Genomic DNA, 115,027 nt, shown 5'->3' with positions numbered 1-115,027 from the left:
CAAGGCGGTGCGTGCGGCGGGCGATCGGACCGGCCAGCTCGCGCAGATCACAGCTCCGACAGTCGTCATCCACGGGACGACGGACCTCATGTGCCACTATTCCGGCGGTGAGGCGACCGCGGCCGCCATCAGCGGCGTGCAGTTCGTGCTCATTGAGGGTATGGGGCATGATTTCCCGCCCGACGCATGGCCGGTGATCATCGACGCGATCGCCGAGAACACCAGCCACCTAGCACGAGCGTCAGGCGGTTTTGCGGATGAGTCCGGTGTAGCCGGCGATGGCTAGGGTGGCCAGGCCCCACACCGCGGCCTGCACGATCCACAGCAGCACAGTGAACACCTGGCCGGCGGGGGACTCGGTGTCCAGGTCGCAGCGGGTGCGCAGCCCGGTCGGACCAAGGGGGAGACCGCGGTCGAGGCCGAGACCGACTAGTTCGACGGTCGAGCACGGGGTGCGGGGCGCGCTGGCGGTGGTGGTGTGCTCGGCGGCGTACCTGCCGGGGCCGGTTGGTATGTGGCCGGCCCAGAAGCTGATCAGACCGGCGGTGGCGAGCGCGACGAGCAGGGCCAGCGCGGTGCGGCGGGCGCGGTAGCCGTAACCGGCGAGTGCTCCCCAGAGCCAGTGGAACCGGCGGGTGAGCCAGCCGCCGACTGCAGCCGGGGCGCGATGGCGTAGATCGTGCTGCTGGGTGATGAGGATGTGTCTTGCGTTGCCGTCGTGGCCTGCCGCGCGTTCCACTGCGGCGAGGCGCTGGTATGGGGACGGACGATATTCCTTGGTATGGCAGCGGATCACGTGCAGCCACTGCCGCCACTGGACGTGTGGCAGCGAGCCGTAGGCGAAGTCGTTGAGGTTCACCGTGGACTGTTCACAGTGAACTTCGCGGCAGATGGTCCCGGTCGGCAGATGTGCGCTGCCGGCCACGTTGGTCGTGTGCAGGTCCAGCAGTGCCCCGGCCGGGTTCTCGATCGTCGAGTCGATGAGCGTGAGCCTGCCGATGGTGGCTGCGGCCATACGGACCGTCGCGTGGTCACCCGCGCCGGACATCCGTACCCGTTCCAGGTGCACGAGACCACCGGCCTGGAGCTGGTCAGCGAACAGCGCTGGCCCAGAGTCGTTGCATACCAGGGTGTTCACGACGCGGAGCCCGCCGACGTGCGCGCCGAGCAGCCGGGCCGCGCCGCCGTCGCCTGTCCCGGAGATTCGCGCGTCGAGCAAGAGGATCGTGTCCGCTACGTGCAGACCGTCGGCATGTAGCGCGGGACCGGCACCGCTGATCAACTCCGCGTCCGTCAGGTCGAGCACGCCGCCGATGTGTGCGCGCTGCAGACGGACGGCGCCTTTCGCACCGGACCCGGACAGCCGGGCCCGCACGAGGAAGGCGTTGCCGCCGATCTTCAGGTCGGCGGCGTCCATGCCAGGGCCGGTGTCGTTGCTGAGCTCCGCGTCGTCCGCGATCAGCACGCCTCGGACGTCGGCGCCGGTCAGGCGGATGGTGCCACGGTCGCCGGTTCCGGTCATCCGTGCCCGGCGGAACACGAGGCTCTCGTCCATCCGGAGGCTGCTGACGTGCAGTGCGGGCCCGGAGTCGTTGCGCACCACCGAATCGGACAGGTCAAGCGATCCGTTGATCCGCGCGCCGCGCAGGCAGATCGCGCCATCCTCACCCGCGCCGGAAACCCTGGCCCCGCTGAGGTCGACATGCCCGTTGACCTGGAGGCCATGGGCCTGGATACCGGCGATGCGGCTGCCGGACAGCGTCAGCCGGGGCAGTACCGCCCTGGTGAGGTCGGCGCGTTCGTCGAGGACACAATCGACCAGGTCAAGACCCGCCGCCGCGGTGACGTAGTCGAGTTCCAGCGCACCGGTGATCCTGGCACCGCTGATCCGGACCCCGCGCGGGTCGAGCTCGCCGCGGCGGCCAAGGAGCAGCTCTCGAATCAACCCGGCACGTACTGCGGAGTCCGGCTCCTCGCCGAACGCCAGGACGGTCCCGTCGCGGGCTGCGGTCACCAGCGACTGCTCCTGATCGGTCAGGTCGTCGAGCATCTAGGTGTCTCCTCAACAAGACAGCGCCGTGGCCGCCATTCGGTGCGGGCATGTCGAACCGGGGTCCCTGAGGTCATAAATGCCACAAGTTGTCCGGAAGTTTCCACTGACGGGCCTGGCTGGTTCACCGGCACCATCCCTGACGTCGATCTCTAACGTTAATGGAGGTGCATGGATGCGTGCTCGTGACCGTGGCCGTGCCCTGGGCCGGATCTTGGCCCTTGGTGCGGCACTGGCGGTGATCTGTCCGGCGGCGACTGGGGTGGCCTCCGCGCAACCGTTGGCACGACAGCAACAACAGCAGCAATCTCAGCAGAAGCAGGTCTACAAGATCTACGTCGTGGGGGACTCGTATTCGTCCGGCGAGGGCATCCACACCACGACGCAGACCGGCCGGGGTAGCTTCACCGGGCCCAGCTACTTCGACGCCAGGGACCCCCGGCACCAGTCGAAGATGAGCGCCGCGATCCAGGCAGCCGCACGGGTGCAGGCGGCCAACCCGGACATCCGGGTCGAGGTCCATGTGGTGGCGGCCTCGGGTGCGACCACATCGGACTTCTTCGAGGCCCAGCGCAAGGATTCGCTCGAGGGTCCCGGCAGCCGGGAGCAGAACGGGGCCGATCCGAGGACCTGGCACGACAAGGACGACCTCACGATCAACTCGCCGCAGCTCGACCAGATCCCCGCGGACGCCGACGTGGTCATTATGGGCTTCGGCGGCAACGACTCGTACTTCGGGCCGCTGGCCAGGACGTACTACAACGAGCAGGCCAAGCGGCCCGCTCTGCTGCAGGAGCTCGAGCAACTGCTGGACACCGGCAAATCCGCGGCGGACTACCAGCGGGAGGCCGGCGATCAGAGCATCGAGAAGGGCTACGCCCCCACTCTGGTCGCCCGGCTGCTGCAGGTGATGCAGGCGATCCAGAACCGCGCGCCGAACGCCAAGATCCTGGCGCAGAACTACCCGCTGGCGACCCACCCGGACCACACGTCGCTCTACGACATGCTGGAGGACGAAGGGATGGGGGCGATGCGGGACTTCGCCATGAGGATCAACAAAGCGATCGCGCGGGCGGTGGAGGTCTGCGGCTGCGCGGAGCTCGCCGACGTGTCCCAGGCGATGGCAGGCCGTGAGCTCAACACCGCGGACCCGGCGATCACCAGTCCCAGCACCGGTGTGGGCGGCAACGCGCAGATCTGGGCGACGCAGGAGGCCCTGCACCCGAACCTCAAGGGCGCCGGCCTGATGGCGGACCCGATCGCCGCGGCCTTGGCCAAGCAGCTCGGTCTGAAGACCCCACCGGCACAGAAGGACCGGCCCACCGACACCAGCAAGATCAAGATCTCCCGTACCCCCGCCCCGGACACGGACGGCGATGGCACAGCGGACTATCTGGACAACGACTGGGACGGCGACGGAGTCCGCAACACCAAGGACGACAACCCGAACGTCCCGGACGCGAAACCCGGCCCGCCCCAGGGCGGCAGGCAGGGCACGACTGCCCCGGACAATCGCCAAGGTGGTGCACCGGCCACACCGGGCCCCGGCAACCAGGCCGCACCGCCTCAGAACCAGACCCCGCAACCACCTGGCTCGAACGCAAGCCCGGCCGCACCGCCCCGGAACCAGGCCGCACCACCCAATACGGACAAGCCCCAGGACCAAGCTCCGCCACCGGCCACTGGGCGGTCGACTACGCCACCGCAGGACCAGCCCTCTCCGCCGGCCGCTGACCGGCCGACCCCGCCGAGCCCGGGCCGGCCAGGCCAGCCCCCGGCCGCGCCGCCCGGCGGCGGCCCGGGTCAAACCCCGCCCCCTGCCCAGCAACCGGCTCCTCAGCAGCCTCCGACCCAACAGCCACCCGCCCCGCCGCAGAACTCCAGCGGTGGCGGCAAGAACAAGCAGTCGAAGGCAGCGGGGCCGAGGCGCGGCCCGGTGATCCCGGCGTCGACCCCGATGAGGTCCGCGGCGGCCCCTTCGTCCCCCGCGCAACCTTCGGCGCCTCGCTTCGACCCGAACTTCGGACCGCCGGGCAGCCCGAAGCCGAGCCAGCTCGGCGGCGGTCTGGCCGGCGTGAAGCCGCCGGCGCCGCCCACACCGTCCACGGGCACCGGTCCGTCGACCCCGAAGCCCAAGCCGCCACTGAGCGGCGGCGGCAAGAAGTGGCCTCAACCGAAGCCTGACGGTGACCTCAGCACCGCACCCGGCACCGAAGGCGGCGGCGGTGGCTCGGAACCCTCCACCGGAGGCGGCGGGACCGAGGGCGGCGGCTCCTCGGCTCCCTCGTCGTGACCACAGCGCTCGAATAATCGGGGGAAACCGGAAACCACGACGGCCTCGGACACGCACGGTTCGAGGCCGTCGTCCCGGCTCCTACAGCAGTTTGTCCTGGGTGAAGGGGAGGTCGCGGAGCCGGCGGCCGGTGGCGTGGAAGATCGCGTTGCCGATCGCCGCGGGCACGCCGGTGAGCGGTGTTTCGCCGAAGCCCCTGGCTCCGAGTGCGGTACTGACCGGGTCCGGCTTGTCCACGAAGATCGCCTGGATGTCGGGGACATCCGCGTTCACGGCGAGCAGATACGCCGACAGGTTCGGGTTGACCACCCGTGCGGTCCGGCGATCGAGCACGGTGTGTTCCATCAACGCATTGCCGATGCCCCAGGTGAATCCGCCGATGACTTGGCTGCGTGCGGTTTGGCGGTTCAGCACGCGGCCAGCGTCGTACGCGCCGACTCCGCGGGTCACGCGGACCCGGCCGTAGCGCGGATCGACCCGGACTTCGACGAAGACCGCCCCGGTGGAGTAGCCCCTGGCGTTGGTCATGGAGCTGGTGTTCTCCACCGGCGCGCCATGCCGTGCCATGACCGTTCGGTAGCTTTCGCGGCGGGAACGGTCCGGCGAGAACAGGTACCCGTGCTGTGTGATGATCTGCTCTGCGGGCAGGCCGTGCAGCGGTGACGCGGGATTCGACACAGCAAGCTGGACGACGGCGGTCCGCACGGCCAACGCGGCCGCGTTGACCGCGCCGGTGACGCTGGCGATCGTCGCCGACCCGGCCGAAAACGACGCAGGCGGGAAGTTCGTGTCGGCGAGTTCGACCTTGACCTGGTTCAGCGGCATCTTGGCGGGCCGTCCGAGCTGTCGCGCGATCGCGGCATTGAGCAGCGAGTGCGGCCACACCGGTGACTTGCAGCCGAATCCACCGCCCAGATACGGCGCCAGCACCCGGACATTGGTCTGTGGGATGCCAAGAGTGGTGGCGAAGGCACGTTGCGCGTTGACGACGGCCTGACTCGTCTCGTGCACGGTCAGACGATCGCCGTCCCACTGCGCGACTGTCGCATGTGGCTCGATCGGGTTGTGGTGGTGTGGCGGGCTGGAGTAGTTCTGCTTGACCGTGACGTCGGCCGCGGCCAGGCCTGCCGTGGGGTCGCCGACGATCACTTCCTGGTTCGCGGGCAGGTAGACCTCGGCCAATGCGTCGGCGATGACTGCTTTCGGGGTTTCCGGAGCGTACGTGACGCGGACGAGCTCGGCGGCTTCCTGCGCCTGCTCAAGTGTTGTGGCGACCGTGATGGCCACGATCTGCCCGTTGTGGTGGATCTGGGTTCCCTGCAACGGCAGACGACAGCCTTCTGGTTCGCCACAGCGCGGCAACGCACAACGGCGCTGCGACAAGACTGCGACTCGACCTGGACACCGGTCGTACATCGCCGCAGGATGGTGTTGTTCATGGATCTCATTCCGAACAAACGATTCCGCGACCGTTCGGGCTTCGAACCACGATATCCGAGACGGGGCGGACAGCGTAGGTCGCTGATGGTCGCGGTCGTGCTGGCCGCGGTGCTGGTCGGCGCCGAAACGAGCTTCGGTGCCGACAGCTCGCCTTACCAAGGCGCAGCGGCGGCTGCGAGTGAGGCCGCCGGCAAGAGGTTCGATGTCACCAACTACGACATCGCAATCAGCTACCAGCCGGACACCCGCACACTTCGAGGTAACGCGGTGGTCACCGCCACGGCCACCGAAGCGCTGGACAGTTTCACGCTGCATATCAGCGACTTGACGATCCGTTCGGTCAGCGTGGGCTCGACAGCAGTGAAGTCCTTCTCCCGGACTGGTGAAAAGGACCTCGTCATCGTGCCGGCGACACCGATCGACCGTGGCGCCGAGTTCCAGGTCCGGGTCGAGTACGACGGAACGCCGGGTGCCGGGTGGTTGCCTACCACGTCGGGCGGAGCCACAGCATTCATGGGAAGTTCCAATGCGTGGTTCCCCGCCCACGAGGACGCCCGCGACAAGGCGGACTTCCACTTGGCCGGGACCGTGCCGACCGGCTGGAGCGTCGTGTCCATCGGCCGCGAGGGCCCTGTGCGGCAAGAATCCGCCACCACCACGTTCAGCTGGACGGAGCCGGACGTCGACCCCGCTCACATCGCTGTGTCCATCGATCACTTCACGATCGAACGGTCGGCCCTGGCCGACGGAACCCCGGTGGTCAACGCCTACGCGCCAGGACTGCGGGAATCGACCAAACCGCTGGCGGACCGGCTGCCGGAGATCCTCGGCTTCCTCTCCGGCACGTTCGGCCGGTACCCGTACCGGGCGGCCGGCAACGTTTTCGTCCACGTCAACGACGACGGGCCGGCGACCGCGCCGCAGACCCGACCGGTGTACCTCGGCTCCGGCAACAAGCAGTACATGACCCTCGGCGCCGTCGTCCACGAGCAGGCCCACCAGTGGTACGGGATCTCGGCCGCGCCCGGCCAGCCGGAGGACAACTGTCTGTCCGAGTGCTTCGCTGTCTATGCCACCTGGCTGTGGGACGAGGCCAAGAACGGCGTCGATCTCGATGCCCGCTATCGCGACCAGGTCAATGCCGGCACAGGCAATCCCGGCCTCTGGAAGGAACTCTATCGCCCTGGTCAGGTACCAGGGATCAACGTCTACGACAAGGGTCCGCTCGCCCTGCACGCCCTGCGCAGGCAGGTCGGCGACGAGCCGTTCCGCCGGCTGATCAAGCAGTGGCCGCAGCAACACCGCAGTGATTACGCCGGCTGGCCGCAGTTCGAGACGTTCGCGCAGCAGGTCACCGGACAGGACCTCACCGGCTTCTTCCACGCATGGTTCCGCAGCGCGACGGTACCCGCGGACAAATACCTCTGGCCAGGCACGCTGAAGCCGTAGCCGCTACGAGGTGCGCAGCCAGGACTCGTAGTGGTCGAGTACGGTGTCCTCAGCCGGTCGGTAGGTGATTGCGAGTTCTTCCACGCTCCGGTGGTTGTCGACACGGAAGCGGATGCCGAGGTGTTTGCGGATGTAGTCCTGCGTCAGCCCGAAGCGCGGTCCGAGGACGCGCACGGCGAGATCGGGCACCGGGTGACGCGGAATGAGCAGGCGGCGCGGGTACCTGGCACGGATGATGCGGCCCATATCCAGGAACGAGACCATCTCCGGGCGCGCGAGGATATAGCGCCCGGAGGCGGTCTCGTTCTCGGCGGCGTTGATGTGCGCGGTGGCGACTTCTCGCACATCCACGAGGGTGAAGCTGAATCCGGGCGCGCCGTAGAAGAAGTAGCCCTTCAGCAGTTCGTTCATCAGGAACAGGCTGCCCGAGCGGGAATTCGGCGTGAACGAGGGCCCGAGTACGAGGCCCGGGTTGATGGTGACAAGTGACCAGCGTTCCTGCTGCGCGGCCGTGTCCCAGGCCGCACGCTCGGCGACTGTTTTGGCGTAGTGGTACGGGTTGTTCTCCAGTGTGCTCGTGGTGTTGAAGTGATCTTCGCTGAGCGTCTGGTCCTTCATGCCGAGGACGTCGACGTAGTCCCCGAAAATCGCGCCGACGGTCGAGGTGAGCACCACCCGCCGCACCGTGGGCGTGCGCTCCACGCTCGCGAGCACGTTGCGCGTCCCCCGCAGCGCGGGTTCGAGCACGTCAGTGCGCCCGTCCTTGATCTTTTCGGGCATCAGGAACGGCGAGGCGACATGGAAGACGAAGCGGCACCCGCGCATCGCCGCGTCGAAGGAGCCGTCGGTGAGCAGGTCGGCCTCGAACATCTCCAGCCGGCCGGGGAATTCCGTGCGCATCCGTTCGAGCGGCGCGACCTTCGCGGAGTCGCCCAGCTTCCGCACGGTGCTGTGCACGGTGTAACCACGTTCGAGCAGTTGCCGAACCAGGTGGCTGGCCACGAACCCGCTGCCGCCGGTCACCAGAACCGTCGTTTCGCCTATCCCTGCGTCCACGCTGCCAAAATCTAGTCCACTCAGGATCGGACGCCGGAAGCCGACGCCGTCGGTGCGGCGAGCAGATCTCCCAGTGATCGTGATCGGGGGATCATGGGGCGATTCGCGTATCGGCACGGCGCGCGAAGGACTCGCCGCCGATAGCGGGGTTCCGGAACCCGACGGGGGTAGTGTGCGTCAGTCCGGCAGGCGCGTGTGACCACGTGAGGTGCCATGAGTTCTCGGCGGTACCAGGTGGCTGTCGCGCTGGTCGTGGTCATGGCGGCGCTGGTGGCGGTCAACGGGCTGGCCTTGTGGGGTGATCGGCTCGCCCTGTGGGTTGACGACGCGATGCAGTTGGGCACGGGTCTGTCCGCGGTTGTCTGTGGCTGGTTGGTCGCGCGGCGGGTGAACGGGCCGCAGCGGTGGTGGCGGGTGCTGATTGCGGTGGGCATGTTCGGCTGGTCATGCGGTCAGTGCATTTGGTCGTGGTACCAGCTTGTCGAGAACAAGGGTTTGCCGTCACCGTCCCTTGCGGACGTGGGATACCTGTCGTTTCCGGTGTTCGCGCTGCCCGCGTTGTTCGTCCTGGCCAAGGCGCGGCGTCAGCGGGGCACGCGGCCTACCCAGTGGACCACGCATTTCGGTATGGCTGTCGTGCTCGATGGCCTGGTGGTGACCGGGTCGCTGTTCATTCTGGTCTGGACCGCGGCACTGGGGACAGTGGTCCAGGCTTCCGCGCCGGACGCGCTGGCGTGGGCCGTGGCCATCGCGTACCCGTTGTCGGACTTGGTCGTGGTCGTGGTGGCAGTGCTGCTGGTCGTTTTCGACCGGGTCGAGCGGCCGTATCGCGCGAACCTGCTGCTGCTCGCCGCCGGCATCGTGGCGTTGGCCTGTTCGGACAGCATCTTCGCGTATCTGGTCAGCATCGGCGCGGAAAGCATGAAACCGTGGTCCGACGCCGGTTTTGTGCTCGGGCCGCTGCTGATCGCGTACGCGTTGCTGGCGGTGCCCCGGGAGAATGAACGGGAGGACACGGAACCCGGCGGCGTGGACTGGCTGCAGCTGATACTGCCCTATCTGCCGGTCATGGCTGTCACGCTGGTGATCGCCAGCCAGCTGTTGTTCGGCGAAGGACCGGACTGGGTCGAAGTCAGCCTGAGTGCGCTGGTGATTTTCCTGGTGCTGGCGCGTCAGCTGCTTTCGTTGCTGGACAACAGACTACTGCTGCGACGGGTGTATGAGGGACAACGGCAGCTGAGGTATCAGGCGTTCCATGATCCGTTGACCGGGCTGGCGAACCGGGCGCTGTTCGCCGACCGGCTCGATCACGCGGTCGCGGACGGCTCTCGCCGGCCACTAGTGTTGATCTTCGTTGACCTGGACGACTTCAAGGAGGTCAACGACCGGTTCGGGCACGCGGGCGGCGATGCGCTGCTGCACGCGGTCGGGCAGCGGCTGCAGGACTGCGTGCGTTCGACCGGCACTGTGGCGAGACTCGGCGGTGACGAGTTCGCGATTCTGCTTGAGGGCGAACCGGAAGCCCCACAGGCCGTCGCGGACCGGATCCGCAACGCGCTGCGAAGACCGTTCGCTGTGCACGGCACTCTGGTCAACGTCCGGGCGAGCATGGGTGTGGTGGTGCCGGACCCCAGTGAACCGCTGATCAGCTCCGATGTGCTGCTCGGCCGTGCGGACACTTCGATGTACGCGGGCAAGCGGCTCGGCAAGGACGCTGTCGTGGTGTACCGGCCCACACACGACGGTCCGCTGGACTTTCCCACCGTGCTGCGCCAGGCCCAAGGCGGCATCCCGATCGGCTTCCGCCTGGCGTATCAGCCGATCGTGCGGCTGGCGGACGAGGTGCCTGTCGCCGTCGAGGCGTTGGCCCGGTGGACTTCGCCGGACGGCACGCGCGTGCCGCCGGAGTCGTTCGTGCTCGCGGCCGAAGGGGCCGGGTTGGGTGCGGAGCTCGACAAGCTGGTGCTGGACCTGGCTTGCCTGCAGATCACCGAAGCCGGGCTGGATCTGGCCGTGCACGTCAATATCGGGGCGAGCCGGCTGGGCACCGCGGCGTTGCAGGAGAGCATCTCCTCGGTGGTGAGCCGGTACCGGCTGGCTCCCGGACAGCTGGTCGTGGAGATCACCGAGACAGTACCGGTCCTGGACCTCGACGAGGGGGCCAAGGCGATCCGGCGGCTGCAGGCACTCGGCGTGCGGGTGGCGCTGGACGACTTCGGCGCGGGGTACAGCTCGCTGACGTACTTGCACGCGTTGCCGGTGGACCTGGTCAAACTCGACCGCGCGCTGACCACCGGCGACCGGCCGGAACGAGACGCGGCGCTGTGCCGTTCGCTGGTCGGACTGGGCAACGGTCTCGGCTTGGCGGTGGTGGCCGAAGGAATCGAGACCGCTGAGCAGACCGAACGGATCACCCTGGCCGGATGCGCCCTGGCCCAGGGCTACCGATTCGGCCGCCCAGGGCCGTTGCCGGCGTTACGGCCGCGCGTCAGTCCGCTCGTACCCCGGGAGGTATGACGCCGAAGATCGTCGCCGTCGAGCCCGAGCCGTTGCGGTGGATCGGCCCACCGGCCAGGACCCACGCGCCGGTGGCAGGCAGTGCCTTGAGGTTCGCCAGGATCTCCAGACTGATCCGGTGACGCTGGTAGACCAGTTTGGACACCGTGAACGTCTCCTCAGTGCCCACGTCCGGGCTGAACGTGTCCGTCCCGGTGCCACCACGCCGCCCGATCCGCCCGGTGTCGATCAGCCAGCGTACGGCTGGGATCGCGAAACCGGGCTGGTGCAGGACGCCGTTCGCGTCCAGGTTGGGAAACGCCGGCGTGCCCCAGCGGGACTCCCAGCCGGTCCACAGGACCACCATGGACTGGTTGGGGATCCGGCCGTACCGTTGCTCCCAGGCCTTGATGTCGGCGATTGTCACGGCGTAGTCGGGATTGTTCGCCACCTTCGCCCGGACATCGATCTTCACCGCGGGCAGGAACAGGTCGCCGGGATCCATCTGGTCGGCCAGCAGCCCACCGGCCTCGAAGTGGCCAGGTGCGCCCCAGTGCGTGCCGGTGGCTTCGGCCTCCCGGACGAACTGCATGTAGAAGCCGTCCTCCGGGATGGTCGCGACGGTCTCCAGCGTGAACGCCGGGTCACCGGGAAAGATATTGGTGGTCGCGGGGTCGTTGACATGCGACAGGTTGACCAAGGTCAGTTGGTCCAGGCGCATCGGCGGGGCCGTGGCCGCCGCGGCACGCCCGGTCGACAACGCACCGAACAGCCCGGCCATCCCGGCGGCCAATGACCTTCTCCTCAGTGGCATCTGATCACCTTTCCCTTTGCGGGACGACGAACCCGCGGCCGTGCTGCGACGGCTCGGTATTACCACCTGCGTCCCCGTCCGCCCAAGTGCCACTTGTCCTGCGATTACCTGGCGTCACCGAACGAAACCGACCGGCTTCTCGCCGTGTCCGGTCATGCCCTTGGCGATCTTGTGACTACCGCCGTCGTCAGATCGGCCCGGTCACGCAGTGCTGGACGACGGGGCCGAAGTGGGCCACCAGATCGTCGATGGACGCGGAGGCGATCGGCTCGAGCCGCACGATGTATCTCGCGACGGCGAGGCCGAGGATCTGGACGTTGACCATACCGGCGCGTAATCCGGCGTCCGGGGTGTCGAGCAGTGCGGCGAGGCGGCCGGTTATCTCGCGGTCGATGAACTCGCGCAGCAGTGCCTGGGACTGGTCGTGGGTGGGGGCTGACCTGGTGAGCAGCACCAGCGGTGCGCGGTCGGACTGATCCAGGTTCTCCAGCAGTGCCCGGATGACGCGTGCGCCGATGCCGTCGAGGCCGCCGGTGAAGATCGATTCGATGGCGGGCGGGACGCGGGCGGGCATCTGGAGTGCCGCGGCGAAGAGGCCCTGTTTCGTGCCGAAGAAGTAGAACACCATCGCCGGGTCGACGCCCGCCTGCGTGGCGACCGCGCGCACCGTGGTGCCGCTGTAGCCGTGCTCGCCGAACAGTGCGCGGGCGGTGTCCAGGATCCGCTGCTTGCTTTCCGCGCCGGATCGCCAGCGCCCCGGGCGGCTGGAGGAACGGTGTTCTGTCATGGCGAGGGGGAGTCTATCCGAGCTTTCTTCATCGCGCGGTGGAGATTTACGCGAAAGCGCCCTAGAGTGTTCTTCATCGGATGGTGAAGAAAGGTGGCGCGGATGCGGGTGCTCGTGGTCGGGGCAGGGCTCGGCGGGTTGACACTGGCCCACGGGTTACGCCAGGCGGGGATCGACGTCGCGGTGTACGAACAGGACGGCGTGTCGGGGCGCCCGCAGGGTGTGAGCCTGCACTTCGACGACCGGGGGACTGCGGCGTTGCGCGCGTGCCTGCCGCCGGGACACGTCGCGATGGCCGAGGCCACCATGGGAGGACCGCGCGATCGGACGCAGTCGGTGTCCGAAGTGGACGGAGAGCTTGCGGTGGTGCACAGCCAACCGCTCGACGGCGCGGCGGGTCCGGCGCGTCCTGGCCGACAGGTGCACCGGCCCCTCCTGCGGGCGGTGTTGCTGACCGGGCTGGCGGACACGGTGCGGGTCGGGGCGCAGTTCACGGGGTTTGAACGGCGCCTCGACGGCACCGTTCGGGCGTTGTTCGCCGATGGCAGCACGGACACCGCGGATGTGCTGGTCGGCGCGGACGGGGTCGGCTCGGCGGTCCGTCGCCAGTACTTGCCGCAGGTGCAGGTGGTCGACACGGGAAAGCGCATGCTGATGGGCGCGACCGCGTTGCGTGCCGTGGCCGATACCGGGCTGCCCGGCCTGATCGGCGACAGCCCCGCCAATGTGCAGCAGCGCGGCTCGATGATGGTGCTGGGCATGCTGCGCTTCACCCGCCCGCCGCTTGCCGCGCGGGAGGAGTGGCTGCCGGCGCTGCGCCGCGATGCCGTCGCCGATCTCGAGGACTATGTGATGTGGGCGGTGCCCGTCTCGCAGGAGCGGCTCGGTTCGGCGGGCACACCGGCGGAGTTGTGGTGCCGGGCCAGGGATCTGGTCGCGGATCTGCACCCCACGTTGCGGCTGGTGGTCGACCAGGCGTGGCGGGCTGTCCCGGTCGCGTTGCGGATCGGCATGATCCCGCCCATGTCGGCGTGGACTCCCGGCAACGTCACGCTGCTCGGCGACGCGATCCACCTGGCACCGGGATTCGGCGGCAACCTGGCGATGCGTGACGCGCACTGGCTTCGTGATGCCCTGGTGCAGGCCGACCGTGGCGAGCAGGAGCTGCACGCCGCGATCGGCGGCTACGAGAACGCGATGCGCCGGGACAGTTTCCCCGGACCGCTCTCGCCTCTGACGAGACGACGGCGCGCGTATGAATTTCACGATGCTGACCCAGAAATCGCTGTCCCTGTTCGCGGCGGTGGGCGGCTGGCGCACAGTCGCCGAAGCCGTCGCGTCCCGGGCGCTGTACCTGGTGGCGTATCTGGTGACCGGTGAGGTGGCGACGTCCGCGCTGATCGCGGTCGGTGGTGTGCTCGTGTTCGCGGTGATCCGGGTGTGGAGCGACCGGAAGTACTGGCAGGCGGCCGGCGGGCTGGCCATGGTGGCCGTGTCGGCGACGCTGGCCAGCAGTACCGGACACGGCGTGAATTTCTACCTGCCGGGCGTGCTGGTCAGCATCTGCGCGGGGACGGTGTTCCTGCTGTCCATGCTGGTGCGGTTGCCGCTGGTCGGCGTGGCGGTAGGGGCAGCGCGCGGTGAACGCTTCGGCTGGCGGCGGGATCGTGCGCTGCGACGGCGTTATCAGCTGTGCACGGCGGTCTTCGTGGCGAAGTTCGCGATCGCCACCGCGGTGATGGTGCCGCTGTACCTCGCCGGGCAGGTGGTCGCGCTGGGGATCGCCAGCACACTGCTGACCCTTCCCGCGATGGCCGCCTGCGCCTACGTGAGCTGGCGAATCCTGCGCACCGAAGCCGATCCGGCAGAACCGGCCGCGACCGAACTTCCCGCGGACTGTCAAACAGGCCGACTATGACGACCGGTCAGACCGCTGTGGCGGAGCGGCCGAGACGCACTGCCGAGACGAGGAAGAACAAGCCGCCGAGGACGGCGTATCCGGCCAGGCTGACCAAGGACGCGTTCGGTTGTGCGGCCTGCAGGACGAAGGATGTTCCGGCGACTATGGAGATGGCTCCGCTGATGATCATCGCCCATTGACCGCCCAGTGTGCGGCGGCTGACGCCGACGACGAGTTGGGTGAGTCCCGATACGACTGCCCAGACTCCCCACACGCGCAATACCGCCGGGATACCGGACGCGGCAGCGAAAGCGAGGCCGATGCCGGCGACCCCGCTGATCGTGATGTTCACGTAGAGGCCCAACGCGGATTTGGTGGCCTGTGACGAGCGAACGTCGATGAAAGCGGCGGCGACGTCGAACAGGGGGTACAGCACCAGCAGTGTGACGCTGATCGGCCCGAGCTTTGACGCGGTCGTGAACAACAGGGCGGCCCAGGCAACGGCGAACCCGAAACGGACGAAGTACAAGCGTCGTAGGGCAGGCGCGATGGGGGTGGAAGCGGTGACGGTATTGGTACTCACGAGAGTTCCTTCGACGTAGGTCGGCTCCCCTCCAGTGAGGAGAACGTTCGGTCTCTTCCGAGAGTGTCAGCTTGCTGCGGTGACGTCAAGACCGAACGTTCTATCTGCTAGTGTGTTGATGATGACGAACGTCCATGGGCAGGTGTCCGAAGCGCGGTCCCGGCTGCTCGCCACAGCGACCCGGATCTTCTACACGGAGGGGATCCACTCCGTCGGCATCGATCGGATCGTTGCCGAGGCGAAGGTGACCCGGGCGACGCTGTACCGGCACTTCCCTGGCAAGGACGACCTGATCGTCTGCTACCTGCAGGAAGCCGACCGGGCTATGCGAGGCCAGGTGGACACCATTGTGGCTCAAGGGTTGCCAGCGTCCGACACCCTACGGGCCATTGCCAGGTCCATCGCGGAGGGCATCCGGTCTCCCGGCTTCCGTGGCTGCGCCTTCCTCAACGCCGCGGCGGAGTATCCCGACCCAGCCCACCCCGTGCACAAAGCTGTTCTCGTACATCGCCAGTGGTTCTCGCACACGATCACCGAGGTGCTGGCCCGTATGGGGAACGCACCGGCCGAACCCGCCACCCGGCACTTCGTCATGTTGCGGGACGGAGCGATGGCTACCGGCTGCCTGTCCGACCCTGAACCGATCTGTGACACGTTCCTCCAAGGCGTCGAGGGCCTGCTACAGCTTCACGCCGCGGCCACGTAACCGGTGTCGCCTGGAGAGGTGTTCTCCGGGCCCCGATCTACGTCATTTGTCACGGTCATGGCGTGGTGGACAGCCGAGGCGGCTCGGTCATAGCACCATGTCCGCGCAGGCGGTGAGTACCTAGGCTGACTGCATGGACGTCTCGTTCGGCACCATTTGGGAGGCCGTCGCCCGTCGTTTGCCTGACGCCATCGCGATTTCCGAACCGGGGCGGGACTACACCTACGCCGACTTCGAGAACCGGTCCGCCCGGCTGGCCACCGCGCTTGATGAGGCAGGTGTCCGCGCCGGCGACAAGGTCGCGTGTTACCTGTACAACGGCGCCGCCTATCTGGAAACGGTGTTCGCAGCGTTGAAGATCGGCGCGGTGCCGGTCAATGCCAACTATCGCTACACCCGGGAAGAACTGTCCACTTTGCTCACCGACGCCGACGCCACGGCCGTCGTTTTCAGCGGTGAGTTTGCCGGGAACGTGAACCACGCTGCGGACAACGTGGCGACGCTGCGGCTGTTGGTCCGGGTCGGTCCCACCCCCGGGGACCAGTCGGGCCCTCAAGCGCTTGGGCTGGAGGAGGTTCTGTCCTCGACCCCGCCGCGTCCTGCGGAACATCGCCCTGGCACGGACCAGATCTTCATGTACACGGGCGGCACCACGGGCAAGCCCAAGGGCGTGATCTGGCGCCAGTCGGATCTGCTGCATTCCCTGGCTGTGCCGATCTTCCGCCCGCTCGGCGTCGACAAGCTGCCCTCGACCTTGAGCGAAGCCATGGATATCGCCGTCGCCGCACACGCTGACGGCCGATCTCCCGCGATCATGCCCGTCGTGCCGTTGATGCACGCCACAGGATTGTTCAATTCCATGGGCGCCCTGCTCGTCGGTGGCCGCGTCATCACGGCACAGCCGGGCGGACTGGACCCGAAGCACGTCTGGGAGACGGTCGCCTCACAGCGCGCAGGGACGATTGTCGTTGCGGGGAACGCGGTGTGCCAGCCACTTGTCGACGAACTGGTCGCAGCGGGCCAGGCGGGGACGCCCTACGACCTGAGTTCGGTGAAGTCGGTCCTCAGTTCGGGCACGGCGTTGTCCGATCGGCTCAAACGCGCTCTGCATGAGCACGCGAAGGTCACGATCGTCGACGCGATCGCATCGAGTGAGGGCGGCCCATTCGCCTTCGCCATCACCTCGTCGGTTGCAGACCTGCCGGCGCGTTTCTTCCCGGTACCTGCCACGAAGGTCATCCGTTCCAACGACCAGGAAGTCCTGCCGGGTACGGGGGAGCAGGGCGTGCTGGCCTACGGCGGCCCCATGCCGCTCGGTTATTACAAGGACACGGCGAAGACAGCCACGACCTTCCGGGCGATCAACGGTGTCCGGTACGCGATTCCGGGTGATCTCGCCGAGGTCGAGGCCGATGGAGCCATCCGATTCCTCGGCAGAGGCTCGGGTGTCATCAACACCGGGGGCGAGAAGGTGCATCCCCAAGAAGTCGAGGATGTGCTGCTGGCGCACCCGGATATCACCGACGCGGTGGTCGTCGGGGTGCCAGACGAGACATGGGGCCAGCGGGTCGCCGCACTGGTCGCGACGCCCAACAGCGCTCTGGCGGAGGACCAGGTCCAGGACTGGGTGCGCCAGACCCTTGCCGGATACAAGGTTCCGCGCACCGTCGTTCTGCTGCCCAAACTTCCCCGTACCTCTACCGGGAAGCTCGAGGTGGCCTGGGCCAGGAACACGATCCAGACCAAGACGAGGCCACCGATTCGGTAAGCCAAGCCCAGTAACGGTATTCACGATCCATCAGAAACCTGTGTGTCGGTGAGCCCGTCCAGAAGAGCGATGAGGCCGTGTTCGAATTGGACCGTGAGAGGGTCCGCTGTCGTCGCATTGCTGTCTTGAGTCTCGGACTGCTTCTCGTAAAGGGTTGCGAGGCGCGGGAACTGTCCGGTGGCGAGCTGTTGCTGTCCGAAGGTGAGGGCGTCGGCGAGGAGCTGGGGGTTGTGCTCGGCTTGGGCGGTGCGGGTGCGCGTCTCGATGGTGTGCAGGGCGCTGCCGAACACGTAGTGGTCCACGATTCCCCAGAGTGACAGTTTCGCCGCGGGGTCCAGATCGAGCTGGTCGAGAGCGGCCAGCGACTGCTCCATGTGGCGCATGGCGTTCGGGCCGAACTGGGCGTCGTCGAGCGACGTGATGGACCACGGGTGGGCGAGCAGGACGTCACGCGTCCGCCGGGCGATGACGGTGACGGCCTTGCGCCAGGCCGAGGGCAGCTCGTCGTCGGGGATCAGGAGGTCGGCGAGGATCGCGTCCTGCATCAACGCCACCAGGTCGGCCTTGGTGCGGACGTAGTAGTAGAGGCTCATCGTGCCCGCCCCGAGTTCGGCGGCGATGCGCTTCATCGTGACGGCCCCGAAGCCTTCGGCGTCCGCGATCCGTACCGCTGCAGCGGTGATCTGCTCGCGACTGAACCGCGGCCGGCGCGCGCTGGGCTCCGGTCGCAGCCAGATCAAGTCACTGCTCTCTGCCTCTGTCATGTTCGTACGAGATACGAGTATATTGTTCGTACGTGATACGAACAAGCGATCACGATCACGAGGAGGACTTCATGTCGGCATCGATCAACGAGCGGCTCCACGAGTACCTGCACAAGCTGCCGGGTATGCCCTCGCACTCCGAAGCAGACCGCCTGAACCAGAACCGGCACGCTCACAACCACCGCGGCGGGCGCCGCCCGTCGCTGTCCAGCCCGAACGGGCATCACGCCAGGCCGCCGCGGGTCCTGGTGGCATGGCAGAAGTGGATCGAGGGCTTGTTCACCGGGCGGGGTGGTCACTGATGAAAGCAGCAGTCATCCACGAGTTCGGGGCAGTGCCGCGGTATGAGGACTTCCCCGATCCGGTCGCGGGCGGCGGCGAGGTCCTGGTCGAGGTGAAGGCCGTCGCGGTGGAGAACGTCGACAAGGCCGTCGCGGCGGGCACCCACTTCGCGGCTCGCCACTTCCTCCGTGAGTTTCCGGCGATCGTCGTGTTCGACGGGATCGGCACCCTGCCCGACGGGACCCTCGTCGGGTTCAGCCAGCCGCGCCCACCTTACGGCGCGCTGGCCGAGCGCACCGTCGTCCCGGTACAGAACACGACCCCGGCGCCCGAGGGGATCGACCCGGCCATCGCGGTCGTGATCTCCTCTGCCGTGACCGGCTTCGCGATCAAGACCGCCGCCGGCTTCACCCCTGGCGAGACTGTTCTGGTCCAGGGCGCGACCGGCGTCGCCGGACGGCTTGCCGTGCAGGTCGCCCGGTTGCTCGGCGCGGCACGCATCGTGGCCACCGGCCGCGACAATGACGCGCTGGACGAGGTCATCGGCCTCGGTGCCGACGCGGTGATCAATACCGCCGTGGAGGACGACGAGCTCGTCGAAGCCTTTGCTGCCGAAGCCGGTAGCGGCTATGACGTGGTGCTCGACTTCCTGTGGGGCCGCCCCACCGAACTGTTGCTCAAGGCGCTCGTGCCAAGCCGGATCGGCCATCCGAACCCCACCCGCCTCATCCAGGCCGGCGAGTCGGCCGGAGCCCGGATCGCGCTCACCGCGGACAGTGTCCGTACCTCCGGCCTGGAGGTCTACGGCGTCGGCAAAGGCCTGGACGGACAGGCCGTGGCCGACGCCTACGGCCAGATCGTGCAGTGGACACGCGACGGGAAACTCGTCGTCGGGATCGAGCGCGCCCCGCTCGCCGACATCGAAACAGCCTGGCAACGAACCGATCTGCGCGGCAGGCGGCTCGTTGTCACCCCATGAGCGTTCAGGCCTGATCCGCGATCAGCTTGCCACCGACGCCGGTGCGGTCATCGGGCTGGGGGATGAGCTCCACCAGAACGGAATCACGGAGCTCTTCGCCCAGCACGGCCGCAACGGCGTCGGTCACACCGGCAACGAGTCGCCTTGCGACATCCTGGCCGTCAGGTCGAGCGAAAGCACCGGCGCGGATACCGAACGACACTTCGGGGGCTGCCGGGTTGTCGAAGCTGCCGCCAACGGCCCAGCGGTGACGCGGGAATCCGACGAGCCGGACGACCACCAACGGGCGCGCCCATTCGCCCGCACACCGCTACGACCGACTCGGTGAGGGCGGAGACGAGCGCAGGCTCCCGCCCCGACAATTGGGACTCGGTGGCATAGACGGTCAGGTGAGGCATGAGGGATCCAATCGTGAGCAAATGTTGTTTGTAAGTCCGGGCTTCACACGATCTCGATGTTCGCCATCATCCCCATGTCCTCGTGTTCGGCGTTGTGACAATGGAACAGATACCGCCCGCGATAACCGTCGAAGCATGTGATGATCTCTGCCGATTCGCCTGGTTGCAGCGAAATCGTGTCCTTGAGGCCCGCATCGTGGGGCAGCGGCGGCTTCCCGCCCCGTGACAACACCCGGAACCCGGCCAGATGCAGGTGCACCGGATGCTGGACGTCGGCGATCAGCCGCCACACCTCGACATCGCCGAGACCGACCGTGACATCAGTACGCGTGGGGTTGAACGGCTGCCCGCCGATCAGCCAGCCGTGGCCGCCGTTCATCCGCCCGGCACGGAAGGAAAAGTCCCGCACCCGCGCGGCATCCGACCGATTCCAGGAGGGCAGATCGTTCGACAGGACCGTGGGAACGCGGCTGTCGTCGGCAGCGCGACGCGCGACCCGGAAGGCCATCACGTCATGGGTCCGGCCCGAACCGAGCCGGTTGACGATCGTGACGAGGCTGCCGACCGGGACGCCGGAGAAGTCGGCGACGACGTCATAGCGTTCGGCCGGTGCCATCGGCAGCGACTGGTGGGTGACCGGCGCCGCGAGCAGCCCCTGGTCGGCGCCGATCTGCACGAGATCGAGCCGCCGCCCGTCGTAGGTGACCGCTTCGAGTTCGTAGTGCCGGGCGTTCGAGGTGTTCAGGAAACGCAGCCGATATCGCGCCGCGTCGACCTCGTGGACTGGCCACGGCGCGCCGTTCACCAGGATCACGTCGCCGAGCACGCCCGCGAGATACGGCTCGTGGACGCCCGGCTGCTCCCGCAGGGTGGGGTCGAGGGCGGGATAGGCGAGGTTGCCGTGGTCGTCGAACGCGCGGTCCATGATCGCGAGCGGCAACTCACGGGGCCCGGCGGGCAGGCCGAGTGACTCCTCGGCGTCGTCGCGGATGATGTGCAGCCCGGCGAGTCCCCGCCAGATCGCGGGCGCGGTGAAGTCCATCCGGTGGTCGTGGTACCAGAGCATCGCCGGCCGCTGGGCCATCGGGAACGTGTAGTCCCGCGTCTGCCTCGTCACCACCGCCCGCGGATCGGACATCGCCGGCATCTGCATCCCGTGCATGCCATGCATCCCCGGCATCGGGTCCTGCCAGCCGTCGGGCAGGACGAGGTCGGTCGGGTATCCGTCGGACTCCGGCGGGGTCCGGCCGCCGTGGAGATGCACGACGGTCGGCACCGGCAGCTCGTTGTGGTGCGTCACGATTACCGGCCGGTCGCGGCGCGCCTCGATCGTCGGGCCCGGGAACGTGCCGTTGTATGTCCACAATGGAGTCTTGACGCCGGGTAGGATCTCCAGAACCGTTTCGCGTTGGGTGATCTCGTATCGATCGGCGCCGTCCACGGTGCTGACCGGCCGCAGAACGGACGGCAGCGGCAACGGCACGGTGAACGTGGGAGGCAGCGGCACCGCGCTGCGCAACTTGGCGCCGGTGGTCGTAGGCCGGCGGGACAGTGCGGCCGCGCTCGACAGCCCCGTGACCGCCATCAACCCGAGCGCCCCGCCGATGCCCAGCACCTGGCGCCGGCTCATGGTCCGCTCACGCACGGGCGGCCTCCTCGCGAGAGATCGGCTGCCGCCACACGGCGATGAACAACACGACGAGCCCGGCGATCGTCAGCACGCCCAGCGGAAAATGCAGCCACAGCGCCCCGTCCAGCCCGGCGAAGTACTGCACCGTCTCGGCCGCCACCACGGCCAGCGTCGCGAGGAACGGCCACGCCTGGCGCGTCCGGACCAAGACCACGATCGCCGCGATCAGTTGCAGAAAGCCGATCGAGGTGACCACGTTCGCGCCGATTACATGCCAGCTCAGGCCGTCGAAGTCACCGCTCAGATACACGCCGGCGAACACAGGCTGGGCGAAGATCGCGACCACGTGCGCGCTGACGAGGGCCCGCATCACCATGAGGCGTCCTCCTTGCTTGTCCTTGCTTCGCGAGCCAAGTTATGTCCTGAGAGTTATCTTGTCTAAGATCAGTATTGCTATGAAGCTATGATCGGAAAGGTATGGAGTGCGGTGGACCTGAACTCGCTCAGGCAGTTCCTCGTGGTGGCGCGGCTGGAGCACCTCAGCCGCGCGGCCGACGAGCTGCGTGTCGCCCAGCCGTCACTGAGCCGCACCATCGCGCGTCTGGAGAGCGAGCTGGGCGCGTCGCTGTTCGACCGGGGCGGCCGCCTTCGGCTCAACGAAGCCGGGAAACTGTTCCGCGGACACGTCGAACGGTCCCTCGGCGAGCTGGAGGCGGGCAGGCGGGCCGTCGCCGAGGCCACCAGCGAGGGCGTGCGCACGGTGCGGCTGGCGTCGGAAACGTTCCTGACCCTCACCGGGCCGCTGGCCGCCTACAAGCGCGCCCATCCGTCCGTCGAGGTCGAACTCCAGTGGTCGGCGGCCGACGACATGGCCCGCCTCCTGCGTGCGCAGGACGTCGACCTTTGTGTTGCCTCCCAACCGATCCACGCCGAGGGCCTGGAGCAGGCGCAGCTGCTGGACGAACAGGTGGGGGTGGCCGTGCCTCTCGACCATCCGCTGGCAGGCCGCGCGTCGGTGAGTGTGGACGAGCTGGCCGGGCAGTCGTTCGTCACCGCCCGTGCGGGGCACTGGCAACGGCGGCTGCTCGACCGGCTCTTCGCCGCGCGCGGCCGCACACCGAAGATCGTCTGCGAGGTCGACGAGCTCAGCGCCATCGCGGAGCTGATCGGCGCGGGGCTCGGCATCGGTCTCGTGCCCGGCTTCGCGCGGCGGATGGCGATTCAGATGCCGCTGGTCTGGATCGGCGTCGACAGCCCCGACTGTCGTCGCACGCTCACCTTGTTCTGGGGCGTGGGAAGCGACCTGTCGGCCGCCGCCCGGACCTTGCGCGCCACCATCACCGAGTGGGACTGGGGTTAGTCAGTCCACGGGCGGAGCTTTTCGGGGTTGCGGACGGCCCAGATGCGGGTGATGCGGTCGTCCGCGATGTCGAACGCGTAGACCGATGCGGTGACGCCATCGTTCTGGATCAACAGACCGGGCTGGCCGTTGACGGTGCGCTCCAGGATCGTGAAGCCGCCGGAGATCCCGGTGGCGACGGCGATGACGAACCGGGCGATCTGCTCGCCGCCCTCGATCGGGTGCAGCGTGGTGGTGACCAGGCCGCCGCCGTCCGCGGTGAAGGTCGCGGTGGGATCGAGCAGGCCGACGAGGGCGGTGATGTCCTGGGCTTCCCAGGCCTGTTTGAAGTCGCGGACCAGCTCGGCCTGGCGGACGGCCAGGCCCGCGGGCGGCGGGGACGCGCGGACGCGGCGGCGGGCCGAGGAGGCCAGCTCGCGGCAAGCAGCCGGGGTGCGGCCGGTGATCTGGGCGATTTCGGCAAAGGAGTAATGGAAAACGTCGTGCAGGATGAGCGCGACGCGCTGGGCCGGGGTCATTGCTTCGAGGGCGACGAGGAAGGCCATGCCGACCGACTCGTCCAGGGTGACGCGGTCGGCCGGGTCGGCGGTGTTGCCTTCGGCGGGGTCGGGCAGCGGCTCGGGAAGCCATTCGCCGACGTACCGTTCGCGGCGGGCCCGTGCCGAACCGAGCACGTCGAGGCAGATGCGACTGGTGACGGTGGTGAGCCAGGCACCGGGGGAGACGATCGCGTCCTGCTGCGGCCGGGACAGCGCGTACCAGCGGGCGTAGGCCTCCTGGACGGCATCCTCGGCCTCGGCCAGGGAGCCCAGCAGCCGGTAGGCGAGATTGATCAGGTGGCGGCGCTCGCTGAGGATCGCGTCGGTCATCGATGCTCCCGTCGGTTCGGTGTCTTCACTCTGTCTGACGGGACACCGCGTCGAATTGTCAGGGGCGAGCCTGACGTTTTCCAGGGTCGTGTCGTCGTAGTGCCGGCAGCGGACGTTACGAACGAAGGAGACCGACGATGCGCGAACAGGACGAAGCCGAGATCAGGCAGCACATCGGCAGGATCGTTGATGCAATCAAGGCCAAGGATCTGGACGGTCTTCGGCAGCTGTATTCGGACGACGTCGTCTCTTTCGACGTCGAGCCGCCGCTGCAGCACGTCGGCATCGACGCGAAGCTGAAGAACTGGGTGAACGCGTTCGCGTTCTTCCAGGACGTGACCTACGAGGTTCGCGATCTGACGCTGACCGTGGACGAAAGTGTCGCGTTCGGACACTGCTTCGGACGGCTCAGCGGCACGACGAACGACGCAGCGGCGATCGGCGGGATGTGGGTCCGGGCGACGTTCTGCTTGCGGAAGATCGACGGGAACTGGCTGATCACGCACGATCAGGTTTCGGTGCCGTTCGATATCGTCAGCGGCAGAGGGGTGACCGACCTCGAGCCCTGACCCGCGGTCGCCTCATGGGCAGCACGCGTCGCCGTCAGGTCCTTTCTCGGCGATCGGAGAGAACGGGATCGGACAGGAGGTGTTGTGCGCGCAGGCGATCAGGTCGGCACAGCCGGCATCGAGCGCGGTGCGCAAGGTTTCCCGGATGACACCGAGATCGGCGATCTTGGCCTCCACGTCGGCCAGCTTGGAGGCGGCGCGTGCCCGCAACCCAGCGCCGGATGGTGGACCGTGCCGATGGCGGCCTGCATCGAGCAGGTCGGCGACTTCATCGAGGGTGAAGCCGAGGCGCTGGGCCGCTTTGATCACGCGCAGCACGGTCACCGCTTCGGTCGGGTAAAGCCGGTGCCCGCCCAGGGTGCGGTCCGGTTCGGCCAGCAGGCCGCGGCGCTCGTAGTAGCGCAAGGTCTGCAGATTGACGCCCGCCGCGTCAGCGAGCTGCCCGCTACGCAGGCCAGTCACCGCGCGGCCGCCGTGGCTTGTGCCTGAAGGGCATTCAGGACTTCTGCCTCTGCCTCGGGCACCGTGATGTCAAGTCGTAGCCGGCCGCCGGTGGCCACGAGGCTGAAGGTGAAGAACGAACAGCATCCCGCCTCGCGCATGACAAGACTGGCTGTTCTGGCAGCAACTTCGTCGGTCGCGTCGAGTTCCATCCGCAACGCTGTCGACTCCCGTCGCTCAACTCCACGTACCGAGGTCGCGAATAGCTCGTCGAACTCCGCAACGCGCAACGGTCGCTCTTCGGCCGGCAGGGTGCATGCCTGCGGTGCCCATGCTGTCTGTGGTTCCGTGCTCATACTCAGACGGTAAACCTGTACCCCCGTACCGAATGCAAGCCGGACTCGTCAAACGAGCTCCTGCGCTGGACACTTGTGGACACCCGTGCGCGCCACGTGATGCCACCGATCACCGCGTCGACCAGGGACACGGCTGCGGTCGGTCGTGGTCGCGGCGCCCTGTGCCTGCTGGTCAGGCGGTCAGTTGCCGGAGCAGTTCGGCTGAGTCGTGCAGGTTCGTCATCTTCACGAAACGACCGTCGCCGACGGTGTAGATGGCGTATTCGACGATCTCGAACGATGCTCCGGAGGGCGGGACGCCGAGCCACTCCTTGGCCGGGGTCCCGGTGTTGATCGCACGCACGGCGATGCGGTCGCGGTCGATCAGCAGTTCCTGGAAGTCCCAGTGGATGTCGGGAACGGCGTCGACGATCCCCTTCAGGACCGCGACGACGTCATCCCGTTTGCCTGCGACGCCGTCGAGCATCACCTCGTCGTTGATGAACTCGTCCATGCCGTCGAGTTCGTGGTTGTTGAGCGCCTCGGCGTACCGCCGGTACCAGCTGCGCAGATCGCTGTCGGTCATGGGAAATGCTCCTTGCCTCGATACTTATGCACCGATCGGTGCAGAATGCGCACGCTACTTCAGCACCGATCGGTGCACAAGGGTTAGAGTGATGTGATGAGCGACGCACGACTGGGGCGGCCACGGGCCTTCGACGCCGACGCGGCGCTCGAGAAGGCGATGCTGGTCTTCTGGGAGCAGGGCTACGAGGGCGCCAGCCTGGCGGAGCTGACCGAGGCCATGGGCATCTCCCGCAAGAGCATGTACGCGGCCTACGGCAACAAGGAGGATCTCTTCCGGAAAGCGTTGCAGGCCTACGCGGAAGGCCCCGGCGGGTACATCGGCCAAGCGCTCCAGGCGCCCACCGCCCGCGAGGTCGCCGCGGCCTTTCTCGCCGGCTCCGTCCGTTCCAGCACCCTCCCCGGATGCCCGGCTGGTTGCCTGGGCGTGCAGGGCGCCCTGGCCGTCGGCGAGAACGGACGGGTCGCGCACGACATCCTGGCCGATTGGCGGGCGGGGGGTCAGGAGCGTCTGCGTGAACGGTTCCAGCGGGCCGTCGACGAGGGTGACCTGCCGGCCGACGCCAATCCCGATCTGATCGCCCGTTACGTCATGACCCTCGCGAACGGCATCGCTGTGCAGGCATCAGGCGGCGCTTGCAGCGAAGACCTCCGGCGAGTCGCCGACGCCGCCCTCCGGCACTGGCCGCCGGTCTGAGAGCTGTTCAGAGCTAGGCGGTCCCCGAGATGCATCGCACCTGACATCGGAGGTTCGCCCGACTACGCTCGGACTGAAACTTCATCGAAACTCTCCGATAGTTTCGGTCAGCGTGGACCCGAGGGAGCCAACGACGTGGTTGAGACGCACGACATCGTTCGCCCGCCCGCCGAGCTCAGCGCGGCCCTCGCGGCCATCGGCAGCGCGACGGCCAGCGCCGAGCTCAGCCGCATGGGCATCCGCAGCGCGTTCATCCAAGGCCCGGTTTCGGCGACCCCCGGCGTGCGCGTGGCCGGCCCGGCGCTGACGCTGCAGTTCCTGCCGAAGCGGGAGGATCTCTACCCTGTCGACGAGTACGCCGAGCCGGAGAAGCAGCTGCACCGGCACGTGATGTACCACGCCCAGCCCGGCGACATGATCGTCGTCGACGCCCGTGGCGACATGCGCAGCGGCGTGTTCGGCGAGATGATGCTGACCTACTTCAAGGGGCGCGGCGGCGCCGGTGTGGTGATCGACGGGTGCCTGCGCGACATCGCCGCGGCCAAGCAGCTCGGCCTCGGGCTGTGGATCCGGGGCGCCACACCGAACTTCCACACCCAGACCGACATTGTCCCGACCGCCGTCAACGTGCCGGTGGCGTGCGGGGGCACGCTCGTCGAGCCGGGCGACATCGTCGTCGCCGACGACGACGGGGCGGTCGTGGTGCCGATCAAGCTCGCACCCGCCCTGCTTGCTGTCGCTCAGGAGCATGCGGAATGGGAAGAGTTCTCCCAGATCCGGCTGGCAGAGGGCGGCGACATGCGGCTGTACTACCCGCTGTCGGACGAGGCCCGGCCCGAGTACGAGCGGTGGCGGGCCGAGCAGGGCCCAGCCTGACGGGACTCTGCTAGCTCCACAGCCGGTCGTGGCTCGATTCGGAGTCCCAGTGCGTGGTCTCGGCGAAGAACACTGGATCGCGCGGGTCGAGGTGGCGGCGCAGCAGCTCCTCGTTGATGTCGCCGAACCCGAGGCCTGGCGTGTCCGGCACCGTGATGAGGCCGTTCTGGATCAGCGGGCGGGGCAGGCCGGTGACGAGGTCGCTCCAGAACTCCACCTCGGCCGCATGGTGTTCGAGTGCCAGGAAATTCTCCGTGGCGGCGGCCAGGTGCACGCACGCCATCGTCGCGATCGGCGACGCCGCCAGGTGTAGCGCCATCGCGATCCCACGCTCCTGCGCGTAGTCGCCGAGCCGCTTGGTCTCCGCGATCCCGCCCGCCGTCGCCGGGTCGGGGTGCACGACGCGGATGGCGCCTGCGTCCAGCAGCGGCCGGAAGCCATCGAGCAGGTAGATGTCCTCCCCGGTGCACGTCGGGACGGCGACGGCTTCGGTGAGCTGGCGCCACTGGTCGGTCAGCTGCCACGGGATCAGGTCCTCGATCCACGCCAGTGTGAACTCCTCCAGCGCGCGGCCGATCCGGATGCAGGAGTCCAGGGCGATGTGGCCGAAGTGGTCGGCGGCGAGCGCGATGTCGTAGCCGACGACGGAGCGGACAACGTCTACATAGGACGCAAGGTGTTCGACGCCCTTCGCGGTGACCTGGATGCCGGTGAACGGATGCATCGTCGTCCTCTCCGCGCGGGCACCCGGCGGCGCGATCAGCGCCCCCGGCACGTCCCACAGCAGGTCGATGCCCACATCCATCTTCAGCATCGTGAACCCGCGCTGCTTGCGCTCCAGCAGCCGGGCGCCCATCACGTGCGGGTCCGGCAACGACGGAGTGTCCGCGTAGCAACGGATCTCGTCCCGGAACCGGCCGCCGATCAGCGCGTACGCGGGCACTCCGTATGCCTTGCCGGCGAGGTCCATCAGCGCCATCTCGACGCCGGAGACCCCGCCGCCCTGGCGGCCGTGGAACCCGAACTGCTTGATCTTGCGGAAGATCTTGTCGAGGTTGCACGGATTCTCACCGACGAGCCTGCTCTTGAGCATGAGCGCGTAGGTGGCGCTGGCCTGGTCACGCACCTCCCCGTAGCCGGCCAGCCCCTGGTTGGTGTCGATCCTGACGATCGACGAGCGGAACGGCACGCCGGTCACGTTGGCCACCCGCAGGTCGGTGATGCGCAGGTCGCTCGGCCGGGAGGCCGTCGCGACGTGCTCCTCAGTGATCATCGAGGTCTCGCTGTGCACACTTAACCCTTCACGGCCCCCGCGGTGAGGCCCTCGGTCAGGAACCGCTGTCCCAACGCATACATGAGCACGACCGGGATGCTGATCAGCAGCGAGGCCGCGGCCAGCTGTCCCTGCGGCACGACGTCACCGAAGATCATCGACTGCATGCCGACGGGCAGCGTCTTGTAGTCGTCCTTGGTGATGAACACGAAGGCGAACAGGAACTCGTTCCACGCGTTGGTGAGCGTGAACAGCGCGACCGCGAGCAGGCCCGGCTTGGCCAGCGGCAGCACGATCCGGATGAACGCCCCGAACCGCGTGCAGCCGTCGACCAGCGCGGCCTCCTCGAGGTCGGCCGGGATCGACTTGAAGTAGCCGACGAGCAGCCACGTCGCGAACGGCAGGGTGAACGTGGGGTACGCGAGCACAAGCGACCACAACGAGTCGTTGAGCCCGATCCCGCTCATCATCTGATACAGCGGGATGAACAGCAGCGCGCCCGGCATCACGTAGGTGAGCAGGATCGTCACCGTGAAGCTCTCCGAACCCCGGAACCTCAGCCGCGCCAGCGCGTAGCCGGCCAGTGCCGCGCAGACCAGGGCGATCACGGTGGACGCCACCGACACCAGGATCGTGTTGACGTACCAGGTGCCGAACGCCTTGCCGGTGAACAGGCTGGTGAACTGCTCGGTGGTCCACGGGGTCGGCCAGAGGTCGTTGGTGCGCGCCACGATCTGGTCGTCGGACTTGAAGGCCGTGACTGTCATCCAGTAGAGCGGGGCAAGCACGAAGCCCAGCAGACCTATGAGCGCGATCCCCGTACCGGTGCCGCTGACCACGCGTGCGGCCAGCTGGTTGCCCCGCGCGGCAAGCACGGAGACGACCCTTCCGACGGCGGCCGCGAGCACCACGAACACGCCTAACACGAACGCGGCCTTCCACACTATGTGCGGCGAGGCCCAGACCAGGATGAGCGTCGAGACCACGACAATCACCCACGGCAGCGCCTTGCGCTGGGCAGGAGTCAGCCGCCTGCGCCCCATGTCGCCTGTGCTTGGCAGGTCACTGCGTCGCATCATCCGCACGAGGATCATCACGAGGATGCCGATGATCGGCAGCATCACCAGTGTGACCGCGGCGCCTGCGCCCAGCTGCAACTGCTGGATGGCCTTCGAGTAGGCCACCATCACGTACGGGGCGGTGGCGTCCCCTGGCCCGCCCTGGGTCATCAGCCAGATCAGGTCGAAGTTGTTGAACGTCCAGATCGACGACAGCAGCACCGTCACGATCATGATGTTGCGCAGGCCCGGCAGCGTGATGTGCACGAAGCGCTGCCACTGCGAGGCGCCGTCCACGATCGCCGCCTCGTAGAGACCGCTGTCGATGGCCTTGAGCCCGGCCAGGAACGTCACCGTGAAGAACGGGATGCCCTTCCAGACGTTGACCAGGATGACCGCGGGCATCGCGAGCGCGGGATCCGACAGCCACTCCGCCGGCCATCTGTCGACGAGCCCGATCTCGGCGAGGGCAGGCCCGATGCCTGAGTCGGTGAGCAGGACGTTGATGCTGCCGAAGATCGGGTCGAACAAAGACCGCCAGGTGAAGGCTGTGACGACCGTCGGCACCACCCACGGCAGCAGGATCACCCCGGCGATGATCGCCCGGCCGCGGCGCATGTGGTGCAGCATCAACGCCGCGATGAGACCGAGGGCCACCTTGAAGATCTCGGCGTACGCGGTGAAGACGAACGAGTTGAGCACGCCCTTGTGGAATATGGCGTCGTTGATGAGGGCGGTGTAGTTGTCCAGCCCGACGAAGACCGTCTCGGCACCGTGGCGCTCCGTGGCGCTGGTGAAGATCGAGCTGACGATCGGGTACAGGATCAGGCCTGTGACCAGCAACAGCGTCGGCCCGATGAACACCATGGCGAGGCGCCAGTCGCGCCCGAGCAGCCGCTGCGACGCGGTGAGCGAGGACGACGCGCCCGGCGCCGGATCGGCCAGCGCCGGACGCGAACGCAGGACGGTCACTGCTTGTAGCCCTGCTGCTCGAAGATCTGGACGATCCGGGCGTGGGTCGAGGCGACGGCGTCGGCCGGCCGGGTGCCCTGGATGACCGACTGCATCATGTCGGTCAGCAGATAGGCGGCGGTGGCGGCCTGCTCGCCAGGGCTCGGGGCCTGGGGGAACGCGTACCCGGACTTGGTGGTCAGCGGGAGCCGCGCGCGGGTCTGCTCCCGCAGCGCGGGGAAGGCCGGGTCACCGCTGGTGTAGTACGGGTCGGAGTCCCACACCTTGTCCCACGAGGGGTTGACCAGGCACGGTGCTCCCTTCGCGACACCGAGCAGGGCGGTTCCGCTGACCATGTACTTGGCCACCAGCTCGGCCAGCTCGGGGTTCTTGGCCCCCTTGAACACGACGAACGAGTTGGACTCGCCGAACGCGAGTGGCTGGTCGATCGCCGGTCCGGTGGCGCCGTTGAACACGTGCGTGTTGGCGTAGACAGGGTTCTTCTTGGTCTTCGAGTCGGCGTAGACGCTGAACTGGTTGAGCGTGAGCCCCAGGATCTGGGCCAGCCAGTTCTCGTTGTTGCTCGAGTCGGTCCAGCTTCCGACCCCGGGTGGCAGCATCGGCGCGTACTTCGGGTTCGTGTAGATGTCGCCGATGAACTGCACGGCAGCCACAGTCTCCGGCGAGTTGAACACCACCTTCTTGCCGGTGTTGTCCGCGATCGCCCCGCCGTAGCAGTTGATGACGTTGGCGATGAAGCCGTTGGCGTCGCCGGAGCGGTTGACCGTGAGACCCCAGCCGAAGCGCCGCTTGCCCGGATCGGAGACCGCCAACGCGTTGTCGCGCAGCTCCTCCCACGTGTAATGCGGCTTGAGCGGGAGACCCTTTTCCTGATACCAGTCCTTGCGCAGGTACATCCCGGCCGCGATGAAGTGGTAGGGGATCGCGTACCAGCGCCCGTCGAACACGCAGTAGTTGTTCGCCTCCGTCGCGGGCTCCCCGTAGAGCTTGTGCATCTCCTCGACCACGTCGGTGACGTCGGTGAGGGCGCCGAGGTTGTGCAGCTGGCCGACGAACCGCCGGTCGCTCACGAAGGCCAGATCGCGGCTGGTCCCCGCCTTCACCTCGGCGTCCATCTTCGCGACCATGTCGCCGGCGTCGCCGGAGACCAGGTCGTTGCGGACCGTGGTTCCGGTGGCCTGCGCGAACACCTGCAGCGACTTGTCCAGCGCCTGGTTGGCGGCCTCCGAGTACAGCTTCTGCGAAAGCATCCCCGCCGACCCACCGCGCAGCCCGGCCGCCTGGTCTAACAGCGCCTGGGGCACCTGGACGTCGACCTGCGGTGTGGCGGGGCCGCTGTCCCCGCATCCGGCGAGACCAAGCACACCCAGCGCGCTCAGCCCGAGGAAACTGCGCCTTGACCAGTCCGTTTTTTCTTCCATGACCACTCCTCTCGCGTCCGGTCGGGCGGACGCGTACCGACGGGGCGACGTTGCAACCGGCGGGACAGCGGGGCGAGTGCCGCGCTGCGGGTCGTTCATGCGGCGAAGGACGCCGAACTACTGATGCGTTGTCCTGGCAGCCCGTCGAACAGCCCGGTCGAGCCACGGGGCCGCCACAGCGGTACCGGGCCCGCGCCGGGCACAGGGTCGAGAGCCAGTACTGCCGCCCGTTCCGCGGAGTCGAGAGCCCGCTGGACGACCATCGCGTTGGCCACGCTCTGCGCGACGCTGCCGACCGGCCGCACTCCGAACTGCACGGCATCGGCGAAGTCGACGAGTTCCGCGCGGTAGCCGTTGTCGATACCGCGGAAGACTGTCGTATGTGTCGTGGCTGTGTTGGTGGTGGCGTCGGAGCTGCTGCGCGTCACGTGGCGCTCCGACTCGGATCCGGCGAGCACGAGCACGCCCTCGGTGCCGTACAACCGCATGTCGTTGGGTTCGGGCGGCACCGGGATCTCAGGGTAGGAAGCGGTGTAATTGCCGATGGCGCCTCCGGTGAAGACGAGGTTGAGCGTGAGGTCCGACGGTGCGTCGATCGTGCTGTTGGCCGCCTGCACGGCACCGTGCACCTGCGCGATGTCGCCGCAGAGCAGTCGGATCTGAGCGATGTGGTGTACACCGAAGTCGAGGTGTATACCGCCGCGGTACTGCGGCCGCTGCCGCCACGGCGTGCCGGTGAACCTGCCCTCGCGGGGCACCAGCTGGCCGGTGTGCCGCCACGCCATCAGGTGCAGGCGACCGATCGCGCCGTCGTCGAGCAATGCGCGGGCGTAGCGCAGGTCGTCACGGTAGAAGAAGTTCTCGCCCACCACGAAGGTGCGGTCCGGATGCGCGGCTGCCAGTGCGAGGAAGGCCGCCGCCTGCTCAGCGTCGACGCCGGTCGGCTTCTCACAGAGCACGTCCTTGCCGGCCGTGAGCGCGTCGCGCGCAACCTCGTACAAGTGCGGGATCGGCACCGAGATCAGCACGGCGTCCACGTCGTCGCGGGCCAGCAAGGCAGCCCGGTCGGCGGCGGCCCGGGCGGGATCGGCCCCGCTGTAGTCGGCGAACCGCCTGCTCTGCTCGGCGGACCGGTCGGTGAACGCGGTGACCATGTACCGGTCGCCGAGCTCGCGTAACGCAGGCCAGTGCAGCTTCTCGACCGCGAGTCCGGTGCCGATCAGCCCCAGCCGGATCGGGGGGATCGTAGGTGCTGCCATGCCTCGTCCGTCCTCGTCATCGGTTCCGGATCTCGGTCGTGCAGTGGGCTAGAGCTGCGGGTCGGCCCGCTTGGTCTGCTTCCCCTTCTCCGCGAGGAGCGTGGAGTAGTTGTTGCTCAGGTGCCTGCGCATCGCCGCGCGGGCACCTGCCGGATCGCGCGCCACGAGCGCCTCGTAGATCTCCGTGTGCTGGGCGGTGGCGCGGCGCAGCCCGGACGGCGCCTCGTTGGTGATGCGCCGGCTGGTCGTGCCGAGCCAGCGGGCGGAGTACATGATCCGGTCGAGGATGCGGTTGTCGGCCGCCCGGCAGATCTCCATGTGGAACTCGTGGTCGACCTCGAGGTAGGCGTCGGGGTCGGACTCCAGCGCCGACATGCGGTCGATCTCGCCCCTGAGCCGGTCCAGCGTCTCGTCGGTGACGCTGGCCGCGGCCATCGCGGCGAGTTCGGGCTCGAGCAGCGCACGCATCTGGTGCAGCTCCTGCAGCAACTCGCCGACGGTCTCCGTGGGCAGCCACTCGATCAGCAACGGGCTCAGGTAGTCCCACTCCGCGCGGGGCCGTACGACGACGCGGCGGCCCTGCGCGACGTCGACGATGTCGAGCGAGGCGAGGATCTTGAGCGTCTCCCGCGCCACCACCCGGGACACCCCGAACTCCTGGGAGATGTCGAGCTCCGACGGAGCCCGGCCGTCCTCGATCTCGCCGCTGACGATGCGCCGGGTCAGGTGGGCCGCCACCTGCACCGGGAGAGTCCGGATCTTGACAGCGTCCGGAGACTCTTGTCCCCTTTGCATGTCAGCAGCTTATATGACAAGTTGGACATCGCAACAGTCCGTTCATCTGCACGACCCGGCGGCGGGAGAGCAATGCGGATCGTGAACGTCACAACAGCGGTGGTGGCCTACCACGGTCAGGCCACCCTGGTGCGGATCGACACCGACGAAGGCCTCAGCGGGTTCGGCGAGGCCAATCCCGACGCCGGCGCGGGCGCCGTCGTCGGAATGATCAACTTCCTGGCGCCCCTGCTGATCGGCGAGGATCCGCGCAACGTCGAGCGGTGCTGGGAGAAGCTGCGCCGCAACAAGGTCTTCGCGGGTCCCCAGGGCGGGGTGTTCGTGATCGCCCTGTCCGGGATCGAGCTCGCGCTGTGGGACCTCGCGGGCAAGGCCGCGGGCCAGCCGGTCCACCGGCTGCTCGGCGGGAAGTTCCGCGACCGGATCCGCCTCTACGCCGACTGCGGCGACGGCGACGACCCGGCGGGCTCGATCGCCGGGTGCGTCGACCGGGCCCAACGGATGGTCGCCGAAGGCTTCACCGCCATCAAGTTCGACATCGACAACCTGCACCACCCGGCCAAGTTCGACGCCTTCAACCACACGATCAACGCCGCCGAGCTGCGATCGATGGTCGAGCGCGTGGCAGCCGTCCGGGAAGCGATCGGACCGGACATCGATCTGGCCATCGACCTGCACGCCCGCTACGACGTGCCGAGCGCGTGCCGAATCTCTTGGGAGCTCGAGCCTTTCCATCTGATGTGGCTCGAGGAGCCGCTGCCGGCGGAGAACATCGACGCGCTGGTGCGGGTGCGCGAACAGACCCGCACGCCGATCTGCGCAGGCGAGAACCTCTATCTGCGGTGGGGATTCCGCGAGCTGCTCGAACGCGGCGCCGTGGACGTCATCGAGCCGGACGTGCCCAAGTGCGGTGGCCTCGCCGAGGCCAAGAAGATCGCCAACCTCGCGGAGCTGCACTACATTCCCTTCGCACCACACCTGGTGTCGACGCCGCTGGGCACGATGGCCACGTCGCACCAGTGCGGAGCGATCCCCAACTTCCTCGTCCAGGAATGGCACGCCCTGGAGGAGCGCGCGGTGTGGGACAGCTACGTCCACGCCCCCGACGGGAGCGGCTCGATCGTCAAGGACGGCTACATCACGCTTCCCGACACTCCCGGTATCGGCGTGGAGCTCGACATGGACGGCGTCCGGGCACACGCCGTCGAGGGCTACGGAGTGTTCGAGTAGCGGAATCGATCACCCGGTCTGTCCAGCCTTCCCGGGAGGCGAGGGGGTGAGCCCCGCGGAAGCATCGCGGTCGTGGATGGTTTCCGCGGGGCTTCAGGATCAGGGTTTGGTGAGGGTGCAGCCGCGGCGGTTGAGGTCCAGCCGCGTCCCGGGGAAGCTGAGGCAGTCCGCGATCTGGTCGACCTGCTGTCCGTAGGAACGGCCCTGGACCGCGGTCGTGGTCCCGTCCGGCTGGACCTCGCACGGGTTGTTGTCGGTGCACATCTCGCCGGAGATGTTGTGGGTGTTGTGCACGCCCGCCACCGTGACTCCGTCGGCTGCGAGCAGCGGTGAGCCGGACTGGCCTTGCCACGGAGTGCAGTTCTCGCTCGTCGCGTAGCGGACCGAGTTGTTCAGCTCGTAGCCGCCCTCTCGCAGGCGATTGACCACAGCTTCTGCTGTGCAGGACCAACGGCCGCTGCTGTGCATCATCGTGAGCTGGTCGCCGGTGCGCATCGGTGCAGAGGTGAGCTGGAAGACCTTGGCGCCCTCGAACAGCAGCTGTGCGTAGGTCTTGTCCAGCCGGTAAAGCGCGATGTCGGTACCGGTCATGGTGGCGTACACCAAGCGGTTCGCGCGGGCAGTGGCCTGCGGGTACCCCTGCCGGTCGGCGATGGGGACAGCGAAGTCGGCTGGCTGGTCCACCAACGCGGTGCCCGGTGCGGGCCGGTCGCCCTTGACGCAGTGGCCGTTGGTCAGCAGCAAAGCCTTGTCCGGCCAGCCGGCACGGGGCGGCCGGACGATCGAACCGACGCAGCCGCCCAGGCCGACCGAGCCCTCCACGTTGGGAATCACGTCGTCCGGCGGCACGTCCTTGCCGGAGATGATGCCGTTGATCCAGCCTGCGTGCCGGGTGACGTCGGTGTACAGCACGGGTTCGCCTGCGCCGCTGGGACCGCTGACCACTCCCGCCACTGTCCACTCCGGACCCTCGCGGACCAGTGCGGGCCCGCCGGAGTCCATGTTGGCCGCGACCACTTTGCCGTCAGGGCTGCCAATGCACAGTTCGCCGGCGGGAGCGGCCGCAGAGCACAGGGAGACCGGTTGCACGGCCGTGTCCGCTTCGTGCAGACGGGTGGGGTAGCACTCGGGACCGTTGCTGTCGGCGCAGGTCATGCCCCAGCCGAGGATGCGCACGGGCGTACCGTCGGCCGGGGTGGTGGAGGCGATCCGCACGGGCTTGGCCTTCACCGGGTTCTTCAGATGCAGCAGCGCGATGTCCTTGCCCCAGAAGCCGCCTTCGTCCTGGACGGTCGCCAGCCGGTAGTAGTGGTCGACCTCGGCGAGTTCGCCGCCTGCGGTGGTGTCGAGCGACCCGATGCGGACCTTCCAGCCGCGCGGGACACCGTTCCTGGCTCCGGTCGGGTTCTTGCCCGCGCAGTGGCTGGCGGTCAGAACCCATTGCGGTGCGAGGACCTGCACGCCGCAGCCGTGCCCGTCTGGCCGCGACGGCCTGGGGTAGTCCGGTTGGAAGGACCCGGCGAACGGGTACGCCTGGGTCGACTCCGTTCCTCCGACGATGGCGAGCGTGGGCGGGGCGCTCACGAGGAACGCTGCCAGCATCGCAGCCGGCAGCAGTGTTCTGCTTCGCATAGGTGCACCGTTGTTGATCAACGTCAGCGCCACGCGATGGGAATGTGATGGTTCTGCTACAAGATCGGCTCCGCCACGATGATCTGGAACCGCTCGAAGGTCAGCTTCACGGTGTTGTGCTGGGCGTCGACGGTGCCGAGCGAGACACCGTTGAACGGGTCCGTGAGGCGGTACCGGCCGCGGCCCAGACCGCGCAGTTCGACCTTGCCGTCCCATCGGTCGGAGTAGAAGGCGTAGTGCAGGGTCTTGTCCTTGGCGACGACGTGCGCCTCGGGCTTGTCGAAACCGATGTCGTACAGCTCGCCCCGGTACTCGCCGGTGGACAGCATGTTCTTCTTGTACAGGCCCACCCATTTGCGCCAGAGGACTTCCTTCTCCGGGGTGAGCACGTACGGATCGGTGGGGGAGGCCTGTGGGTAGGTGAACTTGGTCGACAGCACCGCTCCCACGCCGTAGCTGGATGCGAAGTCGTCGCCGCCATCGCTCAGTTCCACGTGGTCGCCCGCGTAGCTGCTGCCCGGACCCATCAACGCCTTCATTGTCTTGCCCTTTGTGCGGACCTGGTAGGACGACTCAGGGTCGGAGGCCGGGTACTGGTCGACGTAGGGCAGGTTGTGGAACGCGAAAGCCGTGCCGCAGGGGCAGAGCTCGACGACGGCGTCGCGGTTCGCCTTGTGCACCGCGTCGTGTATCCGCTGCCAGAACCGGGCCACGCCTTCGGTCGACTCCTCGGGCCGGGCGTGGCCGTGCGCCGGGTTGTGGCACGGGAGGACGGCGTTGAGGTGCTGGCCGTCGATCTTGAGCCCTTCATAGCCCCAGTCGCGGATGAACTTCCTCGCCTGTGCGACGAAGTAGTCCACAGTGGGCTCGTACGCCGGGCACAAGGTGAAAGCGTCCCACCAGGTGACCTCCTGCTTGTTGCCGTTCTGGTCCAACAGCAGCATGTCGGGGCGTTGCCTGAAAAGGTTGCTGTCGGGATCGGCCGCGAGCGGGGCCCACCACAGCCGCGGCCGCAGCCCGGCGTCCCGGATCTGCTTGGTGAAGGCTCGCATGTCCGCTTCACCACGCGGGAACTTCTGTGTGTTTACGTCCCAGTCGCCCTCGTTGGTCTGCCAGCCGTCGTCGAGCACAGCCCACTTGAGACCGACATCGGCCACCTTCGGGAGCGTCCCGACGATCTGCTCGACGGTGAAACCACGCTCGTAACCCCAGGCGCACCAGATGGGCTCGACCGCGGCACCCGGCGTCTCGGGTGCGCGCTGGCCGACGTCACCCATGTACTGCCGATAGCGCTGCAGCGGCACGAAATGGTCGCGCGGGTGCGCTGTCAGGAAAGTGGTGTCGGTGGTCAGCTGTTCGCCCGGCTGCAGGGCACGGGGCGTGTCGCCTTCGATGGCGATGCTCGCGCCGCCGCCCGTCCTGCGCACGGGCAAGCGCAGGATCCTGGCCACGGGTTCGACGTGTCCGACGGACAGGCCCGCGTCCCGGCGCCAGACAGTCGCCAGCGGAGTACCGCCGCCGTAGTCGGAGGCCACCATTCCGAGCGAGTTCTCCTGGGTGAACCCGTCTGTCATCGGCTGCACCCAGTCGCGGCGGTCCTCGTGGGTGGTACCGGAGAATGTGTAGAACCCGCCTGGTGCGTCCAGGAGTTCGTGGGCACCGTTGCGCCATCCGGTCACGTTCAGCACGGCACCGGACAGGTTGGTGTAGGTCACCTTCATCACGACCATCCCGGCGAGGCGCTCGAAGGAGGTCAGCTCGACCGTCTTGCGCACGCCTTCGGCGGAGTCGCCCTGGATCGTCACCCGGACTCCCGCGCCGTGCCGGGGGTGCCAGGTCTCGCGGGTCTGGTGGCCGCGGTAGGCGAACCTGTCGATCGCCCTGGTGCCCAGCAACAGAGCTTCGCCGGCGTCGAAGCGCGTGACGTTGGTGCCCTTCAAGGCCACCCGGCTGCGCAGCTTGTCGTCGAACTCCACGGTGATGGAGGTGTCGCCGGCCCCGACGAGGTCAGGTCCACGGTTCGGTGTGGCGGCCGCTGATCCGGCACCGCCGGTCAGAACAGGAAAGGCGGCCAGGCCAGCGCCTCCCAGCGCCACCTTCAGCACGGTTCGCCGCTTCATGGTGGCCATTTCGAACTCCCCTTCGTTGTCAGGTGCACGTCCGATGCCGAGTCAGCGGTCTGCTCGGCGAACGTAAGTGGTATGAAATCGGCTTGTCAATGGACTAAACCGGTATGCTCCAGTTTCTCCGATTTGGGTCCAACAAGGACCGGTATCGTTCTGGTATGACCGTTGCGAGGACGCCGCTGCCCCGTGGCCTGTTCGCGGACGACGCGCTACCGCTGTACGAGCGCACCGCCGCGCAGCTGCTGGACGATCTGCGTGCCACAGCGGCCCGCGCGGGCGACCGGCTGCCCTCCGAGCGTGCGCTGGCGACCCGGTACGGCGTGTCACGCGTGACGCTGCGAGCCGCCCTCGCCGAGCTGGAGGCGCGAGGCATCGTGCGGCCCACGTCGTCGCGCGGGTGGTTCGTCGCCGAGCTCGACCAGCCTGCCGAACCTGTGGCGGCGCCTGTTGCGACAGCCCCGCAGGTCCAGGGCTTCGCCGACTACGCCAAGCTCAACGGCCTGACCGCGAGCAGCAGGGTGCTGTCGGCCACGGTTCGCCCGGCGACGGTGCCCGAGTCCGAACACCTCCGTATCGCCCCCGGCGCGGACCTCTTCGACCTCCACCGGTTGCGCTTCCTCGACGACCTGGTGGTCGTGCTCGAGCACAACCGCCTCCCGCTGACCGTCTGCCCTGCCCTGGCGGTCACCGACTTCAACACTGCCTCGCTGTACGCCACCCTGCGCGCGGCGGACCCACCACAGCTGCCGCGCGTCGCCGACTACTCGGTCGAGGCCCGCCACCCGACGCCGCAGGAGATCGAGCTGCTCCAGACCGGCGACACCATGCCGATGCTCGTCGCGACCCAGCTGACCTTCAACCAGCAGGACCGCCCGATCGAACTGACCGTCCAGGTCTACCGCGGGGATCGCTACCGCTTCCGGGCATCCATCACCAACCGGATCTGATCGCGAACCGGCGAGGGAAGATCGGGCATTCAGCGCCCTGCCGATCGTGGTCGTGCCGGACTCCCTTGTCCCATAAGGCGTGGACCTCCCACTGCTGCCGGTCGCCGGCGAAATCCCGTGCCGGCCCAACAAATCGCCGTTCCGCGGTGCGGTTTTCCTGTGGTCGAACCGTAGAGACTCGCGCGCCTGGTTCCCCGAGGATCACGAGTGCTCGATCCGACCGAACCCGGTCGAGAGCCGGGAACATATGGAAAGCCATGAGGTGATGGAGCAATGACGAAGATCGGTAAGGCACTCGGGGTGCTGGCCGCAGCTGTGGTTCTGCCCCTGACACTGAGCGGAACCGCGTATGCGGACATCCCGTTCAACCAACCGATCAACGGGAACGCCACGTACTACGACAACTCGGGCTTCGGCGCGTGCGGCACGTGGGTCAACGCTGCCACCGAAATGCTCGTCGCGGTGCCGGCCTCGTACTGGACGACTCCCAACCCGAACAACGACCCGCTCTGCCGGGGCGTCTCGGTCCAGGTGAGCTACAACGGGCGGACCATCACGGTCCCGGTCAAGGACAAGTGCCCGAGTTGCGGCAGCGGGCACATCGACCTCAGCCTTCCCGCGTTCTCACAGCTCGCCGATCCCCGGCTGGGCAACATTCCGCTGACCTGGAAGTTCGTCCGGTCCTGACGACGAGTTTCCGGAGGAGCAATGCGCAAGATCCTGTGTGCGGTGATCGCCTTGATCGCCGCGTTGGTGACTGTGGCACCCGCTGCCGCCGCAGCGGACCACACTGTCACCTTCGTCAACCGATCCGGGCGGACGATCTGGGTCGGCAGCGGCGTGAACGCGGACGGGTCGGTGAACTTCACCAACCTGCCTGTGCTGGCTGACGGGCAGTCCGCGACGGTCACCATTCCCGAGTCGAGCGCGCCGAACCACTGGCGTGGCAAGTTCTTCGCCCGGCAGGACTGCACCGGCACGCCGGGCAGTACCTTCCGCTGCAAGGTCGCCGACTGCGGACCGTTCCCCAACCGTTGCACGACCGGTGAACAGCCGTCCAGCCTCGCGGAGTTCAATTTCGACCGCAAGGACGCATTGGCGCCCTGGTACAACGTGAGTTACGTCAACGCGTTCTCGCTGCCTATCACCATTGAGCCACGCGACGCCTCGGCGCCGCCCGGCTCCACGGAATGCCAAGGGGTCGGGTGTTCGCAGAACCTGCTGCCGTTCTGCCCGCCGGCGAACCTGACGCGGTGGGACGACGGCACGCCGATGCTGTGCACCAACCCCAACCGGGACGCCAAGACCCCGTACAGCGACGCGATCTCGTCCCGGTGCCCCAGGGCGTATGCCTGGTCGAAGCAGGACACCGAGCCGGGTAACCAGGTCGTGCGCCAGTGCCGCAACTGCAGCGGCTTCACCGTCACGTTCCACAGTGGCAGATAGGAGCAGCCGATGGTCAAGCACATGCTGAGCCGGGCCGCCACTGTGGGATCAGTGTTGGTGGCAGTGTTAGCGGCGGCGCCTGCCGCGCAGGGCGCAACGGTCCAGACCATTCAGGATGACGTGGTGCGGCTGACCAACGCCGAGCGGCAGAAGGCAGGCTGCGCACCGCTGACAGCCGTGTCCCAGCTCAATCTGGCCGCCCAGCGCCATTCGGAAGACATGGCGACCCGCAACTTCGTGGGTCACACAGGTTCCGACGGCAGCACCATGGTCACCAGGGTCGAGCGAGTCGGCTACACCGGCTGGCGAAGCCTGGCCGAGAACGTCGCGGCCGGGCAGCAGACGGCGGCGGCGGTCGTCGCCGGGTGGATGAACAGTTCCGGGCACCGCGCGAACATCCTCAACTGCGGACTGCGGGACATCGGCGTCGGGTACGCGACAAATCCCAACAGCACTTACGGCGTGTACTGGACGCAGAACTTCGGTAGCAGGTAGCACCCTTGTGTTGTCCTGTCCGGTTATTCGCCGGACAGGACAACACAAGCGGAGATCGGGCAACGCCCGGTGACAAACCGGGCAGAGATGCCGCCAGTGTCTTACAACGTTGTATCCATTGGCCGTAATCACGGAACGTGACCTATCGGTATCACTGTCCGGCAGACCAAGCAATCCAGTTGGCCCGCAACGGTATCGATCGATTGGAGGCCGTTCAGCTCGCTGGGCGGGCATTGTCGGTGACGAATGATCCAAGGTGCTTCGGGCGCGCGGTGCTGACGCTCGCGTACGCAGGAGACCTGCAGTCGGCTGAGGCACATTGCGTCGCAGCGCTGGAGCGGCCGGAGTGGCGCGCTCCAGCGCGCTTGCTGCAGGCGAGAATCCGATACCTGACCGGCGACTGCGCCGGGGCGCGTGAAACCCTCTCCGGCCTGGTGCATGCCAGGCCCCGCAACCTGGCGGTGGCGTGGCTGGTCGAGGCACTGGTGCAGGGTGACGAGCTGGGCCGCGCGGAGGCTCTCCTGGCCGACCACGACCTGCCTGAGCCCGCTGTGTTCGCGGCGCGTGCCGCCATTCACTTGGCCGCCAACCGGTTTGAGCTGGCCGTGGACGAATACCTGAAGTGCGGCAAGCAGTTGACCGCGTCGCAGATCGTCAACCCCGCCGTGTTCGCGTGGCGCTCACGCGCGGCACTGGCGGCGCTCGCGACCAACCGGGTCGACCTCGCCCTGGGACTGGCTCAGGACGAACTCCTGGCCGCCCGTAGGTGGGGATCACCCGCCGCTGTCGGCGCCGCCATGCACCCAGTGGCCCTGCTGCAGAGCGACGACCGCGGAATCGACCTGCTGGCAGACGCAGTGCGGCTGCTGGACCTGGCCCATGTCCGCAACGAACAGATCTGGGCGCTCTACGACCTGGGACTCATGCTGAGCAAGCGGAGCGACAGCGCAGCGGCCCGGGCAAAACTGGAACTGGCGGAGACCCTGGCCGTCCGGGGCGGCAACACCCGCTGGTCAGGACGCGTCAGATCAGCCCTGGACAGCTTGCCGGCCGCAGGCAGAAGCGCCGCCCTTACCAAGCAGGAAGCCAGAATCGCGCGCCTGGCCGCATTCGGCCACAGCAACAAGCAGATCGCGGCCAAACTGTGTGTCACAGTCCGGACAGTCGAGTTCCACCTGTCAGGCGTCTACCGCAAACTCAGCATCTCCGGCCGCCGTGAACTCGGCGCCGTACTCGCCGCCCTCGTCTGATCTCAGCCCCCGAAAACCGTTATGCAGGTTCGGCCTCTCTGATCGACCGGGTGTAGTCGGTGGGAGTCTGGCCGTAGTGCTTCTTGAAGGCTCGGATGAAGTGGCTGCTGTCGGCGAACTGCCAGTGGGCGGCGAGTTCGGACAGAGCCGGTGGCCGGGAGGAGGCAGTGAGGGCGAGGCAGGCTTCTTCCAGCCGGCGGCGGCGAATGTAGGCGGCCGCCGGCTCGCCGGTCGCGGCGAACGCTCGTTGCAGGGTGCGCACGGAGACGTTCAACTCCCGCGCCAGTACCGCACCGGACAGGTCGGCGTCGGTCAGGCGGCTGTCCGCGAGATCCCTCGCGGCCTGGGTCAGCGCGGGCATCAACAGGGGCTCGGTGTCGTCGAATTGGCGCAGCGCCACCGCTTTGACCAGTTCGACCAGGACGTTGCGGGCGGCGTGCACACCGGCCGGGCCGAGGTCGGCCACTGTCGTGTGGAGCATGTCCGTGTGAGCGAGCAGCAGGCGCATCTCCGCCGTGTCCGCCGGTCCGTTGATGAAGCCCTTTTTGAGCAGTGGCATGAGCGTCGCCGAGGGCAGGAAGAAGAAGTCCACCGTGGTGTGGCGTGCCGTGTCGTAGCGCGGCGCCAGCTTGAAGGGGCGCAGGAGGAACTGGCCCGCCGGCACAGTGTCTTCATCGCGATCGCGGATCTCGCCCAGCGTCAACGTCCCTTGCCGCACCACGTGCATCCGCACGAGATCCTCGACGCAGTGCGAGTAGCCTGCGGCATGAACGGCCGACACACCGTGGACGTTGATGACCGCCACGTCGCGCGCCTTGGCGCCACGGCTTTTGACCCGGAAGTCACCAGTCGACGCCGGGCTGAACGCGGGCATGCGAAAACGGTCGCCGAGCTGCGCTTCCCATTCGCGGCGGAAGGCGGCGAAACCGCGCTGGGTGGCCCCGGGCAGCCTGGAGTCCAGCGAGAACGTCCCGAACGCCCTGCCCACGTCTGCGGTGCTGTTGTTCATTGCTTACTGGTCTACCTTGCAATCATTGTGCGACGGCACTGTCCTGGTCTGAAGTGCTCCCGAAGTGCGAATCGCGACCCCTGTGATCGCAGCCGTGCCAGCAGCATACCTGCGTTCGAACTCCTCGCCCGGGCGAATGGTCACGCCAGCTGGGCTCACCTGCGGCGATATGTCGAGACCTGCTGATCACCGCGCCTGACCTCACCGCCCCGCGGGAATGAGGCCGTGTCACGGATCGTGTCGTCGTGCGCGACGCAGCCGGCTCCGTTCTGGAATACGTGCCGTACCAGGAAGCGGACTGACCCGTCCCGACGAGGTCAGCGCTGGGACCGCGCGGCCGTGAGCAGCACGTTGCGGTTTCCCGGGTGCGGCGTCCGGCCGAGTCCGTCACCGACGCCGCCGATCCGCCGGGCGACGTGGCCGAGAGCCATGAGCGCGAAGATGTCCGCCAGCAGTGGCACGTGGAAGATGAAGGGCCGCGGGCCGATGGAGTCGCTGACAGAGGCGATGCTCCCGTCCTCCTGCTGGTGTCCCAGCAGGTACCGGACGCCTGCCGCTGCGGGCCGTGGATCCTCCTGTGCGCACAGGGCCATCAAGGCGTAAGAGGTGCTGATCGGGTCGCTGGGGCTGTCCGCGCGCTGGCCCCATCCGCCGTCATCGTTCTGGCTCTGCAACACGAAACGCAGTGCCCGTTCGCCGATCCTGCGAGCGGGGGTGAGCGGTTCGGCCGGTATCCGCGAGGTCATCAGCACGGTCCGGAAAACGGTATGCAGCAGGCTACTGCTCCAGTCCGGCGGAAAAGTGCCGTCCGGGAGCTGCTCGTCGGCGAGGAAGGACAGGCCGTCGGCGATAACTCGGTGGTGTCGCGGGTAGTCGGAGGTGAAGGCGTCGAGCGCGGCGACCGTCATGCAGGCCTCCGGTACGGAGTCGCGAATGTAGGTGGGGAAGCCGCCTTGCGGGTGCTGCAACGTCAACAATGAGGACAGTCCACGTTCGACTGCGTGTCCGTTGAGGTAGCCGATGCGGGACTGGAGGAACTGCAGGGCGACAGAAGTGTCGTCCACGTCCGTCTGCAGTGCGGCGTCGGTGTACGACCAGCCGCCGTTGGGTTGCTGACAGTTCACCAGGCGTCTCGCGATCCGGCGGAGCGCCGGTTCGGGAGCGCCGACGGAGTCGAGGGCGATTCCGGCGGTGACCGTGCACCAGGTGTCGGTGTCGGTGACGAAGGGAACGCTGCCGTCGAGCCGCATGTGCGGCAGGACTTTGCGGATACCCTCCGCGACCACTGCCTCGGTCCCTGGGAGCCGTCGCAGGGCGTGCAGGGTGCAGAGGTGGATGAGGACGTTGCCCTCCCAGATCTCCGGCTGCAGCTGGGTACTGACGAGCAGGTCCACGTCCTCCTCGGCCAGCGACTCGGTCAGGATGCCTTTCAACGCCGTGACCTGCACCTGTGCCCAGGAGTGCAATCCGTCTCGCCGTAGACTGTCCTGACAGGACTCGCCGGTGCCGGTGGAGGCGCTGAGGACCGCGAACACCCCGTCCAGCAGGGCGCGTTTGCGTGGACCCGTGAAGCCGGGTGATCTGGCGGCAATGCTCGCGTGGAGCTCATCGGTGGCCTGTCCGTTCCACCCCAGAGCGGCTTGGGCGATGGCCACGTCGAACGGGTCGGATCCGGGAGGCATCGATCGGAAATAGTTGTCCTGCAGGGTGAACGGCCGCCCGGTGTCCTGCAGGAGGCGCAGCAGGAGCGCGGTTTCCAGCGGGCGTCCGAGGCAGGGGTCCCGTACCGCGCCTTCGGAATCCATGTGCAGGGTCACGTATCGGGACAGCCGGGTCGTCGCGGCCGGGAGCGAGCTGGAGAACGAGGATGACGGCCATGGTTCACCGCGGTGGTGTGCAAGGGGACGCATTGCGAGCCTACTGGGGTTCGAGGGGGAGTGGTCAGAGCCGGCGTCGGACGACGACCGGCATCCGGTCGGGCCGGAGCGTGACGACCGCCTTCGGGCGAACAGCCCTGGTCGAAGCGGGAACGAACTGCCAGCGCGGGAGCAGGACGGCGAGGACTGTCATGACCTCCGTGATCCCGAAGGCCTCGCCGATGCACCGGTGGACTCCGGCGCCGAAGGGGCAGTAGGCACCCCGCGGCAGGGCACCGCTGCGTTCCGGCAGCCACCTGTCGGCGTCGAAGCGCTCGGGGTCCGGATACCAGCGGGGATCTCTGTGCAGCGCGTAGGGGCTGTAGTAGACGGACGCGCCGACGGGGATGTCGTGGCCACCGAGACGCAGCGGTTGCCTGGCCTGTCGTCGAACCAGCCACACGGGAGGGAACAGCCGCAGCGCCTCACTGACGACGCGGTGGAGGTGTTCCAGCTTCGGCAGGTCGCCGGCATCGACCGGCCGGTCGCGCAGGACCCGGTCGATCGACGGTCATGTCCACGGCACGCGCACGGGCGTCCTGTTCGGACAGGCGGCCGTGGTGGACGAGCACGTCGACGAGGTTGAACAGGTTCCCGGCGCGCCGCTCCTTCTTGTAGGAGTAGATGTCGTTCGTCCACGTGAGCACGTCTGCGCAGGCGTCGAGGAGACGCCGCCACGCGGTGGAGTTCCGGAACTGCTCGGGCAGATCGGTCCGCGCGGCCAGTTCGACGAGGTCGAGGGTCGGCTTGGCCGCGCCCTCCGCCCGGCGCACCACCAGGAACTCGTCCAACGCCGGGAGATCGTTCTCGGCCGACGTCTCGGCGAACAGGATCGCGTGCAGGAGATAGTCGTCCAGGTCCCGGCGGAACTGCTCACCCCAGCCAGGGCTCATGCGCGCGGTGACGTCATCGCGGAACTCGGTCATCCCGGTGGCCACGACCGGCGGGAAGGCGGTCGCCAGCAGATGTCCGGTGAGGTCGGTGGTGCCGGCGGGAACGAGCACGCGGGCCCGGTCCGCCGTGAAGATCTCCTCGCAGAGGTCGTCCAAGGGGAACAACCACAGCAGCCAGTCGGCGAGCGGCGCGATCGTGTCGGCCTGGGCCTGAGGTGACGTCCGGCAGATCAGGTCGGCCATAACGTCGTCGCTCTGTGCGAAACGGCCCAGTCCCGCGGCTTCCAGACGCTCGCGCACCGAGCGAGCCCGCTGCCGCACGAACGCCTCCGGCTCACAACGACCGCCCTCGAACGGCAGCAGGAGCCCCGGAACGCCACCGGTCCGGGTCATGCCGCCCGCTCCCACTCGTCAGCCGGTAGGCGGCGCGGGATCATCGGCATCCGGTTCGGGTGGACGGTGCCGGTCGCCACCTCGCGGATCCGTTGTCCGGCAACCGGTTCGAGCTGCCAGTGCGAACAGATCACGGCGAGGGCGGTGGCAAGACCGGCGAGCGCCATCCGCTTGCCGATGCACACGTGCGCGCCCGCGCCGAACGGGAGGTAAGCGCCTTTGGGGACGGACCCATGGCGCTCGGACGACCAGCGGTCGGGGTCGAACCGCAGCGGGTCCGGGAACCATCGCGGGTCGTGGTGCAACAGATAAGGGCTGTAGACGATCTCGGCGCCCGCAGGCAACTCGATCTCGCCCAGGCGCACCGGCTTGAGCGATCGGCGCATGATGAACGGAACGGGGTAGCGTCGCAGTGTCTCGCTGATCACGTTGTTCACGCAGGTCAGTGCCAAGACGTCGGCAGCGGTGAACGCTTGATCCGCCGGTAGTGCGCCCACCTCCTCGCGCACCCGGCGCGCGAGGTCCGGATCCCGGAAGATCTCGTACAACGCCCAGCTCAGCACAGCGGCGGTGGACTCGCTCCCGGCCACCAGCATCGTCATGACGTGGTCGCGGATCTGCTTGTCCGGCAACATGTTCCCCTGGTCGTCCTGTGCCGCGAGGAGCGAGTCGAGGAGGTCGCCGTGCTTGTCACCGCTCTCCGCACGCCGGGCGGCGATGATGGCGGCGACGGCGTCGTCGAGGCTACGCATGGCCTTCCTGAAGCGGAAGTTGCCGAACGTCGGCATCCGCTCCAGCCCGCTCGGCAGGATCGTCCGGAAGATCACGCTCTTGAAGAGCGCGGGCATGTGGAGCCTGATGCTCTCGAGGCTGCCGGTGGTGAGGCTGGTGGAGAAGAGGCTTTGCGCGGTGTTGGTCAGTGCCAGGTCCTTCATGAGCTCGTCCATGGCGAGCATCTCGCCGGGTGTCCAGGACTTGACGAGCGTCCTCGCCGAGTCCTGGACGTGCCGGACGTGGGAGTCGACCTGCTCGCTGGTGAACGCCGACCGCAGCGACCTGCGCTGTTGCTCGTGCGACGGGCCGTGCGAAGTGAGCAGGGAGTCCCCGAACCACACGCTCGCCTTGGCCATGAGCCGGCCCCGGTCGTAGTCCCGGTCGCCGGGCACCAGCAGCTTCTGGACGGCAGCCGGGCTGGTGACGACGTAGGCGGGGATCGGCCCGAGCCTGATCCGGACGACCTCGCCGACCGACGACAGCGACGACAGCGACGACAGGAACTGCAGGCGCCTGGTGATGAGTGCCGGTGCGTGGCCGAGCACGGGCCATCGGCCCGGAGCGGTGGGACTTTTCATCGTCTGCGGATCTCCTGGGTAGACAAAGCACACCGCGCCGAGATCTCGCGGCTGTCCGAAGCCTAGGAACGCCGGCTCGCCAGACGGTTGAACGACAGCGCCATCAAGATGGGATATCCGCGCCACGTGGCGGCTGAGGCGAATCTTCAGGAGGTCGCTATCGGGAGGACAGGGAAGAAGATTCACCGTCGATCAGCGACTGAGACCTGTCGCGCATGGCCGCTCGAACGCTCATCAAGCATGAGCGGACACTGGAGGATCGGTCTGAAGCACTGGCGATCGTGAATCATGTGCCTGCCTATTGGCGTTCTTCTTATCCGGGACCGTTCAACTGGTCGAGGTGTCGCTGGATGCGGTCCGCGTCTGTCGTACGGTTTTGCTGTTGGCACAGCAGCCTTGCGTGGTGCCACACGCCGCGTGCTTCTTGGTGATTGCCCAACGTGACGTGGATCCGCCCCAGTTGCTCCAGAACATTGGCTTCCTGGTACATGTGGCCGATCTCGCGAAACAGGGCGAGAGCCTGCCGGTAGCGGCCCAGTGCCTCGAGGTGGTCGCCGGTGCTGTGCGCCAGGCACGCCAAGCTGCTCAGCGTATATGCCTCACCTTGGCGAGAATGGTGTTGCCGGTGCAGGACCAGGGCCTTCTCGCAGTACCTGCGGGCTTCCAGATACTGTCCTAGGTGGATCGAATGCCATCCCGCCGAATTGAGCATGTCGGCTCGGCCCACTGGATCGTCGAGGTCCTCGAACAACTGTAAAGCGCTGATCGCATGTTTCAGGGCACGTAAGTCGTTGCTCTGTCGTCCCCACGTCACCGTAAGGGCACGGTGGGTCTGAGCCTGACTGATCCGATCACCAGCCTGCTCGGCCATGGTCAAAGCGTGCTCGAGGTGCTCGACGGCTTTACGGTGCTTGCCTACGCGGGAGTAGGCGTAGCCGAGTCGTCGATGTGCCCGAAGTTGCCCGTCACGGTCATTTTCGCGGTCGGACGCCATCAATCCCGCCCGCCACACAGCGAGTTGATCGTGCACGAGTCCACGCCGCCAGTGAAACGTGTCCATGGCCCACGCCAGTTGCCACACCGTGCCATGCCATCCGCGGTGCTCTGCGAGACGTTGGGCGGCTAGCAAGTACCGGTACTCGGCAACGAACCAGGCCATCGCCTCTGTCTGATCACGTAGCGGTTGCGGCCGGCAGCCGGGAACCGGTGGGACGAGGTGTATGGGTACCCGTGCCGGGTCCAGAAGTCGTTCGCCGGAGAAGGCGGTGTGCAGGTAGAAGTCCACCAGTCGCCGAAGCGCGTCGTCCGGAGGATCGGCGGCATGGTGCTTGACCTGTTCGGTGGCGTAGATCCGGATCAAGTCGTGCAGGCGATAGCGGCCGGCGACTGGTTGGGTGATCAAGTGAGCCGACTCCAATTCCCGCAGCGAAGTCCGCGCCTGTGGTGTGCCGGCCAGGGAGAGCGCAGCTTGAAGGCCGATCTCCGGTCCCGGCGTCAAGCCAAGCAACCTGAACAAGGTGATCGCGTCGGACGTCAGGCTCTGCAGGGACCAGGAGAACACAGCCCGAAGGTTCATAGGGATCTCGTCGGCCTGTAGTCCATCCAGTCGGGTGGCATGGTCACGCAACTCCTCAGCGAGCACAGCTAGGGGAAACCCGGGATGTCTGAGAGCACGGGCTGCCACGATGCCCAGCGCCAGTGGCAATCCAGCGCAGCACTCGACCAACTCCGTGACGACGCCAGGTTCGGCGGCCAGGCGGGCGGTACCGAGGTGGGAGCCCAGGAGTTGACGTGCCTGAGCATCAGGGAGCACGTCCACATCGACGGACTGAGCGCCATGCCTCGTAGCCAGCTCAGACAAATAGTGGCGGCTGGTCACGAGCACCACGCAGTCCGGGCTCGTGGGCAGCAACATGGCCACCTGAGAGGTATCACGTGCGTTGTCCAACACGATCAACATGCGCCGGTCGGCGACCAGACTGCGGTACTGGCCCGCCAAGGCGTCCAGATCGACCGGGATCTCGGCAGGAGGGATTCCCAATGCGTCCAGGAAACCTCGAAGCACTGCCGCCGGTCGCGTGGGGTCCCCGTTGGGGCTGAACCCACGCAGGTCCACGAACAGATGCCCGTCGGGAAACCGCTGGGCGTTGAAGTGCGCCCAGTGGAGGGCCAGGCATGTCTTACCGATGCCGCCAAGTCCCCCGATCGCCACAATTGTGGCGCCCGTGTTGTCCGCATTGTCCACGGCGGCGGTTATCTTGGTCAGCTCGTCGGTCCGGCCGGTAAACCGGTAGGGCGCGGGTGGGAGTTGTCGCGGAATGGCGCGTTCACGTTCAGACCGCACATGCACGGAACCGTGGAGAGTCCCGATCTGAACCACAGCACCACTCACCGACGCGGTCACTTCGTTCAAGACCGTCGCCGGCGACGACACCTGCTCGCCGTGCCCGTTGTCGATCGTCATCACCGCTTTCTCCCCCGGGAATCAGGCAGCATAGCGATCCGTCGCGAGACGGTGGGTCGACAACGAACGCTCAGCGGCGGGCAAGATCGGCGTCGCGACGCACCTGAGCGTCGCCGTTGGCAGTCGACCGCCGCAACGCATCGAGGCCACACCGCGGGACACCATCCGACAGCACACCGCTTTTCGCGCTCAGCCGGAATGCGGGGGCACAGGCGACATGATCAATTGATGCGCCCGCTCAGCTCAAGCATGAGAGTGCCTTCCGACATCAGCACGGGCAGAACGGCTGAGGAGTGACTCGGCAGGTAGACGAGGAGCGGGTGAGGTTGTCCGGTCAGCCCAGCGATGCGCTCGCGGCGCGCAGCTCGTCGAGAGCCTTCAGGAGGTAGACGGCGAACCCGGCCTCGGGGGCACGGTCGCCTTCGGACCATTCGGCGTACCCCCGCTTGAAGGCGAGGACGCCGAGCTCGCTGGCGAGGGCGGCGGTCGGATCGGGCACGCCGCGGGCGACCAGGGCGGCGGTCATGGCGGCCGCAAGGCTGACGCTCTTGAGGGCGTCGCGCTCCTGAAGTTCGGCGCTGGCGGCGACGGCCGCTTTCAGACGCGGGGCGATCTCCCGGCTCATCGGGCCCATCGCGGTCGAGGCGCGCTCCAGACCGGCGGCGACCGCCTCGAGCGGGCTGGCGTCGGCGGGCGCCTCGGCGATGCCTTCGGTCAGCAGCCGGCTCAGCGTCTCCTGCCCGGCGACCAGCAGCTCGCGTTTGTCGGGGAAGTGTCGGAAGAAGGTGCTCTTGGTGACCCCGGCACGCTCGGCGATCTGCGCAACCGTCGTGGCGTCGTACCCCTGCTCGGTGAACAGGTCGACGGCCGCCATGACGAGGCGTTCGCGCGCGCCCGGCTCCCATCGACCCATGGGGCCATCATATGTGATGGGACTCTTGTCCCATCACTCTGATACGGTGATGGGACAAGAGTCCCATCACTCGCGGGAGAGTTCCATGCGCGTCTTCATCACCGGCGGCACCGGTCTGATCGGGCCCGCCGTCGTCGCCGAGCTGCTCGGCAACGGCCACACCGTCCTCGCGCTCGCCCGCTCCGACGCCTCCGCGCAGGCCGCCTCGGCGGCCGGCGCCGAGCCGATCCGGGGAGGTCTGGCCGATCTGGACGTCCTGCGCGCCGGCGCCGCTCAGGCCGACGGCGTGATCCACCTGGCCTTCGCCAACGACTTCAGCAGCCCCGAAGCCCTGGCCACCGCGGTCGCCGAGGAAAGCGCCGCCCTCGCCACCCTCGGCGAGGCACTCGTCGGCAGCGACCGTCCCTTCGTCGCCTGCTCCGGCACGCCCGCCGTGCCGGGCCGCGCCTCCACCGAAGCCGACTCGACTCCGGTCGAGGGGCCGGTCGGTGGTCGCGGCCGTGCGGTCACGGGAGTCCTGGGCCTCGCCTCGCGCGGGGTCCGGAGCTCGGCCGTCCGCCTGCCGCGGACCGTCCACAACGAGGGCACGGGCGGGTTCGCCGGTGTGCTGACCGGGATCGCGCGGCAGAGCGGAGTGTCCGGCTACCCGGGCGACGGCACGCAGCGCTGGCCGGCCGTGCATGCCCTCGACGCCGCAGTCCTCTTCCGGCTCGCCCTGGAGCAGGCGCAAGCCGGCACCGTCTGGCATGCCGTGGGCGACGAGGGTGACCAGGTGCGTGACATCGCGGCCGTCATCGGCAGGCGGCTGGGCCTGCCGGTCGAGTCCGTGCCGGTGGAGACCTACGGCCCCCTCGGCGTCATCTTCGCGGCTGACCAGCCCTCGTCCAGCACCCACACTCGGCAGGCACTCGGCTGGGAGCCGAAGCACCCCAGCCTGCTGGAGGACCTGGAGAACATCCAGCCCTGACCGGCAGCCCGGAACATGGGGTGGGCCCGCTGCCGCCGGACCGCCAGCCGCGTGACGACGGTCCGGCGCCGTCGATATCCCCGTGCAGAAGCGGGTTTCCACTGGCAGCGCCGACTACGCGGCAATTCACGTGCACAACAACAGGGGGTCTCGTCATGGTGGTAGTTGTCTTCGGCGCTCGAGGTAACGTGGGCCGGCACGTGGCCGATGGCCTGCTGGCCGCCGGCGAGCAGGCCAGAGCAGTCAGTAGAACCCCAGCCGCGGGCTTGACACCAGGGCTGGACGCTGTCCGTGCCGACCTGGATCGCCCCGAGACGCTGCCTGCGGTCCTCGACGGTGCCGACAAGATGTTCCTCTACGGGATGCTCAGCCCCCAGCGGCCCTACGACATCGAGAAGGTCGTTGCGACGGCTGCGGCCGCGGGGATCCGGCAGGTGGTTCTGCTCTCGTCGGTGTCGGTGCTGGACCCCGATGCCGTCCACCCGGTCCCCCTCCTGAACCGCACGATCGAGCAGGCCATCCAACGGTCCGGTATGGACTGGACGTTCCTCAGGCCGGAAAGCTTCGCCGCCAACACCCGCACCTGGTGGGCCGACTCGATCCGCACCGACAACGTCGTCCGCCTGCCCTATCCACTGGCACAGTCGGCACCGGTGCACGAGAAGGACATCGCAGCGCTTGCGGTGGCCGCCCTGACCGAACCGGGCCACTCGCACCAGACCTACACCATCTACGGGGCCGAGTCCCTGACCCTGCAACGCCAGGTCGACCACATCTCCGACGAGCAGGCTCGCGCAGAAGTCGGCAGGACAATGCATCCGGTCGTGGCCGAGGCGATCGTGAGCCAGTGGGCCGCCGCCTCCGGGGTCCCTGCCCTGACCTCCACCATCGTCGAAAAGATCACCGGCGCGCCAGCGCACACCCACGCCCAATGGACCGTCGGTCATGCCGACGACTTCCGCTGAACTCGAGTTTCACCCGTTACCGGGTTGGTGTCGACTCCGGGTGATGACGAGACAACCCTTGGCTGATCACTCTTCTTGCCGTCTCGTCGGCATGTCAGGACGTTCGGCTTGCGGCGGCCCGGTTTTGCTCGGGTGGATTGGGGTGGCTGGTCAATCGTTCCCAGTTGCCGGATCCGATGGCGGCTTTCTCTTGCTCGGTGAAGGGCGCGTTCTCGAGGAAGGACCTGGCGGTGCCGCCGCTGGTATCCAGGTAGGGGAAGCCGCCGGGGCGTGTACCGAAGGTGTACGGGTAGTCAGTCGAGTAGAGCATGCGGTCGGTCCCGACGACCTCGGCTGTCCAGCGTAGGTAGCGCTCGCTGACTGTGCCGCTGCCGGCCACCCAGAAGTTCTGGCGGAAGTAGTCGGCCAGCGGTCGCTGCAGCTCGGCCATGTCCTGCAGGATGCCGACGTGATCGAGGTAGAACAGGATGACCTCGCCCCAGTGTCCGGCGATCACCTGTAGTTCGGGATGGCGGTCGAACACCCCGGAGAAGATCATCCGCAGGTACTGCACGCCGAGGTCGTAGTACCAGCCCAGCCCGGCGGTCGCCAGCACCGCGCCCACGCCGTTGGGCAGTCCCGAGTAGTACGCCTCGTGGACCGCCCGCACCGGGGCCTGGGGGTGGAAGTGCAGTGGGACGCGAAGCCGTTCGGCGGTGGCGTAGAGGTCGTCGAATTCTGGTGCGTCGGCCAGTTTGTCGCCGGTGCGGCCGTAGAGCATCGCGCCGGGGAAGCCGAGTCGGGTGACCGCGCGCTCCAACTCCGCCGCGGCGGAGTTGGGTGAGGACGTCGGGATGGCCGCGAATGCCTGGAACCGCAGCGGGTTGGCGTCGACGATCTCGGCGAGCGCGTCGTTGGCCTCGCGGGCGACGCTCACGGCGTCGGCGGCCGCGAGGTTCTGTACGCCCGGTGAGGCCAGCGACAGCACCGCGACGTCGATGCCCTGGTCGTCCATGTCGGTGAGACGTCGTTCGCCGACGTCACGCAGCCGTTGTGTGACCGGGTGGTCGTCACCGTAACGGTGCGGCTGCACGCCTGCTCTCGTCCACGCGTCGAGCAGAACCGGCAGGACCACGTGTTCCTCAAGGCCGACGATACGCATGTCAGCAACTCCTCCACCTGGCGTTTCCGATGTTACTCAGTGAAGCGTATCATCGGATACATCGATGGAAGCAACTTTCTGTTATCTTTGATATGTGGCTGATGGTGCAGAGGTCGCGGTGCGTGAGGTCTCCCGGCAGCGGATCGTCGAGGCAGCGGCGGACTTGCTCGCCCACGAGGGACGTGAGGCGGTCACCACCCGGGCGGTCGCGGCCGCCGCCGGGGTGCAAGCGCCCACGATCTATCGCTTGTTCGGTGACAAGGACGGGCTGCTCGACGCGGTGGCCGAGCACGGCTACGCCACATTCCTCGCGGCCAAACACGCTGACGCCCGTCCCCAGGATCCCGTCGAGGACCTGCGCGCGGGCTGGGACCTCGCCGTGGAGTTCGGACTCGCCAATCCCGGGCTGTACGCGCTGATGTACGGCGAGCCGAGGCGCGGTACGAACTCAGCCGCCTTCCAAGCCGGCATGAAGATCCTGCTCGGTCGCATCCACCGCCTCGCCGCCAGCGGCCGGCTGCGCGTCGACGAGGACCTCGCAGCTTCCCTCATCCATGCGACCGCCCGCGGAGCCGTGCTCACCTGGCTGTCGCTGCCTGACGATCGACGCGACCCCGCCCTGCTCACCGCCATGCGCGAAGCGATGATCTCTGCCGTCACCCTCGACAAACCCGCCGTACGCGACGCAGGCCCCGCCGGCGCCGCCCGGGCACTGCGTGCCCTGCTGCCCGAACAGACAACGCTCAGCAACGCCGAACAACACCTGCTCGGCGAATGGCTCGATCGCCTGACCGCAGACCGCTAAGAGGACTTGACCTCCACGGCAGACGCATCTCCAGCCGGGGAAGTCGGGCACACGGCCACAGGCTTTCGCACACGGTCGAGCTCGGCCTCTCCGGACATCCGGGTCGCATTGTCGGCCTCATTCATGTGGTCCGGCGAGGTGTTCGGTGTCGACGTTGCCGCCAGAGATCACAACGCCGACGCGTGGGGGCAGGTGCGTCACGCGTCCGGTGAGCAGAGCTGCCAGGCCGGTGGCGCCACTCGGTTCGATGACGGTTTTCAGGCGGTCGAAGGCGAAGCGCATGGCGTGGCGGATCTCGTCGTCGGTGACCGTGGCGATGGTCTCGACCAGGTGCTGGTTGATGCTGAAGGTTAGTTCGCCTGGTGTGGTCACGGTCTGGCCGTCGGCGATGGTGTGTGGCACGTCGATGGTGACGCGGTGTTCTGCTGCCAGGGAGCGTTGGGTGTCGTTGCCGGCGGCCGGTTCGACGCCGACTACCCGGATGCCGGGGTTCAGCGCGGTGGCGGTGATGGCGCAGCCCGCGATCAGTCCGCCGCCGCCGACGGGGACGACGAGCAGGTCCAGCGGTCCGGTGTCGGTCAGGAGCTCGAGTGCGGCGGTGCCCTGGCCGGCGATCACATGTGGGTGGTCGTAGGGCGGGATGAAGGTGAGGTCCCGGGGATCAGCGGCGTGCGCAGCCATCTCGCGACCCGGGCGACCCTGGAAGCCAGCCGGTGGCGGGAAGGCGCACTGGATCTGGAACAGCGCCGCCGTCTGCACACCCGTGCCAAGAACCGCCAGGAGCAAGAAGCGGGCCTGACGGCCGTGGACCATCGCATCATCCGCGCGCTGAACACCGACGGACGGATGTCGTTCGAGCGGCTCGCCGAACACGCGGGCCTGGGTCCCGTCGCCGTCCGGCGCAGGCTGACCCGCCTGGAGGGCGCCGGGCTCGTCACCTTCCGATGCGACACCTCCCGTCGCCTGTCAGGTCAAGCTGTCGCCGCCGTCTACTTCGGATCGATCGACGTCCGCGACATCGAGGACGTCGAGGGGCGGATCCGTACACTGCCAGGGATCCGAGCGGCCAGCCTGGTGGCCGGGCCGTACAACGTCGTCATCGACGCCTGGCTCAGGTCGGCCGCCGAGGCTCACGATCTCGAACGCAAGATGAGCCATGTGCTGCCCGCTCTGCGCGTGCAGGACCGTTCGGTGGTTCTGCGCACGATCAAACTGCTGGGCCGTATCCTCGACACAGAGGGAAGGTCGGTACGTTCCGTGCCGCTACTGGCCGATGACCAGTCCACATCCGCGGGCAATGAGTGATCTCATCTACTTCAGGTGAGGATGGCTTGTCGGTGCTCGGGCCTAATATGCGGAGCATGACGCGGTATGTCGATGAGGACCTGCACGGTGCGGAGTTCCGCGAGTGTGATCTGACCGGGGCACGTCTGATCGGCGTTGTCATGCAGGATGCGGTGATCGACGGGCTCGTCACCAACCTTGTGGTGAACGGTGTCGAGGTCACCGAGTACGTCGAGGCAGAGCTCGACCGGCGTCATCCGGTGCGGGTGCTGATCCGTTCCGAGGACCCTGCCGATCTGCGTGAGGCAGCGCGTCAGCTCCATGCCGGCTGGGCCGCCACGATCGAGAGAATCCGCCGTACGCCCGGCATCGAGCGCCGCAGCGTGAACGACGAGTGGTCGGCGGTGCAGACGATGCGCCACCTGGTCTTCGTCCACGACTCGTGGTTCCGCCGCTGCTGCCTGGGCTCGACAGAGCTGTTCACGCCGATGGGCATCGGGCCGGCCGTCGAGCCCTACCGTGCAGCGCACGGGCTTGAACTCTCGCTCGATCCGGCCCTCGACGAGATCGTGAGCGTGCGTGAAGCACAGGCCGCCGAGCTCGAGGCCTGGCTCGACGAGGTCACCGCTGCGCAGCTCGCAGCGCAAGCGCCGGTGCCCGACGATGATGTCTGGCCGCCGTACGCCCGGGGCCGCTCGGTGCGGCAGTGCCTCCGCACGGTGCTCAACGAGACCTTCGAGCACCACGGCTTCTGCGTCCGCGACCTCCACCTGATCGAGGCACAGGACGCTGAGTAGGGGCATTCGGCGCCCCGGCCGATGGGCCGAATCAAACCGCAGGCGTGGGTGGGGCCCGGTTGTGGCGATTGCCGCATGAAACGCGGGCCCCGTCGGTGAAGCACAGTGTCCGGCTCGGCGTTATCCGCCGGGCGCCGCGGCTTCGGCCCAGGCGACTACCACTTATACGACCAGGTCGGACTCGATCTGCTTGAGGTAGTGGCGGGCCAGTGCGAGGTTGGCGCGCTCTCTTTCCAGTACCAGGTACAGAAACAGGGAAGTCCTGGATTTCACGGAGTCCATGAGCCGGATCAGGTGGTACTGACGGTGCAGGGTGATGAGGATGTCCTCGATGTTGTCGTTGAGCGCGAGTGCGGACATCACCCGGAGTTTCGACCGGACCACTTCGGTGTTGCCCGCCGCCGCGATGTCCAGGTTCAGCCAGTCACCTCCGCCGCTGGTACCGAGCGACATTCCACTGTCGTAGTCGACCAGTGCGACGCCGACAGCACCGGCGATGGACATTGCTTCCTTCAGTGCAGTATCGATGTTCATCGAACGCGAATTCCTTGTGTCTGGGGATGAGTGAGACGGTGTGGCCGATTGTTCGGTGTCTGGACTTTGTCCGGGTATATCTCCGCTTGGGTGGCGCCGGCGACGCGAAAGGAACCAGAGGCGAGGACGTGCTGCGGCCATGTTCGAAGTCGGTGTCCGTGGCACCTAGAAGGTGCCATGCTCTTTGACCACGCGCCTGACGGAGGCGAAGAGCATTCCGATGTTCACCGACTTGGGGCACACCACGACCACCACCACGTCGTCGTTCACATTGTTGCGGACGAACAGGTGCGTCAGGTTCGTGCTGTTCACCAGGACTTCTTGGAAATAGTGCTCCGAGCTGGTGATGCCGCGGCGCTCTTTGAAGATATCCTCGATCATCGTGACGGTGCGGCCCTGAAAGAGATCGAGCGTCGCGCCCGCCAGCATGTCGAGGACCTCCGGCGGATGGCTGTCGGTGGTCTCGTAGGTCAGCAGCATTCCGGTTGCCATGTCGACCACACCGGTGGCCAGGCACGCGGGTACTTCGTGGCGCAATCTCTTCGCCATCGAGACCAGCTGGTCGGCCATTGCGTGTTGATTGTTGCCGATGGTGTTCACTACCCTTCTCTCGTCTGTCGATTGATGTGCTATGAGGCCAGGATCGTGCCGATCCGCTCGATCACGGGCTGGGATTCGTAGAGCAGGCGTCCGACGTTCAGTCCTTTGTCGCCCAGCACGACCATCAGCGCCATGCGACCGATGGCGTACACGGCCATGTAGCCCTCACTGCTGTACACGACAGTCTGGCGGAGCGTGCCCTGGCCGGTCAGCTCGGCGGCCTGGCGGGCGATTCCGAGATCGGCGGCGGCGAGCGCGGAGATGTTCGCGGGGTCGATGTACTCGGCCGCATCGGCGAGAATCGGAATTCCGTCCGCCGCGGCCAGTACCGTATCGGTTACTCCGGCGACTTCCTGTCGAAGCTTCTGCAGTTCTGCCGCGAGTGCGTCATGGTCCAATATGCTTCCTTTCGGTTCCGAAGATGCGGGACAGCCGGGACAGGGCGCGGTGTCCTGGCGCCCTCTGGTTGTCCGGGGAATCAGTCGTGGCGCTCGGGCCCGGCAGGCGAGCGGGTAACTGGTCAACCTGGTCGTCGTCACTCTCGATGGGTGGCGCTGGTTCTCGCCGGGGGCGCAATGAGGTGGCGCTCCAGCGGAAAGCAGTGACCAGCGGTCTGGGTGGTGCCAGTTCAAGCGAGCCGTCGCTGAGCATGCGGGAGATCTCGGCAGTGATCGGGTAGACGCTCCGGCCTATCACGAAGGCGATATCCCTCGCCGTTCGCCTGCCGGTGGCGTGAGCAATGATCTCTTGCCGTCTGCCGGGCAGGATGGGAAGTTCAGTTCCGCGTGCCGGCACCACGCGTTCCTGAAATGGCGACACGGGGAACGGTAGTGAGGCGAGTGCGTCCAGGCGGCGAGCTGTTTCTGTCATCAGGACATCCGGCGTGACGCGGTTCGGTGCCGGCAACAGAACATCGGTGGGTTTGTCTTCGTCGTCGACGACGTAACCCTCGATCTCGCCGGATGCGACAGCGAATGCTCCGTCTTGTATCGCTGTCAGGGCAACGACCTGAAGCTCGGTCGATCCGATAATCCCGAGCGTGACGAGCTCCGTTTGCGGGGGCCGCGTCCCAGCGCCCTCGCGCAGTGCCGCGGTCCAATCCTGTTCACTGATCCGGCCTGAGCACAGCAACAATGCCTCGGCTCCGGGCGAGCCGGGAGTGTCCACCGCAGTCACCGCGCCGTCGCACATGTGGAACAGGCCACCCGGATTGCCCACAATGCGCAGTACTCCGGTGACTCGATCCGTGTGGCACTGCTCCAACGCGTGCGCGAGGAGGTCGAACGCGGCTCGGTAATCTCGTAACAGAGGTTACTCCGTGTGAAATGGGGGTTGACGGAAACGAGCTTCCGGGGTGAACTGGTCACCCAATCAGGGTTTTCTCTCGGGCTGCGAGAGGCACGGTCATTATTACTTCTCGCCCGTTGATGATGGGCGGTCAGGGTGAACTCCACACGATCGAGTGAAGCAGTCTCCTTTATGTAACAATCATGCGAAAGTGCAGTTCAGGGTGATCATTTCTATGGCGGACGAATGTGAGTTTTTCTGATTTATGTGTGCTGGAGACGATCGCGAATGGCGGCCGGTTGCTGATGCGACAGACCGGGCGCGGACGCTGTGCGTGGGGCAGTCCGGCCGCTCGGGGCCGAAGGCGGCGAGCAGGGCCGCGGCGGTCCACCCAGGCGACCCGGCCAGTCGCACGACCTCGTCATCCGGCCGAGCCTCGGCCCGGCGTGCGACGGCCGCGGCGAACGAAGTCGCCTCCTCGGTGGACATGTCCCGATCATCGTCGATACAGCCGGCGAGGTGAGAGCGATCCATCTCGGTCAGCGGACCGCTTGGCGGGGGCGGTCACCAGGTGATGGGCAGATCCGCGACGCCGTATACCACGGTCTCAGCACGAAACCGGATATTCTCGGCAGGAGTTGCCAAGGCAAGGTTCGGAAACCGTTGCAGCAATGCGGGTATCGCGATTCGTATCTGCAGGCGGGCCAACGCCGCGCCCAGGCAACGGTGTGCACCGTGGCCGAACGCCAGGTGCGGCTGGGCGGCACGGCTCAGGTCGAGCTGTTCGGGTCGCGCCACGAATTCAGGGTCTCGGTTGGCCTCGCCACCCAACTGTCCACAATGGAGGACTTTGAGGTGCTGGGTGAGGTGCAGACCGCGGTGTGCTGCACGCGGTTTCTGCCCGCTGAGCTGCGTGACGCTCCCGGCCCGGTGCAGGACGAGGTGCAGCAACGACTGCAGCAGCGGATCGAGCGAGGCGGCCGGGCCTGGCCGGCCACCACCGTGCTGCGCGGGAGGCGCGTCCTGCGGATCAACATCAACAGCGTGCTGACCCGTGCCGAGCACGTCGACGAGCTCCTGGCCCTGCTCCAGCGGGAAGCCGGCGCTGTGCTCGCCGAGCTGTCGCTCAGTCGGCACGTTCAGTGAACGCGCTTACCTCGGCACACCCGGTCACGCCGATCAGTTCGGACATTGACAGTTAGGATCCATACAGTTAGGTTCCTAAGTGTGGATGCGTCGAAGAGCACGCGGAACCGCAGCTTCGAGCTGATGCGTTGGGTCGTATGGGCTCAGCGCAAGGCCGGCGAGGACTGGATCCGGGCCCGTGAGCTCAGCTTCGAGCAGGCCTTCGTGCTCGGCTGCCTGATCCGGAGCCCCGGTGCGATCCAGCGCGACATCGCGCAGATGACCCACACGACCGCGGCGAGCGTCTCGGGCCTGCTGCAGGGGCTCGAACGCCGCGGCCTCGTCGAGCGCCGTACGGAGGGCGGCAACGAGCGCAGCAAACGCGTTTACGCGACACCGGCCGGCATCGAACTCGTCGCCGGGCTCGACACCGCGATGGCCGCCGCCGACGAGGCGATCCTGGCTCCGTTGGACCAGTCCGAGCGGGCCACCCTGCACGCCCTGCTCACGAAGATCACCGCGGAACTGCCGCAACCGACCCGGTCGTAGCCGCGCACCCAGAACATCCCTGCGCTGGCGCGCGCTCGAACCTGCCCGGAACAGGAGCGACCATGCCCACTCCCGTCACGATCATCGGCGCCGGACTCGGCGGCCTCACCCTTGCCCGCGTCCTGCACGTCCACGGCATCCCGTCCACGATCTACGAGGCGGAGGCCTCCCCAGCGGCGCGTGCGCAGGGCGGGATGCTCGACATCCATGACTACAACGGCCAACTGGCCGTGCAGGCCGCCGATCTGATGGAGGAATTCCGCGCCCTCATCCTTCAGGGCCGCCAGGCGATGCGGCTCCTCGACTGGAACGGGACTGTCCTGTTCGACAAAGCCGACGACGGTACGGGAGGACGCCCCGAGGTGCAACGCGGTGAGCTACGGCAGATGCTGCTCGACTCCCTCCCGCCCGGCACCGTCCATTGGGGACACAAGGTCAGCAGCATCCGTTCCCTCGGCGAGGGCCGCCACGAGGTGACCTTCGCCGACGGCGCCACTGTTGTCACGACCCTGCTGGTCGGCGCGGACGGCGCGTGGTCACGGGTCCGGCCGCTGCTCACCGACGCCATACCCGGATACACCGGCATATCGTTCGTCGAGACCTATCTCTTCGACGCCGACACCCGCCACCCCGCCGCCGCGGAAGCGGTCGGTGGCGGTTCGATGGGCGCGGACGGGCCCCTGCCGGGCAAGGGGATCCAGGCTCACCGCGAGAGCGGCGACACCCTGCACACCTACGTCACGCTCACCGAGCCGCTGGAGTGGTTCGCCACCATCGATTTCACCGATTCCGCCGCGGCCACCGCGCGGATCGCGCAGGAGTTCGACGGCTGGGCACCGGAACTCACCGCGCTGATCGCCGACGCAGACACCGCGCCGGTCCTGCGCCCCCACTACGCTCTGCCGATCGAGCACCGATGGGACCGGGTACCGGGGGTGACCCTGCTCGGCGACGCCGCGCACCTCGCAGCCCCGAATGGTGAAGGCGCCAACCTGGCCATGTACGACGGCGCCGAACTCGGCAAAGCGCTCGCCGCGCACCCCGACGACACCGAAGCCGCCCTCACCGACTACGAGCAGGCCATGTTTCCCCGCAGCACCAAGGTCGCCATCGAGGCCGCGGAGCTCTACGAAAACCTGTCCGCCGGCAACGCGGTCCAGAGCCTGATCGACATGCTCACCTGACACAAGCCGAGTCCATGAGCCGGGCCTTCTCAGACACAGCGTTCAGCGGTGAACTGCCAGCTTCCTGAACCGACGGAATACTGTTGCGCTGTCGAGCTGCCAGGCAGTTTGGTGGCACCTGCCGCCGCACGGACCTTTGTGGCACCGAACGAGGGGACGGATACCGTGGCTGTCGCGTTGACCGGCACGCTGACCGTCAGGTCGAACGTGCACGTGTCGTTGGTCCAGGAGGAGACCACGGTGCCGCGTACCGTGTCGATCGATGCCGAGAGACGGGTGAGTCCGGCAGGGACCTGCGGTTCTATGTTGATCGACGCGTAGCCTGGTGATGCTGGGGTGATGCCGCCGAGCTGGGTGTACAGGGTGGCGTTGACACCGGCGAACATCGCGTGGTCGTGAGTCTCCATATTGGACTCGTACGTCCACTGTTCCCATGGTGTGGTGGCTCCGCGGCTGATCTGGTAACCGAATCCGGGATAGGTCGTCTGGCCGAGGACGGTCCTGGCCACGTCGATGCGTCCGGCCCGGGCGAGTGCGTCGACCAGGTACCGGGTGCCGAATATGCCGGTGTCGAGGTGCCCTTTGTCCTTGCCCAGAACCGTTTCCGCGAGGCGGGCGCCTACTGCGAGGATCCGGTCTTCCGGGACCATGCCGAAAGCGAGCGGAAGCACGGCGGTGACTTGCCGCCCGCTGCCATAGGTAGTTCCAGTGCGGTCAAGGAAGCGGGCGTTGAACGCTTGCGCGATCGAGGACGACAGCTGCCGGAAGCGGGTCGCGTCGTCCTGCATGCCCAGTGCCGCGGCCGCTTTGGCGGTGTCGGAGGCCTGGCGGTAGGACAGTGCTGTGTTGACCAGTGATCGCTCGCTGAAGCACTCGCCTGCGCTCGGGCTTCCCTGGCCGTTGTTGGCATCCGGGCCGTGGACCGGCGGGCACCAGTCCCCGAAGCCTTTGTCGTCCGGCCAGATGAGGCCCGGGTAAGCGGCGGCGTTGGCGTTCACGAACGCCTTCATCGCCGGGTAGCTCCTGGCGAGCAGCGACAGGTCGCCGTACTGCTCGTACAGCGACCATGCCAGCGACACTGAACCACCGCCCATGTCGGGCTGCTGGGCGTTGTGGGCGTCATTGGGCAGTGCGGTTCCCGGTGGCAGGTCCTGCATGTACTTGGCGTAGAACCGTTCCATGCCGAAGTCGCGGATGGCGGCGGCGTGATAGGCCTGAACGTCCATACCTGGCGGAGTCCGTTCGTCACGGACCGGGGTGTCGGTGGGCAGGCTCATGGAGTTGTTCAGCATGGCCCAGCGGTTGTTCTGCCAGATCCGGTTCAGCAGCGGGTCGGAGGTCTCGATTCTCCCGGTGGCGGCGACATCCGCGCGGGCCACCAGGCCGGTCACGCTGTCGAGGTCCGGGGTCCCCGGGTAGCCGGTGACTTCGAGGTAACGGAAACCGTGGTAGGTGAAGCGCGGTTCATAGGTCTGGACGCCCGCAGTACCGTCTAAAGTGTACGAATCGGTGGACGCGGCGTTCCGGTTCGTGGCCGTGTCCAGCATTCCGTTCGCGTCGAGCTCTTCGGCTGTCCGCATGCGTGCGGTCGCCCCGGCCGGCCCGGCGACTCGCAGTCGTGGCCAGCCTGCGATGTTCTGCCCGAAGTCGTAGACGTACACACCGGGGCGTGGTTGCGTCAGGGCTGTGGCCTTGAGGGTCTGCACTACGCGGATTGGTGGTGCGGAGTTGGCGGCGAGTACCGGGCTCGGGGCCGTCGTGGTCCGGACGGAGTGCCAGGACGAATCGTCGAATCCCGGACTGTCCCAGCCTGGCTGACGCAGCCGGGCGTCGTAGTTTTCGCCGTTGTAGATGTCGTTGCTGGTGATGGGACTGTCCGACCATCGCCAGGAGTCGCCGGTGGTGATCGTCTGGCGAGTGCCGTCGGTGTATGTCACGGCCAGCAGGACGATTGCCTGTTTCGGGCCATGCCAACGGAATCCGTATGGGCTGAAACGTGGGCCGTAGCCGTTGCCGAGCCACATGCCGGCCGCGTTGGGTCCTTGCTTCAGCAGCGTTGTGATGTCGTAGGTGTCGTAGAGATTCCTTTTTTCGTAAGGAGTGCTGGCAGGGGAGAGAGCGTGGTCGCCTACTTTGCCGCCGTTGAGACGTAGTTCGTAGAACCCAAGGCCGTAGACATCGGCGCGGGCGGTGGCGACTGGTTTGTCAAGGACGAACTCCTTACGCAGCAAGGGGGCATCGGGCTCGGTCGCAAGGAGCGTCGGGTCTCCGCGTGGTTCCAGGCGGCCGTCGGTGATCGGCACGCCGGGGAACCGGGGATCGGGCGAGATCGAGAAGTCGTCGGAGAACAGGATCCTGCCTGCCAGGTCGCGAATGACGATGTTGTCGTACTGCGCGATCTCGCTGACACCCTGGCTGGTCGAAGACCGGAACCCGATCGTGCCGGGGCCGGGTATGCCCAGGCTGCGTGTGTCGACCTGGGTTCCGTCGATCCAGGTGGTGACCGTGCCGGCCTGGGCCCGTAGCCGGATGTGGTGGGTCGCGGTCACGTTCGACGGCGTGATCACCGGGCTCAGGTCGACCTCGCCGAGCAGCGAGAACGAGCCTTGGATCTTGGTGTGCGGCCGTAGCGTCACCTTGCCGGGCGTGGTCACCGCGTTGACCTGCCACATGGCAAAGGTGTCGGAATCCTTGGCCCGTAACAGGATGCCCGCGGCGCCGGACTTTATCATGAAGTCGGCATCCAGTGTGAAGTCCTGCCAGGAGTAGGCGTTGCCGGTGTCCGGAGTGATCCACTGCGCGCCCGCCCAGTCCGCTGCCCCGGACAGGCCCGTCTCCCACCATGCCGTCGGCGCCAGGCCGGAGGGACGGCCGTTCATGTCCCAGGCTTGAACACTCCAGTAGTACCGGCGCGCGGGCGTCAGATCCGGTCCGCCATAAGCAATCGCGACCGAGTCAGGGCTGGTGACCTTGCCGCTGTCCCAGACGTCCCCACGTTTCCTGGCCAGAATCTCCGGCCTGCTGGCGACGAGGATCCGATAGGCGGTCTGCCGATCGCCCCGGGTTCCCGACCGCAGTCGCCAGCTCAGCGCCGGGCGGGGATCGTCAACGGCCAACGGATTAGCGGTGTTGCCCACTCGCAGGTCATGGACCGTGAGGCCGTCGGCGGCGAAGGCGGACGAGAACAGGCCCGCGGGCAGCATCAACAACTGCGAGAGCAAGAGAACGACCACGATTTGGGCAGGGCGGTGACCGGACATGCGTGCTCCGCTCTCGCGTACACAGGAACATTCGTTGTTCCTGCCCTGGCAGTACCCGGACGTTGAAACGATTCAACTCATTCAAGTTTAGCGTTCCGGCCGGGGGTGGTGCAATGGTCTGGACCGGTGCGCGGCGTTCCGGAACTTCAGGGGACACGTCCGGAGCGACGGCCGAGATCCCCGTTCCGTACGTCGGACGGCTCAAGCGAGTGCTTCGGTTGGGGACAGACGGGCGGCGCGAATCGCGGGGTAGACACCTACCAGGATGCCAATGAGCAGTGCGCCGCCCAACCCGCCTGTGACAGCCTGGACGGGAATGATGACGGGGCAATCCTGGCGGGCGGCATATCCCACGGTGGCCGTGATACCGATCAGCACTCCCGCGTTGCCGCCGAGTCCGGCCAACGCGACCGACTCGGTGAGGAACTGGCCACGGATCTGGTTACGGCTGGCGCCCAGCGCACGCCGCAGCCCGATCTCCTTGCGTCGTTCCAGGACGGACACGACCATGGTGTTCGCCACCCCGATACCGCCGACCAGCAGCGCGACCCCGGGCAAGGCCAGGAACAGCGCGGACAGGCCCGCTTCGGTAAGGCGCTTGGCCGCCAGTGCGTCAGACGGCCTGGATACCTGTACCGCGTCCGGTCGTTGGGGATTCACAGTCGCTGGGAGTACGGATCGGACGGCTTCGATTGCCGATTCCGTTGCCTTGAGGTAGATCGTGGTCGGATGGCCGTCGAAGCCCATCCCGCCGGTGGCTCGCAGGATGCCATCCTGCCGTGGAAATGCGGCCTGATCCCAGTGGAGTCGCCGACGCCGACCGAGGAGCAGGCCATCGCACGGCTCGCCACGAAGGTGAACGAATGCCTGAGCCGGCAAGGCATGCCGCCGGTGAAGATCAGTCTCGACTTCACCACCACCAGTGTCGGCGGCAACGCACAAGTCGCCAGTGCGTGCGTGGACACCAGCCGACGCGAGCTGCTGCGGCCGTACGTTGCGCCTGCGGCATTGTTGTTCGTGAGCAACCCGTCCGGTGTGCAGGTGACTCCCGGATTCGAATTGTCCGGCGGCAACATCACGCGGATCGTCATGCTCGCAGTCGTCGTACTGGCATTGACAATCCTGCTCACGCGATACAGGCACCGGCATCGAAGAGACCGACCTGCCCATGTGTTCGACCGCTTCTGGCGCGCGGACAAGTCACGCAGCAGGCAAACCGGTGGTAGCGGCCTCGGTCTGGGCAATCGTGCGGCAGCTCACGCACGCGCACAACGGCACAGTGACCGCAGCGAGCCGACCTGGGGAAGCGACGACGTTCACGCTTCGACTGCCGTTCAGGCAATCCCCGGGTGAATGAACCGGATTGCCGCGCGTGGTCATCAATCTGGCAGTCCCTGGCTTTCGACTTGCCGCCTGGCCTCCTCGAGGGTTTCCAGGATGCTTATGGTTTCGGTGAGTGTGTGTAGCGGTGACTCGGTGCGGCCGTCGGTGATGTAGCTGGCGGCGGCCGTCGCCTGCCAGCTCAGACCTTCCAGGCCGCGCATGACGGTGGGGTCGGACCAGGTGACCCTCTCGCCGAACATGGTGTTGTCGGCGAGGGTGATCGAGGTCGGGGTGAAGAACGGGGTGGCGATCTCGATGCGGGCCTCGCTGCCGCCGATGGCGGCCGTGATGGGTGTGCGGGTGAGGAGTCCGGTGCTGATCGTGGCGTGCCGGTTTCCTGGGTGCTCCAGTGCGATCGTCGCGTAGGCGTCGACACCGGTGGTGGTCATGGCACCGGCAGCCGTGACGCGGGAAGGGCACCCCAGCAGCTCCGAACTGAGTGCGACGGGATAGATCCCCAGATCGAAAAGGGCGCCGCCGCCCAGTTCCGGGCGGTACAGCCGATGGGCCGGATCCCGCGCGATGGCCTGTCCGTGGTCGGCGAGCAACGACTCGACCCGGCCGAGCACCCCGTCGGCGATCAGTTGCCGGACGACGTCGAACTGTGGCAGGTAGCGGGTCCACATCGCCTCCATCGCGAAGACACCTCGCTCGCGGGCCGCTGCGGCGAGAATACGAGCGTCCTGTGCGGAGGTGGTGAACGGTTTCTCGACGAGGACCGGTTTTCCCGCGTTGATCGCGAGCAACGCCAGTGCGAGGTGCTCGCTGGCCGGTGCCGCGATGTAGACGACGTCGACCTGGGGGTCCGCGACGAGTTGCTCGTAGGACCCGTAGGCGGACTCGATGGCGAAGGTCGCACTGAACGAGGAGGCGCGTTCGATCGAGCGGGAGCCGACGGCCACCACTCGCTGGTCGGTGTGGGTCAGCACGGACCTGGTGAACGCGGCCGCTATGTTCCCTGGTGCGAGGATTCCCCAACGCAGTGAGGGTGCGCTGTCGCGGGTGAACATCCGGGGTGCTGGCAGTTCGGCTGGTAGCGGCACAGGAATTTCCTTAGTCGAGAAGCGTCAGGTCGGCTGCGAGGTCGCGCAGGGTGTAGCGCGGGTGAACGCCTTCGACAGCCGCGGCGTGCACAGCGCGCCAGGCAGCGCGTTGCGCGGTCTCGTAATGGGTGGGCAGAAGGGTCTCGCCGGAGTCGTCGATCCTGGTCACTGACGCGGGCAGGGCGAGCGCGGGGTCGCCGAAGCGCAGCTGCCACTCCTCCGCGAGGCCGCGCAGGATCATCCGCACGTCGGTGCCCGCGGTGGTCCGCACACCCGTGAGTTGCGCCGGCACACCCGCGATCCGGGCAGTGGCCGTATATCCCCGCTCGTCCAACCGGGCCACGTGGAGCATCGAGATCTCACCGGCCGCGACCCGTACCAGGCCGAGCTGCGCGAGCAGGCTGGTGGCGGGTGGCACATCCCGCGCCGCGAACAGTTCCACGAGCGCCGCGCCGGACACGGCTGCCCGGACGCGATCCGCAGCGCTCAGGGCGGCGGGGTTGAGGGCCCATGGGGTGGCGATCACGACCGGAACCTGTGCCATGTCGGCCAGTTCGGACACAACCTGCGCGTCGGCGGGCGCAGGCTCGGTCAGCAGGACGGCACGCGGTGCGGACGTGATGGCGGCGCGCAGGCGTTCCGGCCAGTCCGGGTTGTTGCCCGCGACGGTGCGGATGTCCGGGTTGTCCGACGTCGCACGCAGCCACTGCGGCAGACTCGCGAGTACCGCGTGCATGGCGGGCGTGTCGTGGTCCGCGTCGAGGGTGACAGTGAGAGTCATGCGGCAGCTCCCATCTTGGCCGCGCGAGAAGCGAGATCGTTGGCATACACGAGATCGGCGACCAGCTCGTCGAACGGGTAGCGAGGCGCTGCCGCGCCCGTCGCGAGATCCGCCAGGTGCAGCCACTCTCCGTCGTATCCATTGTGGACATACGGTCCGAACGTGCGGGTGCCGATCGACGCCAGCGCGGAACCGGCGCGGACGTAGGACGGCGGGAACTCGACTCGCAGCGAGGTATCGGTGCCCCAGACCTCGAATGTCCACTCCGGACGCCAGGACGTGCCGATATGCCCGATCAGCTCAGCGGTCCGGCCGTCAGGCCCGTGCGCGATGACGCGGTATCCGAACGGGGACAGCGCGCCCGCCGAATCGACTCCCTCGATCTGTGGCAGGAAACGGCGCAGCAGGGGAATGTCGTGGATGGCGAGCCCGAGCAGGGTGCCATGAATCGCGGCGCTGCGTTGCGTGGGGTCGCTGAGATCCCGGGGTGGCGGCCCGCCTGGTGCGGAGAGCAGTTGTGTCGCCAGGCCGGCGAACCTGGCGTTGGCGGGGAGCTGGATCACCGACCGGATATGCCGTGCGGTGTCGGGAAGATCGCCCCAGTGCCGGGATGCCTCGAGATAGGCGGGGTCGTAGGTGTGCATCGCGCCGACGATCACCGGCACGCCGTGTTCCCGGGCCACGGCTGCCAGCCGCTCGGCATCCTCGGTGGTGGTGGCGAGTGGTTTCTCCACGAGAACGGCCCGCACGCCCGCGCGGATCGCCGATTCCGCCTGCTCGACGTGGAAGGCGTGAGGACTGCAGATGGCGACCACATCCACCGCGTCGTCGGCAAGGAGTGCCTCCATGGACGTGCCGTGCCGGGTTTCAGGGCCAAGCCACGACGCGACGGTCTCGGCTGTCTCGGCGTCGACGTCCATGACGTGCGCGACGTGTAGCCGGTCACTCAACGCGGCCAGGTGTGGAACGTGAATCGCCTGAGCGACCGGTCCCGCGCCGATCAAGCCGATGCCCAGGGCTCCGTTACCCGTCATAGACACCTCAACAGTGAACACGTATTTACAGTTGGCGAACTGTACACACGTGTTAGCTTTTAGGGCAAGAGGAGGTGGCGATGAGCGGAGTGCAACCCACCACGCGCGGGCCTTACCGGACCGGGATCAAGCGGCGTCAGCAGATCGTCGCCGCCGCGGCCGAGGCCTTCGCCGCGCGTGGCTACGACGGCGCGTCGTTGCGGCAGATCGCCGCCGATGCCGGGATCTCCGCGGCCGCCCTGTTGCGGCACTTCGAGCGCAAGGAGGACCTGCTCGCCGCGGTCCTCGAATGGTGGGCAGGGCAGACCACCGCCCTCACCGAGGAGGGGGAGACCGGCCTGGCGGTGTTCGAGCGGCTGGGCGAGGTGATGCGCTACCACACCAGGAACCGGGGCCTGCTCGAACTGTTCGTCCGGCTCACGGGGGAGGCCACGCATGACGATCATCCGGCGCGGGCCTTCATCCAGAATCGCTACGCGGACCTCGTGGCGACGCTGGTGGCACGACTCGTGACGGCGGCCGACGCCGGTGAGGTGGCACCGGTCACCCGGTCGCAGGCGGAGGCCGAGGTCCGATACCTGTGCGCGGTCATGGACGGGCTGGAGATCCAGTGGCTGCTCGATCCCGGTGTGGACCTCGTCGGCCTGTTCGACCAGCATCTCGCCGCCACACTCGACCGCTGGAAAGCGGGGCCCTAGCCATCGAGGGCGCGTTTCAGCAGGTTGTGCTGCGGAAGTCGGAGACTGCGCGCCCGGCGTAGCCGCAGACGAACGGGCTGAACCGGTTGTCACCACTGACGAAGCGCTTGAAGAAGGCCACAATCGCTCGGGAGACTGTGGGATTGACCGTGGTGGGGAACGAATGGACCGCACCGGCAAGCTCCAGATAGGACTTCGGCCCGCCCAGCGAGGTGTAGTACGGAAGGAACTCGCGGCCGCCTGCCTGCTGGTCGCCGGCATCGGCGAAATCACCGGTCACCTTCGCCAGGGGGCGCACTTCACCGAGCTCACGGTGTGAGCGCCCACGTGTGTCCTATGAGGACGGTACTAGCCCTGTCCTGCGTTCTGCGCTCTCTTGAGCAGGGCGCTGGCCCGCAAGGCGGCCTCGGCCTCGAATCGGAAGTCCGGATTGCTCAATCGTTCGCCGAACAGTTTGGACAGCTGGTGCATGCGGTAGCGCACGGTCTGTGGGTGGATGCTCAGCAGTGTCGCGACTTCGGGGGCGCTGCGCCCGGTCGAGGTCAGCCAGGCCAGCAGGGTGGACGCGAGCCGGTCGCGCTGGCCGGGGGTCATGTCCTGGAAGACCCCGATGGTCCGGTCGCTGACCTGCCGCGCGAGGTGTTCGTCGTTGAGCAGCAGCAGGTCGCAGAGATGGTTGGTGCTGTGGATCAGCGATTTGCGGGGAATCGCGCCGCGCTGGGCCAACTGGAGTGTCTGGCGTGCCCACAGCAGCGAGTGCCGGACGTCCGACAGCGGGACTGTGAGGCCGATGACGGCGATCTTGTCACCCAGAACACGGTGTAGCACCGGTTCCAGCTCGTGGATCTCCGAATCGGGTATCAGCAGGTACTGCCCGGTATCGTCGGTCGACGCGAGGATGGCCTGCGGAAGTGTCGTCAGCTCGATCGAGGCCCCGTTGCCGGCCTCGATCGCGACGCAGGCAGCTGTACTGGGCAACGGCCATCTCGCCTGCCGGGCAAGGTCTTCCAGTGTTGTCCTGGACACCGGAGTGGTGGACATCAGCTGGGTGAAGAGGCGTTCGCGGCTGCGCTGCAGAGTGGTCGCGGCGGCTGCTTGTGCTTGCGCATAGCCCTTCACCGACTCGGCTGCCATGCCGCTGATATGGGCGAAGACGGCCTCGGCGAGGATGCTGGTGATCTCGGCGGAGAAACCCGCGCGCCTGGCCACGCTCCCGTACTGGCGCCAGGCGACCCGGGCGCCGACGCGGTAGGCGGCCTGCAGCGCGTCGAGGCCGCGGCCCTCGTGCCACTCGCCTTGTCCCAGGCGCCGGTAGATCTTGGCGTTGTGTTCCTGTGGGGCGCCTGGGTTGGTGATGAGCTCCATGAACTGCCGGAGCCCCTGTTCGACGCCCAGGCGGAGAGCGACGCCGAAGGCGCCGTTGAGCGGGCGGTTGTAGGCCGGCACCTCGTGCCGGATCGCGTCGATCATCTCCTGGGCGACCCTGGGTATCTCCGGGAGCAACCAGGACGCGACCGCCGCCGGCACTGTCCTCGGTGGATAGCGATTGTCCTGGGCGGAGTCCGGCATCTGCGCGCGCCCTTCCCGGTCGTCGTGCTCAGCGTTGTTGACCTTCATGACTAGTAGCACACAAACCGCCGTATACCAGCCGCCATGCGGCAGCACTCGGTGGCTGCCAAGCAGTGGATCACGGGCACAGTGGGCGGGGCGGCACGTGCGGAAAGTGCTTGTCCCAGTCGACGTCCGAGGGGTGGACGCATACCTGCCGGATCGCGCGCTCGACGTCCACGGTGAGGTTCCAGACGTGGTCTGTGCCGCCGTCGATGACTGCGAGTTCGCGGGTTTCCGGGTTGTAGCGTGCCAGCCCGAAGCGGGTTCCGGAGGCCCGCAACGACAACAGTTCGCGCCCGCTGGGCAGCTCCCACAGGGCAGCCTGGTCTCCGCCCGTGGCGACTATGGTCCGGCCGTCCGGGGAGAACCAGATCAGGCGCTGTTCTGGTCCCAGCGGTACGTCGAGCACTGGGCGCGCCTGGTCCAGGACGACCAGCCGTGAGCTGTCCCGCGCGACCATCGCGAGCAGATCGCCTGGCCCTGGAGTGAGTTCCAACGGTTCGTCCCGTTCGGCGAGCACAGCTGTCCGGTGCGGTGATCCGGTCAGCGACCACGACTCGACGTGGCGCCGCTTGCCTTCGCGCCGCACCAGTAGGACGCCGGTGCCGTCTGCCAGTGGGACTGCCCGCTCGACATCCGGGACGGGCAGACGAGTGCGACTGCTGTCGCCAAGGTGCCAGACGGCGGGGCTGCCGTCCTCGATGGTGGTGAGCAGGGAGCCGGTGGCGTCGATGCCTTCCACCAGTGGCCATCCGGTGAGCGTCGCGAGTTGCCGTGGGGTGCCGGGGTCGGTGACGTCCCAGAGCGAGTAGTCGTGGAATTGGGTCGACTTGAGCAGCACTCGCCGTTGGTCGGCGCTGATCGCGTAGTGGAAGGTGCCGGTCGGCAGCAGTCCGCCCGGTCGGCGTTCGCTGGTCCAGACGCGGTAGGCGGTGTCCTCCCAGGTCATTGTCAGCCTGCCGGGCGGCAGCACGAACCGGGCGGATGTGTCGGCAGCCAGGACGCCCGCGGCGAGCCGCACCACGTCGCGGGCCTCGGCGGTGGGTGCGACGCGATAGGCGGCCAGCGCGAGGGCGGCCGCGTCCCCCGCGCGTACACGCAGCAGGCGGTCCGCGGTCGCGGCGGCGCGCAGCGACAAGGCTTCGTTACGCTCGCGGGTCGCTTCGCGTTGCGCGGTCATGGCGTAGGTGGCGGTGCCTGCCAGGACGAGAACGAGCACGATGAGCCCCGCGGCGAGTCGTCGTAGCCGGCGCACCGAGCGGCGGCGGTCGGTGTGGCGGGTGCGTTCGGCCGCCACACCGGTATCGACGAACTCCCGTTCCGCGGCATTGAGGCGGTCGAGCAGTTGCCGTGCCTGCTCCAGGCGGGCGCCCCGATAGAGGGCGTCCGGGTCGCGGTCGTGTGCACGCCAGGTGTCCGCGGCTTCGGTGAGCCTGCGGTGAGCGCGCAGCGCGTCGCGGTCCTCGTCCAGCCAGGCCGCGAGTTTCGGCCAGGCGTGCAGCAGCGCCTCGTGGGTCAGTTCGACGTCGTCGCGGTCGATCGTGAGCAGGCGGGCGGCGGCCAACTGGTCCAGCAGGCCAGCCGGCGCGTCGATCTCGGCGCGCCGGACACGCCGCCGGGTGTCCCCGGTGGCGTCGCCCGGTGTGGTCAGTCGCAGGAACAGGGGCCTGACAGCCGACCGGAGGTCTGGCGGCAGTGCGTCGTGGACCTCGTCGGCGGATCGGGCCAGCGCGTGCTCCACGCCGCCCGCGTCCTGGTAGCCCGCCAGAGTCAGGACCATGCCACGCCGTCGCCGCCAGGTTTCGACCAGCACATGCGACACCAGCGGCAACGCCCCCGGCTGACCCGACACGTCCGCGACGAGCCGTGCGAGCAACGCTGACTCCACCGACACGCCTCGCTGGGCGGCGGGCCCGGTGACGGCGCGGCGCAACTCGTCGGCAGTCATGGGGCCGACCAGCAGTTGCGCCCGATGCAGCGCCTCGGACAGCTCCGGGTACTGTCCACAGTGGCCGTAGAAGTCCGCGCGAACGCACACCACCACCCGTGTGGCCGTCGAGGCTGTGCGGGTCAGTGCTTCGATCAGCCACGCGCGGTCGGCGGCGGTGCAGTGGGTGAATGCCTCCTCGAACTGGTCGACGACAAGCAGTACGTCGTCTCCGACGCGACGTAGCAGCGTCCGCAGAGCATCAGTACCGGCCGCCAGTTCGGATCGCACATCGGCCACCGGCCGGTCGAGCAGTGCCGCGATACGCAGCGCCAGCGCGGTGATCGGGTCGGATCCGGGCGTGACCACGGTCGCGGGACTGTCCCACGACGCGACGAGACCGGCGCGCAGCAATGACGACTTGCCCGATCCGGACGCGCCGAACACGCCGACGAAAGGACGTTCTCGCACCAGTTCCAGCAACGACGCCACAACGGCCTCACGGCCGAAGAACCGTTCAGCGTCCTCGGCCTGGTACGCGGCAAGCCCCACATACGGTGGGGCGTCGTCCACCCGCTCCGGCACAGCGGACAGGTCGCGCCAACGCTCGGTCCATTCAGCCACATCGCCGCCGCATTCGCGCACAAAGGCCCGCGTCACGGCGAGGCTGGGCAGTCTTCGCCCGGCCGTGGCCTCGGCCAGCGCGGCTGCCGAATAGTGCGCCCGGCGGCCCAGTTCACGGTAGGACGGCGTGCCTGCGCGCCGGCGTAACCGCCGCAGGTCACCGGCGAACTTGAGCAACGGCGTGTCCTCGGCGCCCAGCGGCCGTTCGGTGCTCGGCACTCTCGCTCCCCTCGATACCTCCCGGTTCTTCAGCGAACGTACGGCGTGCTCACCCCAGTCGGACGGCGGTGTTCGGAACCTGGTGTTCAGTGCGCCGGCACGACGCTGAACACCCCGGCCGGCCGATATGTCTCGTCCTGCAATCGATTCTCCAGGCCGCGTCCCAGCCGGGCGCGGGCCCTGCTCATGGAGAGGAAGAGCCTATGGCTCGCTACAGGCTGCGCGGGGTTGCCGGGTGGTTCGCACTCGTCTTCTCGGTCGGCGCGGTGGTCGCACCACCCGCCACGGCGAATCCCCATACCGCCGCCGGGCACGGAGTCACGCTGGTCACCGGTGACCGCGTGCTCGTCGACGGTGACCGGCTCCAGTCCATCACTCCTGGTGCCGGACGGGAGCAGATGTCGCTCCAGGTGTTCCGGCGCGGCGGACGGCTGCACGTGATGCCACATGACGTTGTGCGGCCATTGGCCGACGGACGGCTTGACCCGAGGTTGTTCGACGTGACCGGGTTGATCGACGCCGGGTACGACGACGCGCGGCGCGACACCGTGCCAGTGATCGTGTCCGGCAGTGGCGCGCCCCCAGGGGCGCGGGAGGCGCGACCGCTGCCTGCGGCGCGCGCAGTCGCCGCCGAGGTCCCCAAGAACGGTGGCTGGGCAGGCATACAACGGCTCGGTACGGGCAAAGTGTGGCTGGACGCCGTGCTGCGTCCGACGCTGGACCGCAGCACGGCCCAGGTGGGCGCACCCACGGGGTGGGCGGCCGGCCTGACAGGAACCGGCGTGACCGTGGCGGTGGTGGACACGGGTGTGGACGGGGCCCACCCCGACCTCGCCGGCCGCGAGGTGGCCGAGCGGAACTTCAGCACCGAGCCCGACACAGTCGATCGCTTCGGGCATGGCACGCACGTGGCCGCGACGATCGCGAGCCACGACGCGAAATACCGCGGCGTAGCGCCGGACGCGCGACTGCTGGACGTGAAGGTCTGCGACGTGACCGGCCGCTGCCCTGCCTCCCGTGTCATCGAAGGGATGCGATGGGCCGCCGAACAAGGCGCGCAGGTGGTCAACATGAGCCTCAGCTTCCCGGACTCCGAAGGCCTCGACCCGATGGAGGCCGCGATCGAGGAACTCTCGGCACACAACGGGATGCTGTTCGTCGTCGCGGCCGGCAACGCCGGAGCACGCGGCACCCTGAGGTCGCCAGGCACCACCGACGCCGCGCTCACCGTCGGCGCGGTGGAGCGGGACGACACTCTCGCCTCGTTCTCCAGCCGGGGGCCACGCAGCGGTGACGGCGGCATCAAACCGGACATCACCGCGCCCGGCGTGGACATCGTCGCCGCACGGTCCGCCCAAGGACACGCCGGTACCCCAATCGACGACAAGCACGTCGCTCTATCCGGCACGTCGATGGCCACACCACATGTGGCAGGCGCGGCGGCGTTGCTCAAACAACAGCACCCAGACTGGTCGGGCACACAACTCAAGGCCACGCTGACCGCGGCGGCCCACCCGAACAGCGCACTTACGGCGTACGAGCAAGGAGCCGGCCGCCTGGACGTGGCCGCGGCCCTCACTACAACGATCACCACGGACCCGGTGTCGATCGGAATCGGAGTCGAGTGGCCGCACGACGACGATGTGTCCGCGCCGAAACGCCTGGCGTACCGCAACTCCGGGACAGAGCCGGTGACGCTGGACCTGACCGTGTCGACGAACGGCCCAGACGGCAAGCAACACAACGTGTTCTCGGTAGTCCCTGCGCGGGTAACCGTTCCGGCCGGTGGCCAAGCAGACGTGACGGCGACAGGAGACCCGCGCGCAGCGGCAGCAAATGGCATCTACTCCGGTGCTGTCGTCGCGACCGGGGGAGGGCGTGTGGTCCGTACACCTGTTGCCATGAACCTGGAGGCAGAGACCTACCGAGTGACGTTCGACCACCTCGATTCGGCCGGCGCGCCCGCGAACGACTACTCCACGACTGTGGTGTCGTTGTCGGGCGACCTGATTCGTGTCGTCGCCGATTCCGACGGCACAGGCAGTCTGCGGCTGCCGGCGGGTGACTACATGGTGATGACCGACTTCGGTCTCGACAGCGACCAGCCGGTACTGCTGATGCGGCCCGACCTCCACGTCGGCGCCGACACACGAGTCGTGCTCGACTCACGAACCGCCAAGCCTGTGCGCATCACCCCGCCCGATCCGGCCGCCACGCCCGGCCCGCAGAGCCTGGACGTACAACGGAAGCGCAATGGGGTCAAGGCAGTGCAGACGGTGTACTACCCGAATGGTTTCCCTGCGGGACTGCGCATGGCGCACGCGGGCCCCGTGTTGTCCGGCGCCGAGGACGACGTTCTCATCGCCGCACAGTTCAGCGGCACGGCTGGCCATTACCTGCTTGCCTGGCAGTCGCCCGGCCGGGTGCCGACCGGTTTCGTCCGCAAGCCGCGCGTCGCCGACCTGGCACGCGTCCGCACCACCGTCGGCCCCATCCCGCCCGGCGTCCAGTCGGACTTCGTCGTTGGGCCGACCCTGCCATCGGGACTCGCCTCGCCACTCGGACCGATTCCCGCGACCTCACCGCTGACCACATACGTGACACCGGGCCTGGGCTGGAGCTGGGCGTTGTTCCTGGGCTTCGACGTGTCCCAGTACTCCGCCACCGAGACCTACCAGGCGGGCCGCACTTACGACCAGTCGTTCAACGAGCCGGTCTTCGGGCCCACACTGCCCGCCGGAGGCACATACCTGTTCCGCAACGGCGACGTGATCCAGTCCCTGCTGTGGCCGTTCGGTGATCGTGCCGGACACTTCGGCACGTCCACCACGGCGTCCGCGCGAACCACGCTGACTCGCGACGGCGTCCTCATCGGGGACAGCCCCACCCCCGGCTGGGCCGAGTTCCCGGTGCGGCCGGGCATGGCCACCTACACGCTGGACGTGGCCGCCGACCGTGCGCCAGGGATATCGGACTTCAGCACCCGCGTGGCGTTGAGCTGGACGTTCCGGTCGGACACCACGGCAGGCGAGACACTGCTGCCGCTGTCGGTGGTGCGATTCACCCCGAGGCTCTCGCAGACCGGCACAGCACCAGCTGGGCGAATCCTGGCTGTGCCACTGGTAGTCGATCAGCAGGTGGGCGCGGCCAACCGGCCGTTGCGCCACTTCGCGGTCGAGGCGTCCTTCGACGACGGCGCGTCGTGGAAGACGGTCCCAGTGGCAGGCCGGACCGCGCTAGTGCCCAATCCGCAGCGTCCAGGCGCGTTCGCCTCGCTGCGTGTGCGGGCGACCGACGACCACGGCGGCGAACTACGGCAAACCGTGGTCCGCGCCTACCGCCTCGATTGACGAGTGGAGGACCCATGCGAATGTTCGGAGCCGTCCTGACAAGCCTGCTCCTGCTGACCGGCACAACCCCCGCGATGGCGGAGCCTGTGTGGTCTCCATCATCGATCGTCTGGGGGGCCTGTCCCGATGTGCCGGACGGCGAATGCGGCACTCTGCGTGTTCCGCTGGACTGGAACAGGCCCTGGGGATCATCGATCGACCTCGCGGTGGCCCGGCACAGGGCCACCGACCCGGCGAACCGCCTTGGCGTGCTGCTGGTCAACCCCGGCGGTCCCGGTTCGTCGAACGCCGAGTTCGCGCTCGTGCCGAACTACTTCAGCCCCGAGATCCGGGCCAGATTCGACATCGTCGGGTTCGACCTGCGGGGTACCGGCGGCAGCCGGATCGTCAAGTGCGAGTACTCCGCCAAGCCGCCGAGCAACGAACCGGCCGACGCGGCGCAGTTCGATGCGTTGCGACGCTACAACCAGCAGCTGATCGCGGACTGCCGTGCGCGCAACAGCCCCATCTTCGACCACGCCGACACCGGCATCACGGCCCAGGACATGGAGGCGGTCCGCCGAGCCCTGAGCGAACAGAAGATCAACTACCACGGGATCTCCTACGGGACATTGCTCGGCCAGCAGTACGCCGAGAAGTTCGGCAGCCGGATCCGCGCGATGGTGCTGGACAGCAACATCGACCACAGCGTGGACATTCAGCACTTCACGGCCGACCGGGCCGCCGCGGCCGACGACGTCTTCAGGCAGTTCGTCCAGTGGTGCGACCGCACCACCACGTGCGCACTGCACGGCCAGGACGTCATGGCGACATGGCAGAAGGCGCTTCAGATCGCCGACCAGATGCCGAAGGACCACAACTGGCTGCGGGACTGGGTGTTCAGTGACATGTACGGCCCGGACTGGCAGGACATGGCGCAGATGATCGCCGACACCGCGGCCGGCAAGCCTCCTGCGTCGGCACTGGCCGAGTACAACTACGACTCGATCCGCCTGGCCACCGTCTGCCAGGACTTCGACTTACGAATCAAGGACTTCCGGCAGTACTCGGCCATCCGTGCCGAGGAACTGCGCCAGGGCCCGATCATGCGCGGCGGCAAGCTCGGACACGAGGAAATCACCGCGTGCGCCGGAATCCCCGGCCCGCCGACGAATCCACCCCACCGGTTGAACATCCCCCAAGCCCCCATGGTCCTGCTGCTGAACTCCCTGTACGACCCCGCCACTCCATACGCCTGGGCACGCAACATCCAAAAGCAGGCACCGGCCAACACGGCACTGCTGACCTACGAGGGTGCCGGCCACGCCGTCTACCATCGCAGCGCCTGTACTCGGTCCACAGTGGACGAATATCTGCTGTCGCTGAGGACTCCCCGGCGCGGCGCCACGTGTCCGGCCGTCGAGTAGGCCACACCAGCCGCTTTGTGAAGGACGTGCCAATATTTCAGCCGGGTGTTGGCACGTCCGCGCTGCTGCCGTCCGGACTGGACAGTTAGATCAAATGCCGGGTTGTTTCACTGGGGAGCGGAGCCCGAAAATTCTTTCGGCCCAACCCACTTCCCTGACGACCCGGCATGAATGGGCTGCCGCGGCGGTGCTGCCGCGACGACAACGTCGCCGGCCCGGAGGAAGAAGTGCGTCCGGCCGCGAAGGGCAGCTTCGAGTACCCGTTCACCGACTTCACCAAGACGGTCGGCGGTCGCTGCTCGGCTGCCGTGCAGTGCTCGTGGGATCCCAAACGCCGAACTCCTGGAAGAACAACCGGGCCCAGAACGCGACGCAGTTGTTCTACTTCCTGGGCACCTTCCACGACCACCTGCTGGCCGGCCCGATCGGCTTCACCCGCACCGCCGGCAACTTCGAGGCGGTCGACGGGGACGCGGTGCAGGGACAGTCGGACGACGGCGCGAACACGGCCAACGGCCTGCCCGGCGACCGGTACACCGACAACGCGAACATGCGCACACCGCCGGACGGCACCTCGCCGCGTATGCAGATGTACCTCATCAGTCCGGGCACGCGATCCGTGGCGGGTAACTCCGGCGACGCGTCGGACGTGGTCTACCACGAGTACACCCACGGCCTGTCGAACCGGCTCGTGGTGGACGCGAACGGTTTCTCCACCCTCAACGGCGCGCAGGCCGACGCGATGGGCGAGGGGTGGAGCGACTGGTACGCCGAGGACTTCCTGGTCGACCATGGCCTGGAGAAGGACACGGCAGCCAACGGGGAAATACGGGTCGGCAAGTACTGGACCGCCGGCGGCACGATCCGCTCGCAGCCGCTCGACTGCACCGTCGGCACTCCGGCCACGGCCTGCCCCGGCACCCCAGCGGCCGGCTCCGGCGGCTACACCTACGGCGACTTCGGTCGTCTCTATCCCGAGGTGCACGACGACGGCGAGATCTGGGCGCAGACCCTGTGGGACCTGCGCAAGGCCGTCGGCAGTGCGAAGGCCGAGTCGCTGATCACCAGGGCCATGGAGCTGTCCCCGGAGACACCGTCCTTTTTGGACGAGCGTAACTCGATCCTGCAGGCCGACCTGGTGGTCAACGGAGGGAAGCTGCAGAAGACGATCTTGCAGGTCTTCGCCGGCCGTGGCATGGGCTACTTCGCCGCGGCGACCGACGGCGACGACGGCACGCCGGTCGAGGACTTCTCCATGCCGCCGGCGGCGAACTCGCCGCGTGGCACGCTCACCGGCACGGTCAGGGACCAGGACACCGGCGCACCGGCCGCCGGCATCACGGTTGCCTTCGGCGGTCACGCTTCCGGCCTCGGCGGCGGCCTGGTGGCCACCACGGCCGCGGACGGGACCTACACGATCTCCGGGATCCTGCCGGGCACCTACCCGAAGGTGGTCGCCCGCGGTGGCGGCTACGACCAGACAGAGAAGACGCTGTCGGTGCCGTCGCACACGCTGACCCAGGACTGGACGATCCGCCGGGACTGGGCGGCGGCCAGCGGCGGCGGCTCGGTGGCGAGCTTCACCGGGCCCGACTTCAGCCCGGTCTGCGGCCCCGGCAACATGATCGATCACGCCCACCCCGGTGACACTGGCCGCGGGCACCGGCAAAGGCGTCGAGTACATCCGGTACACGATGCTGACCACACAAGGCCAGGATGCCGGGCCGCCCTGTGACCCCAGCGCACCCACGCTCGGCTGCTTCTTCATCAGCAGCACCGAGCTGTCTGTCTACGGAACGCCTGCGTAGGCCCAGGTGAATACCGGCCGCCGCGATCGGCGGCGGCCGGTTCGGTACTACCGGGCTTTCTTGAGGCTCGTCAGGGCTCGACACCCCAGGAGAGGGTGCCGCCGGAATAGGCGGTGACGCGGTCGAAATCGGTGAGCGAGTTGCTCGTCCGATAGCTGTGGTCGTCGGCCTGGTTGAAGGTGGACCAGTTGGTCTTCGCCACGCGCAGCTGGATCTCGCCGGTACTCGCGCCGGGCGCGAGGCTGCCTGAGGTGAAGGAGACCTCCAGATAGGCGTCGGCACCGGTTCGGGCCGTGCCCAGTTTGACGACCTGTGCCCTGATGTTGGCGCACCCCATCTGCGCCCAGTCGCACCACACTTGGTAGCTGGGTGAGGAAGCGTCGCCGGTGAACCAGTACCGCAGCGTCACGGTGGTCAAACCGACGCTTGTCGTGCCGCGGTTTGTTGCCTGAAGGGTGGCCCCGATCTGGTTCGACGACGCCGAGCCGGTTCCCTTGTGTTGCACGGTAAGGGTGCTCGCGGTCGCCGGTGTGGTGCGCACGGTGATGGGGACGGCGGCCGAGACGTTGCCGGAGGAGTCCTTGGCGCGCACCGAGAATGTGTAGGAGGTGTCCGGCGTCAGGCCGGTGACCTGCAGGCTCGTCGTAGTGGGGGAGCCCACCACGGTCGTGCTGTTGAGCACCTCGTAGCCGCTCACGCCCACGTTGTCCGTGGACGCTGTCCAGCTCAGGCTCACGCTGGTGCTGCCGATGGAGGATGCCCTCAAACCGGTTGGCGCGGTTGGTGGCTCGGTGTCGATGGGGGTGTCGGCGGTGCGGACGTTGATCGCACTGCTTGCTGCGGAGACGTTGCCCGCCCCGTCCTTGGCCCGCACGGCGAACGAGTAGGATGTGTTCGGCGTCAGACCTGTTGCCTGGTAGGTGGTTCCGGTGGTCGAAGCGATGACTGTGCCACCACGCAACACATCGTAACCGGTGACCCCGACGTTGTCGGTGGACGCGGCCCAGCTCAAGGTGACACTGCTGCCGGACACCGCCGAAGCCGTCAACGCCGTGGGGACACTGGGTGCCTCACGATCGATCGTGCCGGTCGGCTCGTTGCCCCAGACCACCTTTCCGTCCTGGCGTAGCACGATCCCGTCGGTCTGGACGACCGTGTTGCCGGTGCCCAGGCCCGCGTAGGACCAGTCGTTGGCCGGGTTCCACGTACCGGAGCTGGTGATACGGAACTGGACTTCCTTGCGGTAGGCCGATTGCCCGGCCGGCGAGACGCCGGTACAGGGGATCTCCACGTAGTACACCGAGCCGCTGTATTGAGTCGGTGCGCTTGGCGTGCCGCATTGGTTGTAGTTGGTGTTGATGGCGAGCTGGCTGGGTGTGGTGGCGTCGTCGAGCGTGAAGTAGTAGCGCAGTGTTCCGTTGAAAATCCGTGCGGGCCAAGCACTCTTGTTGAGCACGAACGCCTTGATCTCGGTGAACTGGGTATTGCTCTGGTTCACCGACGCCTGCACGGTCAGCTCAGTGCTGTCCGGGGTCTCCGCCACCGGGAAGTTCGCGAGCGGGGTGCCGCCGTATTCCTTGTACAGCCGGGCAAGCGCACTGGTGAAGCCGGCGTTGTAGTCCAGTGCGACCTCGTTCATCACGTAGTCGCTGCGGCTGTCGGTGTAGGCGTCGTCGTTGGACTTGGGACCGCCGACGAGGGCTCCGTAAAGGATATGCCTGCTGACGGCCGGCTCCTGGATGTTGTCGGCCCAGGACCCGTGTGCCGTGCGGTGGTGCGGGTTGCGCGGCGGGTTGGCGCCGAAACCGATGAGGTAGCTGGAGTTGCGCGGGTTGTCACCGAGCGCGTAGTTGACCTGCCGCGCGCCGAAGTCGTGATAGGTCTTGGCTCTGGCACTGTCCCGGGTGGACAGCCAGTCGGAGTACACCAGGGCGGCGAACGCGGTGTTGGCCGCGTAACGCAGTGAGCCCCAGGTGTCGAGCACCGCCTGGCCGCCGGGGGAGTAGCGGATCCGGTTGCCGTTGTACCCCGTGGTCCAGAAGTCCAACCAGCGGTTCGCGTCGCTGATGTAGGTCTGCTCGCCGGTCAGCTTGGCCATCAACACGTAGGCACCGTATGACTTGTCGTCCCACACGATGGTCCACTTGTAGGACCGTTCAGGGCTTTGCGGCTCGGTCGAGAGCTTCAGGTACTCCGCTTTGGCCTTGGTCAGGTACGCCGCGTCGCCTGTGGCGCGGTACAGCCAGATTGCGCCCCACACCAGCTCGTCCTGGTAGCCGCTCCAGGAGTTGTAGAACTTGGCGGCGTCGGTGATGCAGTCGGAGTACTCGCCGCGGTAGGTGTCGGCGAAGGTGAAGAGCTGCTTGGCGTGCGTGAGCAGCGTCCCGGCGTAGGCCGGATCGCTCTCCTTGAACACCATCGACGCCGAGGCCATCGCGGCGGCGTACTCGCCCGCGAGATCCGAGCCCGGACACGATGTGTCCACTTTGTACGATGGGCGGGCCATCGCCATCACCTCGGCCGAACCCCACCAGGCGTGGTCCGGATCGCCCGCGCCGACCTGGCCGTAGACCACGTTCGCCGACGGGTGCGCCTTGATGATCCAGTCGGTGCCCCACCTTAGGTTCGCCATCAGATGCGAGAGCTGGCCGGAACCCGCGTAGGCGTCCCGGTTCTCCACCGCGCCCCAGGCGAGCATCGACATGCTGAACGCGAAGGGCAGCCCGAACTTCACATGGTCGCCCGCGTCGTAGAAGCCGCCGGAGAGATCGCGCCCGACGTCACTGCCGTCGCGCAGCGCCGAGTCACCGCGCCAGCTGACGCGGTTGTCCGCGGGTAATTTGCCGGAGCGTTGGGCGTCGTAGAACCAGATGGACTTCTGCAGCGCCTCCCCGTAGTTGAATGCCGGCGCCGCCGACGCGACCGATGGCAGTGGGCCGATCAGACCCGCGAGCAGGGCGACGAGGACGGTCGTCACCACTCTCGACATGCGACTTTGCACGTGAGCCTCCGATTTGCAGGGTTCGGGACGCGCGGAGGTGTGTCAGATGCTCGAGTTCTGGGAGCGCTCCCAGGATCGCAGCGTAATAGCAAGAGGTCACCGTGAGAAGAGGGACGAGCGAGAACCTGGGAGCGCTCCCAGACCCCGGGATGCGGCGCCGTATACGTTGTCATCGGGGCCGGTCACCGATGTGGACCGCAGCTTATGCGGGTGCGAGGGGTGTCAGCCGCCGGAATGCTTCCCGCTCAGCACGGGCTCTGCCGGTTCGGCCGCCGGTGTCTTGGCTCGCCGCTTCGCCCGTCGTTCCGAGGCTCCTTCGACGATCGTGTACAGGGTCGGTACGAGCACGAGGGTCAGCAGCGTCGAACTGATGAGACCGCCGATGACCACGATCGCCAGTGGCTGCGAGATGAAGTCGCCGCTCTGGGTGAAGCCCAGGGCCATCGGGCTCAGAGCGCAGATCGTGGCCACGGCGGTCATGAGGATCGGGCGTAGCCGTCGCAGTCCGCCCTCGACCACCGCCTCGTGGACGCCCATGCCCTGGGCGCGGTACTGGTTGATCAGGTCCATGAGCACGATCGCGTTGGTCACCACGATGCCGATCAGCATCAGCAGCCCGATCAGCCCCGGCAGGCCCAGGGCGGTCCCGGTGAGCACCAGCAGCAGCACCGCCCCGGTCGCCGCGAACGGGACCGAGACCAGCAGGATGAGCGGCTGGACAATGCTGCGGAACGTGGCCGCCATGATCAGGAACACCAGCAGGACCGCGGCGGCCAGTGCCAGGCCGAGGTCGTTGAACGCCACCGTCAGATCGGCACTGACCCCGCCGATGGTGTAGGTGGCACCGGCCGGGAGCTTCAGCGCGGCCAGCCGGGCCGCCAGATCGTCGGTGACGGCGCCGGTGTCGGAGGTGTCCGGCGTGCCGGTGATCGAGGCGAACCGCGCACCGTCGATGTGGGTGATCTGCACCGGCCCTTCGACCCGCTGCACGGTGGCGAGCGCGTCGAGGCGGACCGGGCCGGACGACGTCGGCACCTGCATGGCGCCCAGCGCGGCCAGGTCGACCGGTGCCGTACCGGTGCGCAGCACGATGTCGCGCTGCCTGCCGTCGATGGTGGCAGAGGTGAGGTTCACCCCGCGGTACACCGTCGAGACGTGTTCGGCGATTGTGGTGTCGCTGAGGCCGTAGCGGGCGGCCGCCTCCCGGTTGACGGTGATGTCGATCCGTGGCGCGCTGGCCGCGAGGTTGCTGGTCACGTTGATGACCTTCGGCGTGGCGGCCACGGCCGCGCGGACCTGTTCGGTGGCGTCGGCGAGCGTGGCCGGGTCGGAGGAGCGGACGACGACCTCCAGCCCGTTGGAGCTGCTGCCCATGTCGTCGCCGACCCCGACCATGGTCTTGCCGATGTCGGCCACCGTCGCGAGCCGGTCCCGCACCTTCGCCATGAACGCCGTGAGCTCCGTGCCGTCCTTCACGGTGACCGTGAAGGTGGCCTCGCCGCCGTTGCTCGCCTCACCGAAGGTGCCGGAGCTGCCGGAAGCGCCGATCGTCACCTGTGAGTTGGCGATCTCCGGGTACTCGGTCAGGATCTTCTCCACCTTCCGCGCCGCGGTGTCGGTGGCCGCGAGGCTCGTGCCGACCGGCATCTTCTGCGACACGCTGACCGTGGTCGTGTCGCTCTGGTCGAGGTAGTTGATCTGTAGCTGGGTGGCCAGGCCTGCCGTGCCGAGGAAGATCAGAGCGCCGATCACCAGGGTCGTCAGCCGCCGCCGGGTGGCGAACTTGATCACCGGCACGTAGATCCGCTGCAACCGGCTGCGCCGTTCCTTTTCGGACGCCTCCTGGTGGATCCGGTCGCGCTCCTGCGGTGACGTACCGGCGGCTGGCGGGCGCAGGAACCAGTACGCGAACGCGGGCACGATGGTGAGTGCGACCAGCAGGGATGTCAGCAGCGCCACGGTGATGGTGATCGCGAACGGCCCGAACACCTGCCCGATGAAGCCGCCGATGAACGCGATCGGCAGGAACACCGCGACCGTGGTGAGCGTCGAGGACACGACCGCGCCGGTGACCTCGCGGACGCCGGTGAGCACCGCCTCACGTTTCGGTGTCCCGTAGCTGAGGTGGCGTTTGATGTTCTCCAGCACCACGATCGAGTCGTCGACGACGCGGCCGACGGCGATGGTCAGCGCCCCCAGGGTGAACAGGTTGAGCGTGTAGCCCCGCGCCCAGAGCACGATCAGGGCGATCACCAGCGACACCGGGATGGACAGCGCGGTCACCAGCGTCGAGCGCAGCGACATCAGGAAGACCAGGATCACGATCACGGCGAACCCGAGGCCCAGCGTGCCCTCGGTGGTCAGCCCTTCGACGGCCTTCTCGATGGACGGCGCGCTGTCGGAGGTGATGGTGAGCTTGGCGTCCCCGCCGAGCTCGCGCTGAAGATCGGGCAACAGGGCGTGGATGTCGTGCGAGATCGACACCGCGTTCCCGTCGGGGAGCATTGTCACCGACAGGCCGATGCTCGGCTGGCCATCGACTCGGGCGAGCGAGGTGACCTCGTCGGGCACCAACTCGACGGTCGCGACGGAGCTGAGCCGCACCGGGGCGCGTGCAGGTGCAGTGGATTGCCCCGTCTTCTGCCCCTCCTTCTGCCCGCCCGCCTGGCTTTCCGATTGGCTTTCCGGGGCCACGAACAGGTTGCGGACGTCGTCCACGGTGCGCAGGGCGGCGCCGACCTGGATCGAGAGCGACTCTTTCTGTTGTGTCAGCGTGCCGGCCGGAGCCGCCGAGCCGTTGGAGCGCAGCACTTCGGTGACTGCCGCGGTGGTCACTCCGGCGGCGGCGGCCTTCGCCGGGTCGAGAGTGACCCTGACGTGGTCGGTGGTGTCGCCGACGAGTTCAACCCCGCGAACCCCCTTGACGCCCTGGAACTTCGGCACGACCGCCTGGCGGAGCCGTTCGGTGAACGCCCGCGGGTCGGCGGTGCCTGCCGCCGATATCTGCATGATCGGGACGTTCTCGAAGGAACCGGCGCTCACCTGCGGGTTGCTTCCCGCGGGCAGCTGTCCGGTGATGCGGGCGACCGCGGACTGCAATCGGCTGACCATGTCGTCGGCCGGTGTGCTGTAGTCGAACGCCACCTCGACGGTCGTGTACCCCTCACGGGAGACCGAGGTAACCGTGCCTGCACCGCTGACCGACTTCACTGCGGTCTCGATCGGTGTCGTGAGCTGCTGCGCGACGATCTCCGGTGGCGCGCTGGGGAGCTCCGCCGTGACCACTGCCACGGGCAGCGCCAGTGACGGCAGGAGCTGCTGCTTGAGCTGCGGGATGGTGTACACGCCGAAGCCGAGCACTATCAGCGTGATGAGCGCGACCAGCCCCCGGTTCGCGAGGCTCAACCGAGCCAGTTTGGACATAATCGTGGGTCCCTCGAGTCAGTCGAATCTTGGGCGTTTCTTCGGCGTTCACCATCGCGGGACCGACCGCCTGCGCGCGTCGTCCTGGCGCGGTCAGCTCACCGCTGCGGACGCAGTGCCCCGGATGCCGGGCTACCGCATCCGGAGCGATCCGGGTACCGCGCATGGATGACGCCCGGACCAACCACGCTCCTTACGATGGAAACCATGGGATTTGCCGGTTTGCGGGTGACCGCCGGGCGTCATCCACGGTGGACGGACACCGTGGCCGGGCTCGTCTTGGGCGCGTTGTCGATCGTCACCGCGCGTTTCTCCCCGCTCGGGGAGCCCCCGCAGGAGATCAACGGGTATCACGTCGTCGCCGCGGTGGTGGTGTTGGTCGCCGTCGCGTGCCGACCCGGAGCCGTTCGAGCCTTTGAACCTGGCCGACGTGGTCGACAGTGCCGTCATCCGTGCCCGCGCCCGTTGGCCGCGGGTCATCTTCGCCGTCTCCACTGTGCCCGCTGCCATGAACGGTCAGCCGGGCGGATTGGCAGTTCGCCGCAAGGAGGCGGAAGACGCGGCCGCTGCGCTGGGTGCGGAGATGCGCTTCTTCGATGTGGGGGACTATCCGCTGCGTGAGGCCCCGGAGGTGGTGGACCGGCTCGTGCACGTCTACCGCGAGGTGGCGCCGACGGTGGTGCTCACCCATACCCTGGCTGATCCGTACAACGGCGACCATCCGGCTGCCGCCAGAATGGCGCTGCAGGCGAGAGTGCTCGCCCAGGCCATCGGGTACGGCGCCCCCGGCGAACCGCTCGGCGCCCCGCCGGTGTTCTTCTTCGAGCCGCACCAGCCGGAGCAGTGCGACTTCCGGCCGGACGTGCTGCTGGACATCACGCCGGTCTTCGCCCGCAAGCGCAAGGCGATGGAGTGCCTGCCCGCGCAGGAGCACATGTGGGAGTACTACACCGATCTCGCGAAACGGCGGGGCGTGCAGCTGCGGCGCAACGTGGGGCCGAATCTGGGCTTGCCGCACAACACCATGGGTGAGGCCTATGTGCGGCTCTACCCGCAAGTCACCGGTGTCCTGTCGTGAAGGGCTTCATCGTCACCGATCCGCCGCGGGCAGCGGCGGCCGACGTCGAGGCGTTGACGGAGTTCGGCGTGGCGACCGTGCACGAAGCGATCGGGCGCGACGGTTACCTTGGCCCGGACCTGCGGCCTGTCCAGAGCGGTGCCCGCATCGGGGGTACGGCCGTGACCGTGCTCTGCTGGCCAGGCGACAACCTGATGATCCACGCGGCTGTCGAGCAATGCCAGCGCGGTGACGTGCTCGTGGTGACTACGACATCACCGTGCCGCGACGGGCTGTTCGGCGAGCTGTTCGCCACCGCGTTGCAGCATCGAGTGCGCGGCGTGGTTACGACCACCGGCATACGCGACGTCGCTGAATTGCGTGCAATGGGCTTTCCAACGTGGTCTGCAGCGGTCAGTGCTCAAGGAACCGTCAAGGCCACTGCGGGCGCGGTGAACGTACCGATCGTCGTGGGCGGCCAGACCATCCACCCAGGCGATGCCGTGCTGGCCGATGACGACGGAGTCCTGTGCGTGCCCCGGCAGGCGACCTACAACGCGGTGCGGGCCGCACGCGGGCGGGCGGCGAAAGAAACATCCACCCGCGAGGCCTTTCGCACGGGCGAGCTGGGACTCGACCGGTATGGCCTGCGGCAGACACTCAAGAACCTCGGCGTGGAGTACCTGACCGCTGAGGAATACCGGTGGAGGCAGTCGTGAGCGCCGGGCTGAGCTGCATGCTGATGCGTGGCGGAACATCCAAGGGCGCCTACTTCCTCGCCGGCGACCTGCCCAGCGACCCGGACGCTCGCGACGACCTGCTGCTGCGGATCATGGGCACACCTGATCCCAGCCAGATCGACGGACTCGGCGGGGCGCATCCGGTCACCAGCAAGGTGGCGATCGTGTCGCCGGCAGGCGAATCCGACCGCGACGTGGACTACCTGTTCCTGCAGCTGGGGGTCGGCGAACCGACCGTCTCCGGCAAGCAGACCTGTGGCAACCTGCTGGCCGGTGTCGGGCAGTTCGCTGTCGAGCGTGGCCTGGTGCCCGCCTCGGCCCATCGCACCACGGTCCGCATCAGGCTGGTCAACACCGGCACGATCGCCGTCTCGACTTTCCCGACGCCCCAAGGCGCGGTGAACTACGCCGGCACCACGGCCATCTCCGGTGTGCCTGGCACAGCCGCCCCGGTCGAACTGGATTTCACCGAGACCGAAGGGTCCGTGTGCGGCAGCCTGCTGCCCACCGGCAACCTGCGTGAGGAGATCGACGGTGTCCCGGTCACGTGTGTCGACAATGGAATGCCCGTTGTCGTCGCCCGGGCGACCGACTTCGGGATCACCGGCTACGAGTCCGCCGAAGAACTGGCGTCCGACACCGGACTCACCGACCGGATCCAGTCGCTACGCACGAAAGCCGGTGCACGCATGGGGCTTGGTGACGTCACGGGCACCTCCGTACCCAAGACCACCCTGGTCGCAGCCCCACGCGACGAAGGCGCGATCTGCACGAGGACCTTCATCCCGGTGCGGCCGCACCCGTCGATAGGAGTGCTGGGAGGCGTCAGCGTGGTGACCGCGTTGTTGCTGCCCGGCGCGGTGGGCAGCGAGCTCGTCGTCCCGCCCGCGGCGGGCGAGCCCGTCGAGATCGAGCACCCCACCGGGAAACTCGCTGTGGCTGTGGACCTCGACGACTCCGTGCCGCCCAGGGTGCGACGGTCGACCGTGATACGCACGGCCAGGAAACTCTTCGACGGCACCGTCTTTCCCCGTTCCTGAAAGGAGGCGGCGATGCCCGCACTTCGCCACGAGATCGCGCACGTCGGTCACGTCGAACTGCTCACGCCAGAACCGGAACAGAGCCTGGATTTCTTCGTCCGCGTACTGGGACTGACCGAGAACGGCTCCGACGGCGACTCGGTCTACCTGCGCACGTGGGACGACTACGAGCACCACAGCCTCAAACTCACCGCGTCGGCGACCTCCGGTGTCGGCCGCACCGGAATGCGTGCCGCGAGCGCGGAAGCGTTGAACAGACGCGTGGCCGCGATCGAGGAGCGCGGCCTGGGCATCGGCTGGACCGACGGCGATCCCGGCATCGGCCCGGCGTATGTCTTCCGCGACCCGGACGGGCACGAGATGGAGCTGTACTGGGAAAGCGAGTGGTACCAACCACCTGAACAACTGCGCCCGGCGCTGAAGAACCAGGCTCAGGCGTATCCGGCGCGCGGAGTGTGCGTCCGCCGTCTCGACCACGTCAACTACCTGGCAGCGGACGCGGCCACCAACGGCCAGTTCATCTGCGACGTCCTCGGCGGGCGAGTCACCGAACAGATCATGCTCGACACAGGTGTGATCTCGGGACAGTGGACGCACTTCGCACAGAAGTCCTATGACCTCGTCTACACCAACGACTGGACCCACTCCAGCGGCCGGCTGCACCACATCGCCTTCGCCACCGACACCCGCGAGGACATCCTGCGCGCCGCCGACATCGCCCTCGACCACGGCGTGTTCATCGAAACCGGACCACACAAACACGCGATCCAGCAAACGTTCTTCCTGTACGTCTACGAACCGGGCGGAAACCGGATCGAGCTGTGCAACCCCACCGCCCGCCTGATCTTCGCCCCGGACTGGCAGCCGCTCACCTGGACCGAAGCCGAGCGCGCCAAAGGACAGGCATGGGGCCTGAAGACCATCGAGACCTTCCACACGCACGGCACTCCACCGGTCGGCGAGCGGTGAGCAAGCGTCAAACGCTGTTCGCGATTCTGGTCAGGAAGTCACGAGTCGCCGCCGCGATGGCCGGCTCGACGCCCAGTTCGGCGAGCATGTCCGTCGCGGCGGACATCTCGTCGGCGCGGCGGACCGCGTGCTGACGGGTTCCCGTGACCAGTCTGTCCACAGTTGACTCATCGGCCCGGGCCAGTTCCTCGGCGACGTTGTCGCGCAGCCATTGCTCGCATCCGGCGGCCCGGGCTGCTTCCAGCGCCTCGACGACGGCTGCCGCGAGTCCTTTGAAGAACACACTGCGCAGCAGCTTGCGTTCGGCGGCCAGCCCGGCCGGTCCGGCCATCGTGTCGACCGAAGCGCCCAGCGGGTTCAGGATTTCCGCCACTTGGGCGGCTGCCGGGCCGCTGGCCAGCATCGGCGTACGCAGGCCTCGGCCTGGGACCGGCGCCATGATGGCCACATCCGCGAACGCGACAGCCTTGTCCGCCGCGATTTCGGCGAGCTGCCGTTTCGTGCCCGGCGACGCTGTGTTCAGATCAGCCCAGACGCCTTGACAGGCGGCGATACCGGCTCGCAGAGCGTCGATGGACGACTTCGCGCTGTTGACGCTCAGCGTGAGGCCGGCTCCGGTCACGGCGTCGGCTTCGCTTGCCGCGGGCACCATTCCGGCCGGTGCGGCAACTGCGGGATCGTAGGCACGGACCACCGCTCCGGCCGCAAGCAGATCACGGGCGATCGCGCCGCCCGCTTCGCCCAAGCCCAGCACCGCCACTGTGACTGTCACGACGCCACCCTACGTCGGCAGCCGGTTGCCGGAGGCGGTGCGGATTCCGAATCATTGCCAAACGGTATCGGCACGGTTACAGTCTGCACTGGGAGCGCTCCCAGAACTGGCAACGTCGCCCAGCCCACAGGAGAGCAGATGCGCCGGAGAACGAGCGGTGCCTTGACCGTGACCGCGTTGGCAACCGCGGTAGCAGCGGCGTTGATCGTGAACCCCGTCTCCGGATATGCAGTCAACGCGCCTTCGTGCGTGGTGGGCTACCGCGTTGACCAGTGGAACAACGGCTTCGTCGGTCAGGTGACGGTGACCAACAACGCAGCTCCGGTCAACGGCTGGACATTGGCGTGGACCTACGCGGGCAACCAACGCGTCACCTCCAGTTGGAGCGCCGACGTCACCCAGTCCGGCAAAGCCGTGACCGCGCGCAACCAGGCGTTCAACGGCAGTATCGCCACCGGTGCTTCCGTCCAGTTCGGATTCCAGGCGACGTTCCAAGGCAGCAACGACGCGCCCACGGATTTCACCCTCAACGGTGTGCGCTGCAACGACACCAGCCCGCCTCCGCCTCCTCCACCCCCACCGCCTCCACCACCGCCGCCTGCGGGCTGTCCAAGTGGGGCGTTCTGTGACGGCTTCGAAAACCAGACCGGGCCCACGCCTGCCGGAGACTGGTCACTGCAGTTCCCGAACTGCCAGGGAACCGGCACCGCGACCGTCGACAACTCGGTCGCGCACAGCGGCAGCAAGTCGGTCCGGGTCGACGGCCGGGCCGGCTACTGCAACCACGTGTTCCTCGCAACATCAAGGGGGATAACGACATCCGGCCTGTATGGGCGGTTCTACGTCCGGCACACCACTGCGCTGCCGGAGGCGCACGTGACCTTCTTGGCCATGAAGGACACTGCCGACGGCGGCAAGGATCTGCGCATGGGCGGACAAAACCGTGCCCTGCAATGGAACCGTGAATCCGACGACGCCACGCTGCCCGAACAGAGCCCGGCCGGGGTCGCCCAGAGCGTTCCGCTGGCGGTGAACCAGTGGACCTGTGTGGAGTTCGGGATCACCGGCTCCGAGCTGCGGACCTGGGCCAACGGCAACGAAGTGCCGGGCCTGCGTGCGGACGGCACGCCCACGCCGGACGTGGACGCGCAGTGGCTCCGCCGCGGCGGGTGGCGGCCTGCTCCGGCGAACTTCCGGATCGGCTGGGAAAGTTACGGAAACGGTGACGACACGCTCTGGTTCGACGACATCGTGCTGGCGGCGTCGCGGATCGGCTGCTCCTGAACACCTGATGACCACCGGCTGATGGTCGCACGCCTCCGGCCAACCAGAAGAGGACGGCACCCGGCATGAGCATTCGGGCAAAGCAACGAACGATCGTGGCCACGACAATCCTGGCCATGACCGCTTTGAGTGTGACCGTTTTGGGCGGGACCGGCGCCTCGGCGGCGGCACCCGAGGGGCCGTGCCCCGGGGGACCGTTCGGCAATCCGCTGCCCTCCCCGAACCTGACCGCGACCAAGATCAAGGACAGGTTCAACTTCCTGGAGGGCCCGACCTGGGACGCGGCGACGCAAACCCTGTTGCTGAGCAACATGTACGACGGCGCCGGCCCGCAGAACGTCCAGCCTTCGGACATCCTGCGGTACACACCCGCGACGGGCACGTTCACCACGTTCATCAAGAACGCGGGCAGCAACGGCCTGGCGATCAGCCGTGACGGCACATCCGTCGTCGCGGCGACCCACGACCAACGCAGCCTGTCCTCGTACAACCTGGCCACCAGGCAACGAGCGACGATCGCGGCGACCTACCAAGGGCGAATGTTCAACTCTCCCAACGATGTCACCACGGCAGCGAACGGAACGGCCTACTTCACCGATCCGAATTTCCAGCGCGCGAACCGGCCGGACCAGATGTCCGGCAAAACCGGCGTCTTCCGCGTCACCAACGGTGTTGTCACGCTGATCGACGACACAATCCGTCAGCCGAACGGAATCGAGCTCTCCCCGGACGGCAGGACCCTCTACGTCGGTGGCAACGCGACAGGCAAGATCTACAAGTACCCCGTCAACGCGGACGGCAGTACCGGACCCCGCAGCGATTTCGCGTCACTCAACGGTACCGACGGTGGCACGGTCGACTGTGCCGGAAACCTGTACCAGGCCACATACGATGATGGGAAGGTCTACGTGTTCTCCCCATCAGGCCGGCAGCTCGGCACGATTTCGGCCGGCCGCCACACCACCAACGTGGCCTTCGGCGGTCCCGACCGGACCACCCTCTACATCACATCGGGAACCGCGTCCACCGGCGGCAACACCGGAAACTTCGGCCTGTACAGCATCCGTCTGAACGTCCCCGGCTGGCCGTACTGACCTGGCGGACCGCGTTACTCGTCGTCAGGAGCAGGCCGGTTCGCTTGGTCGTAGGCTTTCTGCGACGCTGACACGTCGCCGACGTGCTCGATCGACCATTCCTGTAGTGCGCGCAGTGGTTCGCGCAGGGTGCGGCCCGCGTCGGTGAGTGTGTACTCGACGCGGATCGGGACTTCGGGGTAGACGGTGCGGTGTACGAGCCCGTCCCGTTCGAGCCCGCGGAGAGTCTGGGTGAGCATCTTCTGCGAGACGCCTTCAATGCGCCGGACTTCCGCATCTTCGGCACAGCCGCCGAGGACGCGGACATACCCTCGCTTGTCAGTCGGCTGCACGACCGTCTCCTTGCGGTGCAGGCGTTGCCAGACGCCTGAGCCGCGTGATCTTGATGGCCGGGTGGTGGCGTCGTGGATCCACGACGCCACCACGGCGGGGTCAGAGCACGATGTCGGCGAGCCTGCCGATGTCGTCGAGTTCGTCGGTGGTCGGGTTGAGAACGAGTTCGTCGACACCGAGGTCGTGGAACGCTTTCACGGTGCTGCGTACCTCGTCCGGCGTGGCACTCATGGAATTGACGACCATCTCGGTGAATTCGCCGGTATTGGCGTAGTAGTCGCCCACCTTGCGGCGTCCGGTGTCCGGGTCGGTCAATGCGAAGTACGCGATGGCCACCAGCCGCGGTGCGCCATCGCGACCCTCTTGCTGCCATGCGGCTCGAGCGGCGTCGAAGAACTGACCGGCCATGGCGGCCGGGACGGAGCCGGCGATGTAGCCCTGTCCCCATCGGGCCATCCGGGCGTAGGCAGCCGGGGACATGCCGCCGAACAGCAAGGGAACCTGGCGAGTGTCCGGAGTCACGGCGGGATTGTCGCCTCCGCCGACCGGCGCGCCGTTCCAGACATCGCGGTAGGTCTCAAGGGCGGCGTCCATCCGGTGGCCACGCCCCGCAGTGCCCAGCCCGTCGACCACGAAGTCGTCGGAACGCAGGCCCACACCGATCCCCAGCGTCAGCCGTCCGCCGGAGACCCCGTCGATGGCCGCGATCTCCTTGGCCAGCAAGGTGGCCGGCCACGCCGTTGCGATCAGGATGTTGCTGATCAGCCCGATGCTCTTCGTGGCGCCCGCGGCGGCTGCCAGCGCGACGGTGTCCATCACGCCGGGGTAGGCCATCCGGCCGACGGTGCCGAGTGTCGAGAAACCGGCATCCTCGGCGCGCGCCGCCCATTCGGGAATGACCTGTGGCCGGACGTCGCGCACCTGGTTGGGCAGCCCGATGCCGATCTTCATAAGACGAGTCCTCCTGTGGGAACACATTGATTCGTTAGTTTACGAACTTACCGTGATTTCGGGCCCGGTCTGGGGACTGCTGATGGCGCGAAGTCGCCAATCGGACGGTCCTGAAGCGGAACCATGACTGTCTAATATGGACTCTCCTGATGCCGGATCATGATTCGGCATCCGGCCCGACGGCCTGGCGCAGCGGCGACTGCTTGATCCACCAAGCTGCCACGAACGCCAGTCCGCTGACCACTGCGGCAATCGCGAAGATGACGGAAAACCCGGCCACGAGCCCCTGCTCAGTCGTGCGTCCGGGATGGGCCGCACCGGCGAGCAGGGCACCGAACACCGATGTGCCGATCGCGCCGCCGATCGTCCGGAACATCGTCGTGTTCGCGGTGGCGACGCCGATTTCTCCCACGGGAACGGTGTTCTGCGCGATCAGTGTCATCATCTGCGTGCTCAGCCCGAGCCCGAATCCGACGAGCACCAGCGCGCCGCTGGTGAACCAGACCGGGCTGCCGGCCTGCAGGGTGGCGAGCAGGCCGCATCCGGCGGTCAGGCAGCCGGTGCCGGCGATCGGGAAGATCCGGTACCGGCCGGTGCGGCTGCTCAGCCGCCCGGCCAGTTGGGACGCGACGACCACGGCCAAGGTCATCGGCAGCAACAGCGTGCCGGAATCGGCTGCCGAAACGCCTTGCACGTTCTGCTGGAACAGCGGCACGAAGGTGATCACCCCGAAGCTGACCACGCCCACCACGAAGATGATCGCGGTCGTCAGCGCGATGTTCCGGTGGGCAAACAAACCCAGCGGCAGCACGGGTTCGGGGCTGCGCCGCTCGACGAGCACGAACCCGGCGAACGCGGTGAACGTGACGACCGAGAGCAGGAGCGTGTTGCCGACGGAGCTGGTGAGCAGCAGCAGGGCAGTGATGGTGGTGGTCAGCAGGAATGCGCCGCGGAAGTCGAAATGGACTCGGCGGCGAGGGGTCGGGCACTTGCCCAGGACGACCACGGTGGCGATGAGGACCAGCAGACCGAGGGGGAGGTTCAGATAGAAGTTCCAGCGCCAGCCCAATAGCGAGGTGACCCAGCCGCCGACCAGGGGACCGCCGATCTGCCCGACTGCCATGACGCTCGCCGTCATGCCCTGGTAGCGACCGCGTTCCCGGGGCGGCACCAGCACGCCGATCAGGGAGAGCGCGCCGACCGCAAGGCCGCCGCCGCCCAGGCCTTGCAGCGCACGGAAAACGATCAGCTGCGTCATGCCCTGGGCGAACCCGCACGCGACGGAAGCCGCGGTGAAGAGCGCGATCGCGCTCAGGTGCACGTTTTTGCGCCCATAGAGGTCGCCCAGCTTGCCCCAGATCGGCGTCGACGCGGCGGTGGTCAGGGTGTACGCCGTGACGACCCAGGACAGGTGGGCCAGGCCCCCGAGTTCGGCGACGATCGTCGGCATCGCCGTGCCGACGACGGTGTTGTCGAGCATGGCCAGCAGCATCGCCAGCAGCAGAACGGCGAACGCGGCGCGCACTCGCGCCGGGCTCATGGTCTGCGTGCCGGCGGTGTGCGGCGGTGGCGGGACGGAGTCCGTGCCGGGCTGGGCGTGCTCCTGCCGTGGCCTACCGGCCTTACCCTGTTCCGGCTCGATGATCACGCGCGCCATGGGTACTCCTGCCCACTCTCCTGCTCAGGCTTTCTTGGCGGTTTCGACGGCGGCGAACTCGACGACGAGGTCGCGCACCATCTCCGGGGTTTCCAGCTGCGGCAGGTGACCGGCGTCCGCGATGAGCACGAACCTCGCGTCCGGCAGGGCGTCGACGTAGGCCGTGCCGTGTTCAGGCCGCACGATCCCGTCCGCGGCGCCCCACACCACCAACACCGGCGTGGATGCGGCCGGCAGGCGGCCCAACAGCGTGGGATCGGCCATCGTCGTGCCGCCGTAGACCCGCAACGTCTCGCGGTTGCCGGCCATCGCCACCTGCCGTGCGGGCGGGAGCTTCGCGGGATCGAAGCGGAAGGCGTCCGGGTTGGCGTAACTCAGATCGACGACCTGGTCCATGGTGAGGCTGAAGAAATCGGCGATGGGCGCCTGCGGGAGGTCGAGGCCCACCGCGTCGAGCAGCACCACACCCGCGACCCGGGCAGCGTCGAGCAGCGCGATCTCCGCGGCGATCCAGCCGCCGATCGAGTTGCCGACCACTGTGACCCCGGCCAGGTCCAGTTCGTCCAGCAGCGCGACGTAGAGCCGGGCCAGGCCGCTGATCGTGGTCAGGGTGTCCGGGCGCGGGGTGCCCTCGAACCCGGGGTGAATAGGCACGAGGACCTGGAAGTCGCCGCTGGCGGCGAGCCGCTCGGCGAATCCGGCCACCGACTGCGGGCCGGCGCCGCCGTGCAGCAGCACAAGCGGGCGGCCGGAGCCGTGGGTGGTGAAAGTGACGTCGACGGGGCCGGTCTCCTCGAAGTGGACATGCTGTGTCGTGGTCGTCATGAAGTGCTCCAAGGGGATTGGGGATCAGGCGGGTTCGGTGGCGTAGGGGCGCATCGCCTTGGTCATCGCCTCCGGGGTGGGCGGGCGGCCGGCGGCGATCATGTCGCGCAGGTCCCGGAAGTACTGCACGTACAGGTCCGGGGTGAAGGTGTTGAGCATGACCGCGGGGTGGTCGGTGAGGTTGGCGAAGGTGTGTGGCGCGCCTGGCGGGACCATGACGAGCGTGCCGGCCGGCGCCTCGTACTTCTCCGTGCCGACGGTGAACGTCACCCGTCCCGCTGTGACGTAGAAGCCCTCGTCGTGCTGGGCGTGGCGGTGCTGCGGCGGCCCGTCGGTGTGCGGCGCGACGGTGATCTCCGCTATCCCGAGCCGGTGCTCGGTGGTGCTGCCGTCCTCCAGAATCCGCACCCGGGTCGTCCCGATACTGATCGATTCCCCGCCGTCCGGCCCCACGACCGATACGTCTGCCATGTGTGACTCCTCCGATGTGGTGACATCAAGACCGTATTGGTGAGAGTTCACTCGCGCAAGTGTACTCTCATGATTGTGACGCGGTTCTCGGCAGCCTCGCGAGCGGGGGAGAATCGAGTGATCCGTACCGGACGAAGTGGAGAGAGATGCCCCCGACGAGCAAGCGCGAGAGGGTCAGCCGGGCTGAGCAGAAGGCGCGCACCCGCACCGCGATCGTCGAGGCCTGCCGCGAGCTGATCACCTCCGGCCGGATGGTGACGATGCCCGAGGTGGCCGGGAGAGCCGGCGTCTCGGAGGCGACGGCCTACCGTCACTTCTCCGAGATCGTGGAACTGATCACCACCGCGCTGGTGGATCTGTGGCCCACGCCGGCCGAAGCGCTGGCTCCCGTCGCCGGCAGCACCGATCCGTTGGCACGTCTGGAGTTCGCGACCGACTTCCTGTTGCGGCGCGTCACCGCCTACCAGGGGGCCGTCCGCGCCGTCATCGCCGCGACCGTCACCAGCCCGCCGCGCGTGCGGGACCGGCCGGGGTTCCGCTTCGGACTCATCGACCAGGCCCTCGACCCGGTCGTCGCGGCCGACACCCCCGCCGCCGCGCAACGGCTGACCCAGCTCAAGCAGGACCTCGCCGCCGTCGTCAGCGCCGACGCGCTCTTCTCGCTCACCGACCTCTGCGGCCTCGACACCGAAGCCGCCATCGCCAGCCTTCAGCGCACCGTCCGCACCATCGCCCGAACCGCGCTGTCCGAGCCCGGCAACGGTCACCCGGGGGAGGCGATCGCCGACTCGATCACGTCGAACTCGGGCAGGTGACTGTAGTCCTGGAAATGCGGTACTTCCCGGTCAAGCTGAAGGCGGTTCAGGACGCCACGTTTCCATGTCACGAACGGCCGTAAAGCCTTTGCGAACGAATAGTCCTTGCTCAGGCCGCCCGCCCCGCGGCGAACTGGACGGTGCTCGGGGCGCTGAGGGACGCGGGGAAGTCCTTGTGCTGTCCGGTGTTCCGCACGCACACACTGGCAGCCTGCCCGCTGCCGCCACAGGCGTCCCATCGCCGGAATGCCCCCGGATGAGCTGGGATTATAGTGACGCCCACGGTCCAGGGTTCTGGTGGGAAAGGCGCGCTGATGGCGTTGGGGAGTTCGACCGGCCGGGTCAACCAGAAACGGCGCACGCATGACGCGATCGTGCGGGCCGCGGTCGAGTTGATCTGCGCGGGCGGGGAGCTCACGATGCCGGCGGTGGCCAGGGCGGCTCTGGTGTCGGAAGCGACCGCCTACCGGTACTTCCCGGATCTGGTCAGCCTGGTGCGGACGGTGATGGACGGCCGGATGCCCACCGCGGCCGAAGCCCTCGAACCGGTCCGGGATTCCCAGGATCCGGTGGAGCGCGTCGCCGCGGTCACCGAGCATCTGATGCGCCACGTGCTGGCCTACCAGAGCGCGGTGCGCGCGATGATCGCCGCTTCGGTGACGCGACCGGCGGTGAAGGTCCGGCCGGCCCTGCGGACCCGGTTGATCGATGAGGCGCTGAAACCGATCACCGGAAGCCAGGCGGTCATCGGCAGGGCTGCCTTGGCGCAGCTCAAGCGGGATCTCGCGATCGTGGTGAGCGCTGAGGCGCTGTTCGTGCTGACGGACCTGCACGAGCTGGATCCGGAGCGGGCTGTTCGCAGTGTGGTGAGCACCGCGACCACGGTGACCCGGGCGGCCTTGAGTGATTGTGTGCCGGTGCACGCGCGCCGGAAAGGGCCACCTCGCCGTTGAGTCCGATGTGAACACATCGATGATCATCTTGGGCTCAGTCCCCGGCCGCTGGGTCGCGGCTGTCGGTCGGGTCGCCGGGCCCTGGACCCATGACGACCAGGTCGTCCGCGTCCCATGAATACGTCTCGTCCCAGTGCCGGACGGTCACTGTCAGGACAATACGTCGAGCCGGCCCTCGCCGGTCCACTCTGGACGGTACAGCAGCGCGAACGGGGGCGGATCCGATGACAGTACCCGGGGGAGGAGACCTGGAGTGCTGGTCACTGCAGGACTTCTGCGGCGGTGAGCACGACGGAGCAGTTCCGCGCGGCGTACTGCATGGCGAGTCGATGGTCCTCCGCCGAGAAGTCGGCGATCGCGTCAGCCACGAGGAACGTCTGGTTGTCGTTGGTGAACGCGTCGACCGCGCTCATCAGGATGCCCACATGGGCGTACACCTCGCAGATGACAAGCTGATCGGCGTTGTGCCGCCGCAGCCACGCCAGCAGGTCGTTGCCGAAGAACGCGCTGTACCGCCATTTCGTGAACACCCCGTCCGCCGGGTCCGGGGCCAGCGGCCCGGGTACGTCACGGTCGGCTGGTGCGGCCCGCATTCCCGCTCCCCAGAAGTCCGCCAGCAGGCCGCGCTGCTGTGGGGTCATACTTCCGGGCTGTACCGTATACGCCACTGGCATGCCCAGCTCCCGGCAGCGATCCCGGACCAGGGCCGTGTTCCGCACGAGCTGCGCGGCCATGGCTTCGGGGAAAGGGCGCAGGAAGTACTGCTGCATGTCGTGGATCAACACTGCGGCACGCTGGGGATCCACCGTCCAGGTGGCCACGTTCTTCGGCAGGTCCGCCGATACCGGCAGTGGGTAAGGCGCGATGTCCGGAATACCGGCCAAGATCACCCCATGACGTCGGGCGAGAGTTCACCCTTGTCACGCTACCTGGCAACAATCATGAGAGCCGACACTCACGATCATCTGGAGTGATCATGCCAGTGGACTCTTCTTGTCGCGGGGGAGTTGTGTCACCGTCGCTGATGTCGGCTCGGCGCCCTTCTCCGCGCGGTAGACCATCAGGGTCGAACCGGCCAGGGCCAGCACGATGCCCGCGACCTGGAATCCGGTGGGAGCGGCGCCGAAGACCAGAAGCGACAGCACGATGGTCAGCACGGGCGCCAGGGCGTTGGTCACCGGCGCCACGATCGACGCCTTGCCCCGGCTCATGGCCATCACCAGGAACAATGCCCCGACCGAGTTGAGCAGTTGTGTGCCTGCGGTGAGTGCGGGCGCCTGCCACGGGAACGCCAGCGGCAGGCCGCCCATCATCAGTACCGCGACCGGGATCAGCAGCAGTCCGCTGATGGTCATCCAGCCGAACGTCGAGGCGTCGTCCACTCCGGCGAGTGCGGCCTTGCGCATGAAGAACGCCTGCACACCCCACGCCACGCAGACAAGGACCGCCAACGGCAGGTAGAGCCACCCGGTGTCACTGGCTTCTCCGGTAGAGACGGAGAACAGAACGATGGCGACGAGCGCGAGCAGCACGCCTGTCCATGACCACCCGTTGAGTCGTTCCCGCAATGCGGCGAACGCCAGCAGCACCGTGATCGCGGGTGAGAGAGCGACGATCGGGAAGATCACATATGCGGGGCCGATCGTGAGTGCCTTGAACAGCAAGAGCTGTCCACCCGCACCGGTGAGCCCGATCAGCAACCCGTATCCGCCCGCGGTCCGGCTGCGGTCGAACCTCTTGCCGCGCAACGAGAACCACGCGGGCACGACCATGGTCAGGGCCCAGACCACGTACACCATCGGATCGGGGTAGGCGTAGAGCTTGGTGGGCAGGCTGGAAAAGGCTCCCCACACTCCCCAGAACAACACCAGCAGTCCCGCGTACGGGATCCAGCTGTTCGCGCGATCGGACGACGTGGGCACGGTCATCTCGGCTCCTCAGCAAGAGAGAAGGACGCGGTTGAGTGGACTTGCTCCGCCCGCAACGGGTGTCCGTGCAGGCGTGCCGCGTAGAGGGCGGCACCGATGTGCGGTCGCAGCAGTGGCTCACGCAGGTCGTACTTGAGTGAAAGTGAATCGCGGAACGACGCCAGTACGTGCGCCGAACCGAACATGCCGCCGGAGTAGGACACCGCAACCGGTTGTGAGGCGTCGAATTCGAGTGCGCGCCGGCCGACGTCCACGAGCAGTGCGAGCTCCCGTCCCGCTTCCCGGAGTATCCCGGTCGCGACCGTGTCGCCCGCGCCGGCGGCCTGGACCACGACCTTGCTCAGGTTCGCGATCTTGCCCCGGTCGCCGTGCCACCGGTTCACCACGACGTCGATCGCGTCGAAATCGGCGGCGAGGCTGAGAGCCTGGCGCATTTCCCCGACCAACGGCCCGGCAGGCAGGCGCCCGTCGACCATGCGGCTGAAGGCGTTCAAGCCATGGATCGCGACCCAGTAGCCGGAGCCCTCGTCACCGAACAGCTCGCTCCAGCCGCCGCCGCGCCACTGCCTGCCTTCGTGTTCTCCGTAGGCGATCGAGCCGGTGCCGGCGACGACATTGATGCCGTCGACAGCCCCCAGGGACCCGGCCCAGCCACAGATCATGTCGTTGCCGCACCGGTAGTCCGCCGTACCGAGGATCCTCGCGAGCAACGCGTCGAGCATGGGCTGGTCGGTGCTGATCTCCCCGTAGGCGGGCAGCCCGAAGAACGCGTACGTGATGTCCGGGACCGAAATGCCCGCGGTGCGGCACACTTCGTCGATCCCCTGGCGCAGCAGGGGTTCCACGATCGGCAGACCGTCGCTCAGGTAGTACACGCTCGCGGTCCTGGCCTCCGCGGCGATCCGGCCGTCGAGATCGACCAGGCAGAAAGCCGTCTTCGTCCCGCCGCCGTCGACACCGAGGAACACCTCAGTTCACCTCCGAGGACTCAAGTGCTGCATTGGTACGTGCGCCACTGCGCGACTCGCAAGACTCGACGCCCATATGCGCATTCGAGTTGAGCGTTTTACCGGTGCGGCTGCGTTCACGGCGCGGTCGTAAGCTCGACGCCATGTCCGACTCCACGGATTTCGCCACCGCCGGAAGGCGCACGCGAAAAAGGCGCACCACGCGGGCCGAACGGATGTCAGAAGTGTTGCGGGTGCTGGGGGAGGCAGGCTCGTTGCACGTAGGCGAGCTCTGCGCACGCTTCGGCGTCTCCTCCGCCACGCTGCGACGCGACCTGGCGAAACTGGAGGAGCAGCGGCTGCTGACCCGCACCCACGGCGGCGCACTGGCCCAGGGCCAGACGAACGAGGTGCCGGTGCCCTACCGGGAAAGCCGCTCCCGGGACGCCAAACGCGCCATCGTGCGCGCGGCGATCCGCACGCTGCCGACGGGTTCGCACGTCATTGCCCTGACCGGTGGATCCACCACGAGCGAACTCGCCAGAGAGCTGCCCGGCCGAGCGGATCTGACCGTGGTCACGAACGCGTTGAACATCGCGATGGAGCTGGCGATGCATCCACGGCTGAAGCTGGTGGTCGTCGGCGGCGTCGCCAGACCTCAGTCCTACGAGCTGGTCGGTCCCTGGGCCGAGCACGTACTGGCGTCGATCAGCATCGGAACGGCGTTCATCGGCGTGGACGGCATCGACGCGTCGGCGGGTATCACCACGCACGACGAGAACGAGGCGCGGACCAACCACGCCATGCTCGGCCGCGCCCGGCGCGTGGTCGTGTTGGCCGACGGCAGCAAGATCGGACAAACCACCCTCGCCCGCATGGGCGACATCCAGGACGTGCACGAGGTCATCACCGACCAGTCCGCCGCTCCCGAGGCGGTCGCGGCGATTCAACGGGCCGGCGTGCGGGTCACTGTCGTCGAGGTGGCCTGCGCAAGGGACAGTTGAAACGCGCATCGCGAATGCGCGATTGATTGACCACAATGGTTGTGCTGCCTAGGTTTCGCCGACGAAACCGGTATTCCGGCCGGAACCTTTGCGGCACGACACGGAAGCTGAACCGTGCGTGCCTGACGATGATGGAGTCGGTATGAAGCGTCTTCTCCCCATGCCCGGCAAGCGATTCGCTTCTTTCACGGCAGCAGGAGCGCTGGCCGTCGGCACGCTCGTGGCCACGGCGGCGCCGGCCTCGGCCGCGATCACGCTGCCACCGCAGGCAGGCGGGTTCGACTACCAGATCGGTGGCGCGTACACCCCGCCGTCGGGAGTGCAGATCGTCAGCCGGGACGTCTCGGCCGCACCGGCGAGCGGCAAGTACAACATCTGCTACATCAATGCCTTCCAGGCGCAGGAAGGCCAGGATGGCGACTGGCGGAGCGACCTGTTGCTGCGTGATGGCAACGGCAACAAGGTCGTCGACCCGGACTGGCGCGAGACCCTGCTCGACCTGCGCACCCCCGACAAGCGCAACGGGGTCGCGGCCAAGGTCAAGACCTGGATCGACACGTGCGCCGCCAAGGGGTACCAGGCGATCGAGCCGGACAACTACGACAGCTACACCCGGTCGAAGAACCTGCTCACCGCCACCCACGCGCAGGAGTACATCAAGCTCCTGTCCGCCTACGCGCACAGCAAGAACCTGGCCATCGCGCAGAAGAACACCCCGGAACTGGCGGGCAACCGCGTAGCCAACGGACTCGACTTCGCCGTCACGGAGGAATGCGGTGAATACGAGGAGTGCGGCGACTACGCGGGTCCGTTCAACAACCGTGTGGTCAATGTCGAGTACACCGCTTCGGGCATGAGCAAAGGCTGTCCCGAGTGGAACGGCAAGATCAGCATGGTACGGCGTGACGTGTACGTGGTGCCTCAGGGAGCGAGCGGCTACGTCCGCAAGACCTGCTGACGCTCGGGCAAAGGTCGTGCGAGTCCACCACCATCATTGATGGTCGCTGTCGTCATGGTGGCGAATCTTTGCCATGCGGGCGCGCAATCGTGGTGGCTAGGCTGAAGAATGCCCTTGGACGCGGTCTCGCTCCGCTTCGTTGCCGAGTTACTCACCGCCAATGCCCGGCAGTACGGCGAAAAGACGGCGTTCACTGACGATCATCGCAGCGTGACCTGGTCCGATATGGAGCATCGGACCGCGGGCCTGGCCACCGGGCTGGATGTCGGCCGCGGTGCGCGGGTGGCATTCCTGGTGGACAACAGTGTCGAACTCATCGAAGGGTTGCTGGCGACGGTGCGGGCCGCCGCGGTCGGCGTGCCGCTTAGTCCGCATTGTACCGACGCGGAACTCGCGGCGTTGCTAGCCGACTGTGACCCGGCCGTCCTGGTGACCGACCAGCGGCATCTGACGCAGGTCGTGCGGGTGACGGCCAGACGGTCACTGCGCCTGGTGGTGACTGGCGAGGCAGCCGTGCCGGATGGCGCGCTGCGCTTCGAGAAGCTCACCACCAGGTCAGCAGCGCCGCGCGACGACCTCGGGCTCGACGAACCGGCGTGGATGCTCTACACGTCCGGCACCACGGGAACACCCCGGGCCGTCATATCGAGCCAGCGGTCCGCGCTGTGGTCGGCGTTTGCCTGCTATATACCGGGGTTGGCGCTGTGCGCGGATGATCGCGTGCTGTGGCCACTTCCGTTGGCGCACAGCTATGCCCACTCGCTGTGCCTACTGGGCGTGACCGCGGCCGGCGCGAGTGCGCGGGTCGCGGCCACGCCGGATCCGGTCACGCTGGCCTCGCTGATCGACGAGTACGCACCGACCCTCCTGGCTGGAGTACCGGTCACGTACCAGCAACTGCTCGACACGAGCCTGGACGCCGTGCCCTCACTGCGGTTGTGTGTCACGGCAGGCGCGCCCAGTGATCCGGCACTGCGCGAGCAGGTCGAACAGCGATGGGGCGCTCCGCTGCTGGACGGTTACGGCAGCACCGAGACCTGCGGCATGATCGCGATGGAGAGGATTGACGGGACGAGGGCGCGCGGGACCAGCGGACCGCCGGTTCCCGGTGTCGACGTGCGACTCGTGGATCCGGGCACCGGCCGGGACGCCACCGAGGGCGAGATCTGGGTCCGCGGTCCCAACCTGTTGCTGGGTTACCACAATCGGCCCGAGTCGCTGGTGGACGGCTGGTACCACACCGGTGATCTGGGCCGTCTCGAACGGGGTCACCTCGCCGTCACCGGCCGGGTGAGCGACCGGATCGTGCGCGGCGGCGAGAACGTCGACCCGGCCGAGGTCGAGCAGGTGCTGCGCGGCCTGCCCGGCGTGCGGGACGCGGTCGTGGTGGCGCGCCCGCATCCGCTGCTCGGCGAGGTCCCAGTGGCGTTCGTGGTCCCGGCGCGGCGCACGCTCGATCCAGCCGGGCTGCTGCGTGCCTGCGCCGCTGTGCTTTCGCCGCACAAGGTTCCTGATGAAGTCCTGTTCACCCCGGCCGTCCCCCGTACGGCAATCGGCAAGCCACGGCGCCACATGCTGCGTCAGGCACTCACCGAACGGCAGCCTGACCGGGAAATCGGTGGGCCGGCCACCTTGGTGGAGATGGTGCGGGACGAGATCACGGCGATCGGCGGGACGGCGGGCGACCCTGACGCCGCGTTCGCCGACCTCGGTGTGACGTCGATGGGCGCGATGACGTTGTGGCACAGGCTCAGCCTGCGCACCGGCCTGACGTTGCCGGCAACGCTGGTGTGGGACCACCCGAGCCCTACGGCCGTCGCCACGTACCTGGCGTCGCGGCTGCACGGCAGCGCTCCGGCGAGCACCGCGCCACGGGAACGCCCCGAGACCGAACCGGTGGCGATCGTGGCGGCCGGGTGCCGGTACCCCGGTGGGGTACGCAGCCCCGAGGATCTCTGGCGGCTCGTGGCCGAGGGGGTGGACGCCACCAGTGAGTTCCCGGACGACCGCGGCTGGGATATGACCAGGCTGTATCACCCAGACCCGGACCGGATCGGCACCACGTACACACGACGTGGCGGTTTTCTCACGGACGCCGCGGATTTCGACCCGGTGTTCTTCGGTATCTCACCACGCGAGGCGCTGGCCGCCGACCCGCAGCAGCGGCTGCTGCTGGAGGTGGCCTGGGAGACGCTGGAACGCGCGGGCATTCCGGCGACCGCCGTGCGCGGCACGAACACCGGTGTGTTCGTCGGCCTGATGCACACCGACTACGGGAACCGGGTGCGGTCGCACGAACTGGAGGCACATCTCGCCATCGGGTCGGCGGGCAGCGTCGCGTCCGGCCGGATCGCCTACGTGCTGGGGCTACGCGGGCCCACCTTGACTGTGGACACAGCCTGCTCGTCATCGCTGGTCGCAATGGACCTGGCCGCCACCGCGCTGCGCACCGGCAAGTGCACTCTCGCGTTGGCCGGCGGCGCGATGGTGATGTCCAGCCCGCAGCCGTTCATCGCGTTCAGCCGCCAACGGGGCCTGTCACCAGACGGCCGGTGCCGTTCGTTCGCGGCGGGCGCGGACGGAACGGCCTGGGCCGAAGGGGCCGGGCTGGTACTGCTGGAGAAACTGACCGACGCCCGGCGTAACGGACATCCGGTGCTGGCCGTGCTGCGCGGGTCGGCGGTGAACTCCGACGGCACGTCCAACGGCCTGACCGCGCCGAGTGGTCCGGCACAGCGGGAACTCATCCAACTGGCGCTGGTCGGCGCGGGACTGCGAGCGTCCGATGTGGACGTGATCGAGGGGCACGGCACGGGCACCGCGCTGGGCGATCCGATCGAGGCAGGCGCCCTGCTGGCCACCTACGGGCAGGACCGCGATCCAGCCGATCCGGCGTGGCTGGGCTCGGTGAAGTCGAACCTCGGGCACACCCAGGCCGCGGCCGGGATCGCAGGCGTGATCAAGATGATCGAGGCGATGCGCCACGCCGAACTGCCCAGGTCGCTGTACGCGGACGAACCCTCGCCGTATGTCGACTGGTCCGCGGGCGCCGTGCGGCTCCTGGACCGGGCACGCCCGTGGCCGAGCCGCGGCAGGCCACGCCGGGCGGCGATCTCGTCGTTCGGTATCGGCGGAACCAACGCGCATGTGATCATCGAGGAAGCACCGGAAACCGAGGCGCCGCACAGCGAACACCGCTGGGCCGACGCACCCTGGCTGGTCAGTGGCAGCGATGAGGCCGGCCTGCGAGCGCACGCCGCACGGCTCGCGGACGCACTCGAAGAGACCAAAGAGTCCACTGTAGACGTAGCGTTCTCCTTGGCGACGACCAGAACACCACTGACGCACCGGGCCGCGGTGCTGACCGGCCACGTTGCCGGCCTACGTGACCTGGCCAACGGTGTGGTGAATCCTTCGCTGCGCACGGGAATCGCGCGTAACGACCCGAAAGTGGCCCTCTTGTGCGCAGGCCAGGGCGCGCAGCGCAGCGGAATGGGCCGTGCGCTGGCTGCGGCCCTTCCCGTGTTCGACACCGTGTTCACCGAGGTGTGCGACGAGTTCACGCCGTGGTTGCCGCGGCCGTTGCGTCAGGTGATCGACGACGGCCCGTTGGACCGCACCGACTATGCGCAGCCCGCACTGTTCGCCTTCGAGGTCGCCCTGCACGCACTGCTCGCCGAGTACGGCGTGCGACCGGACTATCTGGTCGGTCACTCGGTCGGCGAACTCGCGGCGGCCCACATCGCTGGTGTGTTCTCCCGCGCCGACGCGATCCGGCTTGTCGCTGCGCGCGGCCGGCTGATGGCCACGCTGCCGACGAGTGGCGCGATGATCGCGGTACGAGCACCCGTGGACGAAGTGTCGCGTTACCTCATGAACGGGATCGCGATCGCAGCGGTCAACGGACCGAAGTCGGTTGTGCTGTCCGGTGGTGAGGCCGCGGTTACGGAGCTGGCCGCCAGGATCGGCCGTCCGGCCACCAGGTTGCGGGTGAGCTACGCGTTCCACTCGCCGCAGGTCGACCCTATCCTCGCAGAATTCCGCGCGGTCGCTGAATCCGTCGAGTACCAACGGCCTTCTGTTCCAATCGTGTCCACTGTGACCGGTCGGCCTGAGACGGACGTGTTGACGACAGCCGACTACTGGGTCCGGCAGGCGCGGGAGACCGTGCGGTTCGCTGACGCTGTCGGTTGGCTTGCCGATGCGGGGGTGACGGCGTTCGTCGAAGCCGGTCCCTCCGTGGCGCTCAGTGTCCTGGCTGAGGAATGTCTTACGCCGGAAGCGGTGTGCGTGCCCACTGGAGCCGCTGCGACCGATGTGCTGGCCGCGCTGGCGACTCTGCATGTGCACGGCGTGCCGGTGGACTGGCAGTCGGTGTACGCCGCCAGCGGCGCCCGGCGCCACCCGCTGCCGACGTATCCCTTCCAACGACAGCGTTACTGGCTGAATGCAGTCCAGCAGCCGGATGTGACCAGCCACCCTCTGCTGGGTGAGCCGCACCCGGACGCGGACGGGCCCAACGTGCGCCACAACGCCGTGTTGTCCGCCGCGCGCCAGCCCTGGCTCGCTGACCACGTGGTCGGTTCGCGGGTCGTGGTGCCCGCGACGGTGTTCGCCGAGCTGGCCTGGCGCGCTTCGGGGACGTCGGATGCCGTCCGGCTGGCCGAGCTGGCACTGTACAAACCGTTGACGCTGCCCGGTTCCGGCGAGGTGCCCGTCCAGGTGGTCGTGGGGGCGCCCGACGAAACAGGCCAGCGGCCAGTGACCGTCTGGGCCGCCGCGGCGGGATCGTGGACGCGGCACGCCACAGCGACGATCGCTCCAGCCGTCGGCCCACCCGCCCCGTCAGTGGCGTGGCCGCCCGCGGGCGCCGAGGAAGTCCCGATCGACTACACGGGTCTCGCCGCACGCGGCCATCACTACGGGCCCGCGTTCCAAGCGGTGACCAAGCTGTGGCGACGGGACGCGGACCTGTTCGCGGAACTGACACTGGCGCCCGGGGAAGCGGCGACCGGCGGCTCGTACCTTCTGCATCCCGTGTTGCTCGACGCCGCACTGCATGCGACATTGTTGGCTGAGCCTGCATATGGACTACAGGTCCCGGTCATGTGCACCGGACTGACCGTGTACAAGGCTGGTGCCACAGCGGCGCGGGCACATGTGGTGCGGCTAGGACCGGACGAGGTCCGTGTCAGTCTCACCGACCCGACAGGCCTGCCGCTGGCCGTCGTCGAATCCATGGTGACGCGGCCGATGCAGGTCGGAGAGCTGTACCGATTGGCTTGGCGGACCGCAACACCCGGCACAGCCGGCACCGAACACGAACTGTTCGACGTGACCGCGCTGGCGATCGAAGGTGACCTGCCGGGCCGGGCACACGAGTTGGTCACCGCCGTGCTGACACGGGTCCGCGACTGGGTGGCCGGCTCACAGCCGGGCCGGTTGGTCGTGCTCACCCACAACGCCACCGGCGATGATCCCGACCCGGCCGAGGCCGCCGCAACGGCCCTGGTGCGCAGCGCCCAGGCTGAGCATCCGGACCGCATCGTGTTGATCGACCGCCGCGGCGGCACCTCGATGACGCTGGATGCGGCGCTGCGTACGGGCGAACCGCAGGTTGCCCTGGACGGTGACACCGTACTGGTGCCCAGGCTGGTCGCGTCGGACCCGCCGACCGGCGCGGCCCCGCAACTGGACCCGGACGGAACCGTACTGATCACCGGTGGCACGGGCGCGCTCGGCGCCAGTCTCGCGCGCCATCTCGTGGCCACGTACGGCATTAGGAACCTGTTGCTGGTCAACCGCAGCGGCCGAACCCCGGCATGGGCTGCTGATCTGCCCGCACAAGTGATCGCATGCGACGTGAGCGACCCGGCGGCGGTCGACGCCTTGATCGCATCCTGCTCCACCACGCTGACTGCCGTGTTCCATCTCGCAGGCGTCGTGGACGATGGCGTGGTGGCCGCCATGACACCGCAGCGAGTGGCGGCGGTGCTGGCGGCGAAGGTGGATGGCGCCTGGAACCTGCACGAGGCCACCAAAGGGCTGGGGCTGGCCGCGTTCGTGCAGTACTCGTCGGCGGCAGGCATGCTCGGCCGGCCGGGACAGTCGAACTACGCCGCCGCCAACGGTTTCCTCGACGCGCTGGCCCGGCACCGGGTCGCGCGTGGGCTCCCGGCGCAGGCACTGGCGTGGGGCCCATGGTCCACAGCGGACAAAGGCATGGCGGGGCAGGTCACTGGCCTCGCCCAGCGCCACCTCACCGAGGGAGGTGTCCTCGCGGTCACCGAGCAGGAGGGCATCGCCCTGCTCGACCTTGCGTTGGGGACCGCCGAACCCGTGCTCGCTCCGATTCCCCTGGACTTCACGGCACCCGGTCAGGCCGTGCCGCCGGTTCTCACGGATCTCCTGCCCGGTCGTCCTGCCCCGACCACAAACGCCGCCGTCGCCGTCGAGCAAAGCCCCGGTGCCTGGCGTGACCGGCTCGCCGCCGTGCCCGCGAACGAGCGGGAAACCGTGCTGACCGAGTTGATCCGCGTGGAACTGGCCACTGCCTTGGGTTTCCCGGACGCGGCGGCGCTTCCGGTCGATCGGGAGTTCACCGAACTCGGGTTCGATTCACTGATCGCGCTCCAGGTGCGCAACCGGCTCAGTGCCTTCATCCAGGTACGGTTGCCGCCGACGCTCGTGCTCGACTACCCGACACTGCCGGCGATGACCGCACACGTCCTCTCCGCGCTGCGGGAATCACTGGGGGAATCCTTACCTGACATAGAGAACGTAGCCGAGGACAGGAGGCACGGATGAACCCGGACTACGACGTGATCGTCGTGGGTGGTGGACCGGCCGGCTCGACCGCGGCGACAGTCGTGGCGATGCGCGGGCACCGGGTACTCCTGCTGGAACGGGATACGTTCCCCCGCTACCAGATCGGTGAGTCGCTGCTGCCGGCGACCGTGCACGGCCTGTGCCGCATCCTCGGCGTCACCGACGAAGTCGCGCGGGCGGGCTTCACACTCAAACGCGGCGGCACGATGCGCTGGGGCCGTGGGCCCGAGCCATGGCAGTTCTCCTTCGCCTCGTCGCCTCGTCTGCCCGAGCCCACATCCACTGCGTTCCAAGTGGAGCGTGCGCGGTTCGACGAGATACTGTTGCGCAACGCCCACCGCACCGGCGTCGATGTACGCGAGGGCAGTCCGGTGCGGCGCGTTGTCGAGGACGGGGAGCGGGTGCGTGGCGTCGAGTACACGGAACCCGACGGCACTGCGCACACGGCGTATGCCCGGTTCGTGATCGACGCGTCGGGCAACACCAGCCGGATCCACGGCCAGGTGGGTGGCCGGCGGGTCTATTCGGATTTCTTCCGGAACCTGGCTGTGTTCGGCTACTTCGCCGGTGGCCGCCGGCTGCCCGAACCCAACAGCGGCAACATTTTCTGTGCCGCGTTCGACAACGGCTGGCTGTGGTACATCCCGTTGCGCGACGACCTGACCAGTGTCGGCGCCGTGATCTCGCCGGACAACGCTTCCGCTGTCCAGCACGACCCGCGTGCCGCGTGGCAGAGCATGATCCAGGCGTGTCCCGAAGTCAGCCGGCTGCTGGTGGACGTGCCGGCCGCGACTGAGCCGCCGTATGACCGGGTAAGAGTGCGCAAAGACTACTCGTATTGGAAGAACTCGTTCTGGCAGCCGGGAATGGCGCTGGTCGGGGACGCCGCGTGTTTCGTGGATCCGGTGCTGTCCTCCGGTGTCCACCTGGCTACCTACGGCGCATTGCTGGCAGCTCGGTCGGTCAACGCCAGCTTGGCCGGTGACGTGCCTGAAGAGCGCGCCTTCGTGGAGTTCCAGACGCGCTACCGCCGCGAGTACGGTGTGTTCTACGAGTTCCTCATGGCGTTCTACGACATGCAGAGCGACGAACGATCGTATTTCTGGTCCGCCAAGAAGGTCAGCAAAGTGGACCTGACCGAGGCGGCCGCGTTCGCCGAACTGGCCGGTGGCCTGGTGTCCGGGGACATGGCAGTCCGTCCGGAGCAGTTCGGCGAACGCTGGCGCGCTGTGGCGGACGACCTGGACGGCGCGGTGGGCCGGCTGGCGACCGCGGACGACCGGGTCAACCCGCTGGTCACCTCCCAGGTGGTCGGCGAGACGTTCCGGGCCGGCAACGACCTTCAGGACCTGGCCCTCTACGGGGTTCCGGTCGAGGCGTCCGTCCCGGGCGGACTCGTCCTGGCCAAGGACGGACTGGCCTGGACCCGTGTTGACTGATCAATCGCGTCAGGCGTTGAGGACCGTGGCGAGAAGCTCCGGGATGGTCACCATCGCCATGTGGCCGGAGCGGAGCGTGGTCACATCCGGGTCGATCCGCTGGACCGACTTCGCCTGTAGGTCGGGCGGGTAACAGTGGTCCTCGGACAGTCGCACATATGTCCGCGGTATCGGGAGCCGGTAGC

At 67.7% G+C, this 115,027-nt stretch carries 98 protein-coding genes and 2 pseudogenes (2 of these 100 only partly in view); 45 read left to right on the top strand and 55 right to left on the bottom strand.

Translation table 11 applies throughout. From position 1 onward, the window contains the following. Window positions 1–286, top strand: a pseudogene (locus JOF56_RS43200) (alpha/beta fold hydrolase) (its annotated part extends 401 nt beyond the left edge of the window); the annotation flags it as partial. On the opposite strand, the gene JOF56_RS43195 reads toward JOF56_RS43200, so the two are convergent. Next, the gene (locus tag JOF56_RS43195; protein WP_209645349.1) at window positions 242–2,050 is read right to left on the bottom strand and encodes a pentapeptide repeat-containing protein; all 1,809 of its coding nucleotides are present in this window, start codon (window positions 2,048–2,050) and stop codon (window positions 242–244) included. The pseudogene JOF56_RS43200 and the gene JOF56_RS43195 overlap by 45 nt on opposite strands. 175 nt (window positions 2,051–2,225) lie before the next feature. Here JOF56_RS43195 and JOF56_RS43190 point away from each other — a divergent pair, with 175 nt between their 5' ends. Beyond that, window positions 2,226–4,343 carry a GDSL-type esterase/lipase family protein gene (locus JOF56_RS43190; RefSeq protein WP_209645348.1) on the top strand — a complete coding sequence of 706 codons (2,118 nt, stop codon included), beginning with the start codon at window positions 2,226–2,228 and terminating at the stop codon, window positions 4,341–4,343. Between the two features lie 81 nt (window positions 4,344–4,424). On the opposite strand, the gene JOF56_RS43185 is transcribed toward JOF56_RS43190, so the two are convergent. Further along, window positions 4,425–5,666: a xanthine dehydrogenase family protein molybdopterin-binding subunit gene (locus tag JOF56_RS43185; RefSeq protein WP_245378634.1), complete on the bottom strand. Its 1,242-nt coding sequence runs from the start codon at window positions 5,664–5,666 to the stop codon at window positions 4,425–4,427. 114 nt (window positions 5,667–5,780) lie between these two features. On the opposite strand from JOF56_RS43185, the gene JOF56_RS43180 reads away from it, so the two are divergent. Beyond that, complete coding sequence (locus tag JOF56_RS43180; RefSeq protein WP_209645346.1) at window positions 5,781–7,232, top strand: M1 family metallopeptidase; 1,452 nt, start codon at window positions 5,781–5,783, stop codon at window positions 7,230–7,232. Window positions 7,233–7,235: 3 nt separating this feature from the next. Here the strand turns inward: JOF56_RS43180 and JOF56_RS43175 are convergent, their stop codons facing one another. After that, window positions 7,236–8,288: an NAD-dependent epimerase/dehydratase family protein gene (locus tag JOF56_RS43175; protein WP_209645345.1), complete on the bottom strand. Its 1,053-nt coding sequence runs from the start codon at window positions 8,286–8,288 to the stop codon at window positions 7,236–7,238. A gap of 213 nt (window positions 8,289–8,501) precedes the next feature. Here JOF56_RS43175 and JOF56_RS43170 point away from each other — a divergent pair, with 213 nt between their 5' ends. Beyond that, a complete protein-coding gene (locus JOF56_RS43170; RefSeq protein WP_245378633.1) occupies window positions 8,502–10,805 on the top strand; it encodes a putative bifunctional diguanylate cyclase/phosphodiesterase in 2,304 nt (767 codons plus the stop codon). Here JOF56_RS43170 and JOF56_RS43165 read toward each other — a convergent pair. After that, window positions 10,777–11,598, bottom strand: a complete 822-nt coding sequence (locus JOF56_RS43165) for a cyclase family protein (RefSeq protein ID WP_209645344.1) — start codon at window positions 11,596–11,598, stop codon at window positions 10,777–10,779. The two genes, JOF56_RS43170 and JOF56_RS43165, sit on opposite strands and share 29 nt — an antisense overlap. A gap of 187 nt (window positions 11,599–11,785) precedes the next feature. Next, window positions 11,786–12,385, bottom strand: a complete 600-nt coding sequence (locus tag JOF56_RS43160) for a TetR/AcrR family transcriptional regulator (protein WP_209645343.1) — start codon at window positions 12,383–12,385, stop codon at window positions 11,786–11,788. 102 nt (window positions 12,386–12,487) lie between these two features. Between JOF56_RS43160 and JOF56_RS43155 the strand changes: the two genes are divergently transcribed. Both JOF56_RS43155 and JOF56_RS43150 read left to right on the top strand, forming a co-directional pair. Further along, window positions 12,488–13,765 carry an FAD-dependent oxidoreductase gene (locus JOF56_RS43155; protein ID WP_245378632.1) on the top strand — a complete coding sequence of 426 codons (1,278 nt, stop codon included), beginning with the start codon at window positions 12,488–12,490 and terminating at the stop codon, window positions 13,763–13,765. Continuing rightward, window positions 13,653–14,303 (top strand): DUF3159 domain-containing protein, encoded by a 651-nt coding sequence (locus tag JOF56_RS43150; protein ID WP_245378631.1) that lies wholly within the window; start codon window positions 13,653–13,655, stop codon window positions 14,301–14,303. Before JOF56_RS43155 ends, JOF56_RS43150 begins: the two co-directional genes overlap by 113 nt. Before the next feature lie 7 nt (window positions 14,304–14,310). On the opposite strand, the gene JOF56_RS43145 is transcribed toward JOF56_RS43150, so the two are convergent. Beyond that, the gene (locus tag JOF56_RS43145; RefSeq protein WP_209645341.1) at window positions 14,311–14,868 is read right to left on the bottom strand and encodes a hypothetical protein; all 558 of its coding nucleotides are present in this window, start codon (window positions 14,866–14,868) and stop codon (window positions 14,311–14,313) included. A gap of 121 nt (window positions 14,869–14,989) precedes the next feature. On the opposite strand from JOF56_RS43145, the gene JOF56_RS43140 reads away from it, so the two are divergent. Then, a complete protein-coding gene (locus JOF56_RS43140; RefSeq protein ID WP_209645340.1) occupies window positions 14,990–15,574 on the top strand; it encodes a TetR/AcrR family transcriptional regulator in 585 nt (194 codons plus the stop codon). 133 nt (window positions 15,575–15,707) lie between these two features. Next, window positions 15,708–17,342, top strand: a complete 1,635-nt coding sequence (locus JOF56_RS43135) for an AMP-binding protein (protein ID WP_209645339.1) — start codon at window positions 15,708–15,710, stop codon at window positions 17,340–17,342. Window positions 17,343–17,362: 20 nt separating this feature from the next. Here JOF56_RS43135 and JOF56_RS43130 read toward each other — a convergent pair whose 3' ends face one another. Further along, window positions 17,363–18,106, bottom strand: a complete 744-nt coding sequence (locus JOF56_RS43130; protein ID WP_209645338.1) for a TetR/AcrR family transcriptional regulator — start codon at window positions 18,104–18,106, stop codon at window positions 17,363–17,365. Window positions 18,107–18,177: 71 nt separating this feature from the next. Here JOF56_RS43130 and JOF56_RS43125 point away from each other — a divergent pair, with 71 nt between their 5' ends. Beyond that, window positions 18,178–18,408, top strand: coding sequence for a hypothetical protein (locus JOF56_RS43125; protein WP_209645337.1), 231 nt, complete (start codon window positions 18,178–18,180; stop codon window positions 18,406–18,408). Then, complete coding sequence (locus JOF56_RS43120) at window positions 18,408–19,367, top strand: quinone oxidoreductase family protein (protein ID WP_209645336.1); 960 nt, start codon at window positions 18,408–18,410, stop codon at window positions 19,365–19,367. Before JOF56_RS43125 ends, JOF56_RS43120 begins: the two co-directional genes overlap by 1 nt. Window positions 19,368–19,371: 4 nt before the next feature. On the opposite strand, the gene JOF56_RS43115 is transcribed toward JOF56_RS43120, so the two are convergent. The 3 genes from JOF56_RS43115 to JOF56_RS43105 form a co-directional block, all read right to left on the bottom strand. Then, the gene (locus JOF56_RS43115) at window positions 19,372–19,650 is read right to left on the bottom strand and encodes a tautomerase family protein (RefSeq protein WP_245378630.1); all 279 of its coding nucleotides are present in this window, start codon (window positions 19,648–19,650) and stop codon (window positions 19,372–19,374) included. Window positions 19,651–19,808: 158 nt separating this feature from the next. Continuing rightward, the gene (locus JOF56_RS43110) at window positions 19,809–21,395 is read right to left on the bottom strand and encodes a multicopper oxidase family protein (protein WP_209648831.1); all 1,587 of its coding nucleotides are present in this window, start codon (window positions 21,393–21,395) and stop codon (window positions 19,809–19,811) included. 7 nt (window positions 21,396–21,402) lie between these two features. Beyond that, complete coding sequence (locus JOF56_RS43105) at window positions 21,403–21,771, bottom strand: hypothetical protein (RefSeq protein ID WP_209645335.1); 369 nt, start codon at window positions 21,769–21,771, stop codon at window positions 21,403–21,405. Between the two features lie 87 nt (window positions 21,772–21,858). Here JOF56_RS43105 and JOF56_RS43100 point away from each other — a divergent pair, with 87 nt between their 5' ends. Continuing rightward, on the top strand, window positions 21,859–22,755 hold the full coding sequence (locus JOF56_RS43100; RefSeq protein ID WP_245378629.1) for a LysR family transcriptional regulator: 897 nt from the start codon (window positions 21,859–21,861) through the stop codon (window positions 22,753–22,755). On the opposite strand, the gene sigJ is transcribed toward JOF56_RS43100, so the two are convergent. Continuing rightward, entirely contained in the window at window positions 22,752–23,624 is an 873-nt protein-coding gene (gene sigJ, locus JOF56_RS43095) for an RNA polymerase sigma factor SigJ (protein ID WP_209645334.1), read from the bottom strand. The two genes, JOF56_RS43100 and sigJ, sit on opposite strands and share 4 nt — an antisense overlap. A 137-nt stretch (window positions 23,625–23,761) precedes the next feature. Here sigJ and JOF56_RS43090 point away from each other — a divergent pair, with 137 nt between their 5' ends. Next, window positions 23,762–24,193, top strand: a complete 432-nt coding sequence (locus tag JOF56_RS43090) for a YybH family protein (RefSeq protein WP_209645333.1) — start codon at window positions 23,762–23,764, stop codon at window positions 24,191–24,193. Window positions 24,194–24,205: 12 nt separating this feature from the next. On the opposite strand, the gene JOF56_RS43085 is transcribed toward JOF56_RS43090, so the two are convergent. From JOF56_RS43085 to JOF56_RS43075, 3 genes are all read right to left on the bottom strand, one after another. After that, on the bottom strand, window positions 24,206–24,655 hold the full coding sequence (locus JOF56_RS43085; protein WP_209645332.1) for a MerR family transcriptional regulator: 450 nt from the start codon (window positions 24,653–24,655) through the stop codon (window positions 24,206–24,208). Next, on the bottom strand, window positions 24,652–24,990 hold the full coding sequence (locus JOF56_RS43080; RefSeq protein ID WP_209645331.1) for a hypothetical protein: 339 nt from the start codon (window positions 24,988–24,990) through the stop codon (window positions 24,652–24,654). Before JOF56_RS43080 ends, JOF56_RS43085 begins: the two co-directional genes overlap by 4 nt. Before the next feature lie 172 nt (window positions 24,991–25,162). After that, window positions 25,163–25,555, bottom strand: a complete 393-nt coding sequence (locus JOF56_RS43075; protein ID WP_209645330.1) for an ester cyclase — start codon at window positions 25,553–25,555, stop codon at window positions 25,163–25,165. A gap of 96 nt (window positions 25,556–25,651) precedes the next feature. Here JOF56_RS43075 and JOF56_RS43070 point away from each other — a divergent pair, with 96 nt between their 5' ends. Then, window positions 25,652–26,251, top strand: coding sequence for a TetR/AcrR family transcriptional regulator (locus tag JOF56_RS43070; protein ID WP_245378628.1), 600 nt, complete (start codon window positions 25,652–25,654; stop codon window positions 26,249–26,251). 135 nt (window positions 26,252–26,386) lie between these two features. Next, complete coding sequence (locus JOF56_RS43065; protein ID WP_209645328.1) at window positions 26,387–27,127, top strand: ribonuclease activity regulator RraA; 741 nt, start codon at window positions 26,387–26,389, stop codon at window positions 27,125–27,127. A 10-nt stretch (window positions 27,128–27,137) separates the two neighbouring features. On the opposite strand, the gene JOF56_RS43060 is transcribed toward JOF56_RS43065, so the two are convergent. The 5 genes from JOF56_RS43060 to JOF56_RS43040 form a co-directional block, all read right to left on the bottom strand. After that, the gene (locus JOF56_RS43060) at window positions 27,138–28,400 is read right to left on the bottom strand and encodes a mandelate racemase/muconate lactonizing enzyme family protein (protein ID WP_209645327.1); all 1,263 of its coding nucleotides are present in this window, start codon (window positions 28,398–28,400) and stop codon (window positions 27,138–27,140) included. Window positions 28,401–28,420: 20 nt separating this feature from the next. Beyond that, window positions 28,421–30,430, bottom strand: coding sequence for an ABC transporter permease (locus JOF56_RS43055; RefSeq protein ID WP_209645326.1), 2,010 nt, complete (start codon window positions 30,428–30,430; stop codon window positions 28,421–28,423). Beyond that, window positions 30,427–31,851: an ABC transporter substrate-binding protein gene (locus JOF56_RS43050; protein WP_209645325.1), complete on the bottom strand. Its 1,425-nt coding sequence runs from the start codon at window positions 31,849–31,851 to the stop codon at window positions 30,427–30,429. The genes JOF56_RS43055 and JOF56_RS43050 overlap by 4 nt, the downstream gene beginning before the upstream one ends. Window positions 31,852–31,946: 95 nt before the next feature. Next, on the bottom strand, window positions 31,947–33,110 hold the full coding sequence (locus tag JOF56_RS43045; RefSeq protein WP_209645324.1) for a Gfo/Idh/MocA family protein: 1,164 nt from the start codon (window positions 33,108–33,110) through the stop codon (window positions 31,947–31,949). Window positions 33,111–33,158: 48 nt separating this feature from the next. Then, entirely contained in the window at window positions 33,159–33,905 is a 747-nt protein-coding gene (locus JOF56_RS43040) for a FadR/GntR family transcriptional regulator (protein WP_245378627.1), read from the bottom strand. Between the two features lie 72 nt (window positions 33,906–33,977). Here JOF56_RS43040 and JOF56_RS43035 point away from each other — a divergent pair, with 72 nt between their 5' ends. Next, complete coding sequence (locus tag JOF56_RS43035; RefSeq protein ID WP_209645323.1) at window positions 33,978–35,135, top strand: mandelate racemase/muconate lactonizing enzyme family protein; 1,158 nt, start codon at window positions 33,978–33,980, stop codon at window positions 35,133–35,135. A gap of 99 nt (window positions 35,136–35,234) precedes the next feature. Here the strand turns inward: JOF56_RS43035 and JOF56_RS43030 are convergent, their stop codons facing one another. Both JOF56_RS43030 and JOF56_RS43025 read right to left on the bottom strand, forming a co-directional pair. Then, entirely contained in the window at window positions 35,235–36,767 is a 1,533-nt protein-coding gene (locus tag JOF56_RS43030; RefSeq protein ID WP_209645322.1) for a trypsin-like serine protease, read from the bottom strand. A 56-nt stretch (window positions 36,768–36,823) separates the two neighbouring features. Then, window positions 36,824–38,896: a glycoside hydrolase family 36 protein gene (locus tag JOF56_RS43025; protein WP_209645321.1), complete on the bottom strand. Its 2,073-nt coding sequence runs from the start codon at window positions 38,894–38,896 to the stop codon at window positions 36,824–36,826. Window positions 38,897–39,051: 155 nt separating this feature from the next. Here JOF56_RS43025 and JOF56_RS43020 point away from each other — a divergent pair, with 155 nt between their 5' ends. From JOF56_RS43020 to JOF56_RS43000, 5 genes are all read left to right on the top strand, one after another. Continuing rightward, on the top strand, window positions 39,052–39,840 hold the full coding sequence (locus tag JOF56_RS43020; protein WP_245378626.1) for a GntR family transcriptional regulator: 789 nt from the start codon (window positions 39,052–39,054) through the stop codon (window positions 39,838–39,840). A gap of 273 nt (window positions 39,841–40,113) precedes the next feature. Continuing rightward, the gene (locus JOF56_RS43015) at window positions 40,114–40,527 is read left to right on the top strand and encodes a cysteine/serine endopeptidase inhibitor (protein WP_209645320.1); all 414 of its coding nucleotides are present in this window, start codon (window positions 40,114–40,116) and stop codon (window positions 40,525–40,527) included. A gap of 21 nt (window positions 40,528–40,548) precedes the next feature. Continuing rightward, window positions 40,549–41,286: a thaumatin family protein gene (locus JOF56_RS43010; protein WP_209645319.1), complete on the top strand. Its 738-nt coding sequence runs from the start codon at window positions 40,549–40,551 to the stop codon at window positions 41,284–41,286. Between the two features lie 9 nt (window positions 41,287–41,295). Beyond that, window positions 41,296–41,781, top strand: a complete 486-nt coding sequence (locus tag JOF56_RS43005; RefSeq protein WP_209645318.1) for a CAP domain-containing protein — start codon at window positions 41,296–41,298, stop codon at window positions 41,779–41,781. Between the two features lie 272 nt (window positions 41,782–42,053). Beyond that, window positions 42,054–43,031: a helix-turn-helix transcriptional regulator gene (locus tag JOF56_RS43000; protein WP_209645317.1), complete on the top strand. Its 978-nt coding sequence runs from the start codon at window positions 42,054–42,056 to the stop codon at window positions 43,029–43,031. 19 nt (window positions 43,032–43,050) lie between these two features. Here the strand turns inward: JOF56_RS43000 and JOF56_RS42995 are convergent, their stop codons facing one another. From JOF56_RS42995 to JOF56_RS42965, 7 genes are all read right to left on the bottom strand, one after another. Continuing rightward, the gene (locus JOF56_RS42995; protein ID WP_209645316.1) at window positions 43,051–44,040 is read right to left on the bottom strand and encodes a helix-turn-helix domain-containing protein; all 990 of its coding nucleotides are present in this window, start codon (window positions 44,038–44,040) and stop codon (window positions 43,051–43,053) included. Between the two features lie 317 nt (window positions 44,041–44,357). Further along, window positions 44,358–45,950, bottom strand: a complete 1,593-nt coding sequence (locus JOF56_RS42990; protein WP_209645315.1) for a prenyltransferase/squalene oxidase repeat-containing protein — start codon at window positions 45,948–45,950, stop codon at window positions 44,358–44,360. Between the two features lie 31 nt (window positions 45,951–45,981). Further along, entirely contained in the window at window positions 45,982–46,410 is a 429-nt protein-coding gene (locus tag JOF56_RS42985; RefSeq protein WP_245380706.1) for a cytochrome P450, read from the bottom strand. Continuing rightward, on the bottom strand, window positions 46,382–47,242 hold the full coding sequence (locus JOF56_RS42980; protein ID WP_209645314.1) for a terpene synthase family protein: 861 nt from the start codon (window positions 47,240–47,242) through the stop codon (window positions 46,382–46,384). The genes JOF56_RS42985 and JOF56_RS42980 overlap by 29 nt, the downstream gene beginning before the upstream one ends. Then, entirely contained in the window at window positions 47,239–48,594 is a 1,356-nt protein-coding gene (locus JOF56_RS42975) for a cytochrome P450 (protein WP_209645313.1), read from the bottom strand. Before JOF56_RS42975 ends, JOF56_RS42980 begins: the two co-directional genes overlap by 4 nt. A gap of 313 nt (window positions 48,595–48,907) precedes the next feature. Further along, entirely contained in the window at window positions 48,908–51,058 is a 2,151-nt protein-coding gene (locus JOF56_RS42970; protein WP_209645312.1) for an ATP-binding protein, read from the bottom strand. Window positions 51,059–51,392: 334 nt separating this feature from the next. Further along, on the bottom strand, window positions 51,393–51,971 hold the full coding sequence (locus JOF56_RS42965; protein WP_209645311.1) for a TetR/AcrR family transcriptional regulator: 579 nt from the start codon (window positions 51,969–51,971) through the stop codon (window positions 51,393–51,395). Between the two features lie 85 nt (window positions 51,972–52,056). Between JOF56_RS42965 and JOF56_RS42960 the strand changes: the two genes are divergently transcribed. Both JOF56_RS42960 and JOF56_RS42955 read left to right on the top strand, forming a co-directional pair. Further along, window positions 52,057–52,938 carry an SDR family oxidoreductase gene (locus JOF56_RS42960; RefSeq protein WP_209645310.1) on the top strand — a complete coding sequence of 294 codons (882 nt, stop codon included), beginning with the start codon at window positions 52,057–52,059 and terminating at the stop codon, window positions 52,936–52,938. A gap of 155 nt (window positions 52,939–53,093) precedes the next feature. Beyond that, complete coding sequence (locus tag JOF56_RS42955; protein WP_209645309.1) at window positions 53,094–53,903, top strand: SDR family oxidoreductase; 810 nt, start codon at window positions 53,094–53,096, stop codon at window positions 53,901–53,903. 94 nt (window positions 53,904–53,997) lie between these two features. Here JOF56_RS42955 and JOF56_RS42950 read toward each other — a convergent pair whose 3' ends face one another. Beyond that, window positions 53,998–55,044 carry an amidohydrolase family protein gene (locus tag JOF56_RS42950; RefSeq protein WP_209645308.1) on the bottom strand — a complete coding sequence of 349 codons (1,047 nt, stop codon included), beginning with the start codon at window positions 55,042–55,044 and terminating at the stop codon, window positions 53,998–54,000. Between the two features lie 94 nt (window positions 55,045–55,138). On the opposite strand from JOF56_RS42950, the gene JOF56_RS42945 reads away from it, so the two are divergent. Next, the gene (locus JOF56_RS42945) at window positions 55,139–55,849 is read left to right on the top strand and encodes a TetR/AcrR family transcriptional regulator (protein WP_307855514.1); all 711 of its coding nucleotides are present in this window, start codon (window positions 55,139–55,141) and stop codon (window positions 55,847–55,849) included. 117 nt (window positions 55,850–55,966) lie between these two features. Here JOF56_RS42945 and JOF56_RS42940 read toward each other — a convergent pair whose 3' ends face one another. Next, window positions 55,967–56,530: a pyridoxal-phosphate dependent enzyme gene (locus JOF56_RS42940; protein WP_307855513.1), complete on the bottom strand. Its 564-nt coding sequence runs from the start codon at window positions 56,528–56,530 to the stop codon at window positions 55,967–55,969. Here JOF56_RS42940 and JOF56_RS42935 point away from each other — a divergent pair. Further along, window positions 56,519–57,154 (top strand): Lrp/AsnC family transcriptional regulator, encoded by a 636-nt coding sequence (locus tag JOF56_RS42935; protein WP_307855512.1) that lies wholly within the window; start codon window positions 56,519–56,521, stop codon window positions 57,152–57,154. The two genes, JOF56_RS42940 and JOF56_RS42935, sit on opposite strands and share 12 nt — an antisense overlap. A 56-nt stretch (window positions 57,155–57,210) precedes the next feature. Next, window positions 57,211–57,930 (top strand): DinB family protein, encoded by a 720-nt coding sequence (locus JOF56_RS42930; RefSeq protein ID WP_209645305.1) that lies wholly within the window; start codon window positions 57,211–57,213, stop codon window positions 57,928–57,930. A 162-nt stretch (window positions 57,931–58,092) separates the two neighbouring features. Here the strand turns inward: JOF56_RS42930 and JOF56_RS42925 are convergent, their stop codons facing one another. The 5 genes from JOF56_RS42925 to JOF56_RS58700 all read right to left on the bottom strand — a co-directional run bounded on the left by JOF56_RS42925 (window position 58,093) and on the right by JOF56_RS58700 (window position 61,149). Further along, window positions 58,093–58,464: a protein kinase family protein gene (locus JOF56_RS42925; protein ID WP_209645304.1), complete on the bottom strand. Its 372-nt coding sequence runs from the start codon at window positions 58,462–58,464 to the stop codon at window positions 58,093–58,095. A gap of 165 nt (window positions 58,465–58,629) precedes the next feature. Next, the gene (locus JOF56_RS42920) at window positions 58,630–59,064 is read right to left on the bottom strand and encodes a hypothetical protein (RefSeq protein ID WP_307855511.1); all 435 of its coding nucleotides are present in this window, start codon (window positions 59,062–59,064) and stop codon (window positions 58,630–58,632) included. Window positions 59,065–59,093: 29 nt separating this feature from the next. Next, window positions 59,094–59,462, bottom strand: a complete 369-nt coding sequence (locus JOF56_RS42915; RefSeq protein WP_209645303.1) for a roadblock/LC7 domain-containing protein — start codon at window positions 59,460–59,462, stop codon at window positions 59,094–59,096. Further along, window positions 59,452–60,282: a hypothetical protein gene (locus JOF56_RS42910; protein WP_209645302.1), complete on the bottom strand. Its 831-nt coding sequence runs from the start codon at window positions 60,280–60,282 to the stop codon at window positions 59,452–59,454. Before JOF56_RS42910 ends, JOF56_RS42915 begins: the two co-directional genes overlap by 11 nt. A gap of 633 nt (window positions 60,283–60,915) precedes the next feature. Further along, window positions 60,916–61,149, bottom strand: coding sequence for a cytochrome P450 (locus tag JOF56_RS58700; RefSeq protein ID WP_307855510.1), 234 nt, complete (start codon window positions 61,147–61,149; stop codon window positions 60,916–60,918). Here JOF56_RS58700 and JOF56_RS58695 point away from each other — a divergent pair. The 3 genes from JOF56_RS58695 (at window position 61,087) to JOF56_RS42895 (ending at window position 63,209) form a co-directional block, all read left to right on the top strand. Beyond that, complete coding sequence (locus tag JOF56_RS58695; protein WP_245381308.1) at window positions 61,087–61,497, top strand: hypothetical protein; 411 nt, start codon at window positions 61,087–61,089, stop codon at window positions 61,495–61,497. The two genes, JOF56_RS58700 and JOF56_RS58695, sit on opposite strands and share 63 nt — an antisense overlap. A gap of 123 nt (window positions 61,498–61,620) precedes the next feature. After that, window positions 61,621–62,025 carry a MarR family winged helix-turn-helix transcriptional regulator gene (locus JOF56_RS42900; RefSeq protein ID WP_209645301.1) on the top strand — a complete coding sequence of 135 codons (405 nt, stop codon included), beginning with the start codon at window positions 61,621–61,623 and terminating at the stop codon, window positions 62,023–62,025. A 62-nt stretch (window positions 62,026–62,087) separates the two neighbouring features. Beyond that, on the top strand, window positions 62,088–63,209 hold the full coding sequence (locus JOF56_RS42895) for an FAD-dependent oxidoreductase (protein ID WP_209645300.1): 1,122 nt from the start codon (window positions 62,088–62,090) through the stop codon (window positions 63,207–63,209). A gap of 29 nt (window positions 63,210–63,238) precedes the next feature. On the opposite strand, the gene JOF56_RS42890 is transcribed toward JOF56_RS42895, so the two are convergent. Together JOF56_RS42890 and JOF56_RS58690 are read right to left on the bottom strand one after the other, a co-directional pair. Next, window positions 63,239–66,469 carry a family 78 glycoside hydrolase catalytic domain gene (locus tag JOF56_RS42890; protein WP_245378624.1) on the bottom strand — a complete coding sequence of 1,077 codons (3,231 nt, stop codon included), beginning with the start codon at window positions 66,467–66,469 and terminating at the stop codon, window positions 63,239–63,241. 201 nt (window positions 66,470–66,670) lie between these two features. Beyond that, window positions 66,671–67,216: pseudogene (locus JOF56_RS58690) on the bottom strand (ABC transporter permease); the annotation flags it as partial. Between the two features lie 421 nt (window positions 67,217–67,637). On the opposite strand from JOF56_RS58690, the gene JOF56_RS60890 reads away from it, so the two are divergent. Continuing rightward, window positions 67,638–67,826 (top strand): HAMP domain-containing histidine kinase, encoded by a 189-nt coding sequence (locus tag JOF56_RS60890; RefSeq protein WP_209645298.1) that lies wholly within the window; start codon window positions 67,638–67,640, stop codon window positions 67,824–67,826. Window positions 67,827–67,848: 22 nt separating this feature from the next. On the opposite strand, the gene JOF56_RS42875 is transcribed toward JOF56_RS60890, so the two are convergent. The 3 genes from JOF56_RS42875 to JOF56_RS42865 are packed head-to-tail and all read right to left on the bottom strand — an operon-like array spanning window position 67,849 to window position 70,710. After that, a complete protein-coding gene (locus JOF56_RS42875) occupies window positions 67,849–68,895 on the bottom strand; it encodes a Gfo/Idh/MocA family protein (RefSeq protein WP_307855509.1) in 1,047 nt (348 codons plus the stop codon). 10 nt (window positions 68,896–68,905) lie between these two features. Continuing rightward, a complete protein-coding gene (locus JOF56_RS42870; protein WP_209645297.1) occupies window positions 68,906–69,676 on the bottom strand; it encodes a hypothetical protein in 771 nt (256 codons plus the stop codon). Further along, window positions 69,673–70,710 (bottom strand): Gfo/Idh/MocA family protein, encoded by a 1,038-nt coding sequence (locus JOF56_RS42865; RefSeq protein ID WP_209645296.1) that lies wholly within the window; start codon window positions 70,708–70,710, stop codon window positions 69,673–69,675. Before JOF56_RS42865 ends, JOF56_RS42870 begins: the two co-directional genes overlap by 4 nt. A gap of 80 nt (window positions 70,711–70,790) precedes the next feature. On the opposite strand from JOF56_RS42865, the gene JOF56_RS42860 reads away from it, so the two are divergent. Beyond that, window positions 70,791–71,408 carry a TetR/AcrR family transcriptional regulator gene (locus JOF56_RS42860; protein ID WP_209645295.1) on the top strand — a complete coding sequence of 206 codons (618 nt, stop codon included), beginning with the start codon at window positions 70,791–70,793 and terminating at the stop codon, window positions 71,406–71,408. 16 nt (window positions 71,409–71,424) lie between these two features. On the opposite strand, the gene JOF56_RS42855 is transcribed toward JOF56_RS42860, so the two are convergent. The 3 genes from JOF56_RS42855 to JOF56_RS42845 form a co-directional block, all read right to left on the bottom strand. Further along, window positions 71,425–71,706 (bottom strand): poly(ethylene terephthalate) hydrolase family protein, encoded by a 282-nt coding sequence (locus JOF56_RS42855; protein ID WP_209645294.1) that lies wholly within the window; start codon window positions 71,704–71,706, stop codon window positions 71,425–71,427. A 50-nt stretch (window positions 71,707–71,756) separates the two neighbouring features. Further along, window positions 71,757–73,025, bottom strand: a complete 1,269-nt coding sequence (locus JOF56_RS42850; protein ID WP_209645293.1) for a PucR family transcriptional regulator — start codon at window positions 73,023–73,025, stop codon at window positions 71,757–71,759. A gap of 70 nt (window positions 73,026–73,095) precedes the next feature. Continuing rightward, on the bottom strand, window positions 73,096–75,789 hold the full coding sequence (locus tag JOF56_RS42845) for an nSTAND1 domain-containing NTPase (protein ID WP_209645292.1): 2,694 nt from the start codon (window positions 75,787–75,789) through the stop codon (window positions 73,096–73,098). Window positions 75,790–75,992: 203 nt separating this feature from the next. Between JOF56_RS42845 and JOF56_RS42840 the strand changes: the two genes are divergently transcribed. From JOF56_RS42840 to JOF56_RS42830, 3 genes are all read left to right on the top strand, one after another. Next, the gene (locus tag JOF56_RS42840) at window positions 75,993–79,139 is read left to right on the top strand and encodes a S8 family serine peptidase (RefSeq protein ID WP_209645291.1); all 3,147 of its coding nucleotides are present in this window, start codon (window positions 75,993–75,995) and stop codon (window positions 79,137–79,139) included. A gap of 14 nt (window positions 79,140–79,153) precedes the next feature. Next, window positions 79,154–80,545: an alpha/beta hydrolase gene (locus tag JOF56_RS42835; RefSeq protein ID WP_245378622.1), complete on the top strand. Its 1,392-nt coding sequence runs from the start codon at window positions 79,154–79,156 to the stop codon at window positions 80,543–80,545. Window positions 80,546–80,864: 319 nt separating this feature from the next. After that, complete coding sequence (locus tag JOF56_RS42830; RefSeq protein WP_209645290.1) at window positions 80,865–82,280, top strand: M36 family metallopeptidase; 1,416 nt, start codon at window positions 80,865–80,867, stop codon at window positions 82,278–82,280. A gap of 143 nt (window positions 82,281–82,423) precedes the next feature. Here the strand turns inward: JOF56_RS42830 and JOF56_RS42825 are convergent, their stop codons facing one another. Both JOF56_RS42825 and JOF56_RS42820 read right to left on the bottom strand, forming a co-directional pair. Further along, window positions 82,424–85,342, bottom strand: a complete 2,919-nt coding sequence (locus JOF56_RS42825; RefSeq protein ID WP_209645289.1) for a glycoside hydrolase family 9 protein — start codon at window positions 85,340–85,342, stop codon at window positions 82,424–82,426. Between the two features lie 234 nt (window positions 85,343–85,576). Beyond that, on the bottom strand, window positions 85,577–88,777 hold the full coding sequence (locus tag JOF56_RS42820; protein WP_209645288.1) for an efflux RND transporter permease subunit: 3,201 nt from the start codon (window positions 88,775–88,777) through the stop codon (window positions 85,577–85,579). 430 nt (window positions 88,778–89,207) lie between these two features. Between JOF56_RS42820 and JOF56_RS42815 the strand changes: the two genes are divergently transcribed. Genes JOF56_RS42815 through JOF56_RS42800 form a run of 4 tightly spaced genes read left to right on the top strand, consistent with a single transcriptional unit; the run spans window position 89,208 to window position 92,583 of the window. Beyond that, window positions 89,208–89,855: a PIG-L deacetylase family protein gene (locus tag JOF56_RS42815; RefSeq protein WP_307855508.1), complete on the top strand. Its 648-nt coding sequence runs from the start codon at window positions 89,208–89,210 to the stop codon at window positions 89,853–89,855. After that, the gene (locus JOF56_RS42810; protein ID WP_209645287.1) at window positions 89,852–90,553 is read left to right on the top strand and encodes a 4-carboxy-4-hydroxy-2-oxoadipate aldolase/oxaloacetate decarboxylase; all 702 of its coding nucleotides are present in this window, start codon (window positions 89,852–89,854) and stop codon (window positions 90,551–90,553) included. The genes JOF56_RS42815 and JOF56_RS42810 overlap by 4 nt, the downstream gene beginning before the upstream one ends. Further along, window positions 90,538–91,614 (top strand): 4-oxalomesaconate tautomerase, encoded by a 1,077-nt coding sequence (locus JOF56_RS42805; RefSeq protein WP_307855507.1) that lies wholly within the window; start codon window positions 90,538–90,540, stop codon window positions 91,612–91,614. The genes JOF56_RS42810 and JOF56_RS42805 overlap by 16 nt, the downstream gene beginning before the upstream one ends. A gap of 12 nt (window positions 91,615–91,626) precedes the next feature. Beyond that, on the top strand, window positions 91,627–92,583 hold the full coding sequence (locus JOF56_RS42800; RefSeq protein ID WP_209645286.1) for a catechol 2,3-dioxygenase: 957 nt from the start codon (window positions 91,627–91,629) through the stop codon (window positions 92,581–92,583). Window positions 92,584–92,590: 7 nt separating this feature from the next. On the opposite strand, the gene JOF56_RS42795 is transcribed toward JOF56_RS42800, so the two are convergent. After that, window positions 92,591–93,355 (bottom strand): NAD(P)-dependent oxidoreductase, encoded by a 765-nt coding sequence (locus JOF56_RS42795; protein ID WP_209645285.1) that lies wholly within the window; start codon window positions 93,353–93,355, stop codon window positions 92,591–92,593. A gap of 138 nt (window positions 93,356–93,493) precedes the next feature. Between JOF56_RS42795 and JOF56_RS42790 the strand changes: the two genes are divergently transcribed. Further along, window positions 93,494–94,639: a cellulose binding domain-containing protein gene (locus JOF56_RS42790; protein WP_209645284.1), complete on the top strand. Its 1,146-nt coding sequence runs from the start codon at window positions 93,494–93,496 to the stop codon at window positions 94,637–94,639. A gap of 65 nt (window positions 94,640–94,704) precedes the next feature. Next, complete coding sequence (locus tag JOF56_RS42785; RefSeq protein WP_245378620.1) at window positions 94,705–95,733, top strand: SMP-30/gluconolactonase/LRE family protein; 1,029 nt, start codon at window positions 94,705–94,707, stop codon at window positions 95,731–95,733. Between the two features lie 14 nt (window positions 95,734–95,747). On the opposite strand, the gene JOF56_RS42780 is transcribed toward JOF56_RS42785, so the two are convergent. The 5 genes from JOF56_RS42780 to JOF56_RS58675 form a co-directional block, all read right to left on the bottom strand. Beyond that, complete coding sequence (locus tag JOF56_RS42780) at window positions 95,748–96,155, bottom strand: winged helix-turn-helix transcriptional regulator (RefSeq protein WP_307855506.1); 408 nt, start codon at window positions 96,153–96,155, stop codon at window positions 95,748–95,750. Window positions 96,156–96,165: 10 nt separating this feature from the next. After that, window positions 96,166–97,017: an LLM class flavin-dependent oxidoreductase gene (locus JOF56_RS42775; RefSeq protein WP_209645283.1), complete on the bottom strand. Its 852-nt coding sequence runs from the start codon at window positions 97,015–97,017 to the stop codon at window positions 96,166–96,168. Window positions 97,018–97,174: 157 nt separating this feature from the next. Further along, entirely contained in the window at window positions 97,175–98,674 is a 1,500-nt protein-coding gene (locus JOF56_RS42770; protein WP_245378619.1) for an MDR family MFS transporter, read from the bottom strand. A 24-nt stretch (window positions 98,675–98,698) separates the two neighbouring features. Next, on the bottom strand, window positions 98,699–99,499 hold the full coding sequence (locus tag JOF56_RS58680; protein WP_245378618.1) for an alpha/beta fold hydrolase: 801 nt from the start codon (window positions 99,497–99,499) through the stop codon (window positions 98,699–98,701). Window positions 99,500–99,523: 24 nt separating this feature from the next. Then, window positions 99,524–99,970, bottom strand: a complete 447-nt coding sequence (locus JOF56_RS58675; protein ID WP_245378617.1) for a cupin domain-containing protein — start codon at window positions 99,968–99,970, stop codon at window positions 99,524–99,526. A 146-nt stretch (window positions 99,971–100,116) separates the two neighbouring features. On the opposite strand from JOF56_RS58675, the gene JOF56_RS42760 reads away from it, so the two are divergent. Beyond that, the gene (locus JOF56_RS42760) at window positions 100,117–100,785 is read left to right on the top strand and encodes a TetR/AcrR family transcriptional regulator (RefSeq protein ID WP_209645282.1); all 669 of its coding nucleotides are present in this window, start codon (window positions 100,117–100,119) and stop codon (window positions 100,783–100,785) included. A gap of 314 nt (window positions 100,786–101,099) precedes the next feature. Then, window positions 101,100–101,738 (top strand): TetR/AcrR family transcriptional regulator, encoded by a 639-nt coding sequence (locus tag JOF56_RS42755; RefSeq protein WP_209645281.1) that lies wholly within the window; start codon window positions 101,100–101,102, stop codon window positions 101,736–101,738. A gap of 260 nt (window positions 101,739–101,998) precedes the next feature. On the opposite strand, the gene JOF56_RS42750 is transcribed toward JOF56_RS42755, so the two are convergent. From JOF56_RS42750 to JOF56_RS42740, 3 genes are all read right to left on the bottom strand, one after another. Next, window positions 101,999–102,628, bottom strand: a complete 630-nt coding sequence (locus JOF56_RS42750) for an isochorismatase family protein (protein WP_372448305.1) — start codon at window positions 102,626–102,628, stop codon at window positions 101,999–102,001. A gap of 84 nt (window positions 102,629–102,712) precedes the next feature. Continuing rightward, complete coding sequence (locus JOF56_RS42745; protein WP_209645279.1) at window positions 102,713–103,666, bottom strand: DMT family transporter; 954 nt, start codon at window positions 103,664–103,666, stop codon at window positions 102,713–102,715. After that, a complete protein-coding gene (locus JOF56_RS42740; protein WP_209645278.1) occupies window positions 103,663–104,634 on the bottom strand; it encodes an N-acetylglucosamine kinase in 972 nt (323 codons plus the stop codon). Before JOF56_RS42740 ends, JOF56_RS42745 begins: the two co-directional genes overlap by 4 nt. Before the next feature lie 143 nt (window positions 104,635–104,777). Here JOF56_RS42740 and JOF56_RS42735 point away from each other — a divergent pair, with 143 nt between their 5' ends. From JOF56_RS42735 to JOF56_RS42720, 4 genes are all read left to right on the top strand, one after another. Then, window positions 104,778–105,617: a DeoR/GlpR family DNA-binding transcription regulator gene (locus JOF56_RS42735; RefSeq protein ID WP_209645277.1), complete on the top strand. Its 840-nt coding sequence runs from the start codon at window positions 104,778–104,780 to the stop codon at window positions 105,615–105,617. A 142-nt stretch (window positions 105,618–105,759) separates the two neighbouring features. Further along, window positions 105,760–106,575 carry an endo alpha-1,4 polygalactosaminidase gene (locus JOF56_RS42730; protein ID WP_209645276.1) on the top strand — a complete coding sequence of 272 codons (816 nt, stop codon included), beginning with the start codon at window positions 105,760–105,762 and terminating at the stop codon, window positions 106,573–106,575. A 108-nt stretch (window positions 106,576–106,683) separates the two neighbouring features. Further along, window positions 106,684–113,382 (top strand): type I polyketide synthase, encoded by a 6,699-nt coding sequence (locus JOF56_RS42725; RefSeq protein WP_209645275.1) that lies wholly within the window; start codon window positions 106,684–106,686, stop codon window positions 113,380–113,382. Next, complete coding sequence (locus JOF56_RS42720) at window positions 113,379–114,842, top strand: tryptophan 7-halogenase (protein ID WP_209645274.1); 1,464 nt, start codon at window positions 113,379–113,381, stop codon at window positions 114,840–114,842. Before JOF56_RS42725 ends, JOF56_RS42720 begins: the two co-directional genes overlap by 4 nt. Window positions 114,843–114,851: 9 nt before the next feature. On the opposite strand, the gene JOF56_RS42715 is transcribed toward JOF56_RS42720, so the two are convergent. Continuing rightward, on the bottom strand, window positions 114,852–115,027 hold the 3' end of the coding sequence (locus tag JOF56_RS42715) for an alpha/beta fold hydrolase (protein ID WP_209645273.1). It continues 511 nt past the right edge of the window; only the last 176 of its 687 coding nucleotides appear in the window; the start codon falls outside the window, past its right edge — the gene reads right to left on this strand; its stop codon occupies window positions 114,852–114,854.

Source organism: Kibdelosporangium banguiense, assembly GCF_017876405.1.
In the GTDB taxonomy this organism is placed as follows: domain Bacteria; phylum Actinomycetota; class Actinomycetes; order Mycobacteriales; family Pseudonocardiaceae; genus Kibdelosporangium; species Kibdelosporangium banguiense.
The sequence above is the reverse complement of the archived record's forward strand: the minus strand, read 5'-3'. Positions and strand labels throughout refer to the sequence as shown.

What these genes read in the sequence shown, in the direction of transcription:
- JOF56_RS43195 (WP_209645349.1), bottom strand. Translation starts at nt 2,050, where the DNA reads ATGCTCGACGACCTGACCGATCAGGAGCAGTCGCTGGTGACCGCAGCC.
- JOF56_RS43190 (WP_209645348.1), top strand. Translation starts at nt 2,226, where the DNA reads ATGCGTGCTCGTGACCGTGGCCGTGCCCTGGGCCGGATCTTGGCCCTT.
- JOF56_RS43180 (WP_209645346.1), top strand. Translation starts at nt 5,781, where the DNA reads ATGGATCTCATTCCGAACAAACGATTCCGCGACCGTTCGGGCTTCGAA.
- JOF56_RS43170 (WP_245378633.1), top strand. Translation starts at nt 8,502, where the DNA reads ATGAGTTCTCGGCGGTACCAGGTGGCTGTCGCGCTGGTCGTGGTCATG.
- JOF56_RS43165 (WP_209645344.1), bottom strand. Translation starts at nt 11,598, where the DNA reads ATGCCACTGAGGAGAAGGTCATTGGCCGCCGGGATGGCCGGGCTGTTC.
- JOF56_RS43160 (WP_209645343.1), bottom strand. Translation starts at nt 12,385, where the DNA reads ATGACAGAACACCGTTCCTCCAGCCGCCCGGGGCGCTGGCGATCCGGC.
- JOF56_RS43155 (WP_245378632.1), top strand. Translation starts at nt 12,488, where the DNA reads ATGCGGGTGCTCGTGGTCGGGGCAGGGCTCGGCGGGTTGACACTGGCC.
- JOF56_RS43150 (WP_245378631.1), top strand. Translation starts at nt 13,653, where the DNA reads ATGCTGACCCAGAAATCGCTGTCCCTGTTCGCGGCGGTGGGCGGCTGG.
- JOF56_RS43140 (WP_209645340.1), top strand. Translation starts at nt 14,990, where the DNA reads ATGACGAACGTCCATGGGCAGGTGTCCGAAGCGCGGTCCCGGCTGCTC.
- JOF56_RS43135 (WP_209645339.1), top strand. Translation starts at nt 15,708, where the DNA reads ATGGACGTCTCGTTCGGCACCATTTGGGAGGCCGTCGCCCGTCGTTTG.
- JOF56_RS43130 (WP_209645338.1), bottom strand. Translation starts at nt 18,106, where the DNA reads ATGACAGAGGCAGAGAGCAGTGACTTGATCTGGCTGCGACCGGAGCCC.
- JOF56_RS43125 (WP_209645337.1), top strand. Translation starts at nt 18,178, where the DNA reads ATGTCGGCATCGATCAACGAGCGGCTCCACGAGTACCTGCACAAGCTG.
- JOF56_RS43120 (WP_209645336.1), top strand. Translation starts at nt 18,408, where the DNA reads ATGAAAGCAGCAGTCATCCACGAGTTCGGGGCAGTGCCGCGGTATGAG.
- JOF56_RS43110 (WP_209648831.1), bottom strand. Translation starts at nt 21,395, where the DNA reads ATGAGCCGGCGCCAGGTGCTGGGCATCGGCGGGGCGCTCGGGTTGATG.
- JOF56_RS43105 (WP_209645335.1), bottom strand. Translation starts at nt 21,771, where the DNA reads ATGGTGATGCGGGCCCTCGTCAGCGCGCACGTGGTCGCGATCTTCGCC.
- JOF56_RS43100 (WP_245378629.1), top strand. Translation starts at nt 21,859, where the DNA reads ATGATCGGAAAGGTATGGAGTGCGGTGGACCTGAACTCGCTCAGGCAG.
- sigJ (WP_209645334.1), bottom strand. Translation starts at nt 23,624, where the DNA reads ATGACCGACGCGATCCTCAGCGAGCGCCGCCACCTGATCAATCTCGCC.
- JOF56_RS43090 (WP_209645333.1), top strand. Translation starts at nt 23,762, where the DNA reads ATGCGCGAACAGGACGAAGCCGAGATCAGGCAGCACATCGGCAGGATC.
- JOF56_RS43080 (WP_209645331.1), bottom strand. Translation starts at nt 24,990, where the DNA reads ATGAGCACGGAACCACAGACAGCATGGGCACCGCAGGCATGCACCCTG.
- JOF56_RS43075 (WP_209645330.1), bottom strand. Translation starts at nt 25,555, where the DNA reads ATGACCGACAGCGATCTGCGCAGCTGGTACCGGCGGTACGCCGAGGCG.
- JOF56_RS43070 (WP_245378628.1), top strand. Translation starts at nt 25,652, where the DNA reads ATGAGCGACGCACGACTGGGGCGGCCACGGGCCTTCGACGCCGACGCG.
- JOF56_RS43060 (WP_209645327.1), bottom strand. Translation starts at nt 28,400, where the DNA reads ATGATCACTGAGGAGCACGTCGCGACGGCCTCCCGGCCGAGCGACCTG.
- JOF56_RS43050 (WP_209645325.1), bottom strand. Translation starts at nt 31,851, where the DNA reads ATGGAAGAAAAAACGGACTGGTCAAGGCGCAGTTTCCTCGGGCTGAGC.
- JOF56_RS43045 (WP_209645324.1), bottom strand. Translation starts at nt 33,110, where the DNA reads ATGGCAGCACCTACGATCCCCCCGATCCGGCTGGGGCTGATCGGCACC.
- JOF56_RS43040 (WP_245378627.1), bottom strand. Translation starts at nt 33,905, where the DNA reads ATGCAAAGGGGACAAGAGTCTCCGGACGCTGTCAAGATCCGGACTCTC.
- JOF56_RS43035 (WP_209645323.1), top strand. Translation starts at nt 33,978, where the DNA reads ATGCGGATCGTGAACGTCACAACAGCGGTGGTGGCCTACCACGGTCAG.
- JOF56_RS43030 (WP_209645322.1), bottom strand. Translation starts at nt 36,767, where the DNA reads ATGCGAAGCAGAACACTGCTGCCGGCTGCGATGCTGGCAGCGTTCCTC.
- JOF56_RS43025 (WP_209645321.1), bottom strand. Translation starts at nt 38,896, where the DNA reads ATGGCCACCATGAAGCGGCGAACCGTGCTGAAGGTGGCGCTGGGAGGC.
- JOF56_RS43020 (WP_245378626.1), top strand. Translation starts at nt 39,052, where the DNA reads ATGACCGTTGCGAGGACGCCGCTGCCCCGTGGCCTGTTCGCGGACGAC.
- JOF56_RS43015 (WP_209645320.1), top strand. Translation starts at nt 40,114, where the DNA reads ATGACGAAGATCGGTAAGGCACTCGGGGTGCTGGCCGCAGCTGTGGTT.
- JOF56_RS43010 (WP_209645319.1), top strand. Translation starts at nt 40,549, where the DNA reads ATGCGCAAGATCCTGTGTGCGGTGATCGCCTTGATCGCCGCGTTGGTG.
- JOF56_RS43005 (WP_209645318.1), top strand. Translation starts at nt 41,296, where the DNA reads ATGGTCAAGCACATGCTGAGCCGGGCCGCCACTGTGGGATCAGTGTTG.
- JOF56_RS42995 (WP_209645316.1), bottom strand. Translation starts at nt 44,040, where the DNA reads ATGAACAACAGCACCGCAGACGTGGGCAGGGCGTTCGGGACGTTCTCG.
- JOF56_RS42990 (WP_209645315.1), bottom strand. Translation starts at nt 45,950, where the DNA reads ATGCGTCCCCTTGCACACCACCGCGGTGAACCATGGCCGTCATCCTCG.
- JOF56_RS42980 (WP_209645314.1), bottom strand. Translation starts at nt 47,242, where the DNA reads ATGACCCGGACCGGTGGCGTTCCGGGGCTCCTGCTGCCGTTCGAGGGC.
- JOF56_RS42975 (WP_209645313.1), bottom strand. Translation starts at nt 48,594, where the DNA reads ATGAAAAGTCCCACCGCTCCGGGCCGATGGCCCGTGCTCGGCCACGCA.
- JOF56_RS42970 (WP_209645312.1), bottom strand. Translation starts at nt 51,058, where the DNA reads ATGACGATCGACAACGGGCACGGCGAGCAGGTGTCGTCGCCGGCGACG.
- JOF56_RS42965 (WP_209645311.1), bottom strand. Translation starts at nt 51,971, where the DNA reads ATGGGTCGATGGGAGCCGGGCGCGCGCGAACGCCTCGTCATGGCGGCC.
- JOF56_RS42960 (WP_209645310.1), top strand. Translation starts at nt 52,057, where the DNA reads ATGCGCGTCTTCATCACCGGCGGCACCGGTCTGATCGGGCCCGCCGTC.
- JOF56_RS42955 (WP_209645309.1), top strand. Translation starts at nt 53,094, where the DNA reads ATGGTGGTAGTTGTCTTCGGCGCTCGAGGTAACGTGGGCCGGCACGTG.
- JOF56_RS42950 (WP_209645308.1), bottom strand. Translation starts at nt 55,044, where the DNA reads ATGCGTATCGTCGGCCTTGAGGAACACGTGGTCCTGCCGGTTCTGCTC.
- JOF56_RS42940 (WP_307855513.1), bottom strand. Translation starts at nt 56,530, where the DNA reads ATGGCTGCGCACGCCGCTGATCCCCGGGACCTCACCTTCATCCCGCCC.
- JOF56_RS42930 (WP_209645305.1), top strand. Translation starts at nt 57,211, where the DNA reads ATGACGCGGTATGTCGATGAGGACCTGCACGGTGCGGAGTTCCGCGAG.
- JOF56_RS42925 (WP_209645304.1), bottom strand. Translation starts at nt 58,464, where the DNA reads ATGAACATCGATACTGCACTGAAGGAAGCAATGTCCATCGCCGGTGCT.
- JOF56_RS42900 (WP_209645301.1), top strand. Translation starts at nt 61,621, where the DNA reads ATGCGTTGGGTCGTATGGGCTCAGCGCAAGGCCGGCGAGGACTGGATC.
- JOF56_RS42895 (WP_209645300.1), top strand. Translation starts at nt 62,088, where the DNA reads ATGCCCACTCCCGTCACGATCATCGGCGCCGGACTCGGCGGCCTCACC.
- JOF56_RS42890 (WP_245378624.1), bottom strand. Translation starts at nt 66,469, where the DNA reads ATGTCCGGTCACCGCCCTGCCCAAATCGTGGTCGTTCTCTTGCTCTCG.
- JOF56_RS60890 (WP_209645298.1), top strand. Translation starts at nt 67,638, where the DNA reads ATGTGTTCGACCGCTTCTGGCGCGCGGACAAGTCACGCAGCAGGCAAA.
- JOF56_RS42870 (WP_209645297.1), bottom strand. Translation starts at nt 69,676, where the DNA reads ATGACTCTCACTGTCACCCTCGACGCGGACCACGACACGCCCGCCATG.
- JOF56_RS42865 (WP_209645296.1), bottom strand. Translation starts at nt 70,710, where the DNA reads ATGACGGGTAACGGAGCCCTGGGCATCGGCTTGATCGGCGCGGGACCG.
- JOF56_RS42860 (WP_209645295.1), top strand. Translation starts at nt 70,791, where the DNA reads ATGAGCGGAGTGCAACCCACCACGCGCGGGCCTTACCGGACCGGGATC.
- JOF56_RS42850 (WP_209645293.1), bottom strand. Translation starts at nt 73,025, where the DNA reads ATGAAGGTCAACAACGCTGAGCACGACGACCGGGAAGGGCGCGCGCAG.
- JOF56_RS42840 (WP_209645291.1), top strand. Translation starts at nt 75,993, where the DNA reads ATGGCTCGCTACAGGCTGCGCGGGGTTGCCGGGTGGTTCGCACTCGTC.
- JOF56_RS42835 (WP_245378622.1), top strand. Translation starts at nt 79,154, where the DNA reads ATGCGAATGTTCGGAGCCGTCCTGACAAGCCTGCTCCTGCTGACCGGC.
- JOF56_RS42825 (WP_209645289.1), bottom strand. Translation starts at nt 85,342, where the DNA reads ATGTCGAGAGTGGTGACGACCGTCCTCGTCGCCCTGCTCGCGGGTCTG.
- JOF56_RS42820 (WP_209645288.1), bottom strand. Translation starts at nt 88,777, where the DNA reads ATGTCCAAACTGGCTCGGTTGAGCCTCGCGAACCGGGGGCTGGTCGCG.
- JOF56_RS42800 (WP_209645286.1), top strand. Translation starts at nt 91,627, where the DNA reads ATGCCCGCACTTCGCCACGAGATCGCGCACGTCGGTCACGTCGAACTG.
- JOF56_RS42790 (WP_209645284.1), top strand. Translation starts at nt 93,494, where the DNA reads ATGCGCCGGAGAACGAGCGGTGCCTTGACCGTGACCGCGTTGGCAACC.
- JOF56_RS42785 (WP_245378620.1), top strand. Translation starts at nt 94,705, where the DNA reads ATGAGCATTCGGGCAAAGCAACGAACGATCGTGGCCACGACAATCCTG.
- JOF56_RS42775 (WP_209645283.1), bottom strand. Translation starts at nt 97,017, where the DNA reads ATGAAGATCGGCATCGGGCTGCCCAACCAGGTGCGCGACGTCCGGCCA.
- JOF56_RS42770 (WP_245378619.1), bottom strand. Translation starts at nt 98,674, where the DNA reads ATGGCGCGCGTGATCATCGAGCCGGAACAGGGTAAGGCCGGTAGGCCA.
- JOF56_RS58680 (WP_245378618.1), bottom strand. Translation starts at nt 99,499, where the DNA reads ATGACGACCACGACACAGCATGTCCACTTCGAGGAGACCGGCCCCGTC.
- JOF56_RS58675 (WP_245378617.1), bottom strand. Translation starts at nt 99,970, where the DNA reads ATGGCAGACGTATCGGTCGTGGGGCCGGACGGCGGGGAATCGATCAGT.
- JOF56_RS42760 (WP_209645282.1), top strand. Translation starts at nt 100,117, where the DNA reads ATGCCCCCGACGAGCAAGCGCGAGAGGGTCAGCCGGGCTGAGCAGAAG.
- JOF56_RS42755 (WP_209645281.1), top strand. Translation starts at nt 101,100, where the DNA reads ATGGCGTTGGGGAGTTCGACCGGCCGGGTCAACCAGAAACGGCGCACG.
- JOF56_RS42745 (WP_209645279.1), bottom strand. Translation starts at nt 103,666, where the DNA reads ATGACCGTGCCCACGTCGTCCGATCGCGCGAACAGCTGGATCCCGTAC.
- JOF56_RS42735 (WP_209645277.1), top strand. Translation starts at nt 104,778, where the DNA reads ATGTCCGACTCCACGGATTTCGCCACCGCCGGAAGGCGCACGCGAAAA.
- JOF56_RS42730 (WP_209645276.1), top strand. Translation starts at nt 105,760, where the DNA reads ATGAAGCGTCTTCTCCCCATGCCCGGCAAGCGATTCGCTTCTTTCACG.
- JOF56_RS42725 (WP_209645275.1), top strand. Translation starts at nt 106,684, where the DNA reads ATGCCCTTGGACGCGGTCTCGCTCCGCTTCGTTGCCGAGTTACTCACC.
- JOF56_RS42720 (WP_209645274.1), top strand. Translation starts at nt 113,379, where the DNA reads ATGAACCCGGACTACGACGTGATCGTCGTGGGTGGTGGACCGGCCGGC.